Annotated in this window: 96 protein-coding genes and 1 other RNA gene (1 of these 97 cut by a window edge); 52 read left to right on the plus strand and 45 right to left on the minus strand. The window is 40.1% G+C overall.

Annotated features, from left to right (window positions below; translation table 11 throughout):
• The 3 genes from cphA to iadA form a co-directional block, all read right to left on the minus strand.
• A protein-coding gene (gene cphA / locus H4J65_RS13580) for a cyanophycin synthetase (RefSeq protein ID WP_182138203.1) crosses the window boundary here: on the minus strand, positions 1-2,084 show its 5' portion. 736 nt of this gene lie to the left of the window's left edge; 2,084 of the gene's 2,820 nt are visible here — the first part of the coding sequence; the start codon lies at positions 2,082-2,084; its stop codon lies off the left edge, out of view.
• A 224-nt stretch (positions 2,085-2,308) separates the two neighbouring features.
• Positions 2,309-3,133: a cyanophycinase gene (locus H4J65_RS13585; protein ID WP_182184568.1), complete on the minus strand. Its 825-nt coding sequence runs from the start codon at positions 3,131-3,133 to the stop codon at positions 2,309-2,311.
• A gap of 8 nt (positions 3,134-3,141) precedes the next feature.
• Positions 3,142-4,329: a beta-aspartyl-peptidase gene (gene iadA, locus H4J65_RS13590; RefSeq protein WP_182138201.1), complete on the minus strand. Its 1,188-nt coding sequence runs from the start codon at positions 4,327-4,329 to the stop codon at positions 3,142-3,144.
• A 539-nt stretch (positions 4,330-4,868) separates the two neighbouring features.
• On the opposite strand from iadA, the gene putA reads away from it, so the two are divergent.
• Positions 4,869-8,705: a bifunctional proline dehydrogenase/L-glutamate gamma-semialdehyde dehydrogenase PutA gene (gene putA, locus H4J65_RS13595; protein WP_182138200.1), complete on the plus strand. Its 3,837-nt coding sequence runs from the start codon at positions 4,869-4,871 to the stop codon at positions 8,703-8,705.
• 283 nt (positions 8,706-8,988) lie between these two features.
• Here the strand turns inward: putA and H4J65_RS13600 are convergent, their stop codons facing one another.
• Both H4J65_RS13600 and H4J65_RS13605 read right to left on the minus strand, forming a co-directional pair.
• Entirely contained in the window at positions 8,989-9,882 is an 894-nt protein-coding gene (locus H4J65_RS13600) for an HNH endonuclease (protein WP_182198546.1), read from the minus strand.
• Positions 9,883-10,248: 366 nt separating this feature from the next.
• Positions 10,249-10,890, minus strand: coding sequence for a DUF5610 domain-containing protein (locus H4J65_RS13605; protein ID WP_182198547.1), 642 nt, complete (start codon positions 10,888-10,890; stop codon positions 10,249-10,251).
• A 524-nt stretch (positions 10,891-11,414) separates the two neighbouring features.
• Here H4J65_RS13605 and H4J65_RS13610 point away from each other — a divergent pair.
• Together H4J65_RS13610 and H4J65_RS13615 are read left to right on the plus strand one after the other, a co-directional pair.
• A complete protein-coding gene (locus H4J65_RS13610) occupies positions 11,415-12,551 on the plus strand; it encodes a TauD/TfdA family dioxygenase (protein ID WP_182184572.1) in 1,137 nt (378 codons plus the stop codon).
• A gap of 62 nt (positions 12,552-12,613) precedes the next feature.
• Positions 12,614-13,342, plus strand: coding sequence for a class II aldolase/adducin family protein (locus H4J65_RS13615; RefSeq protein ID WP_182184573.1), 729 nt, complete (start codon positions 12,614-12,616; stop codon positions 13,340-13,342).
• 226 nt (positions 13,343-13,568) lie between these two features.
• Here the strand turns inward: H4J65_RS13615 and H4J65_RS13620 are convergent, their stop codons facing one another.
• Positions 13,569-15,842, minus strand: a complete 2,274-nt coding sequence (locus H4J65_RS13620) for an EAL domain-containing protein (protein ID WP_259367618.1) — start codon at positions 15,840-15,842, stop codon at positions 13,569-13,571.
• Positions 15,839-16,039: a hypothetical protein gene (locus H4J65_RS13625; protein ID WP_182198548.1), complete on the minus strand. Its 201-nt coding sequence runs from the start codon at positions 16,037-16,039 to the stop codon at positions 15,839-15,841. Before H4J65_RS13625 ends, H4J65_RS13620 begins: the two co-directional genes overlap by 4 nt.
• Before the next feature lie 958 nt (positions 16,040-16,997).
• Here H4J65_RS13625 and H4J65_RS13630 point away from each other — a divergent pair.
• Positions 16,998-17,366, plus strand: a complete 369-nt coding sequence (locus tag H4J65_RS13630) for a hypothetical protein (RefSeq protein ID WP_259367619.1) — start codon at positions 16,998-17,000, stop codon at positions 17,364-17,366.
• Positions 17,367-17,973: 607 nt separating this feature from the next.
• Complete coding sequence (locus tag H4J65_RS13635; RefSeq protein ID WP_182184575.1) at positions 17,974-19,698, plus strand: OFA family MFS transporter; 1,725 nt, start codon at positions 17,974-17,976, stop codon at positions 19,696-19,698.
• Positions 19,699-19,796: 98 nt separating this feature from the next.
• On the opposite strand, the gene H4J65_RS13640 is transcribed toward H4J65_RS13635, so the two are convergent.
• Positions 19,797-20,885: a substrate-binding domain-containing protein gene (locus tag H4J65_RS13640; RefSeq protein WP_182138192.1), complete on the minus strand. Its 1,089-nt coding sequence runs from the start codon at positions 20,883-20,885 to the stop codon at positions 19,797-19,799.
• 274 nt (positions 20,886-21,159) lie between these two features.
• On the opposite strand from H4J65_RS13640, the gene H4J65_RS13645 reads away from it, so the two are divergent.
• The 5 genes from H4J65_RS13645 to H4J65_RS13665 are packed head-to-tail and all read left to right on the plus strand — an operon-like array spanning position 21,160 to position 27,163.
• The gene (locus H4J65_RS13645) at positions 21,160-21,642 is read left to right on the plus strand and encodes a formate dehydrogenase subunit gamma (RefSeq protein ID WP_182138191.1); all 483 of its coding nucleotides are present in this window, start codon (positions 21,160-21,162) and stop codon (positions 21,640-21,642) included.
• An 8-nt stretch (positions 21,643-21,650) separates the two neighbouring features.
• Positions 21,651-23,222: an NADH-quinone oxidoreductase subunit NuoF gene (locus tag H4J65_RS13650; protein ID WP_182184576.1), complete on the plus strand. Its 1,572-nt coding sequence runs from the start codon at positions 21,651-21,653 to the stop codon at positions 23,220-23,222.
• On the plus strand, positions 23,215-26,118 hold the full coding sequence (gene fdhF / locus H4J65_RS13655) for a formate dehydrogenase subunit alpha (RefSeq protein WP_182138189.1): 2,904 nt from the start codon (positions 23,215-23,217) through the stop codon (positions 26,116-26,118). Before H4J65_RS13650 ends, fdhF begins: the two co-directional genes overlap by 8 nt.
• Positions 26,119-26,120: 2 nt before the next feature.
• The gene (gene fdhD / locus H4J65_RS13660) at positions 26,121-26,933 is read left to right on the plus strand and encodes a formate dehydrogenase accessory sulfurtransferase FdhD (RefSeq protein WP_182198549.1); all 813 of its coding nucleotides are present in this window, start codon (positions 26,121-26,123) and stop codon (positions 26,931-26,933) included.
• A 14-nt stretch (positions 26,934-26,947) separates the two neighbouring features.
• Entirely contained in the window at positions 26,948-27,163 is a 216-nt protein-coding gene (locus H4J65_RS13665) for a formate dehydrogenase subunit delta (RefSeq protein WP_182184578.1), read from the plus strand.
• A 450-nt stretch (positions 27,164-27,613) separates the two neighbouring features.
• On the opposite strand, the gene H4J65_RS13670 is transcribed toward H4J65_RS13665, so the two are convergent.
• Positions 27,614-28,960: an AarF/ABC1/UbiB kinase family protein gene (locus H4J65_RS13670; protein WP_182198550.1), complete on the minus strand. Its 1,347-nt coding sequence runs from the start codon at positions 28,958-28,960 to the stop codon at positions 27,614-27,616.
• Positions 28,961-29,413: 453 nt separating this feature from the next.
• Here H4J65_RS13670 and sufB point away from each other — a divergent pair, with 453 nt between their 5' ends.
• From sufB to H4J65_RS13715, 9 genes are all read left to right on the plus strand, one after another.
• The gene (sufB, locus tag H4J65_RS13675; protein WP_182138185.1) at positions 29,414-30,850 is read left to right on the plus strand and encodes a Fe-S cluster assembly protein SufB; all 1,437 of its coding nucleotides are present in this window, start codon (positions 29,414-29,416) and stop codon (positions 30,848-30,850) included.
• Between the two features lie 6 nt (positions 30,851-30,856).
• Positions 30,857-31,621, plus strand: coding sequence for a Fe-S cluster assembly ATPase SufC (sufC, locus tag H4J65_RS13680; RefSeq protein ID WP_182198551.1), 765 nt, complete (start codon positions 30,857-30,859; stop codon positions 31,619-31,621).
• A complete protein-coding gene (gene sufD, locus H4J65_RS13685) occupies positions 31,618-32,877 on the plus strand; it encodes a Fe-S cluster assembly protein SufD (protein WP_182198552.1) in 1,260 nt (419 codons plus the stop codon). The genes sufC and sufD overlap by 4 nt, the downstream gene beginning before the upstream one ends.
• Complete coding sequence (locus H4J65_RS13690) at positions 32,874-34,106, plus strand: aminotransferase class V-fold PLP-dependent enzyme (protein ID WP_182198553.1); 1,233 nt, start codon at positions 32,874-32,876, stop codon at positions 34,104-34,106. The genes sufD and H4J65_RS13690 overlap by 4 nt, the downstream gene beginning before the upstream one ends.
• A 10-nt stretch (positions 34,107-34,116) precedes the next feature.
• A complete protein-coding gene (locus H4J65_RS13695) occupies positions 34,117-34,482 on the plus strand; it encodes an iron-sulfur cluster assembly accessory protein (protein WP_182191775.1) in 366 nt (121 codons plus the stop codon).
• 43 nt (positions 34,483-34,525) lie between these two features.
• Complete coding sequence (sufT, locus tag H4J65_RS13700; protein WP_182138180.1) at positions 34,526-35,059, plus strand: putative Fe-S cluster assembly protein SufT; 534 nt, start codon at positions 34,526-34,528, stop codon at positions 35,057-35,059.
• A gap of 22 nt (positions 35,060-35,081) precedes the next feature.
• Positions 35,082-35,492 carry a SufE family protein gene (locus H4J65_RS13705; protein ID WP_182198554.1) on the plus strand — a complete coding sequence of 137 codons (411 nt, stop codon included), beginning with the start codon at positions 35,082-35,084 and terminating at the stop codon, positions 35,490-35,492.
• A 116-nt stretch (positions 35,493-35,608) separates the two neighbouring features.
• Positions 35,609-36,391, plus strand: a complete 783-nt coding sequence (locus H4J65_RS13710; RefSeq protein WP_182198555.1) for a ferredoxin--NADP reductase — start codon at positions 35,609-35,611, stop codon at positions 36,389-36,391.
• Positions 36,392-36,708: 317 nt separating this feature from the next.
• Entirely contained in the window at positions 36,709-38,142 is a 1,434-nt protein-coding gene (locus H4J65_RS13715) for an IS1182 family transposase (RefSeq protein ID WP_182198556.1), read from the plus strand.
• 414 nt (positions 38,143-38,556) lie between these two features.
• Here the strand turns inward: H4J65_RS13715 and H4J65_RS17910 are convergent, their stop codons facing one another.
• A complete protein-coding gene (locus tag H4J65_RS17910; RefSeq protein WP_182136054.1) occupies positions 38,557-38,808 on the minus strand; it encodes a superinfection immunity protein in 252 nt (83 codons plus the stop codon).
• Positions 38,809-39,594 carry a MerR family transcriptional regulator gene (locus H4J65_RS13725; RefSeq protein WP_182198557.1) on the minus strand — a complete coding sequence of 262 codons (786 nt, stop codon included), beginning with the start codon at positions 39,592-39,594 and terminating at the stop codon, positions 38,809-38,811. It abuts the gene before it with no gap.
• A gap of 673 nt (positions 39,595-40,267) precedes the next feature.
• Between H4J65_RS13725 and H4J65_RS13730 the strand changes: the two genes are divergently transcribed.
• Positions 40,268-40,600 carry a PBPRA1643 family SWIM/SEC-C metal-binding motif protein gene (locus tag H4J65_RS13730; protein WP_182138169.1) on the plus strand — a complete coding sequence of 111 codons (333 nt, stop codon included), beginning with the start codon at positions 40,268-40,270 and terminating at the stop codon, positions 40,598-40,600.
• A 181-nt stretch (positions 40,601-40,781) separates the two neighbouring features.
• Here H4J65_RS13730 and miaA read toward each other — a convergent pair whose 3' ends face one another.
• Positions 40,782-41,717, minus strand: coding sequence for a tRNA (adenosine(37)-N6)-dimethylallyltransferase MiaA (gene miaA / locus H4J65_RS13735; protein ID WP_182198558.1), 936 nt, complete (start codon positions 41,715-41,717; stop codon positions 40,782-40,784).
• Between the two features lie 175 nt (positions 41,718-41,892).
• On the opposite strand from miaA, the gene mrcB reads away from it, so the two are divergent.
• Together mrcB and H4J65_RS13745 are read left to right on the plus strand one after the other, a co-directional pair.
• Entirely contained in the window at positions 41,893-44,256 is a 2,364-nt protein-coding gene (gene mrcB, locus H4J65_RS13740; RefSeq protein ID WP_259367620.1) for a penicillin-binding protein 1B, read from the plus strand.
• Positions 44,257-44,462: 206 nt separating this feature from the next.
• On the plus strand, positions 44,463-44,873 hold the full coding sequence (locus H4J65_RS13745; RefSeq protein ID WP_182198559.1) for a hypothetical protein: 411 nt from the start codon (positions 44,463-44,465) through the stop codon (positions 44,871-44,873).
• A gap of 317 nt (positions 44,874-45,190) precedes the next feature.
• On the opposite strand, the gene H4J65_RS13750 is transcribed toward H4J65_RS13745, so the two are convergent.
• The 4 genes from H4J65_RS13750 to H4J65_RS13765 are packed head-to-tail and all read right to left on the minus strand — an operon-like array spanning position 45,191 to position 48,621.
• Positions 45,191-45,763, minus strand: coding sequence for a BON domain-containing protein (locus H4J65_RS13750; RefSeq protein ID WP_182184592.1), 573 nt, complete (start codon positions 45,761-45,763; stop codon positions 45,191-45,193).
• 1 nt (position 45,764) lies between these two features.
• Complete coding sequence (locus tag H4J65_RS13755) at positions 45,765-46,355, minus strand: phosphoheptose isomerase (protein ID WP_182138174.1); 591 nt, start codon at positions 46,353-46,355, stop codon at positions 45,765-45,767.
• Positions 46,356-46,397: 42 nt separating this feature from the next.
• Positions 46,398-46,772 (minus strand): YraN family protein, encoded by a 375-nt coding sequence (locus H4J65_RS13760; RefSeq protein ID WP_182138175.1) that lies wholly within the window; start codon positions 46,770-46,772, stop codon positions 46,398-46,400.
• Positions 46,756-48,621: a penicillin-binding protein activator gene (locus H4J65_RS13765; protein WP_182198560.1), complete on the minus strand. Its 1,866-nt coding sequence runs from the start codon at positions 48,619-48,621 to the stop codon at positions 46,756-46,758. The genes H4J65_RS13760 and H4J65_RS13765 overlap by 17 nt, the downstream gene beginning before the upstream one ends.
• A 77-nt stretch (positions 48,622-48,698) precedes the next feature.
• Here H4J65_RS13765 and rsmI point away from each other — a divergent pair, with 77 nt between their 5' ends.
• Positions 48,699-49,550, plus strand: a complete 852-nt coding sequence (gene rsmI / locus H4J65_RS13770) for a 16S rRNA (cytidine(1402)-2'-O)-methyltransferase (RefSeq protein ID WP_182198561.1) — start codon at positions 48,699-48,701, stop codon at positions 49,548-49,550.
• A gap of 4 nt (positions 49,551-49,554) precedes the next feature.
• On the opposite strand, the gene H4J65_RS13775 is transcribed toward rsmI, so the two are convergent.
• The gene (locus tag H4J65_RS13775) at positions 49,555-50,208 is read right to left on the minus strand and encodes a glutathione S-transferase family protein (protein ID WP_220465153.1); all 654 of its coding nucleotides are present in this window, start codon (positions 50,206-50,208) and stop codon (positions 49,555-49,557) included.
• Between the two features lie 98 nt (positions 50,209-50,306).
• On the opposite strand from H4J65_RS13775, the gene rnpB reads away from it, so the two are divergent.
• From rnpB to H4J65_RS13790, 3 genes are all read left to right on the plus strand, one after another.
• Positions 50,307-50,742, plus strand: an RNA gene (gene rnpB, locus H4J65_RS13780) — RNase P RNA component class A.
• A gap of 394 nt (positions 50,743-51,136) precedes the next feature.
• Positions 51,137-51,397: a hypothetical protein gene (locus H4J65_RS13785; protein ID WP_182198562.1), complete on the plus strand. Its 261-nt coding sequence runs from the start codon at positions 51,137-51,139 to the stop codon at positions 51,395-51,397.
• 98 nt (positions 51,398-51,495) lie between these two features.
• Positions 51,496-51,849: a hypothetical protein gene (locus H4J65_RS13790; protein ID WP_182198563.1), complete on the plus strand. Its 354-nt coding sequence runs from the start codon at positions 51,496-51,498 to the stop codon at positions 51,847-51,849.
• A gap of 498 nt (positions 51,850-52,347) precedes the next feature.
• Here H4J65_RS13790 and H4J65_RS13795 read toward each other — a convergent pair whose 3' ends face one another.
• Positions 52,348-53,337 carry a sensor domain-containing diguanylate cyclase gene (locus H4J65_RS13795; RefSeq protein ID WP_182198564.1) on the minus strand — a complete coding sequence of 330 codons (990 nt, stop codon included), beginning with the start codon at positions 53,335-53,337 and terminating at the stop codon, positions 52,348-52,350.
• 997 nt (positions 53,338-54,334) lie between these two features.
• Between H4J65_RS13795 and H4J65_RS13800 the strand changes: the two genes are divergently transcribed.
• Positions 54,335-55,120: a MerR family transcriptional regulator gene (locus H4J65_RS13800; RefSeq protein ID WP_182198557.1), complete on the plus strand. Its 786-nt coding sequence runs from the start codon at positions 54,335-54,337 to the stop codon at positions 55,118-55,120.
• Positions 55,121-55,372 (plus strand): superinfection immunity protein, encoded by a 252-nt coding sequence (locus H4J65_RS17915; protein ID WP_182136054.1) that lies wholly within the window; start codon positions 55,121-55,123, stop codon positions 55,370-55,372. It begins immediately after the preceding gene.
• A 436-nt stretch (positions 55,373-55,808) separates the two neighbouring features.
• Here H4J65_RS17915 and H4J65_RS13810 read toward each other — a convergent pair whose 3' ends face one another.
• Both H4J65_RS13810 and hrpB read right to left on the minus strand, forming a co-directional pair.
• Positions 55,809-57,596, minus strand: coding sequence for an ABC transporter transmembrane domain-containing protein (locus H4J65_RS13810; RefSeq protein ID WP_182198595.1), 1,788 nt, complete (start codon positions 57,594-57,596; stop codon positions 55,809-55,811).
• A gap of 218 nt (positions 57,597-57,814) precedes the next feature.
• On the minus strand, positions 57,815-60,391 hold the full coding sequence (gene hrpB / locus H4J65_RS13815) for an ATP-dependent helicase HrpB (protein WP_220465154.1): 2,577 nt from the start codon (positions 60,389-60,391) through the stop codon (positions 57,815-57,817).
• Between the two features lie 747 nt (positions 60,392-61,138).
• Here hrpB and thpR point away from each other — a divergent pair.
• Positions 61,139-61,714, plus strand: coding sequence for an RNA 2',3'-cyclic phosphodiesterase (gene thpR, locus H4J65_RS13820; RefSeq protein WP_182198565.1), 576 nt, complete (start codon positions 61,139-61,141; stop codon positions 61,712-61,714).
• Positions 61,715-61,827: 113 nt separating this feature from the next.
• Positions 61,828-62,229: a hypothetical protein gene (locus H4J65_RS13825; protein ID WP_182138166.1), complete on the plus strand. Its 402-nt coding sequence runs from the start codon at positions 61,828-61,830 to the stop codon at positions 62,227-62,229.
• A gap of 250 nt (positions 62,230-62,479) precedes the next feature.
• Here the strand turns inward: H4J65_RS13825 and pepB are convergent, their stop codons facing one another.
• On the minus strand, positions 62,480-63,787 hold the full coding sequence (gene pepB / locus H4J65_RS13830; RefSeq protein ID WP_182198566.1) for an aminopeptidase PepB: 1,308 nt from the start codon (positions 63,785-63,787) through the stop codon (positions 62,480-62,482).
• Between the two features lie 323 nt (positions 63,788-64,110).
• Between pepB and sfsA the strand changes: the two genes are divergently transcribed.
• From sfsA to panC, 7 genes are all read left to right on the plus strand, one after another.
• Positions 64,111-64,821, plus strand: a complete 711-nt coding sequence (gene sfsA / locus H4J65_RS13835; protein ID WP_182198567.1) for a DNA/RNA nuclease SfsA — start codon at positions 64,111-64,113, stop codon at positions 64,819-64,821.
• Between the two features lie 287 nt (positions 64,822-65,108).
• Entirely contained in the window at positions 65,109-65,549 is a 441-nt protein-coding gene (gene dksA / locus H4J65_RS13840; RefSeq protein WP_182138163.1) for an RNA polymerase-binding protein DksA, read from the plus strand.
• Positions 65,550-65,570: 21 nt separating this feature from the next.
• The gene (gluQRS, locus tag H4J65_RS13845; RefSeq protein ID WP_310649943.1) at positions 65,571-66,467 is read left to right on the plus strand and encodes a tRNA glutamyl-Q(34) synthetase GluQRS; all 897 of its coding nucleotides are present in this window, start codon (positions 65,571-65,573) and stop codon (positions 66,465-66,467) included.
• Between the two features lie 120 nt (positions 66,468-66,587).
• Positions 66,588-67,997: a polynucleotide adenylyltransferase PcnB gene (gene pcnB, locus H4J65_RS13850; RefSeq protein ID WP_220461212.1), complete on the plus strand. Its 1,410-nt coding sequence runs from the start codon at positions 66,588-66,590 to the stop codon at positions 67,995-67,997.
• A complete protein-coding gene (gene folK / locus H4J65_RS13855; RefSeq protein ID WP_182184599.1) occupies positions 67,997-68,488 on the plus strand; it encodes a 2-amino-4-hydroxy-6-hydroxymethyldihydropteridine diphosphokinase in 492 nt (163 codons plus the stop codon). Before pcnB ends, folK begins: the two co-directional genes overlap by 1 nt.
• Before the next feature lie 57 nt (positions 68,489-68,545).
• Entirely contained in the window at positions 68,546-69,340 is a 795-nt protein-coding gene (gene panB / locus H4J65_RS13860) for a 3-methyl-2-oxobutanoate hydroxymethyltransferase (RefSeq protein ID WP_182138161.1), read from the plus strand.
• 142 nt (positions 69,341-69,482) lie between these two features.
• A complete protein-coding gene (panC, locus tag H4J65_RS13865; RefSeq protein WP_182184600.1) occupies positions 69,483-70,331 on the plus strand; it encodes a pantoate--beta-alanine ligase in 849 nt (282 codons plus the stop codon).
• Positions 70,332-70,462: 131 nt separating this feature from the next.
• Here the strand turns inward: panC and panP are convergent, their stop codons facing one another.
• The 4 genes from panP to H4J65_RS13885 all read right to left on the minus strand — a co-directional run bounded on the left by panP (position 70,463) and on the right by H4J65_RS13885 (position 75,015).
• On the minus strand, positions 70,463-72,091 hold the full coding sequence (gene panP / locus H4J65_RS13870) for a pyridoxal-dependent aspartate 1-decarboxylase PanP (protein ID WP_182184601.1): 1,629 nt from the start codon (positions 72,089-72,091) through the stop codon (positions 70,463-70,465).
• A gap of 469 nt (positions 72,092-72,560) precedes the next feature.
• Positions 72,561-73,250 (minus strand): tRNA (guanosine(46)-N(7))-methyltransferase TrmB, encoded by a 690-nt coding sequence (locus tag H4J65_RS13875; protein ID WP_182138158.1) that lies wholly within the window; start codon positions 73,248-73,250, stop codon positions 72,561-72,563.
• A 44-nt stretch (positions 73,251-73,294) separates the two neighbouring features.
• A complete protein-coding gene (locus H4J65_RS13880; RefSeq protein WP_182138157.1) occupies positions 73,295-74,068 on the minus strand; it encodes an ABC transporter permease in 774 nt (257 codons plus the stop codon).
• Positions 74,069-74,073: 5 nt separating this feature from the next.
• On the minus strand, positions 74,074-75,015 hold the full coding sequence (locus H4J65_RS13885; RefSeq protein WP_182198568.1) for an ABC transporter ATP-binding protein: 942 nt from the start codon (positions 75,013-75,015) through the stop codon (positions 74,074-74,076).
• 17 nt (positions 75,016-75,032) lie between these two features.
• Here H4J65_RS13885 and H4J65_RS13890 point away from each other — a divergent pair, with 17 nt between their 5' ends.
• Entirely contained in the window at positions 75,033-75,191 is a 159-nt protein-coding gene (locus H4J65_RS13890) for a hypothetical protein (RefSeq protein WP_182198569.1), read from the plus strand.
• A gap of 80 nt (positions 75,192-75,271) precedes the next feature.
• Here H4J65_RS13890 and efp read toward each other — a convergent pair whose 3' ends face one another.
• On the minus strand, positions 75,272-75,844 hold the full coding sequence (gene efp / locus H4J65_RS13895) for an elongation factor P (protein ID WP_182138155.1): 573 nt from the start codon (positions 75,842-75,844) through the stop codon (positions 75,272-75,274).
• A gap of 46 nt (positions 75,845-75,890) precedes the next feature.
• On the opposite strand from efp, the gene epmB reads away from it, so the two are divergent.
• Positions 75,891-76,919 carry an EF-P beta-lysylation protein EpmB gene (epmB, locus tag H4J65_RS13900; protein ID WP_310649942.1) on the plus strand — a complete coding sequence of 343 codons (1,029 nt, stop codon included), beginning with the start codon at positions 75,891-75,893 and terminating at the stop codon, positions 76,917-76,919.
• Positions 76,920-77,237: 318 nt separating this feature from the next.
• Positions 77,238-77,534 (plus strand): hypothetical protein, encoded by a 297-nt coding sequence (locus tag H4J65_RS13905; RefSeq protein WP_182184603.1) that lies wholly within the window; start codon positions 77,238-77,240, stop codon positions 77,532-77,534.
• Positions 77,535-77,728: 194 nt separating this feature from the next.
• Here H4J65_RS13905 and H4J65_RS13910 read toward each other — a convergent pair whose 3' ends face one another.
• The 7 genes from H4J65_RS13910 to H4J65_RS13940 form a co-directional block, all read right to left on the minus strand.
• Positions 77,729-78,232, minus strand: a complete 504-nt coding sequence (locus H4J65_RS13910) for a DUF3016 domain-containing protein (protein WP_259367621.1) — start codon at positions 78,230-78,232, stop codon at positions 77,729-77,731.
• Between the two features lie 422 nt (positions 78,233-78,654).
• Positions 78,655-81,027 carry a TOTE conflict system archaeo-eukaryotic primase domain-containing protein gene (locus H4J65_RS13915; RefSeq protein WP_182198570.1) on the minus strand — a complete coding sequence of 791 codons (2,373 nt, stop codon included), beginning with the start codon at positions 81,025-81,027 and terminating at the stop codon, positions 78,655-78,657.
• Positions 81,028-81,051: 24 nt separating this feature from the next.
• Positions 81,052-81,342: a type II toxin-antitoxin system RelE/ParE family toxin gene (locus H4J65_RS13920; protein ID WP_182138153.1), complete on the minus strand. Its 291-nt coding sequence runs from the start codon at positions 81,340-81,342 to the stop codon at positions 81,052-81,054.
• Positions 81,329-81,604, minus strand: coding sequence for a type II toxin-antitoxin system ParD family antitoxin (locus H4J65_RS13925; protein ID WP_182138152.1), 276 nt, complete (start codon positions 81,602-81,604; stop codon positions 81,329-81,331). Before H4J65_RS13925 ends, H4J65_RS13920 begins: the two co-directional genes overlap by 14 nt.
• Positions 81,605-81,853: 249 nt before the next feature.
• Complete coding sequence (groL, locus tag H4J65_RS13930; protein ID WP_182198571.1) at positions 81,854-83,503, minus strand: chaperonin GroEL; 1,650 nt, start codon at positions 83,501-83,503, stop codon at positions 81,854-81,856.
• 71 nt (positions 83,504-83,574) lie between these two features.
• Entirely contained in the window at positions 83,575-83,865 is a 291-nt protein-coding gene (locus H4J65_RS13935; protein WP_182138150.1) for a co-chaperone GroES, read from the minus strand.
• A 118-nt stretch (positions 83,866-83,983) separates the two neighbouring features.
• The gene (locus H4J65_RS13940) at positions 83,984-84,499 is read right to left on the minus strand and encodes an FxsA family protein (protein ID WP_182198572.1); all 516 of its coding nucleotides are present in this window, start codon (positions 84,497-84,499) and stop codon (positions 83,984-83,986) included.
• Positions 84,500-84,945: 446 nt separating this feature from the next.
• On the opposite strand from H4J65_RS13940, the gene cutA reads away from it, so the two are divergent.
• The 6 genes from cutA to H4J65_RS13970 all read left to right on the plus strand — a co-directional run bounded on the left by cutA (position 84,946) and on the right by H4J65_RS13970 (position 90,208).
• Positions 84,946-85,047 (plus strand): divalent cation tolerance protein CutA, encoded by a 102-nt coding sequence (cutA, locus tag H4J65_RS13945; RefSeq protein WP_220465156.1) that lies wholly within the window; start codon positions 84,946-84,948, stop codon positions 85,045-85,047.
• Positions 85,044-86,933 (plus strand): protein-disulfide reductase DsbD, encoded by a 1,890-nt coding sequence (locus tag H4J65_RS13950; RefSeq protein WP_182198573.1) that lies wholly within the window; start codon positions 85,044-85,046, stop codon positions 86,931-86,933. Before cutA ends, H4J65_RS13950 begins: the two co-directional genes overlap by 4 nt.
• 596 nt (positions 86,934-87,529) lie before the next feature.
• Entirely contained in the window at positions 87,530-87,985 is a 456-nt protein-coding gene (gene aroQ, locus H4J65_RS13955; RefSeq protein ID WP_182138147.1) for a type II 3-dehydroquinate dehydratase, read from the plus strand.
• An 85-nt stretch (positions 87,986-88,070) separates the two neighbouring features.
• Positions 88,071-88,523, plus strand: a complete 453-nt coding sequence (gene accB / locus H4J65_RS13960; RefSeq protein WP_182138146.1) for an acetyl-CoA carboxylase biotin carboxyl carrier protein — start codon at positions 88,071-88,073, stop codon at positions 88,521-88,523.
• Between the two features lie 23 nt (positions 88,524-88,546).
• Entirely contained in the window at positions 88,547-89,893 is a 1,347-nt protein-coding gene (accC, locus tag H4J65_RS13965; protein WP_182138145.1) for an acetyl-CoA carboxylase biotin carboxylase subunit, read from the plus strand.
• 123 nt (positions 89,894-90,016) lie between these two features.
• Positions 90,017-90,208, plus strand: a complete 192-nt coding sequence (locus tag H4J65_RS13970) for an oxidoreductase-like domain-containing protein (protein ID WP_182191813.1) — start codon at positions 90,017-90,019, stop codon at positions 90,206-90,208.
• A 65-nt stretch (positions 90,209-90,273) separates the two neighbouring features.
• Here H4J65_RS13970 and elbB read toward each other — a convergent pair whose 3' ends face one another.
• Genes elbB through H4J65_RS13985 form a run of 3 tightly spaced genes read right to left on the minus strand, consistent with a single transcriptional unit; the run spans position 90,274 to position 93,587 of the window.
• A complete protein-coding gene (gene elbB / locus H4J65_RS13975) occupies positions 90,274-90,930 on the minus strand; it encodes an isoprenoid biosynthesis glyoxalase ElbB (RefSeq protein ID WP_182198574.1) in 657 nt (218 codons plus the stop codon).
• Positions 90,927-92,120 (minus strand): multidrug effflux MFS transporter, encoded by a 1,194-nt coding sequence (locus H4J65_RS13980; protein WP_182198575.1) that lies wholly within the window; start codon positions 92,118-92,120, stop codon positions 90,927-90,929. The genes elbB and H4J65_RS13980 overlap by 4 nt, the downstream gene beginning before the upstream one ends.
• 21 nt (positions 92,121-92,141) lie before the next feature.
• Positions 92,142-93,587 (minus strand): PLP-dependent aminotransferase family protein, encoded by a 1,446-nt coding sequence (locus H4J65_RS13985; RefSeq protein WP_182138142.1) that lies wholly within the window; start codon positions 93,585-93,587, stop codon positions 92,142-92,144.
• A gap of 386 nt (positions 93,588-93,973) precedes the next feature.
• Here H4J65_RS13985 and H4J65_RS13990 point away from each other — a divergent pair, with 386 nt between their 5' ends.
• Positions 93,974-94,936 (plus strand): DMT family transporter, encoded by a 963-nt coding sequence (locus tag H4J65_RS13990; protein WP_182198576.1) that lies wholly within the window; start codon positions 93,974-93,976, stop codon positions 94,934-94,936.
• A 327-nt stretch (positions 94,937-95,263) separates the two neighbouring features.
• Here the strand turns inward: H4J65_RS13990 and speB are convergent, their stop codons facing one another.
• Complete coding sequence (gene speB, locus H4J65_RS13995; RefSeq protein WP_182198577.1) at positions 95,264-96,079, minus strand: agmatinase; 816 nt, start codon at positions 96,077-96,079, stop codon at positions 95,264-95,266.
• Positions 96,080-96,228: 149 nt separating this feature from the next.
• A complete protein-coding gene (locus H4J65_RS14000; RefSeq protein ID WP_182198578.1) occupies positions 96,229-98,664 on the minus strand; it encodes a zinc-dependent metalloprotease in 2,436 nt (811 codons plus the stop codon).
• Between the two features lie 420 nt (positions 98,665-99,084).
• Between H4J65_RS14000 and H4J65_RS14005 the strand changes: the two genes are divergently transcribed.
• Together H4J65_RS14005 and H4J65_RS14010 are read left to right on the plus strand one after the other, a co-directional pair.
• Positions 99,085-100,053 (plus strand): class 1 fructose-bisphosphatase, encoded by a 969-nt coding sequence (locus H4J65_RS14005; protein WP_182198579.1) that lies wholly within the window; start codon positions 99,085-99,087, stop codon positions 100,051-100,053.
• Positions 100,054-100,429: 376 nt separating this feature from the next.
• Positions 100,430-101,356, plus strand: a complete 927-nt coding sequence (locus H4J65_RS14010) for a manganese-dependent inorganic pyrophosphatase (protein ID WP_182138137.1) — start codon at positions 100,430-100,432, stop codon at positions 101,354-101,356.
• A 173-nt stretch (positions 101,357-101,529) separates the two neighbouring features.
• Here H4J65_RS14010 and H4J65_RS14015 read toward each other — a convergent pair whose 3' ends face one another.
• The gene (locus H4J65_RS14015) at positions 101,530-103,716 is read right to left on the minus strand and encodes a prolyl oligopeptidase family serine peptidase (RefSeq protein WP_182198580.1); all 2,187 of its coding nucleotides are present in this window, start codon (positions 103,714-103,716) and stop codon (positions 101,530-101,532) included.
• Positions 103,717-103,876: 160 nt separating this feature from the next.
• On the opposite strand from H4J65_RS14015, the gene H4J65_RS14020 reads away from it, so the two are divergent.
• Positions 103,877-104,419: a GNAT family N-acetyltransferase gene (locus H4J65_RS14020; RefSeq protein ID WP_182198581.1), complete on the plus strand. Its 543-nt coding sequence runs from the start codon at positions 103,877-103,879 to the stop codon at positions 104,417-104,419.
• A gap of 123 nt (positions 104,420-104,542) precedes the next feature.
• Here H4J65_RS14020 and H4J65_RS14025 read toward each other — a convergent pair whose 3' ends face one another.
• Together H4J65_RS14025 and H4J65_RS14030 are read right to left on the minus strand one after the other, a co-directional pair.
• Entirely contained in the window at positions 104,543-105,175 is a 633-nt protein-coding gene (locus H4J65_RS14025; RefSeq protein WP_182198601.1) for an FMN-binding negative transcriptional regulator, read from the minus strand.
• 45 nt (positions 105,176-105,220) lie between these two features.
• Positions 105,221-105,805 (minus strand): GNAT family N-acetyltransferase, encoded by a 585-nt coding sequence (locus H4J65_RS14030; protein ID WP_182198582.1) that lies wholly within the window; start codon positions 105,803-105,805, stop codon positions 105,221-105,223.
• Between the two features lie 100 nt (positions 105,806-105,905).
• Here H4J65_RS14030 and H4J65_RS14035 point away from each other — a divergent pair, with 100 nt between their 5' ends.
• Entirely contained in the window at positions 105,906-107,363 is a 1,458-nt protein-coding gene (locus H4J65_RS14035; protein ID WP_182198583.1) for a PLP-dependent aminotransferase family protein, read from the plus strand.
• Positions 107,364-107,492: 129 nt separating this feature from the next.
• On the opposite strand, the gene fadA is transcribed toward H4J65_RS14035, so the two are convergent.
• The 4 genes from fadA to H4J65_RS14055 all read right to left on the minus strand — a co-directional run bounded on the left by fadA (position 107,493) and on the right by H4J65_RS14055 (position 113,959).
• Positions 107,493-108,656, minus strand: a complete 1,164-nt coding sequence (gene fadA, locus H4J65_RS14040; RefSeq protein WP_182138134.1) for an acetyl-CoA C-acyltransferase FadA — start codon at positions 108,654-108,656, stop codon at positions 107,493-107,495.
• Between the two features lie 15 nt (positions 108,657-108,671).
• Entirely contained in the window at positions 108,672-110,849 is a 2,178-nt protein-coding gene (gene fadB / locus H4J65_RS14045) for a fatty acid oxidation complex subunit alpha FadB (RefSeq protein WP_182138367.1), read from the minus strand.
• Between the two features lie 207 nt (positions 110,850-111,056).
• Entirely contained in the window at positions 111,057-111,341 is a 285-nt protein-coding gene (locus H4J65_RS14050) for a MazG nucleotide pyrophosphohydrolase domain-containing protein (protein ID WP_182184620.1), read from the minus strand.
• A 392-nt stretch (positions 111,342-111,733) separates the two neighbouring features.
• Positions 111,734-113,959: an EAL domain-containing protein gene (locus tag H4J65_RS14055; RefSeq protein ID WP_182184621.1), complete on the minus strand. Its 2,226-nt coding sequence runs from the start codon at positions 113,957-113,959 to the stop codon at positions 111,734-111,736.
• 365 nt (positions 113,960-114,324) lie between these two features.
• Here H4J65_RS14055 and H4J65_RS14060 point away from each other — a divergent pair, with 365 nt between their 5' ends.
• The gene (locus H4J65_RS14060) at positions 114,325-115,236 is read left to right on the plus strand and encodes a TIGR03899 family protein (protein WP_182184622.1); all 912 of its coding nucleotides are present in this window, start codon (positions 114,325-114,327) and stop codon (positions 115,234-115,236) included.
• Positions 115,237-115,343: the final 107 nt, after the last annotated feature.

Below are 115,343 nucleotides of genomic sequence, written 5' to 3' on the forward strand. Positions count from 1 at the left end.
GCCGGAATTAAATGCGTCCACAGCAGCGGGATATGGGTACCATTATCAAAAATGGTGATCATGTCACCGTTAATACCTTTCTCTAATACTACGGCTCGACCGCCAGCACGAATATGCTCGCGGACTAAACTATGGCCGGTATTCATGGTGACATAGCATAAATGTTTAGCTTTGGTATGATCAGCCATTTTTAAACACAGCGGATCATCCGCATTGAGTACCACACTGTCGGTAGCAACTTCAACCACAATACGTTTAATTTCAGCTAGTTGCTCAAGCGTTTCTATGCCTCTTAGCCCTAAATGATCGGCTTGCACATTCAGACAAGCAGCGACGTCACATTCTAAGTAACCCAGACCTGAGCGAACAATACCGCCTCGCGCCGTTTCTAATACCGCAATATCAACCGAGGGATCACGTAAAACAATTTGCGATGAGACCGGACCTGTCATATCACCTTTAACCGATAACTGGCCATCAACATAAACCCCATCGGTAGATGTCATGCCAACAACGTGGCCAGCACTTTTTAATATATGCGAGAGCATTCTAGAGGTGGTGGTTTTGCCGTTGGTGCCAGTAATACCGGCAATAGGAATACGTGTAGGTAGTGCTGGCGGAAACAACATATCAATAACTTTGCCCGCAACATCTCTAGGCTTACCTTCACTTGGCGCTACGTGCATTCTAAAACCAGGTGCGGCATTAACTTCGACAATACCGCCACCAATATCTTTATAAGATTGAGTGATATCTGCGGTTAAAAAATCAACGCCACCCACATCTAAGCCAACCGCTTGTACCGCACGTTCAGCCATGGTTTTATTATCGGGATGTACCACATCGGTCATGTCAATTGCTGTTCCACCGGTCGATAAATTTGCCGTTGAACGTAGGTAAAATATTTCACCTTGAGGTAGTACTGTTTGTTCAGTAAAGCCCGCCTCGCCTAGTAAACGTATGGCTTGTGTATCTATCTCTAACTGCGTTAATACTTTTTCATGGCCAACACCTCGACGTGGGTCTTCATTAATAATATCCACTAATTGGCTAATACTATTAACGCCATCACCCATGACATGGCCCGGTACACGTTTGGCCACCGCGACTAATTCACCATTAACCACCAACATCCGGTGATCTAAACCGGTTAAAAACGACTCAACTAAAACCGCACGGCTAGTACCATGTTCACGAGCAAAGGCAAAAGCGGTGATCACTTGTTCTTCCGTCGTTAAATCAATAGATACGCCACGGCCATGATTAGCATTTAACGGTTTTAGTACCACCGGATAGCCAATATGTTTTGCCATTTTTACCGCTTGGGTATCTGAATACGCCATACGCTGTTGAGGAACAGGTAAGCCAAGATCGTTTAATAAATTATGTGTGTCTTCTTTATCACAAGAAATTTCGACCGCAATGTGCCTAGTTTCACTGGTAATAGTCGCTTGAATACGTTGTTGATATTTACCATGACCAAATTGCACCAAACTATATTCGTTTAATCTTAACCAAGGAATATTACGTTTTTCTGCGGCATCAACCAGTGATTGCGTACTAGGACCAAATTCTTTGCGTTGTGCAAAGCGAATAAAGTCAGCCATTTCTTGTTGAAAATCAAAATCGTCTTCAATGGAGGTTTTCAATTCGGCTTTAATATTTTCGGGCATTAATGAAATTAATAATTTCCGCGCTAACAAAGCCGCTTCAAGGCCTACATTTCGTTGCTTATACTGGAAAACCATATTGTATTCGCCAGTTTTACCTGTACTTCGAGTTTTACCAAAGGTGACTTCAGTACCTGCTATACATTGGAGTTCGAGCGTAACATGCTCCCAAATATGAGCAATCCAAGTACCTTCATCTTCTTTTAAACGTCTAAGAAATCCGCCGGGCTCACCATAGGAGCAACCGTGTTGATCTAAACTGGGCAAGTTATTGATTAAGCCATCGATAAATTCATTACCTAACTTAACTGAAGGGTATTGTTCCAAAACCCCTATATCGACTATGTGGCGAATCACTGGAAAATGAGCATAAACATTAGGGCCAACATAAACGTTGGAAGATAGCATTTTCATCGTGATTTCCTTTTATTACTCTAACGAGAATTTTTTATTATTTTTTATTTATATCGACTACGCAAAATGCGATCTAGAAAAGATAACACGCTTTGAATAATGAGCATACTACTTGCGATAAAATATTATTCTGCTGAGAATAGGGATATCAAGGAAGACTTTAAGTGGTTGTAATAAAACAAAAAAGCCCGCCTAAAATCAGGAGGGCTTTTTAAAAAATTAGCTTAAACTGCGGGTGTCGCTATTCTTTCGTTGATGCAGTAAGTCGCACCTGGACCCAGCACATGCAACTTAAGACCGATTAAGGTAATAGCTTCGCCTCTATTAGCATCGGCCATTGAGCTGTGCGACAGGTCTGACGGGTCAACTACCGTGATGCTGCCATGACCTACCACTTCTAAAACCCCAGAAGGATCAATAAAGGCAGCCGTATTTTCACAAATACCCAGGCCTGAAGCAAAAGGGTTGTATGAAATAGCCGATAACAAACGTCCCAAGCGGTTTCTTTGGCTAAAATGCTGGTCAATAATCACTTTATTAATTAAGCCCATGCCTGGTGCAAAAGTCACCCCTTCTTCATTAGGTAAAGCGCCTGTGCGTCCGCCCGCTATCATATGCTCTGGCATAATCGCTGCGCCTGCAGAAGTGCCTGCAACATGCACACCCGCCGCATTAAGCTTACGAATACTTTGCGCTACTGGCGTACCACCTAAAATAGTAGACAAGCGTAATTGATTACCGCCGGTGATAAAAATCCCGGTGGCATTGTCCAATTCAGCGAGGTATTCATCGCTGTTTGCCTGTTCACGATCATTAATCGGTAACGAAACGGCTTTTTTCACGCCTAATTCATGAAAAACCTCTTCGTAATTTGACCCAGTATCTTCGAGTTGTGAAGCGGTTGGAATGATAACAATATAAGCATTCTCGCCACCACAAAGCTCAACAAAACGTTGTAAAATTATCGGATCTTTTACACGCTCTTCTGCCCCCCCGATAGGAATTACAAATCCCCGTTGTTGACCATCAGTTGTTTTAGCTGGACACATATCTACCTCTATTCAAATGTACCTTTAATAATTGTCTGATTATTTTGCTTGTGCCATACACCTTGCGCCATTACATCAGTAATTTCATATTTTTCATTCATCACCAATAAATCAGCGTCAAAACCAACGGCAATTTGCCCTTTGCTTTTAAAGCGTAAAATAGTAGCGACATTGCTCGTTAACATCGGGAGTACGGTTTCAAGTGCTAAACCTTTATTTAATGTTTCCACCAAAGTTTCTCCTAACGTACTCGCTCGACCAAAATCCATATGCTGTAATTCACCTTGTGTGTCAAAACAAGGCAAGCAACCCCCGCCATCCGAGCTAAGGGTAATTTGTGCTAAGGGTAATTGTCTTTCCACTGCCATTTCAATGGCGTCACAAGCTTCCCAACCAGGTTGCGCTGTGCCGGCAGGAAATGCGGTCAAATCAATATGACACCCTTGAGTGAGTAATTTACAACTATCTTCAAACAAGGCTTTGTTACGATTAACATGGGTGGGATTAAATACCCGCGCTGGCAACTCTGTGTCTCTAATCGCTTGTTCAATTAAGGCTAAACGTTTTTCGCCATCACCCAAATGAAAATGAATAACGCCGGCTTTACCTGTGATCAACCCCGCCACATGGGTTTCACTGGCAAGGCGGATCACTTCTTCAAATGTGGGTTGGCTAGAGCGGTGATCACTAATGGCAAACTCACCAATACCGATCACGGGCTCAAGAAAAACGATATCTGACTTAGCGCTGCCGGTAATGGTGGTTAAAGGATAATGATATCCTCCGGTCCAACAGTAAGCAGACAAGCCTTCTTCACGCAGGCCATAAACTCGACTTAATAAGTTTTCGGTGCTTCGAGTAGTATCATCAGTGCCAAGTAAGCCCACCACGGTAGTCACCCCCGCATGGGTAAATTCAGTCAGGCCAACAGGCGGTACTTGCGTTGCAAAACCTGCTTCGCCACCGCCACCGGTAATATGGGCATGGCTATCAATAAAACCTGGCGTTAAGGTCGCACCGTCAAAATTAATGACCTTAACGTGCCACTGCTTAGGAATATCGATTTGCCCTTTTCCAGGCTCGTAAATAGCGGCAATTTTATTACCTGCAATTAGAACGTTTTTAATGCCTAGGGGGGTTGGTGCGTAAATATTAACATTACACAATAATGTCAGCATGGTTTGATTATTTTTCATGGTATATAAAGTGGTGTTGTGCTTAGCCTAACTTATTAATTATTTTAGAGAATAAAATATAATAGCGAGCAAACTAAACTAACAGTTATAAAGAGTATGCGAAGATTGTACCACAGTTGATATTTTACCACCAAGGTTCACCTAACAAAGACCCAAATAATTACCCAAATAAATTATAACAACATGCATATTTATGCGATTTACTTATACCCACTGCAGTAATAAATTAGCTCACTTAGCGCTACATTAATGAATTTAGCGCTAAGCCGATATATTAAGCCATATTGATGGAATTATTAAGGTAATATTCAGTAAAAACAGTGACTTTATCACTAGCCGTGTAACACTTTTTCATTCTAAGCCTTTAACCTGAAATATATTATATGGTCAGAGGCTATTTTAGCGCTACTTTAAATGGCTTTAAACCAAAATTTAACTAGCACATACGGTTAAGTTTTAATTAGAATGCACGATTAAAATTAATGTAACTATCGCTAACTAGTACCACGCTACTACTTAGTTATTTTGAGGAAAAATATATGCTTTTTAATGATTCATTTATCACCGATTGCCCAATTCGTCAGAAAATTCGTGAATTTTATCGTATTGATGAAAATACAGCGGTAGATCATATTTTGCCACTAGCAGAAGTTAATGTTAGTGCTCGAAGTCGTGCTTGGGAAAGAGCGCGTAAAATGGTGTTAAAAATTCGCCAAGACCAAGCGGGTACTGGCGCGATAGATGCTTTGTTAAAGGAATACTCTCTATCAAGCGAAGAAGGTGTGGTATTAATGTGTTTGGCTGAAGCCTTACTACGTGTACCAGATAAGCATACTCAAGATGCCTTAATTCGTGACAAAATTTCTCAAGGACAATGGAGCAGTCATCTTGGCAGCAGTGAGTCACTGTTTGTAAATGCTTCATCATGGGGCTTGTTAATTACCGGCACTATGGTTAATTATGCTGATAAACGCAAAAAAGATAGCTTTGGTTTATTGAAAAAAGTTATTGGCCGTTTAGGTGAGCCTGTTATTCGTAAGTCAATGAACTACGCCATGAAAATTATGGGTAAGCAGTTTGTGATGGGCGAAACGATCAAAGCGGCCACTGAGCGTGCTGCGACAAAAGAACAGCAAGGTTATGTTTACTCTTACGATATGCTAGGTGAAGGCGCTCGTACAATGGACGACGCTAACCGCTATTATAAAGCTTATCAAGATGCGATAGAAACAATTGGTAAAGTGGCTCGTGCTACCGGTAAAAACGACCCACGCAGAGTACCAGGTATTTCAGTAAAACTTTCGGCTATTCATCCCCGATATGAGTTTAGCCACCAAGCACGTGTCATGGCTGAAATTGTACCAAAATTAAAAGCGCTTTGCCTGCAAGCAAAAAGTTATAACATTGGCTTGACCGTTGATGCAGAAGAGTCTGAACGCTTAGATATATCGCTTGATGTTATTGAAGCGGTATTTAGTGACAGTGAATTAGCCGGTTGGGATGGTTTTGGTATGGCATTACAAGCCTATCAAAAACGCGCTATCTTTGTTGTTGAATGGTTACGAGAATTAACCGTACGTGTTGACCGAAAAATGATGGTGCGCTTAGTCAAAGGTGCATATTGGGATACAGAAATTAAGAACACTCAAAAAGAGGGTCTTAGCCACTTTCCAGTCTTCACACGTAAGTCTTCTACCGATGTTTCTTACCATGCCTGTGCCAATAAATTATTAGAATATAGAGATTCTATTTACCCACAGTTTGCCACACATAACGCTTACACCGCAGCAACGATTGTTGAACTTGCCGGTGATGATAAAGAAGGTTTTGAATTTCAATGCTTACATGGCATGGGAGATTCTTTGTACGACCAAATTGTGTCACTTGAGAACATTCAATGTCGCATCTACGCACCGGTTGGCCATCATGAAGAATTATTAGCTTATTTGGTCCGCCGCTTATTAGAAAATGGCGCTAACTCTTCTTTTGTCAATGCCATTGTTGATGAGTCGCAACCGGTCGAGTCATTACTTGAAGACCCAGTTGAAAGAACTCAACGCTTAAAAGATAAGTATAACAACCAAATACTTAGACCTATTGCCTTATATCATGACGCCAAAGGTCTTGGCCGTGATAATTCTAAAGGCTTAGATTTAACCGACATTAGTGTCATCACGCCGTTAAAAGCCTCGTTAGATTACTGGTTTGTTGAGCACCTGCTTAATAAAAATGATATCCCCGAAGGTGCTATTGCGGTTAAGAACCCAGCTAACCATCGTGAAATCATTGGCTTTCATCATCTGCACGACAAAGCCGCCATGCTTGAGATGATCGATACGGCAGAAACAGCATTTACTACATGGTCAAAAACGCCAGTATCTGAACGCGCTGATTTATTATGCCGCGTGGCTGATATTCTTGAACGCCATACCGACGAGCTTATTGCCTTGTGCATTAAAGAAGCCGGTAAAATAGCCCAAGACGGTATTGATGAAGTACGTGAAGCCGTTGACTTTTGTCGTTATTATGCACAACAAGCAGTTGAAGTTGCCGCTGATGAACGCTTAGAAGCGCGTGGGGTTGTCTTATGTATCAGCCCTTGGAACTTCCCATTAGCGATATTTTTAGGTCAAGTAGCTGCCGCTATTGCCACAGGTAATACGGTATTAGCAAAACCTGCCGAACAAACCAGTTTAATTGCCTTACGCACCATTGAATTAATGAAGTCGGTTGGCTTACCTGAAGGCGTTGTACAAGCGGTTATTGCTCGTGGCAGTCAAGTGGGCAGCGTTATTGTTCCTGATGCTCGTATTCAAACCGTTATGTTTACCGGCTCTACTGAAACCGGCACTATTATTTCACAAACCTTGGCTGACCGAGGTGGCGATCAAGTCCCCTTTATCGCAGAAACCGGTGGCCAAAACTGCATGATAGTTGACTCTACCGCCCTACCTGAGCAAGTGGTTGATGATGTTATTTCTTCAGGATTTCAGTCTGCAGGTCAACGCTGTTCGGCGCTGCGCGTGTTATTTTTACAAGAAGATATTGCTGATGACGTTATTACTATGCTTAAAGGCGCATTAGCAGAATTACATGTGGGTAACCCAGAAAAATTAAGCACAGACATAGGTCCAGTGATAGATCAAAAAGCATTAGATGCCCTCAATGCTCACAGCGACTATATGAAAACCCATGGCAAACTGCTGTACCAATGCCCTATTGCCAGTGAGGTAACAGATGGAGTAGCGCAGAACGAACATTTCTTTTTTGCGCCACGACTTTATGAAATTAAAGACATTAGCGTGCTAGAGAAGGAAGTATTTGGTCCTTGTGTACATGTTGTGCGCTTTAAAGGCAATGACATAGAAGCGGTTGTAGATAAAATTAATGGTACAGGTTTTGGTTTAACTATGGGTATTCATACCCGTATTGAACACCGTGCCTTTGATTTAGCCAAGTTATCACGTGCTGGCAATGTCTATATCAATCGTAATATGATTGGCGCTATTGTTGGTGTACAACCTTTTGGTGGTCGTGGCCTGTCAGGTACTGGACCAAAAGCAGGTGGGCCAAATTACCTCACGCGTTTAGTGATAGAAAAAGCAACACCCGATGCTGAGCAATTTAAATTACTACCATGGCAGGTAGAAGCTTTAGACGGTGGTGAACAATCGGAAAAAGAAGCCCTATTGTTTATGGACAAGGCTAATGCAGCAGAAAAAGGCTGGCGCTTAACTGAGTTAAATACCCGCCTTTCTTCTGTACGTCAATTGTTAGCAAAAATTGCCCATGTTGAAATTGTTGAAGATTTAGCTGACGATTTAAACCGCACCTTAAAATCAGCTCGTTCACAATTAATTAGTATTGAAAAGCGTTTGAAAAAGCCAACATTTTTACCTGGGCCAACGGGTGAGTCTAATGTGCTTTATTTGGAAAACCGCGGCAATATCATTTGTTTTGCCGATAAAAATGTGAGCTTTCATTTTTGGTTACTTTCTATTGTAACGGCATTGGCAACGGGCAATACCGTTATTACTGTGGTCTCTGATTTGTATTATGATGAAGCGATTGCCTTTAGAGATAAGTTCATTGCTACCGGCCAAGATGCAGATGTTTTCCAAGTGGCTAAGTTATGTCACTTAACGACTATGCTGGCGCATCCTGCGTTATCAGGTATTGTGGTAGACAGTCATTGTGATCGTAAGCACTTTATCAGTGAAAAATTAGCTGAACGTTCAGGGGCAATATTACCTGTGATCAGTTCTGAATATTTTGATCACTTGATTCAGCGTTTATTAACAGAAAAAACCATTAGCATTGACACAACTGCCTCTGGTGGCAACACGTCACTAATGACTTTAGTTGAAGAAGATTAATCGCTAATGAGAGATAGTTAATACCAAACGAATAGGTATTAACTATTAGGTATTAAGTGTTAACTGAAAACGGGCATCTGATGATGCCCGTTTTTTTTAACTGCTAAATGAGATATTGGTGATGAGTTATTGATTATAGCTGTCAGCTATTAGTTATTAGCTGTCAGTTATCAGTTTAACTGACAGCTATAATCGCTCGATATTTAGAAAACCGCTTGCTCTGCTTAGCCAATCAAGCGCTATCGACAATCACCAGACAAGGATAAAAACACCATTGTGGGTGTTATTTAACATCGTTGATTGCAAAAACTTTATTATGCTCAAGAATATATTCATCAAATCTCAATTGTAACCTAGGGTGCATGCGAGCTATAGCCAGCTCTAACCCCTTTTCAATACTGATACTTTTTAATAAAGCGAGATCAAGACTATGGGCAATTTTGATCATATAGCGCATTCTTTGTTTCTCAAAAGTAATTAAATGCTTAGCGAATAACTTATCAACATGCGAGCATAATAAAATGCCATTTACGCCATCTAACCTTTGCTTATTGTCTTCACATTTTGCCCACGGAATAATATGAGAAGCGACTAACATTTCAGCAATATTTATACCTGTCAGTGCACATGTTTCGCCATTACCCCAAATATCGATAACGTTTTTTCTAAACTGCCCTTGCCCAATGCGGCACAAGATTAAGTTTTCTTTTTCTGTTTTTTCGATAGCTAAATTGAGTATCTCTAACAGATCTACAGCCTCTTTTGCGATAGGTTTTGCGCTATATTCAGGCTTGTGAGCACCTTCTGCATACCATTTATCATCAGTAAAGTTGAGGGTCATATCCGTTAAGGTTTTTATAAACTCTTTGCTACTAGTTTTGCCGCTATCAGTGGCATCTACATAATCCAAATCTTCAATTATTGGAAAGGTTTTTAGTTGATAACCCTCCTCCTCAACTAACCTTATATGCTCTAGCGCTTGAATATAACCCGGTTGCTTTCTACCTTTTTTATTTTGCACCCAAGCCTTATCAAGGATTAAGCTCCGACCTTCTTGAGTGTGAGTATCCCAAGCACCAAAAATAACAAACTTAGCTGCATGGTTTACAAATGAAAAATCAGTTCTCCAATTATTCGCTGTACCACCATGAGACTCGATAAATTTCTTCCTAGACAACTGACGTACTCCTTTTCAAAAATGATTTATAAAATTACATAGCTTATAAAGCCATTACAATTGATTCTGCACTAAAGTGAGTTAAATCAGTACAAATAAATTAAAAATTACTGATATAGGTAAAAATAACAGTCGCTGAATAAATTACTGCCTAGCGCTCATCACTATAAAATATGGCTATGAAATTAATTTCACACCTAACTAGAAAAAGCAAAAATCAACATTAACATCTTGTTTTAGTTGCTTATTTAAATAAAAACAATAGAAACCTCAGCCAAGTAAATTGTTTAAAGTGGCTCGATATAGCCGTACTTCATGGTAAATGTTCACCGTTACCGCTGGCTAAATAACCGACTATTATCCTTGTTACGGTTCAAGCTGATCGACTTCTTTAGCACTTAAAGCTTCAACAAAAGACTGTAGCCCTGCTTGCACCAACTGATAAGTTTTATCAATATTATGGCTAATATCGCCCGCCAATACTTTTAAATCACCTAAAATATCCTTGGCTTCAGCAAAACCTTGCTCTATACCGCCACTGATAATATCAACAAAAGCCGTTAACGATTCTTCTGCAGCCATTTCAGGATGCTGCTCTTGATAAGCACCTAGAAACTGAGTACTAAAAGCAACAATACGCTCTGCTGTTGCTTCAGGGCTGAAATCAACCCCCGACTGATAACTGTCTTCAACGCTACTTTCAACAGGATTATCAGCCCAGGTTTCCTTAAGCGCTTCGTTTATGCCCTGTAATGCAGTTTTTAACAACAATGACAGCGGCTGATCGCCCATGGTGGTATTGAACTTCAGTGAAGATTCTATAATAGCGGCATTAAGCTGCTTTTTATGGTTGGCATAAATAGAGTCTTGTGATTTAACAATATTTTTATCATTAGCCAACTCAGATATTTGCTGCCCCTTTGGCTTGTTCAAGGTTTTATCTGAGGCGTTTGCTAATGTTCGAACCTCTTGGCTATAGCTATCATTAGGTTTAATTGTTGAGCTCATAAAATTTACCTCGGTTTATCAAAGCATATAGGGTACCAATATCACTCATTACCTGATCATTTTTACTGGTTAAAATAACCCACTACTGCGTTATTTATTTAATAATTTGCACAACTCGTTATTAAAATAAATGTCTTATATTTGGCCATTTTTCCTGCGTATAAAATAGACCACCTAATTAATGAAATTGATATAACAAGTATCGGCACCATTAAGTGTAACTTAAGTTTACCCTGTAACTATCTCACTCAACGCAAGCTTACACTCATCATCATAATGCTGTTTTATCAAAAATTGTCAGTGACCATTACAGGTTAATTTTGGCCTATGCTGACTTTATTATTTCACACGCTAGTGGCATGGCTAACGATAATGAATAGCGCGCAGCTTTAATCATTTTTTTTAAAAAACAATGATACTTTATTAAGCACTTAGTACGGCAATTCCCCCCTGGTATTTTCGACATTAGATGGCCCAAATGCTACAATTTCAATTTTAAAATAAACAAAAATAAGCGCTGCTGAATGTCTGATATTGTATTACTGAAAACCGGTATAGAACTCCCGATGAACGCAGAAATGGTTTATTTCAATTACTTCTGGTTACGCGATAATTGCGCCACCTCATGGGATAGCAGCACTCAGGAACGCACCTTTGATATTCTTGATGAAGCTGATGATTTACACGCAACAAGCGCCTGGATAAATGCAGCCTCACTGGAAGTTATTTGGAGCGATGGCTATCAAAGTCGTTACAACCTAGACTGGCTTGAACGTTGGCACAAGGGAGAAAACCATGGTGATTTGGCCGTTCGTGCCCGTAAAACTTGGTACGGCGATCACTACCCAAACATGGCGCGTTTTAGCTATGACGATGTGATGGCTAACCCCGCCAGTGTAGCTGATTGGGCAGAGGCCATGTTAGATGAAGGTGTTGCCCTGATTCAAGATATGCCAAATTCAAACGAAGGGCTGAAAACCCTATGCGAACTGTTTGGCACTGTGCGGCCCTCTTTTTCTGGTTACACCTTTGATGTCCAGTCTAAAGCTAATCCTGAAAATCTTGCTTACACCAGCAAAGCACTTGAGTTACATACTGATTTACCTGCGGAAGAACTGGCTCCAGGTATCCAGTTCTTGCACTGTAGGGTTAATGATGCAGAAGGCGGCAACAGCTTGTTTGTCGATGCAACTACCGTGGCCAACGCCTTAAAACAAAGCTATCCACAATACTTCAAAATACTGACAGAATACCAAGTGCCTTATCGCTATACCACCCACTATCAAGATGTACGCACTAAGCAGCGAATAATCGAACTCGACCCTAATAATGGTGAGGTTAGCGGTATTAATTTTAGTCAGCACTTAGCTGATGTATTTGATTTTTCTCAGCGTGAAATGGATACTTTTTATCCCGCTTTTCGTAAGTTTGGACAGATGCTACAAGACGCTCAATATTTGATGACCTTTCGCCTAAATGCTGGCGAATGTATGGTGTTCGACAACCACCGCATCGCTCACGGCCGAGCTTCCTTTATCAAGGGCAGTGGCGCAAGGCACTTACGGGGTTGTTATGTTGACCGAGGCGATCTGCGCAGTGTTTACCGTGTTTTACGTGCTAGCTATCCAAAAGCAGAAGCAGAAGTAACGGCGCCACTTTAGCCATCACTAGAGACCTAATCAGTCGAAATCTATTGAGGATAAGAAAATTGAGGATAAGCAAAATGCAAACAGAACAAGAATTACGCGTCGATTTGGCCGCTGCTTTCAGGCTTATTTATGAAATGGATATGCATGAGTCAGTGGCCAATCATTTAAGCGCTGCGGTCTCTGCAGATGGTAAAAAATTCCTGATGAACCGTCGCTGGATGCATTTTTCAAATGTTACGGCAAGTAATCTACAGTTACTGGATAGTGAAGACGATAGTATTATGCAGACTGACCAAGCGCCTGATGCTTCGGCTTGGAGTATTCATGGCAATATGCATGCGTTATTGCCAACAGCCCGAGTTATTCTGCACCTACATTCTACCTATGCCACTGTACTCTCAACGTTAAAAGATCCACGTATATTGCCCATTGATAACAATACCGCGCGCTTCTTTGAGCGCATCGCCTATGATGAAAGTTTTGGCGGTATTGCCACCAGTGATACAGAAGGCAAACGCATCGTGGATAGCCTGGCCGGTAAAAATGCTTTAATGATGGGTAATCACGGCATTACGGTTACTGGCGCGACGATCGCCGAAGCTTTTGAGGATCTGTATTATCTGGAAAAAGCTTGTAAGACTATGGTGTTGGCTTATTCCACCGGCCAGCCTCTGAATATTCTCTCTCATGAGTTAGCGCGACAAACAGCAGAAAGTTGGGATGAGTTTCGAGGGCAGTCTTACGCTCATTTTGAGCAGCAAAAAGCTATGCTCGATAAAAAGGGTAGCTCGTATCGGGAATAATAATACCTTATTACCCCATACTCGCGCTTTAAAATGTCTCAGTTGTGTGACAAAAAACTATGTTTGATCAGGCGTTATACCAACATCAGGCGATAGTTAGATCTGAGTTAGATCTGAGTTAGATCTGAACTAGGCCTGAACTAGGCCTGAACTAGGTTAGAATGAGGCCAGAGTCAATCTGGCCTCATTCTAACCTAGATGGGTTTCAAGCCATACGGCGTTTTATTTAGCTTTGCCAACTAATATCAGGCTTCCAACAACTAATCCACGCGGGAATATCACTCGCAGGCATAGGTCTGGCAATGCCGTAACCTTGTGCTAATTCACAGCCCAGTTGCAATAGCGCTGTGCCGTGTTCAATCGTTTCAACGCCTTCTGCAATCACTTCACGCTTGAATGATTTAGCTAAAGCAATGACGCCTTCAACAATGGCCAAATCGTCAACATTCACTAGCATATCTCGCACAAAGCTTTGATCTATTTTAATCAGGTTGGCAGGTAAACGTCTAAGATAAGTCAGAGACGAATAGCCAGTACCAAAATCATCTAAAGAAAAATTTACGCCTAACGCCATACAGTCATTCATGGTGGTTGAGACCCGAATCACATCATCTAAGGCACTTGTTTCTAACACTTCTAGTTCTAAATGGCGTGCTTCAACATCTGCATGGGCGGCTAGTAGCCTAGTGAGTTTATTGGTAAAATCAGGCTGCTGTAATTGCATGGCAGCAATATTTACACTTATACCTGTGGGTAAGATAAGTCCTATGGTTTGCCATTGGCTAATTTGTCTCAATGCCGTATCAATAACCCATTCACCCATTTCGATACTCATAGGGTGATTTTCAATCAAGGGCAAGAACTCAAAGGGGTTTAATAAGCCTCGCTCGGGATGTTGCCAACGAATCAGCGCCTCAACACCCGTCACCAAGCCTGTCCTCATATTAACTTTAGGCTGATAATGGAGGACAAATTGTTCGTTGTCTAATGCGCTACGAATAGTCTTTAGGTTGTCTAGTTGTAATTTAATGGCGACATTTTCAGCAGTATCAAATAAATGATAGCAATTTTTACCCGACTCTTTAGCCACATGCATAGCTTGATCAGCATGACGCATAAGCAAGTCTGCCTCCGCATTGTCTTGCGGATAAAGGGTGGCGCCAATACTGGCTGATACATTTAACACCACATCACCTAAGGCAACAGGCTCTGACACTGCCCGTAATAAGCGCTCTAATGTCGCCTTACAGTCTTCAACTTTACTTAAATCGGTTAATACCGCGACAAATTCATCGCCGCCAAAGCGAGCTAAAGTATCACCTTCACGTAATGCACCTTTCATGCGAATTGAGAGAGCAATGAGCAGTTCATCACCTAAATCATGTCCATAGCTGTCATTGATCTGTTTAAAACCATCTAAATCTAGAAATACCACCGCAAGTGACTGCTGACGGCGCTTGCACTGCAACATAGCTTGAGTTAATCGGTCGGCAAGTAAAACACGATTGGGCAGGTTGGTCAGTAAGTCGTAGTGAGTGATATGCTCAAGTTTTTTTATCTTGCTTTTCATCACACTGATGTCACCAAACATAGCTAAATAATTTTGTAACTCGCCAGCATCGTTATGCACGGCACAAATGGTCATAATTTCTGGATATACTTCACCATTTTTGCGTTTATTCCAGATTTCTCCGTACCACTCTCCTGTGGTAAAAATTGTTTTCCACATGGCGATATAAAATTCTGCTGATTGGCGTCCTGATTGTAAAAGGCTTGGATTTTGACCAAGAGAGTCTTCGCGACTATAGCCGGTGATCTCAGTGAAGGCGTCGTTAACTTCAATAATAATACCTTTAGTATCAGTAATTAAAATGCCTTCGCGGGCGTGAGTGAAAACCTTGGCGGCAAGGGCTAATTCGTCGACTAGTTTTTCTTTCTCTTCATTAGCGAGCTTTTGCTCATGTTCAATTTTTTTTCTTTCACTAATGTCCGTTACCGCAACAAGACAGTCAGTACCTGTAATACCAAGATTTGCCTCAATATTCAGCCACAATATTTTGGTACCAACTTCCGCTAAAATCTCACAAGATTGGATACCACTGCCGGCAAATGCTTTGAATAGGCAAGATTTCAAGCTATCTCGATATTGAGCGTTTACGTAGTTTAAAAACTGTTTATTGACCAAGTTAGCTCGCTCAATACCCAGTAAACTAGCCCCTCGAAAATTGACCTGATTAATGATGGCATTTACATCAAAAGAAAAGTAGCCAATAGGGGCAAATTCAAATAGCTCAGTATAACGGTAATGTAATTTTTGTGTTCTCTGCGCTTGATGTAACTCTTCGTTCTGCATTTCCAGTTCAATTTGATGCACCTGCAATTCGTGTAGCATTTTTTGCGCTGCAGAGTCACTAGGAACCGTTTGTTTTGTTAGCTTCACTTCTGCACGATGGCGTAACTCTTTAGCCAGCAGCTTGACTGATTTTACAGGCGAATTCATTTGGCAAGTTCCATTTTATATAACACTGACTCAAACACCTTAGTTTGACTAATATAGGTAAAGTTAATAACTATGCTGTTAATTACCGCTTCTGTCTTTGAAAAGGCATAAAAACCAGAAAAATAAGAGCCGACACCCACAATGGCTGATGTCATCACAACAATTAATTTACTGAATTTTTTCAGAAATTTGATCACAGAGTTAGTCTACTTTGCTGTCTCATTATGAGAGAGTCGTTTTCCATTATTAGCCGAGAATATTTCATATTTTTTATGTAAACCGCTATTTTTCAATGGAGGATTTTCATTTTTAAATACAAAAGTGAATGTTAGACCACCTTGGTCTTTAACTCAGAAAATGGCGCTGAAACATAATCAAAATTAAATTAAATTTTTATTAGTAACGCTGAATCAAAAGTTAAGTACCATTAACAATCACTCACTTTTAGGTATAAATAAAAGCTGAGTCTAGATGCTAAAATATCCCTAAATGAGAAAAGCCACAGCCCTAGACGTAAATTATAAGTCATTGATTAAATAGATTTAGGAAGAGAAAAAAAAGAGCTTTAAAGTCATTGCAATGTAAATGATTTTAACTTCCTTTTAACTTCACTTTCACAGAAGTCAGCAGATTAGCACATAAGCAGTTCGATAAAGGTTATTTGTTTGTTAACTGATCGTTGCTATTGATGTTTTTATATATTATCACCTGAGCCGATATAACTTATAATTAAGGCAAGGCTACCTAGGTAAATTCCCTCGGCGTGCAACAAGAAAGTTAACTTTTGCTGATAATAGGCTGTAATGTGATCAATAAATGTGATGAGTAGAGGCGGACAATAATTTCAGTCCTAAGACCACAATAACCTGTAAAAGTAATCGGAGAAATAATGTAGCATAGCGTCTAATTAACCGAATGAACATTGACTATTTGTTGGTCAATAAAACAGTGATTCAGTGCTTAAAATCTATGCGTTTAGCTTGACGAATTTATGTTCAAGGTTAATCGTATTGATTAGTCTAACGGTTGTATTTATCCAACCCAACTGTCAGCCTAATAATATTAACTTAGCTGGATTAACTGAGCAGTATTAACTGAGAAATAATGTACCAAAAGCGTTAAGTACTATATCTTAGGCGCATTAGCAGACTTTGATTGAAAAAACCTATGGTATTAAAAACAGATTTAAGACATTTTCTGGACGACGAAGGTAAATTACTCGCACTGACTGAACAAGCAAAAACAGTGTTCAAATTTCTCAGTAAAATTGTATCATCGGTTTCTGAGCGTATTGCATCATCGGTTTCTACGCATACAGAGCCGCCAATAGTTGATATTGACTTAGTTGCTGTAAATTTGAAATGCAACACTCGCGCTGAGCAACTGCATTGCGAGGGAGACATTGAAGCAAGCTGTATTAACCTTAGCCTAATTGAGTGGCATTGCGATAGCTGCCAAGCGGCTGGAACCATCTCTCATTGGCAAGGAAGTCTGTGGGACAAGCAACAACACACCATTCATTAGTCGACAATCTAGTTCTAAAAACCTGATGCTAAAAATTGCTACCCTAAGAAGTGCAGCGCACAAAAAATAAAACAATGATTTAACGATAAACAACACTCTAATTAGCCTTTACAGATGAAGGTAACCGTTACAGCACTTGGGGTTAACTCATTATTGATAACACTAAGTGAACCACTAAAAGTGTCTACCTTAGGCAGTCACAAATAATCACTTAATATGAATATTCATTCATATTTTAATGCTAATACTCCAATGGTATAGTTTTTGGGTAATAAAAAACCAATATATGTAATTTAATTCATATACTTGTGTTAATAAAAACAAGGTAGTTAAATTGATTGTCAAAAAAAGATATAAAAACTGTGGTTAGTTTTAACTATCAGGCTTTTATAAAAACATACATTCACCTTAATTATTCTCTTTTTTTATACTTGATTCAGCTTAACTGTGAATAATTTAGAACAAAGAATAACGGTAAAACATTATATATTTTATGCTCAAATATTATTTTTTGAAAATAAATAGCTTCTGTAATTACCCTTCATCAGTGTGCTAGTTGTACGAGTATAAATATTTATATCAAGCTGTAGCTATAAGGTATTAAATAATGTCAAATAAAAGTGGGGGCTTTTTTTCTTTCTTAATGAAAGATAAAATAATTGCTAAATCGGGGTTTAATCGCTGGCTAGTCCCACCAGCATCTATTGCAATTCATTTATGTATTGGTTCTGTTTACGCATGGAGTATTTTTAACCCTGCGCTTATTAAAGAATTAGGCGTAGTGACTAGTTCATCTGGAGATTGGTCTTTAAGTAACGTGGTTTGGATATTTTCTGTTGCTATTGTTTTTCTTGGTTTATCTGCCGCAGTCGCTGGAAAATGGCTAGAAAAAGTCGGTCCTCGCTGTGTTGGTGTTACTGCTGCATTTCTTTGGGGTGGCGGTTTTATCATAGGTAGTGTTGGTATATCAACCCATCAATTGTGGCTTGTTTACCTGGGTTATGGTGCGCTTGGGGGCTGTGGTCTAGGTTTAGGCTATGTTTCACCTGTGTCTACTTTGCTGCGTTGGTTCCCTGATAAACGCGGTATGGCTACGGGTATGGCTATTATGGGATTTGGTGGCGGTGCAATGATCGGTGCTCCACTTATTGCTGCTTTGTTAAAATTCCATGCTGTTGCTCCTACTTATTTAGGCACAGAAGGTGCTGTAAAACTAATAACTGAAGCGGGCAAGCGTTTTGCAGAAACAGCTTCGGGTACAGTGGAAGTTATTGTTGCAACGGCTGGTGAAGCGGCAAATATGGCTTTTCCTGGTGATGCAGGTGTTTATATTGTAGGTACGGGTGATACTGGTGCTGCAGGAACATTCCTGACACTAGGTATTGTTTATTTTATTGTGATGATTATTGCCTCGTTCTCGTATCGTGTGCCGGCTGAAGGGTGGACACCTGAAGGTTGGACTCCTCCAGAGAAAGATGAATCTGCAAAAAGTATGATCTCACATAACGATGTACATATTGATCAAGCACTAAAAACACCACAATTCTGGAAATTATGGGTTGTACTTTGTTTTAACGTAACAGCCGGTATTGGTGTTATTGGTGTGGCTAAAACTATGATGGTTGATATTTTTGGTTCGACCTTACCTGATGTAGCTACCGCGGCCTTTGCCGGTACTTACGTATTAATGATTTCGGTCTTTAATATGTGTGGTCGATTTTTCTGGGCATCAATTTCTGATTTCATTGGCAGAAAAAACACTTACCACTTTTTCTTTGTGTTAGGAACGCTACTATACTTATCAATACCTTATGCTGCATCTCAAGTCAGTGCAGATCCATCTACGGTTTGGTTAGTTATGTTCTACGGTGCCACCATGGTTATCTTCACTATGTATGGTGGTGGTTTTGCAACTATTCCAGCTTATTTAGCCGATATATTTGGTACATTACATGTCGGTGGTATACATGGTCGCTTGTTAACCGCATGGGCAACCGCTGGTGTTTTAGGTCCATTTGCTATCACGTATCTTAGAAATATGTCGGTCAATGACGCCATAACTGACTTAGTAGCAAAAATAGATCCTGCGGTATTCCAGGCTAAATTTGGCTCTGCCGTTAGTCAGTTAAATGAACTTGTTGCAGCAAAAACAGTGACGGTAAGTAAGTTAATGGAATTAGTGCCAGCCGGTACTATTGACCCAACACCAAGCTTATATAACACTACTATGTATGCTATGGCTGCGTTGTTAGTTGTTGCTTTCTTTGCCAACTTAACTATTCGCCCTGTAGAGGCTAAACATCACGTTGAAAATACACACCCTAAGGGTTAATATTTTCAACTTGTAAAGCTACAATTCAAACCGCTTTAAATTCGTTTAAAGCGGTTTTATATTTATTATGGCAATCAAGATAACTGGTGCTTTTATCCTTAAACTTGCCAAGGTAACATATCTTCTAAATCCGCAATATCACCACAAGCAATAGACTCATAGCCCGCTAATTTTGATACTTCCTCATGAAATCTATCACTTTTTATCTCGGTAATTAAGCGCTGTACGGAGAGTTCTTTAAGGGTCTTGTGATGACAAACCAACACGTAGTGTTCAGTGGTTAATGGGATAAAATCCAGACCAAATTGACGAGCGGCGGTTTCAATACCAATGCCAACATCGGCCATGCCTGAAGCTACATAAGCAGCGATAGCAGAATGTGTAAATTCAAATTTATCAAAACCAATCACCTTTTTAGAGTCTACTGATGATCTTGCCAGTAATTCATCTATTAATAAGCGTGTACCTGAATGTTTTTGCCGATTAATAAATTTAACCTCATCCTGCATTAAGTCTGAAATTTTTGTAATATTTTTAGGGTTGTCTTTTTTAACAATTAAGCCTTGTTTACGGGTCACAAACCGAATGACTTTATAAGTATTAGCTTTAAAATATTTATTATAAATATCAATTAATCGCTGGCTAACAATGTCGGTGGGTAAGTGAAATGCGGCAATATTACACTCACCTTTGCTTAAAGCATCAAATGACTCTTCATAGCTTTTATATTGTAAGTCTAGCTTAAATTTATTAGTAAAATTAGGCAGTAAAGCCACTGCATAACCATAGCTTGCCGCAATTTTTAGCAAAGGCTCTTTAACCATTAAGTGTTTTTGTATTTCTAAATTTAATTCTGATGCAATGCTGACTAACTGAGGTTCAAATCTAGCCTGTGCCCTTTGTTCAGCCCACAGTAATTTTTCACCTAACGGCGTTAAAAGTGCGCCTTTACCTTTTTTAAGTTCGACTAAATCAGAGCCAAAAAAGTCAGTCCATTTTTTTAGTACATTCCAAACATGACGATACGACATACCTAGTTTTGTTGCCGCTACCGTCAACTTGCCATATGTGTGTACCGCATTAAGCAAAACAAAAAGTCGAGGGTCTACATACTCACCCTGCTCATCGTAAAATGACCATGCGGGCTTAATTTGAATTCTCTTTGACAATAGTGTTTTATTGGTCATTTTCTTCACCTGTATATTATTTTTGAGTTTTATTTTTATTTTTGGCTGTTCTAATTATCAATAATACTTTATGCCATTAGCTAATAAACTTTATAGTTAGCGGTCAAATCGCAGCGTTAATGCCACCTAAAACAACACTCATTTATGAATAAAAATTCATATTCTTATAATAAAACAATGGTGCTATAGTCAGGCTATAAAAAGAACTATAAGACAATAACAAATATGCAATTCACTTCATATGTATATTTTATAACAGGCCTTCGGAGTTAGTATGAAAATAGAATTTTCTTCCCCCTTATCAAATGTGGAAAACATCATTGATTCTTTGAAAAATAAAGAAGGCTCTCTGTTACCAATATTACATGCCATTCAAAGAGAAATGGGCTATATATCTTCTCAAGCGATTGAGCGAATAGCGACAAAACTAAAACAAACACCAGCAGAAATTCATGGTGTTATTAGTTTTTATCATCAATTTCGCACTTCTCCTCCTGGTAAATATCAAATTCAAATTTGCCGTGCAGAAGCATGTCAATCTCGAGGAAGTCGAGAACTTGAAGCACACGCTAAAGATTTTTTAGCTATTGATTATCATCAAATGACCAGTGATAAAAAATTCAGCTTGGATAGTGTTTATTGTCTCGGTAATTGTGCAACTGGCCCTAACATTAGAATTAATGATGATCTTTATGGCCGTATTTCTAATCAGAGGTTTGAAGAAATTCTTTCTAATGTAGACCGCGAATTAAAGTGAGAGTGACCATGACAACAAAAATTTTTATTCCACGAGAAAGTACCGCTATTTCTTTAGGGGCACATGAAGTTGCTCAAGCATTTACGCACTATTTATCCGATCATGATATTGATATAAAAATAATCAGAAATGGCTCACGTGGTTTATTTTGGTTAGAACCTATGGTTGAAATAGAAACAGCACAGGGCCGTATGGCATATGGCCCTGTAGCATCCGCTGATGTTGCAAGCATTATGGAAGATATCAGCCAGAATATTCTCCATGAAAAACCACAAGCTCATGCGCTAGCCTTAGGCCTAACTGAAAACATTCCCTATCTAAAAAAACAAACTCGCCTTACCTTTGCCCGTGCAGGTATTACTGACCCAGTTTCTCTTGATGAATACCTTGCCTTAGATGGCTTTAAAGGCCTACAAAAGTCACTCGCTTTATCGACTCAGGAAATTGTCACCGCTGTTGTAGACTCTGGTCTTCGTGGCCGAGGTGGCGCTGCTTTTCCTACCGGTATAAAGTGGCAAACGGTAAGAGATGCCACTGCGGATAAAAAATATATTGTCTGTAATGCTGACGAAGGCGATTCTGGCACCTTTGCCGATAAATTAGTCATGGAATGTGATCCCTTTATGCTGATTGAAGGCATGATTATTGCCGGATTAGCGGTTGGTGCCGACCAAGGCTATATTTATTTACGTTCAGAATATCCTATTGCCGATGAAATATTACAACAAGCTATTGAGATTGCTAGTGCCGCCGGTTATTTAGGTAATAACATTTGTGGTAGTGGTAAAACCTTTAATTTAGAAGTGAGATTAGGCGCAGAAGCTTATATTTGTGGTGAAGAAACTGCCCTTTTAGAATCACTAGAAGGTAAAAGAGGCATGGTGCGCTTTAAGCCACCACTTCCGGCTTTAGAAGGATTATTTGGCAAACCCACCATTGTTAACAATGTACTGTCTCTAGCGGCTATTCCGTTTATTATGAGTGAAGGCAGTCAGGCCTACCAACAATATGGCACAAATCGTTCACGAGGCACCTTACCTTTTCAACTCGCCGGTAATATTAAACAAGGTGGATTAATTGAACTACCTTTTGGCTCAAGTTTAAAAGATCTTATTGATAACTTTTCTGGTGGCACCGCCAGCAACCGCCCAATAAAAGCCATTCAAGTCGGTGGCCCATTAGGCGCTTATTTACCTAGCCATAAACTCGATATTCCACTTGATTATGAAGCATTTTCTAAAGCCTCTGCCGTGCTAGGTCATGGCGGCATTGTCGTGTTTGATGACAGTGTTGATATGCTAGAACAAGCACGTTTTTCAATGGAATTTTGTGTGGTTGAATCTTGCGGGAAATGTACGCCTTGTAGAATTGGTTCAACACGTGGTGTAGAAGTCATTGATCGTATAAAAAATGATGAGAGCCGTGCTGATAATATGATTTTACTTAATGACCTTTGCGACACCATGATTGACGGTTCTTTATGCGCAATGGGCAGTATGACACCTATACCCGTGCGCAGTGCTTTTACTGATTTTCCTCAAGACTTTTTTTTAACCACACAGGAGAGCAATCATGATTAATTATTATGATCCAGCCACTAATACCACGTCGAATAAACCAATCGATTTTAATAAAGATTATGGCACTCCTGCCAGCACCTCAACACAAACAGTGTGTCTTGAAATTGACGGGGTAAAAATAACGGTTGCTGCCGGTACTTCAGTAATGCGCGCTGCCGCAATAGCTGATATTAATATTCCTAAACTTTGTGCAACTGATAACATCGAAGCCTTTGGTTCATGTCGTTTATGTGCGGTACAAATTGAAGGTATGAGAGGCTATCCAACCTCATGTACGACATCGGTTAAAGAAGGCATGGTGGTGTCTACTGAGAATAATGACATTGCAAAATTACGCCGCAATATCATGGAACTCTATATATCTGATCACCCACTTGACTGTTTAACCTGTTCAAGTAATGGCGACTGTGAATTACAAGATATGGCCGGAGCCGTTGGCTTACGTGAAGTGCGTTATGGTTTTGATGGCGATAATCATCTTGACGCCAAGATTGATGACTCTAACCCTTATTTTACCTTCGAACCTAGTAAATGTATCACCTGCTCTCGTTGTGTTAGAGCCTGTGAAGAAGTTCAAGGTACTTTTGCCTTAACCATTGAAGGTCGAGGTTTTGCCTCAAAGGTCAGCGCTGGTACCAGTGAAAACGATTTTGCCTCCTCTGATTGTGTCTCTTGTGGCGCCTGCGTACAGGCTTGCCCAACGGCAACACTGATGGAAAAATCAGTGATTGACAAAGGACAACCAGAACACAGTATTATCACAACTTGTGCCTATTGTGGCGTTGGTTGTTCTTTTAAAGCTGAAATGAAAGGTGAAGAAGTTATACGCATGGTGCCCTACAAGGGCGGTAAAGCCAACCAAGGTCATTCTTGTGTAAAAGGCCGCTTTGCCTTTGGTTATGCAACTCATAAAGACCGCGTCACTGAACCTATGGTGCGCGACAGCATTGATGAAGAATGGCGAGTAGTCGGTTGGGATGAAGCCTTAGAATTTGCCGCCAATAAAATTAAAAACATTCAGGCTAAATATGGCCGTGAAAGTGTTGGCGGTATTACTTCATCTCGCTGTACCAATGAAGAAACCTATTTAGTACAAAAATTGATCCGCGCTGCTTTTGGTAATAATAATACCGACACCTGCGCTCGTGTTTGTCATTCACCGACAGGTTATGGACTCAAAGCAACCATTGGTGAGTCTGCGGGTACACAAACTTTCGACTCAGTGATGAAATCTGATGTTGTTATGGTTATTGGTGCAAACCCTACTGACGCTCACCCAGTGTTTGCCTCGCAGTTGCGTAAACGCTTGCGCCAAGGCGCAGAGTTAATTGTCGTTGATCCCCGAACCATTGATTTACTTAATACCGCTCACATAAGTGCTAATCATCATCTGCCGCTAAAACCTGGTACTAACGTTGCTATGATCAATGCCATAGCACACGTCGTTATGAGTGAAGGCTTAGAGGACAAAAATTTCATTGAGCAGCGTACTGATGAATATAACGCATGGCGTGAATTTATTCTTGATGAGATCAACTCACCGGAAGCGATGGAAAGTATTACCACGGTTAATGCCGAACAAGTTCGCATTGCCGCTCGTGCTTTTGCCAAGGCAAAAAATGGCGCTATTTATTATGGCTTAGGCGTTACCGAGCATAGCCAAGGTTCAACCATGGTCATGGGCATAGCAAACTTAGCATTAGCCACAGGTAACATAGGCCGTGAAGGCGTAGGTATTAATCCATTGCGTGGACAGAATAATGTTCAAGGCTCTTGTGACATGGGTTCATTCCCACAAGAACTGCCAGGTTATCAGCATGTCAGTGATGATGTGTTGCGCGCTAAATTTGAAAAAAGTTGGGGTGTAACCTTAGATAACGAACCGGGCTTTCGTATTCCAAACATGTTTGATGCCGCCATTGAAGGCACGTTCAAAGCCATGTATGTGCAAGGAGAAGACATTTTACAGTCAGATCCTAACACCCAACATGTACAGGCGGCATTGTCATCATTAGAGTGTTTGATTGTGCAAGACATTTTTCTCAATGAAACCGCGCTATATGCACACGTATTTTTACCTGGCTCTTCATTTTTAGAGAAAGATGGTACCTTTACCAATGCAGAAAGACGCATAAATCGGGTGCGTAAAGTAATGAAGCCATTAGCTGAATTCGCAGACTGGGAAGTCACCCAAAAGCTGTCTAATGCTTTAGGTTACCCGATGAATTATCAACATCCTTCTGAAATAATGGATGAGATAGCCTCATTAGTGCCTACTTTTAGTATGGTCAGTTATAAAAAATTGGACGAACAGGGTAGTATTCAGTGGCCTTGTAACGAAGAGTTTCCTGATGGTTCACCTATCATGCACGTGGAAAGCTTTCCCATTGGTAAAGGTCGTTTTGCAATTACGCCCTACCTTGCTAGTGAAGATCGCGCTAACAAACGCTTTCCGTTATTATTAACCACTGGGCGAATACTCAGTCAATATAATGTTGGGGCGCAAACACGACGCACCGCGAACAATACTTGGCACCAAGAAGATTTACTTGAAATACATCCTAACGATGCCGAAGAAAGAGGTATTAATGATGGTGACTGGTTAGGCATTAGCAGCCGTGCCGGTGATACTGTACTGAAAGCAAAAGTCAGTGAACGTATGCAAAGTGGCGTGGTATTCACTACCTTCCATCACCCCATCAGTGGCGCTAACGTTATTACCACCAACAGTTCGGATTGGGCAACTAATTGTCCTGAATATAAAGTCACTGCGGTACAGGTGGAAAAAGTCACCTCGCCATCCGCTTGGCAGACGCGTTATAAAAAATTCAGTGCACAACAAAAAGAGCACTTTAAACGTTCACCTAAAAAACAAAAAGCCACTATAGGAAGTTAAGTTTGACGCTGGAAGATGAAGCAAAATTGCAACCAAGCCATTTAACACTACCTGTTCACTATTGGCAGCAAGGTAGTGAGCAAGAAAAACTTGACTGTATCGCAGAGGAAGTGCCTATTGCCATGGTTTATAATGGCATTTCTCACGCGGTTATGATGGCCTCACCGGCCAATTTACACGAGTTTTCCTTAGGCTTTAGTTTGTCTGAAGGCATTATTAATCACGCGGCTGAAATGTATGATATTGAGCTGGTCGCCAGTAAAAAAGGCATAGAAGTACGTCTTGAGATTAGCTCTGAACGTATGATGTCTTTAAAATCACACCGACGTAACCTTACTGGCCGTACAGGCTGTGGTTTATGTGGTAGTGAATCACTGGAGACCGCCATTCGGCCCATTAAGAGTGTAACGCCAAAGGCGTTGCCCGCTTCGCCAGTAATACAACATGCACTGTCACAGTTAAGTGAGCATCAAAAATTACAAGCGTTAACCGGTGCGGTTCATGGCGCAGCCTGGTGTGACGATACTGGCAAGATACTCCTCTTGTGTGAAGATGTCGGTCGACACAATGCGTTAGACAAGTTAATTGGCAGCTTAGCGCTGCGTAAAATCAACCCCCAAAGTGGCTTTGTTGTCATTTCAAGCAGAGCAAGCTACGAGATGGTACAAAAAACAACCAGTGCTAATATCGCCACATTAGTCGCGGTTTCGGCGCCAACTGGCTTAGCAATAAGCTTGGCAAATCAAGCTAAGCTCAATTTAATTGGCTTTGCTCGTCCTGGTAGACATACTTGCTATACCAAATTCGATAAATAAATAGGAAAATAGTGATGAGTAGTTCTCAAATTGATAATCTAATTAGTATGCTCAACCAAATTGAAACTAATAATAATTACAAAAAAACTGACGAAGAAACGGCTATGATCGTTGCTAATCACGTGAAGAAATTTTGGGCACGTTCAATGAAAGCAAACATAACAAAGTACGCCGATAGTGATGGTGCACAATTATCCCCTGCCATAAAACTAGCATTAGCCCAGTTATAATAATTGGATTATCATGCTTATCTAAATCTGCTTATTCAAATCAGCTAGTTAAATCTGAATGCATAGATTTAGATTTAAATAGCTGATGATAGCATTATCGTCATGAGTAATATTGCGAAATATCGGGTATAGATTTCATGGCAAGTAAGTGCCCTGCACGAGCATATATTGACCGTTTTTAATGAAGGCCCGTGGCTTAAGTTTCTGGCCTTTTTTATACACTCGATTAAGTGTGTTTATTACCAAACTATGATTGTCAAACTAAGTATGGCGCCATGACACTTTTAAGCCCTAAATATGGCGACATATTTAGGGCGGAATAGTTAATGTGCTACAGACCTTAACAGGTCGATTTTTTATTGTTAAATAGCTCTTCTGACGTCATGGTGTTACTAATACCAATGGCTCACATCATCATTTAAAACCTGTAAAAGTCATTTATCAATGGTGTCATGTTTCATCGTTCAGTTGCTTTGCGCTTTTCATTAAGTAAGGAGCAAGTGCGCTTTTAAAATCCAGTGTTGCGCCTAACTTATTGGCTAGCAATATCATGCCAGTAATTTTACGATTGACTAATGCCACCTCAAATATAGGAGATGCTGCGGCTGTTTTATCAGTAATCAGTGGCATGCTAACTTCTTGAATTCGTTTAATTAGCTGTTGTTTTTTTAAGTTATAGCCAGTATCACTTTGCAAACAATCACTCGCTTCAAAACACGCTTTTAGCACAGTATCTATGGCCGCAGCACTCATGTTATGGTCAATTAAACCAAGCGAATACAGGGCTGAACGCATGTCGTTAGTATCTTGGCGCTGCATAGCATCAGCCATAGCGAGATAATGCGTTGAGGTATGCTGAGCAATCTGCCGGCAGGCTCCAAAATCGAGTAACACTATTTTTTGCGTATCACTCTGATACAAAAAATTGGCAAAGTTGGGATCACTTTGCATGAGTTTATGGCTGAACAGTTCTTGGTAGGTTAAGTGCATTAACTGGCTACATACTAGATCGACAATGTCAGCACTCATGGTACTAATATCTGTGATGGCAGAACCTTCAATGTATTCCATCGCAAGTATGTTTTGGTCAGTTAGCTCGTCAACGACAAAGGGTACAATAAAGCGAGGATCGTTGCGCAGATTTGCACGATAAGCGTTAAGAAATTTGGCTTCCTGCAAATAATTAGCTTCGTTTTTAAGTTGTGCTTTTGCTTCAGCGAGCAAGCTAGTCAAATCAATATGTTGAGGTAATACACCGCTCAGTTTTAGTAAGCTCATGACGTTATCAATGTCGCTGTCAATGCTTTCTCTGACCCCGGGGTATTGGACTTTAATCGCCAGCTGACGACCATCTTTTAGTGTAGCTCTATGAACCTGACCAATACTTGCCGACGCGATGGGGGCAAATGAAAAATAACTAAATTGTTGATACCAGTCTTTTGACCAAGATGCTTCTAGGGTTTTAATTAGTTGCGCCTTAGGCATTGGGTCAGCTTCTTGGCGCAGTCGCGAAAGAATAGGCTCCCATTCAGCAGGCAGTAATTCACCTGCATCCATGGAGAGTAGTTGACCCAATTTCATGGCCGCGCCACGCATATGTGCTAGACGCTTGGTGATCGATATCGCGTTGTCGATATTCATTAAAGACTGAGTTAATGATGGCCGCTGACCACTGAGCATTTGTTTTGTCGCGCCTTTAACAATATTGCCAGCAACCGCTGAGGCCAAACCACCCAGCTTAGCTAAGCGAGCAATTCTTCCGGAAGGTACTTTTCGCTCGTTACGTTTTTCTGTCATAGTAAAGTTGATTCGCTGGGCATGGTAACGCTTCTACCTTTGTTTTGTTTTGTTTAATGCAGCCTCGCTGGAATTTACAGCAAGGGTCGACGATAATATTAGCAAAAAAACTTTGCTGATGCCTGTGCTAGCTGTCCTCTCAAACATTTTATTTGGCAGCATAGCCGAGTTAACTTTTTCACCGATGAAATATTTTAGAGAAAAAATAGCAGTGAACAGGTCAGTATCGTGCTGTTCAGCATGACTTTAGACTTAATAAGTCAATTGAAAGCGATTATTTTTTTACTCATAATACTTGAGTGATTTAGTCAAGTACTATATGATTAATACTTGAGTAAATTAGTCAAGTATTATGCTGTTGCCGTCAACATTCGTGGTTTACAAAAACTTAGACAGCCACTCTGGTATCTAAGTTTTTAAATCAGGGCAACATAGCTATGGAGAAACTAAAGTATGAGTGAGCAACTCGATCAGGCGTTATCCCGCAAATACGATGCAGGTTTTGTTTCTGACATCGAATCTGAAACCTTTCCACCTGGCTTGGACGAAGATGTTATACGCCGCATCTCCGCCATGAAAGAAGAACCAGAATGGATGTTAGAGTGGCGTCTTCGCGCCTACAACAACTGGCTTGACATGGAAGAGCCGGATTGGGCTCATGTGCATTACCCGAAAATAGATTTTAATGCCATCTCATATTACTCAGCACCTAAGAGTATGGCGGACAAACCCCAGTCCTTGGATGAAGTAGACCCTGAACTGTTGCGCACCTATGAAAAGCTGGGCATTCCGCTTTATGAGCAAGAAATGCTAGCCGGGGTTGCTGTAGACGCCGTTTTTGATTCGGTATCTGTGGTGACTACCTACCGTGCAAAGCTGGAAGAAGCAGGCGTTATTTTCTGTCCTATTTCCGAAGCCGTGCATAAGTATCCTGAACTGGTAAAAAAATATCTTGGATCTGTGGTTCCCCGTTCAGATAATTACTTCGCCGCCCTTAACAGTGCAGTATTCACCGATGGTTCATTTGTCTACATACCCAAGGGTGTGCGTTGCCCTATGGAGCTGTCCACCTACTTTCGTATCAATGAGGAAAATACTGGCCAGTTCGAACGAACGCTGATTGTTGCTGAAGAGGGTAGCCATGTAAGCTACCTGGAAGGCTGCACTGCGCCTCAACGGGATGAAAACCAGCTGCATGCTGCCGTGGTTGAACTCGTTGTTATGGATGATGCTCAAATCAAGTACTCTACCGTACAAAACTGGTATCCCGGTGATGAGAACGGTAAAGGGGGGATCTATAACTTTGTCACCAAACGCGCTATATGTCACACCAATGCCAAGGTTTCTTGGACTCAGGTAGAAACCGGCTCTGCAATCACCTGGAAATACCCCAGTTGTATCCTCAAAGGTGATAACAGTGTAGGTGAATTCTATTCTGTTGCCCTAACAAGGGGCAGACAGCAGGCCGATACAGGCACCAAGATGATCCATTTGGGCAAGAATACCAAATCCACTATTATTTCCAAAGGTATCAGCGCCGGTAACAGCAACAATACCTACCGTGGCCTGGTCAGTATGGGTGCTAAGGCGGAAGGTGCCCGTAATTTTACCCAGTGTGATTCATTACTCATTGGTGATCGCTGTGGTGCTCACACTTTCCCTTATATCGAGAGTCGCAACCCCTCTGCCATAGTGGAGCATGAGGCTACCACCTCCAAGGTTAGCGATGATCAGATGTTTTTATGCCAGCAACGTGGTCTTGATCCTGAAAAGGCCGTATCGATGATCGTTAATGGCTTCTGTAAGGAAGTATTCAAAGAACTGCCAATGGAGTTCGCCGTAGAGGCGGGCAAATTACTCGAGATCAGTCTTGAAGGCTCAATAGGATAAAAATACATGCTTAAAATTAACAACCTACACGCCAGTGTAGAACAAAAAGAGATACTAAAAGGTCTCAACCTAGACATTCAACCCGGTGAAGTTCATGCTATTATGGGCCCTAACGGCGCGGGTAAAAGCACCTTAGGTTTCATTCTATCCGGCCGCGAAGGCTACGAGGTAAGTGAAGGCCAAGTAGAATTTAACGGTGAAGACCTGCTCGACATGGCGATAGAAGAACGAGCCCGCAAGGGACTATTTCTGGCTTTTCAGTATCCGGTAGAGATCCCCGGAGTCAGCAATATGGCCTTTATGAAAGAATCGGTGAACGCCATACGTGAACAACGTGGTGAAACGCCATTGACTGCCACAGAGTTTCTGAAAAAAGCCAAGGAAGCCTGCAAACAAGTGCAGCTATCGCTAGATTTTCTTAAACGCGGTGTTAACGAAGGATTTTCCGGCGGCGAAAAGAAACGCAACGAAATTATGCAGATGATCCTGCTTGAACCAACTCTATGCATTCTGGACGAATCTGACTCTGGTTTGGATATCGATGCCCTACAAGTAGTGGCTAACGGCGTGAACAGCCAACGCGACGGCAAACGCAGCTTTATTATCATCACCCATTATCAGCGCTTGCTCGATTATATTAAACCTGACTATGTGCATATTTTGGCCAATGGTAAAGTCGTCAAAAGTGGCGATGCTTCACTGGCCACAGACGTGGAAAAAGAAGGTTATGCTTTCCTAGGACAGGATAACGCCGAGGAGACAAATGCATGAGTCAGTGGTTAAAGCAGGTAATAGACCGTGGTCAGGCCATTGATGACTGGCTTAGCCCGCTTCGGGCTCAGGCCCTGGAAGCGCTGGGCAACACTAAATGGCCCAATCGCCGGATAGAAAGCTGGAAATATACCTCACTGGCACCACTGGAACAGCTTGAATTAAGCCCTGGTAGCACAGCGGGCAAAGCTGTCATTGAAGATATTGAGGGTCTGAACAGCCTGGATTTGGTATTTGTAAATGGCAAATTACAAAGCGATATAAACTTACTGTCTTTACCAAAAGGGCTTCATATCAGTAGCTTGCAGGATGCATCAGATAAGCAACAAAGCACGGCCAACGCCCTGTTTGCCAAGATCAAACCTCAGCGTCATCTTTTTGGGCTGGTCAACGATGCCTTGGCAGAAGATGGGCTGATTATCGATATTGATGCCGACAGCAAGATTGAACAGCCGATTCGGATTATTAATATCAGTAGCGATGGACAAGAGTCTCATCATCGTGTGCTGGTGCGCTTAGGCAGCCATGCCAGTGCCACAGTGATTGAGCACGGGCAAGGAGAACAAGCCAGCCTTAGCACAGGTTTTGCCGAATATGACATCGGTGAACAAGCTTATCTTGAGCATTACCGACTGGCCATGCATACCCATCAGGCCATACATATCGGCGGCGATCATTTCAGCCTGCAGCAAAAAGCACAGCTTAACAGCACGCTGATCGCTTATGGCAGTGAATTGTCACGTATGGATGTGGATATCATTCATAACGGTGAGCATGCCAAGGCCAAATTTAACGCCATTTACCTGCTCGGCGAAGCAGAGAACTTTGATCTGCACAGCACCATCGAACATGTGATGCCCAATGGCACGACAAAAGAAAATGCCCGAGGCATTGTCGGTGACAAGGCCAAGGCCGTTTTCAATGGCCGTATTCATATTCACCGCAATGCCCAGAAGACGCTAGCCGAGCTGCATAACCGCAATCTGTTATTGTCCCGTCGCGGTCAAATAAATACTAAGCCTGAGTTGGAAATCTATGCCGACGACGTGCTGTGTGCTCACGGTGCCACCGTTGCCGAGACCGAGGAAGAAACCTTGTATTACTTGCTTTCACGCGGCATATCACGATCTCAAGCGCTGGTTATGCTCAACTTCGGCTTTATTCAGGAATTGGTGGAACAGATGCCTAATCAGCACCTGGCGCAGTGGCTCAAGCCCCAATTGCATTCACGCTTCGTAGAAATGGAAGTAAAATGAATACCAGCAACAATGTACTGAATATGGATGAAATTCGAGGCCAGTTCCCTATTTTGCATCAGCAAATTGAGGGTCACCCCTTGGTATATTTGGATAATGCCGCCACCACCCAAAAACCTCAGGCGGTGATCCAGGCGATAACCGACTTTTACACTCAGTGTAATGCCAATGTGCATCGCGGTGCCCATCATCTTTCTGATGAGGCCACCCGGCGCTACGAAAAAGCCCGGGATACAGTCGCCAACTTTATTCATGCCCATGATCGCAAGGAAGTGATTTGGACCAGTGGCACCACCGAAGGTATCAATATTATTGCCAATGGCATGGCCCAACGCCTGCAAAGTGGCGATGAAGTGCTGGTAACTGAAATGGAGCATCACGCTAACCTTGTCACCTGGCAGCAGGCCTGTTTGCGCAGCGGTGCAACACTGAAAATTGCGCCCATCCATGATAATGGCACACTGGATACCGAAGCCTTTGCTGCCTTGTTGTCACAGAAAACGAAAATGGTTGCCCTGCCCCATGTCTCTAATGCCTTGGGTACAGTGAATCCGGTAAAAGAGCTCACCGCCCTAAGTAAAGAACAAGGCGCGTTAGTGCTCATTGACGGGGCACAGAGTATTGCCCATGGCAATGTGAATGTAAGCGATATCGGCTGTGATTTTTACGTATTCTCCGGCCACAAGCTGTTTGGCCCTACCGGCATAGGTGTGCTTTGGGGTAAAGAAAAGGTGCTTCAGGACTGGCCTGTATGGCAGACCGGCGGTGAAATGATTGCCGAAGTCACCTACGAAAGTTCCACCTGGGGCGAATTGCCTAACCGTCTTGAGGCTGGTACCCCAAATATTGCCGGTGCCATAGCTTTAGCCGCCGCCATAGACTGGTTTACCAGCTTGGACTTAAACGCGGTGCAAGCGCATGAGCAGGCACTGATGGCTAGCGCCCTGAAACAGGCCCAAGCCTTTGAGGGCTTAACCATTATCGGCAATGCTGCCAATAAGATGGGCGTGTTGAGTTTTATATTACAAGGCTGCCACCCCGCCGATATAGGCTTTCTTCTGGATCGTCAGGGCATTGCCATTCGTACCGGTGATCATTGTGCCCAACCACTGATGCGCCGCTTGAATTTACCGGGGACAGCCAGAGCTTCATTCTCGGTATATAACACTTTAGAAGAAGTGGACGCGTTGTTTATTGCCCTTAAAAAAGTCCAGAACATGCTGGCCTGAGGATTATTTGATGAATGTAGAAAAGTTTACCCCGGAAAAAAGCCAAGGCGAAGCCGTCACCCTGACAAAAGCTGCGATAAAGTATTTTGAAGGCAAGTTAGCAGAGCACCCCGGCCATCTATTGCGCCTGTCTAGTAAAGTCAGCGGCTGCACGGGTTACTCCTATGTGCTGGACGTTGCCAAGCAACCAGAAGACGGAGATACGCGGATCGAGGCGAGTGATAAGCTCACTCTGACCATCGCCGCCAAAACGATGGATTTAGTCAGAAATACTGAAATTGACTATGTAAAAGAAGGCGTCAACGGCGTAGTCAGGTTTAATAATCCCAATGCCGTCAATGAATGTGGTTGTGGTGAAAGCTTTAGTGTCAGCTAGATGTCATGACAAACCTGTGCTTTGTCATAAAGAGGTTCAATAAATGCAACAAAAAATAGTCGTTACTGAGCGCGAATGCAAAGCAAGGGGTGTGCCTAATGGCGATTTACAAGTTATCCCAAAAGGCGAATTTGTCAATATCACCCAGGATCTTGGCGGCAACTACACCGTCACCTGGCGCGGCAATATGCTGCGTATTGATGGCACTGATGCCGATGCCATAGGCCGCAAATCACAAAAACTGGATTTTCCTATTCTCAACGATGGTCTTATCCATAAGGATCATGTTTTACAAGCCCTGGCCACTGTTTATGATCCTGAAATTCCCATTGACCTGTTGTCTCTGGGGCTGATTTACAAAGTTGTTGTCAATCAGGATACACAAACCGTGCATATCGATATGACCCTGACGGCCCCCGCCTGTGGTATGGGACCTGTGTTGGTAGGGGATGTAGAATACCGAGTGAGCATGGTACCCAATGTTAAAAAGGTTGCGGTAGAGCTGATATTTGATCCCCCCTGGTCCCGTGAGATGATGAGCGAAGAAGCTCAGCTCGAAGCCGGTATTTTTTTCTAGCTATATAATCTGAGAGTCCCTGATGAACCTACCAAGCAGCCAAGAAATTATTGAGGATATGGCCTTTTTTGATGACTGGGAGCAACGCTATCAGTACATCATCGATTTGGGCAAAAGTATTCCACCTATTGATGAAAGTCTGAAAACTAACGAGAATCTGGTCAGAGGTTGCCAAAGCAATGTCTGGCTAGTGAGCACTGAACGAGACGGTAAATTACAGTTTCAAGCAGACAGTGACGCGGTAATTGTTAATGGTCTATTGGCCTTAGTGATAGCCGTTTTTAATGACAAAACCATGACACAAATCCTGGATTTTGACATTAATGGCTATTTCAAAGCACTGGACCTTGAGCGCCATATCACCCCCACTCGTGGCAACGGCCTGCAGGCTATCGTCGCTAAAATTCAGGCCATTGCTAAAACGAAGATGTGAACAGATAAGACTTAGCTGTATTTGCAAGCTACCTTGGTTCAAACCCTGTTCAAGAATTAATATTAACATCATATAGCTACGGATAACTTCCCCACCCTAGTTTACAAGAGTATTAAATGAGACAGACCATTACAGAAACAGTCACGAGTGTTCATCACTGGAATGATACGCTGTTTAGCTTTAAAACCACTCGTCAGCCCACATTCACCTTTGAAAACGGCCAGTTCGTTATGATAGGCCTTGAGGTCGATGGCAAACCATTACTACGGGCTTACAGTATTGCCAGTGCCAATTATGAAGATGAACTCGAATTTTTTAGTATAAAAGTTCCCAATGGGGCACTCACCTCTCGTCTGCAACACATTCAAGTTGGTGAACCACTTACTCTATCAACACGCCCTACCGGAACCTTGGTAGCCGGCAGGCTTAAGCCAGGAAAGCACCTATACTTACTGGCGACCGGAACCGGGTTAGCGCCTTTTATGAGCATTATTAAAGATCCACACCTATACGAACAGTATGAAAAAATTATAGTGGTTCATGGTGTGCGTAATATTTCTGAGCTCGCTTATCAACACACCATCTGTGATGAACTACCGAACAATGAATTTTTTGGTGATTGGGTTAAAGAAAAACTGATTTATTACCCGACAGTAACTCGAGAGGCGTTTCGTTCTCAAGCTCATCAACAAAGAATTACTCACTTGTTAGCGAATAATACCTTAACACAAGAAATTGGCTTGCCGGCTATTGATCCAAGTAGGGATAGATTTATGCTTTGTGGTAATCAGGCCATGCTCGATGACACCATGGCAATGTTAAATAAACAAGGTTTTAAAAAGGCCACCTCACGAGAGCAAGGTGATTATGTCATCGAACAAGCCTTCCTCGAAAAGTAGTCACAGACAGACAAATAATTAATACACCCTATATTAAGCACATGTAGTGGCATAGTTAATTTGGCCACCTAACTGGAGGGGTTATTATGCACCCCATCAAACTTAGGTGGCACCATAACCAAAAGAACAAGACCTAATTTAGACACCTATTTATCACTGTAAATAGTCCGCTTAGCCACCAGACTGTGTGAAAACTATTGATCACCTTTTGGTCTAACCCTCAGTTTTTTATGATCAATCAATCTTAATTTTCAGCTCTCGAAGATAGCATATTAGCTATAATTAATAGTAGGAAAACAAGAACGAGAAGTGCTGATATGTCCCACCATATTAAAGGCCAAGGTCGAAACCAAATAACCCTATTTCCTGAAGCATTGGACGATTTTGTCACCAAAGAAAACCCCGTTCGTGTCGTTGACGCCTTTGTTGATGAGCTTGATTTACACACTTTAGGGTTCAACCGTGTTATCGCCAAAAATACAGGTCGGCCAGGTTATCATCCTGCCGTGTTGCTTAAGTTATACATCTACGGATATTTGAACCGCATCCAGTCTTCTCGCCGCTTAGAGAAAGAGTCACATCGCAATGTTGAGTTAATGTGGTTACTTGAGCGCTTAAAACCAGACTTTAAAACGATTGCCGACTTTAGAAAGGACAACGGTAAGGCTATCACCAAAGTCTGCCGTCACTTCATCGAGTTATGCCGTCAAATGAATATGTTCACCGATGCCGTTGTGGCTATCGATGGCAGTAAATTCAAAGCGGTTAATAGCAAGCACAACAATTACACGCCAAACAAAGTTAAAGATCATATTCGCCGTATGGAAAAGCATATTGAGAATTACTTAAGTCGACTTGAAACCGCCGATGCCAATGATAAAGTCGATGCTGTTCAAGCCTCTGCTGCTGAGAAAATTGCATGGATGAAACAACGCGTAGTTGAACTCAAGGAATTTGCTGTACAAGTGGAGGCGCATCCAGACAAGCAACTTTCCACGGTTGACCCTGATGCCCGCTTACTTAAAACACAAGGCATGAACAGACAGGTTTGTTATAACGTTCAAAGCTCTGTTGATACGAAACATCATTTAATAGTGACGCACGAAGTCACCAATACCAATGACCGTGGCAAGTTGGCCGATTTGACACGGTTAACGCAGCAAGCATTGGCGCAGAAAAACATTACAGTGTTAGCTGACAAAGGTTACTACAGCGGACGTGATATCAAAGAAACTCAAGATATGGGGGCCTCTGCACTTGTGCCCAAAGGGGATACGTCAGGTGCTAAAAAGAAAGGGATCTTCAATCGCTCTTTATTCAAATATGACCAAGACCGAGACCTTTACGTTTGCCCTGCGGGGAATGAAATACCACATAAGCGAAATGTTGAAGAAGGCGGAATGAAACTCAAGGTCTATGTTGACCACATTGCTTGCAGGGACTGTGATATTCGCGCTAAATGTACCCAATCAAAACGCGAGCCACGAAAGATAAGGCGTTGGATACACGAAGGTGAAATGGAAGAAATGCTAACACGATTGAAAAATGCACCTGACACGGTGCTCATTCGCAAGCAAACGGTAGAGCACCCCTTTGGCACCATAAAAATGTGGATGGGGGCAACCCACTTCCTTACCAAACAATTGAAAAATGTCAGTACCGAGATGAGTCTTCATGTTCTCGCTTATAACCTCAAACGAATGATGTCGATTGTGGGCAGTGAAAGTCTACTCGAAGCAATAAGGGCGTAGTTAGCCTTTTATTGTTAGCTCATATGCGTGATAAACGTGCTAATAAAGCGGATATCAGCTCCCTCAACCCAAAATAAACAACATACCAACAATTTACTGCGAAAATAATAAGGTGTAGATAAAACATTGGGATTTGGGTAAATCAAAAATAGTTTTTACACAGTCTGCCACCACAGCGGTCGTTCATCATTTAGTGCTAACAAAATCAATACTTCTGCTCATATCCAATAAATAGATATTTTTGCTATCACCCCCCATAATCAGGCTGATCCACAATCAGGAAAATAAGCACACTGTATGTTGAATAAACCTAACTTCAAGAGCTAAAAAAGAGCAGTTTAACTTTATTAAAATTTTGTGGTGATAGTTGACGCTTTAATACTTGCAATCCACAGCGGGACATTTCGCTATTTTTTAATTTTCAGCTTCCACTTTGGAAGTATATTTAGCAATGGTTTTACCACTTATTGCCCATACCAAAACGCCTCCCCAAGCAATGAAAGATAAACCTGCTGGAATACAGGCCAACACTATCAGCTTAAATTGCTTCCGATTAAAAATTAATGCAAGCATCGCAGGGAGAAACCAAAGAATAAATACTCCGACTAACACAAGCGCTATAAAGGCATAGTTTTCACTTATTAATACTTTGTTTAATATATCCACCTACTTATTTCCCTTTAAATTACGTTCCGCATAATAAATCATTGCTGCACGGGCATGTTCAGCATAACCTTCCCCATAATGCTCACAAAGTTCGTTCATTTCTGACATATCCACACTGTTGGCCATTTGTATATAGCTGTCAAAACTAATGCCCGTAAAATCTTCAACCATAAGGCTCGACATATGATTGATACTTTTATAGTGTTTGTCAGTCAACTCTTGCACTTCTTTACTATCTATCGGTTGACCGATTGTCTTTGCAAAAGCTTTTGTGATTTCAAGACTCTCTTCTTGTAGTTCCTGTGCATCCTCCTCACTTAATTTAGCAAAATTTTGTACACTTTCTTGAACCTTTTCTTCCCCTACCCGAGAGCGAGTCATAGCATCCCATCGCTCTACTTTATCTTTAGGGATGTCTTGAAAAAAGATATCCAAATTTTTCTTCGCTTGTAAATTATTCATAGTCGCCTCAATACTGTTAATCATTAGAGAAATTGATTGTTGACGTTCTACTAACATCACTCTTTGTTCAGATAGGACTTGATGTAAGTCTTGACCTTTAGCGTTGAGTAAATTCTTAATGTCTTCAATACTAAAGTCCAAGGCACGGTAGATTAAAATTTGCTGTAAAATAACTAAGTGCTTTTGACCATATGTTCGATAGCCGTTATCAGGTTGACGCATTGGTACCAGCAACCCCTTATGATCATAATAATGTAAGGTTTTTACGCTAACATCAGCCAACTTGCTTAACTGACTTACACTATATATTTTGGCCTCAACCATATTATTTCTACCCATTAAAGTTGTGATGTTTTGTAACTTCGTCCTACATTGCCAATGTTCAACTATGACCTAGGGTGAGAGTCAACCAGTATTTATTGTATTAAATGTAACAATCCAAACGTAAGGCAATAACACGCCCTTAAAAGTCGGAGGTAGTAATAGATTAATTGAACCGCCCAGACTACATTAATATTGAATGTCTAAAATGCTAATATTTGTATCTTAGCAAGCATGTGGTAAGTTGGATATTCCAAAGAACAAAGATCTTTTTGTGGTAATAGCTCGCTTTCAAATATGAAATCTCACCGGCAGCTATGAGCTTGAAGCGGTCGTTAGGATTACCGAGTTGCTAACTTCCGGTTTGCGCACCAACAAGACCTAAATGACAAAAGAAAGGAACCACAACATGTGGTGGTTGGTCGGGCTAAGTGGATAGCCCTTTTTTATATCTATGACATTAGGCCAATAACTCGCTATTGGCTTAATTTTCTAATCAAGAAAATTTTACCCGGTGGCTGATGAGCAAAAAAATTAATCTCACCCCACCTTTCGCTAAAAGCTAGGCAAGGCTTAAGTTCCTGCATTCAACAGTCGACTATTTTACGTTTTACGTTATACTGCCGCGCTCAAACCTAGTATTTAATTTTTAGTTTTTCATTTAGCGGAGTTCATCATGCACGATCTGTATTACAAAGGGCGTATCCATACCAGAGTAAACCATGTAAAAACAGGTTATAACACTAAGCGTGCTGTTAAGCTTGGCACAGAAAAACACCCGTTAACGCTAGTAGTGACGAGTGAAGAAAAGAAATTAGAAGTCGCCATATTAGTTGCCGATAATGAACTTTTTGCTAATATCACGGTAGATAGCACCGCTGATGAAGATATTATTGAACTGAGCGCGATACTGAACAAACCAAGCACCACTAGGTTTGATAAAACGCCCAATCGTAATGATCCTTGTTTATGTGGTAGTGGCAAAAAATATAAAAAGTGTTGCGGTTAACCAAACACTGTTTTTCTACCTACTGTAAAGCTGACGCTGCTCTAGTTTTTACGAGCAGCGCAGGCTAAGCCCATCTGTATTATCATCTTTATTAGCACAGGTTACTCGGCTAACTTTTTCTCAGTTAATACCTAAGCTTACAAAGACCATTTTTAGTCGAAAACGGCTAAATTTTATTGTGCTATGTTTTGCACTCATTCGTAGTATTTGTGGTATTTAAGCCTGCTATCACTGCCATGGCTTGTGCAAGCGTATTTTTATCTCCGTCTAGCCAATGTATTTTAGTGCCATTTCGTTCTAACCGTCGCAGCCAAGTGTCTTGTTTTTTAGAAAATTGATGAATAGCTGAGTTCAATTTTTGAAAACAGTCATTCTCGCTTAATTGCCCCTGTAAATGTTGGGCAATAAAACGATATTCTAAGCCGTAAAAATATAAGGTTTGCCAACTAACCCCTTGGGCATGTAACTGTGCTACTTCTTCAATCAGGCCTTGTGCCATGCGTTGCTTTAAACGCAAGGTTATACGTTGTCGAATAACCTCTCTGGGCCATTTTATGGCAAATATAAGTGGCTTGAGTGCGGGAAAGTCATTAATTTTATCTTGTGCTGCTAGCTCACCTTCAGCTATTTCAATGGCTCGTACCAGTCGTTCACGTTCGATAAGATCTGTGGTGTTATGCAGATTAGGTTTAAGCTGTATTAACCTTTGAATTAATTGCTCATGACTCAGGGTAGATAATGTTGACCTAAGGGCTTTATTTTCAGGTACGGAAATTAAGCGATAGCCTTTTAAGATTGAATCAACATAAAGCGCTGAACCGCCAGCTAAAATAGTCAGCTTATTTTTTAAGTTTATTTGCTGATGGGCATTAATAACATCTTGTTGAAAATCAAAAATATTATATTCGTAACCAGGGTCAACAATATCAATTAAGTGATGGTTAATTTCTTGGTATTCATCAAGGTCTTTACCGCTGCCAATATCTAAACCGCGATAAACTTGTCGAGAGTCGGCGGAAATTATTTCACCATTTAGCATTCTTGCTAACTCTACTGCCAGTTTGGTTTTCCCCGACGCTGTTGAACCAAGCACAACGAGCATGTTAAATGCAGACATAGTTAACCTTTAGCCATTGGTAGTGAGATAAAAGCAGAATTATATCGTTAATTTCGCCGTTATGCTTGTGAGTTAAGCACTATTTTAAAACGATAAAAATTATCGTTTGGGATCTCGTCTTAGCTAGATTATTATAAGGGCTTAATCGCATATCCTTGAGGCTTTTTAATAACCTATGACAGTCAAAAAAACTGCACAAACAGCGAGCAATAAATCAAAAGATGACCAAGCTAACAGCGCAAAAAAACCAGAGGATATGCGCAATAACCGCTTAAGAAGTGTTATTCGTTGGTCATTTTGGCTGATAGTGAAAATAGCTGTTATCGCCGTATTTGTGCTATTTCTCTATAGCATTTATCTTGATGGTAAAGTGCGTGATAAGTTTGAAGGTCAGCGTTGGCAGGTGCCTGTTCAGGTTTATGGTGCGATAGAAAGTTATCAGCTAGGTAGTGAGTTAACCCTGACTCACTTAAAGCAGTCGTTAATGGCTAATCGTTATAAAAAAGTTTTTGATGTTAGACGCCCTGGCGAGTTTGCCTTATCAAAAACTCGCGCCATTATTTATCGTCGCGCTTTTGATTTTGGCGTTGGTATGGAAGTGGCAACAAAAATGACCATAGATCTGGCTAACGGTCATGTGCAAAATTTATACCTTAACGATAAAAGGGTTTCGCAACTGAGATTAGAGCCACTTTTATTGGATAGAATTTTGCCTGAAAGCAAAGAAGACCGAGTTTTAGTGTCCTTGCAAGCGGTGCCAACAAAGTTATTAGACACCTTATTATTAATCGAAGATCGTGATTTTTATTTTCATCATGGCGTTTCACCCTTAGGTATTTTACGGGCACTGTACCAAAACCTTAAGGCAGGGCGAACGGTGCAAGGCGGCAGTACCTTAACGCAGCAACTGGTTAAAAACATGTTTTTAACGCGCGATAAAACCTTATGGCGCAAAGCTAATGAAGCCATTATGGCGCTGATATTAGAGTATCGCTATAGCAAAGATCAATTATTAGAAGCCTATATTAACGAAGTCTATTTAGGCCAGCATTATGCTAATGGCATTTATGGTTTTGGCCTCGCCGCTGAGTTTTACTTTGGCAAGTCAATTCAATCACTTAACTTAGAACAAATGGCGATGATTATTGGCCAAGTCAAGGGGCCTAGTTACTATGATCCTTGGCGTTTTCCAGCGCGCACTATCAAGCGTCGAGATCTAGTCTTAAGGCTAATGTATCAACAAGAAATTATTGCCCAACACGAGTTTGAGCGTGCGGTCGAGTCGCCGTTATCGATCAGAAAAAAACGTCGGGTAAAACAGCAAAAATTCCCCGCCTATCTGCAATTAGTCAAAGCCGAATTAGCGCGGCATTTATCCCAATATGAGCAGCAATCTGGCGTTAGAGTGTTTACCGGTTTTGCCATTAATCAACAACTGGCATTACAAGCTAGTATTGATCAAACCTTACCGAGTTTAGAGCAAGAGTCGGGCGCTGAACTACAAGTAGCGATGGTAGTGTCTGATTTTAAAACCGGTGCGGTTCGTGCGCTAGTGGGTGGGAAAGAAGCGGGCTACGCAGGTTTTAATCGTGCGCTACATGCTAAGCGACCTATTGGTTCTTTAATCAAACCTGCGATATATATTGCGGCGTTAGAGCGTTATCAACGCTTTAATTTAGCCACTTTAATTACCGATAAAGCGATTACCTTGTCAACTGAAAACGGCCAGGCATGGCGGCCGAAAAATTACGATGGTCAGTATCGAGGCCAAGTGCATTTAATTGATGCCTTAGTATCAAGCCTTAATGTGCCCACGGTGAATTTAGGTATGGCGTTGGGTTTGGACAATGTTGCTCAAGCTATTCATCTGTTGGGTTATCAGGATGATATTGTTACTCGTCCGTCAATGCTGCTTGGGGCATTAAATATGTCACCAATGCAAATAAACCAACTCTATATACCTGTTGCTAATCATGGTGTTGGTGAAACGTCACATGCAATAGAGCGGATAGTCAGCGCCCGTGGTGAAACCTTATGGCAGTTTCAGGCTTTAGAGCAGGCGATTATCTCAACGCAAGCGGCTTATTTACTCAACTTTGCCTTAAATAAAGTGACAACGTCAGGCACCGCGAGTTCATTAACGTGGCGGCTTAAAGATAAAAAAATAGCGGGTAAAACAGGCACAACCAATGACCTAAGAGACAGTTGGTTTGTCGGCTATGACAATGAAATTTTAGTCACCACTTGGGTAGGTCGAGACGATAACAAGCCAACTAAATTAACCGGTAGCAGTGGTGCACTGGTATTATTTGCTGAGTTTATGCAGAAAACAGGCGCGGTTAGTCGTCAGTCTAAAGTACCAGCAAGTGTTGAATTAGTGCGCTTTGATAATAAAAGTGGTCGGGCGGTTAGCCAAACTTGTGAAAATTCGCAATTACTGCCTGCCGTTACCACTGGCCTGATTTATGACAAACAGTGCGAAGCAGATCCTAAAAATATTAAGCAGAAATCTTGGCTAGAAAAATTATTTGGCGCTTAGTTTTATAGTGAATTCAACTGCTAAGCTTTTAGCGGGTAATTTTCGCTATTTTGTTGTTTGAATAACCCCGTTTTCAGCACTATGGTTAATAGGTCGTGTATAAAAGTGGTTGTAAATTAACGCCACTTAAGCAACCAAGCTACAGTAGAAACAGAGCTAAAAAGTAGCAGGAAAGGAGTTAAAAGTAGCTAGGTAAAAGGAGCAGAATGAAACATAGATTAAGCTTTGGTTACTTCACATTGCTTACTGAAAATATTGTTGAAGTTATTATCGATGAAGGTATTGAATTGTCACTTGAAATGATTGAAGAGTGTGATGTTTTTTTAAAAGCGCATATCTTTGGTAACTTTGGCATGCTGATCAACAGAGTTAATGAATATAGTTATAGTGATGAAACGCGATTATGCCTAGGGTTTTATGAGGGCTTAAAAGCCATTGCCTTTGTTTACTATTCAGCTAACAGCCAAGTTATTGTTGAAGAAATAAATTTATTACAGGTATATGAACAGTGGAATAGTTGTATTTTTTCTGGCTTAGATCTTGAAAGGCAACAGGCATTTCAATGGCTACAAGGTGAGTTGTTAATGGCTAATGACCAAGCTGCAAACATTGGCTAACCTTAATTTAGAATTTAGAATTAAGGGTGAATATTTTTCGTAAGCGATAAACAAAGAAAAACTTAACGTAAAAAGCAAACCATTCGGTTTGCTTTTTTATGTTCAGGAAGAACGGTATGTCACGATCACATGGATGTGAAAGAGTGACGATGTTCAGGGAAGAACGGTATGTCACGATCACATGAATGTGAAAGAGTGACGATGTGCAGGGAAGAACGATATGTCACGATCACATGAATGTAAAAGAGTGACGATGTTCAGGCTTCCCAGACATCCTTTTTTGCAATATATTAGTGTTTTAGACGTTCTTTTAAGCGCTAATCTAGGTATTCAAATATTTTAAATACTCGGTTAACACCACCTGCATTGCGCGCAATATCTACCGCCATAGTCGCTTGTGCTTTAGTCACCAAGCCCATTAAAAACACTTCGCCATTTTCTGTTATCACTTTAATATTGGTGGCGTCTAGTTTCTCAGCACCAAATAAAGAAGCTTTTACTTTTGACGTTAGCCAAACATCACTAGTTTTTGTGATAAAAGATATGGTGTTGCTAATACGAATTTGGTTATGTAGTTGCTTAACACCATTCACCCCATTAATGGTTTTGATAGCTTGATCGCGCAAATAGCTATTTGGCGCTTGTCCAATAACTAACACACTGCCATTAACACTCACCACTTGTAGGTTGGTGTTGTCACTTAACGCGTCTATTTGCGTGAGTTTGGCATACGCATCGAGTTCAATTTTTTGGTCGTCTATTTGATTACCCAAAGAACGATTATCAGTTGCCATACTCGCACCACCAACAACGCCAACAACCGCGACAGCAACACAGCCTTGCAGTAACACAGCAAGGGTGATTATGCTTACAATTGATTTTATCGACATACTAAGCCTCAGTTTGCGGAAATAATGTAGTATCTATGATGTCACATAAGCAATGAATAACCACTAAGTGGACTTCTTGAATTCGTGCTGTACGACTTGACGGCACTCGAATTTCAACATCATTTTCGCCTAGTAGGCCAGCAATATCACCACCGTCACCACCGGTTAAAGCAATGATTGGCATATCACGAGAAACGGCAATTTCGATCGCTTTGATCACGTTGCGAGAATTGCCACTGGTAGAAATAGCGAGCAATACATCACCATTGTTACCTAATGCACGCACTTGCTTAGAATAAATCTCATCAAAGTGATAGTCATTACCAATAGAGGTAATAGTTGAACTGTCGGTTGTCAGAGCAATGGCTGGCAAAGGTGGACGTTCAGTTTCATAACGATTTAATAGCTCAGCGGAGAAATGCTGGGCATCAGCAGCTGAGCCACCATTACCACAAGCTAATATTTTATTGCCGGCTAATAGACTTTGTACCATTGCCATGCCAGCTTGCTCAATTGGCCCTGCCAATAATTCGCTGGCGGCAATTTTTGTTTGTATGCTTTCAGTAAAATTACTTTTTATCCGTTCTAACATGGTGGACTTAGCTCCGTGGTTTCATTGCTTAAAAAGCATTAATTAAAAGGCATTTTTAAGCCAAGTAATTGCTGGGTTATTAATATCGCCTTGCATCGCAATAACATCGAATCGGCAAGGGGTATTATATTCATTTAATCCGGCCTGTTGCAGGTAAAATGCCGCACATTGTTTAATTTTTTGCTGTTTTTTAACAGAAACAGCGGCAATAGCGCCACCAAAGTGATTATTTTTGCGATATTTCACCTCTACAAACACCCAAACGTCATTTTCGGTCATGATTAAATCAATTTCACCACGACGATTTTGAAAATTACAGGTCTGTAATACTAGCCCCTGTTGGCTTAAATAGTGGGCGGCTAGTTGCTCACTATTCTTACCTGTGGTTACTGTGTTGGTTTTATTGGTCCATAGCAATTTCTTGTACCTTGCTGCGACTGTATTTGCCCCAAATTAGGCTGCGCGTCAAAATATTATCAACGCCCAACTGTAATATACCGGTTTGACCATAATGGCGGACATAAGTTTTATTTTGCATAGTAGAAACTTTGTCTACTAACGCTAAACTGTCAAAGCCCATGGCAAAAATGCTTTGCAAGCTGTCACTGCGATTAGGCCAAAGTTTTTTTGCTTGTGCGGCTAAGACTTGGTTTTGTTGTTTGCTTTTTAACTGCCAAGGCATTTCAGTAAATATTAGCCCAGATAAATCACGATTATCACTTTTGTCTATTTTTGAGCTGTGACTGCGCGAGCTAGCATAGACCGGAATTATATCAGCAAAAGGGCTGATATTAACGTCAATATAAGGCTTTAAAAGCTTGGTTTCTAGCGGCAAACCCACGACGTAAATCATATCAATATCTCGACGGTTACGTAATTCACTCTGAATGGAATATTTTATATGGCGATTTAGGTCTTTTGTGCGTTGCTGGCTTAGATCAACGCCAAGGCTGGCCTTAAGTTGATTTTGCATTTTAGCATCACTATTAAAAAATACAATTTCTGGTGCCTTACCCGTGATATGTTGCCATTGTTGGCTGAAGGTCTGCGCGATGCGACGACTGGCACTGTCTTGATGGCTTAATATTATAGGGTATTGATAATGTTGACGACTGAGCGTAGTTGCCGCTTGTATCGCTTCATCTTCTGGTCGCATTGATAGCGCAACCTGATGAGGTAATAAGCTAGTTGCTGATGGTAAATTAAGTAATAACGTCGGTGTTGTTATCTCGGTTTGGGCTAAATAGAGGTTAACATTTTCCTTTAGTAGCGGGCCTATAACATAGTCGATTTTTAGTTCGGTCAGCTTGGCATTTAAGGTGGTCATATCTAAGGTTGTTGAATCAATAAAGTGTAAGGTTTTAGCGCTATTAATATTGTAAGCGGCCAGTATACCTTGTTGTGCTACTTTGCCGGCGCGTTCTTGTTTACCTGAAAGCGGGATAATAATGGCAATGTTTTGATATTCGTTAGTTAATGTGGGTGGTTGTTGTCGTAACCTTGCGACAATATATTGCGCAGGGTGGCTGCTAAACTCTCGTTGCCATTGGCGTAAATAGCGTTTGAATCTTGCGTCGTCATCACCAAATTGATTGGCAAAAGAAAGCAGTTTGCTCCAACCTTCAAAGTTTGGCGGCGACATTTTAATTAGCTGTTGGTGCTGCCAAGGTGATAGCTGACAAAGTTGTTGCCAAATCATGTCAATATCGTACTCAGTTGCCGGTGAGCTTTCAGCAAAAGCTCTTAAGTTTGCATCTAGTGCGGCAATGGGCAGTTTTCTTTGTGTTTGCACTTTGGTTAATGTTTGAAAATAATCAAGGCGATGAGTCAGTTGCGCTTTTTCTTTAATATTATTTGCGTTTTCCAGTGCGAGATAAGCATCAGGTACTCTTGCCAAGGCTAATAAACTTTTAGCCTCAATGATAGCTAGGCGATATTGCTGTGTTGATGATGACACTAAGCCGTTGAGTTGCTTAGCTAACCAAAGCGCTTTATGGGGTTTAGCCTCTGCTAAATATAACTCACTGGCGTTTAATAACGAGCTAAGGGCTTCATCCTGCTGGTTGGCTGATATTTGTGCTGTCGCTTGTGCAAGCTGTTGCTCAGTGGTTAAATCTGTTGCAAGCGCTGGCATAACTTCAGCTTGTTTTTCAGCTGACTCTGTTGGTTGACTTAGCTTAGTTGTTGAACAACTGGCCAAAATAGCCACTGTTGCCAACGCACAAAGAGCACTTTTATAAGATGAAAACCATTTAGTGAGTGTCAAAGTTAATAAATCCATACTTTTTAATAGTGCTTTATAATAAACTTCATCCTCTTCAGTCTCAACACAAGTATTTTATTATGTCGGATTCTCAAATTCAGCCCAGCACCTTATATATAGTTGCCACACCTATCGGCAATCTAGGTGATCTTAGTCAACGGGCGCGGGATATACTCGAACAGGTAGATATTATTGCCTGTGAAGATACTCGGCATACCCAACGTTTATTATCCGCTTATGCGATTAAAAATAAAACTATGTCGATGCATGATCATAACGAGCGTCAACGCCAAGAACAAATTGCCACTTTGTTAAAAGAAGGCAAAAGCGTTGCCTTAGTGTCAGACGCGGGCACGCCGTTGATCAGTGACCCGGGATTTCATTTAGTACGCCATTGCCGCCAGCAAGGGCTTCAGGTATCGCCGATTCCAGGCGCTTGTGCGGCCATAGCGGCGCTGTCTGTTGCGGGCTTACCCACCGACAGATTTACCTTTGAAGGTTTTTTACCCTCAAAAACAGGTGCGCGACAATCGACATTAAATGAATTGGCCAACGAAACACGCACCATGGTGTTTTATGATGCGCCGCGCCGCGCCATTGATACCGTTGAAGATATCGTTAAAACTCTTGGCGGTGAACGCTATGTGGTGATGGCGCGAGAATTAACCAAAACCTTTGAAACCATTCATTCAGACACGGCCGAAAATCTATTAAGCTTTTTACAAGCAGATCCTAATCAGCTTAAAGGTGAAATGGTGCTCATTATCGAAGGGAAAAAAATTGATCCCAATGATATTCCTGCCCATGTGGTGGCAACACTGAAGTTACTGCTGTCAGAAATGAAGCCAAAAAGAGCTTGTGCTATTGCGGCAGAAATTCATGGGGTGAAGAAAAACGCACTTTATGAATATGCTTTAGCCATGAAAGAGTAGCGGCTTAGGTGATGTCTATTGGCTTGATGGTGTAATGACTGTTTTTTTCACCGATATCTTTTACCGCTATAAAGGCCTCTCTGCTTTTAAGCCTTTGTAAGTAAGCTTGAGTTTGTGGCTGATAGTGTTTGGCTAGCCCGAGTAGTTCACCTAAATAAAGCGCATAACCAACACTAATGTCGGCAATGGTAAAGCGATTGTCGACCAAATAGTGATGGTTTTCTAAATGGCTATTTAAGCGTTTTAAGCGCGCTAAATACCAAATGGCGTAATCTTTAACTACTTGTGGCTGTTGACGTTCAGGCTTTTCAAACTGGCTGTATCGCAAGACTAAGGTTTGTGGAAATGTCAGCGTAGCATCACTGCTAAAGAGCCAATTCAGGTAGGCACCGTATTCTGGGTGTGTTGCGGGTAAACTCAACTGAGTTTGCGAGTAACGCTCTACTAAGTATAACAACATAGCACTTGATTCGGTCAGCGTGGTAGCGCCATCTTTAAGAAAAGGTACTGTGCCTAAAGGATTAGTCTGTAAATAAGCTTTGTCTAAAAAACGCGGTGGGAATGGCAAAGTGTGCAAGATGTATTCAAACTGCATTTCTTTTAAAGCCCACAAAACACGAAGTGAGCGAGTATTGTGGCAATGCCAAAGTTCGATCATAAATAAAGCCTAAGTCATTTTTAGCTTACTATAACAGCAGATCTATACCCGTGATATTTAATTTAGACCTAAGTGAATATATCGGGTAGAATGCGCCCTGAGTTGACGAGACAATCGCTGCTTTATCGTTGTACCGCTTATTTTTAATAAGTGGTAAACAGATAGAGGGGAGGAAAGTCCGGGCTCCAATGAACAGGGTGCCAGGTAACGCCTGGGGGGCGCGAGCCCACGACAAGTGCAGCAGAGAGAAGACCGCCGATGGTTACTTTTTCGAAAGTTTCACAGGTAAGGCTGAAAGGGTGCGGTAAGAGCGCACCGGATTGCTGGTAACAGTAATTGCAGGGTAAACTCCACCCGGAGCAAGACCAAATAGGGTTTCATGACTATGTTAACGTAAGTTTTCATAGTATAAGCGTGGTTCGCGTGGAAACCGGGTAGGTTGCTTGAGCTATAGAGCGATTTATAGCCTAGACGAATGATTGTCACTCTTCCTCGGAAGAGATACAAAACCCGGCTTATGCGTCATCTCAACAATTTTAGACACCGCTTGATTATCTAATAAATAATCAAGCGGTTTTCTAAAATCCTTTCATATCAATCCTACATTCAAAAAATGATACAAGGTTAGTCACACAGCACTGATTTCTGTACTCCTTCTTCTACGCGAAAAACTCCTCTCAAATTTATGCTTCATATTTATGTTCGAAAGTCATTTAGGCTCAAGTTTTTCCAGATAAACTTTTCAGCTCAATATCAATTCGTTAAAATATCAAATTATTGGCACATGGACAGTTATAGGGTTTTAAAAAATTGGCCAACTTGAGGTAAAGTGTAGGCAGTGACAGGTGTTAAGTATTTATAGCTTAGAAAAAATATTTTTATGTGAGAGTTAAAGTGCCAAAGCGCCTTGGTGCAAGGAAGTACGGCTTTGCTTACGGACTCAGAAACTAAGTGTTGCTGTGGTTATTTTAGAGCGAATTTTACTTATTGTATTGAGGTTAAAGCACTTGTTATTAGCTCAAGAACACTAGACACTGACTCAACTTATTTGCAGTTTTCACAAATCAAGGATGACATGTTAAAGCAGTTAGAAATATCCGATATTGACCCCATAATAGCTAAACTTGAGCAAGGTTATAGTGATAAAAGTGACATACACTCAATGCATTATCACACAACACCTTGTTAGGTTTGGATGATACATTTAGAGAGTAAGACATTTATATTGGGCAAGTATCGGATATTAAGAATTTAATACCGATTATAAAATGCGTTTGAGGTGTGAAAATGAATGAATTTGTTGGCAAGTGGCGTATAACTGAAATGGAAGTTTGGGCACAAGATAGTGTTGATTTAATTGAAGAAGGTTATTTTTACTTTGATGAAAATGACCAAGGGAAATTTATTTTTTGTGCTGTAAAAGGTAATTTAGATGTTGCTGTTAATACCCGAATGCCAGAACTAGAGTTTTCGTGGGAAGGCACTGATGATGCAAGACCTGTTAGTGGCAGAGGTAAGATAGAATTTCCGACACCGTTTGAAGGCGAAGGTATTATTTATATTCATAATGGCGAGAGTTCAATATTCAGTATTAAACGGATAAAAAAAACTGTGACTGATAACGTGGTGAAATTTAGGTAATGTCTATGACAAGTTATTACCTTGAGTTCAATCGGTGAATGCAGCACACAGGTTAAATTTTTCAAGTCTCAGAATTTTTACAATCAGCTAAAGGCCATGCTGCTGACCTTATAGTTATCCGAATTAATAAAAAGAGTTTTCGTATTATTTTTTGTTAAGAAAGTGCGCAAAGCGGAATAAGTCCAGTCGGAATATTGAACGTCAATTTTCTGATCATATAGCGGACATAAATTAAATATTCCTATCTCACAATGTCACAATGGGGCACAAAGTGAGCTAGAAAATATTATACCAAATAGACTATATCTTTAGCTGTCTTATCACTTCAAAGCCTACTATCTCAAAATTAAAAACCTGACCCCATTATTCCAGATCTCACTGATATGCCAAAAGCGATTGAATGGGTAACCCAAAATAACTAATTTATTGGGTGATTAGCTAACGGCTCATGCATGTATTTAATGACTGTCGCCAAAACAGGCTGCCCAGAAAACTTAATCACTTTTGTGCCTCTTTCGTGCTTTTCTTGTTTGCATACATTAAACAATCTGTTTCTGATAGCATTTTATCAAGATCAAACCCATTAACAGGATCAAATGACTTACAACCGACACTAAAAGAGACGCCTTTAATTCGCTCATCAGATTTTGTTAACTCTGCAAATAATTGAGTTACTCTTAATTTTACCGTCTCCCCTTTATCATCAAACTGATGAACCCCTAAAAAGCAAAATTCATCTCCTCCTAATCGCGCAATGATATCCTCTTTGCGAATAGATTTTGAAAGTGCCTCAGCAAAAGTTTTGATGATAAAATCCCCCATTTTATGTCCATAAGAGTCATTCATTATTTTCAACCCATTAATATCAAAATACATTAATGACAGTGACATCCGTGAACGCTTAGCTAAGCTGATTAACTGCCGTGCATTTTCGATAAAACCAAATCTATTGTTAATCTCAGAGAGCTCATCGGTCACACTTTGTTTCTTAAGCTTTTTAATTAATAATAAATTTCTAAGATCTCCATCAATCAACTCTTTCAATTGCCATAAAAGCCTAATAAAGCTTGCAGGGTAATTGGTTTCATTTGTGTCTAAGACGCAAAGCGTGCCAAACATATCACCATTGGGCCATTGCAAGGGGACACCTAAATAGGATTTAAAACCAGCATCTGTATATTCGGGGTTATTATTCCAAATACCTTCCTTTTCAGCATTCTTAACATAAAGTGTTTTTTTGTTTTGGATAACGGTTTTGCAATAAACATTCACATTGAAATCGAATGCGATACCGGCTGGAAAATCATCCTGTATAGACTCATTAGCAACAAGAACTTCGACCCCTTTAATATTAGCTTGCATAATCCAAGCTCCGGGCACATCAAAAATTTCAGAGACAACGTTAACCGTGCTTTGCCACCTTTTTAACGAAATTTCTTGTGGCATATTGTCGAAATATGAGTCTTGCAGGTATGGTTGATTTGACATTATTATTTCCCTAATGTGAGGCTACGTTTACCTAAAAAGAAAACTAATTAAACTCGCTAACACGATTCTAGCATGCTAAAACGAAGGTCACTAGCATGCTAAGACGAAGGTCGATAGCCCAAAGCGACTTATAAGCCTACAAATTTCAGCCTGTGGGTGGGATAAACTAATACGCACAAAATATCTATTAGGGCAAGTAGCAACTTTTTCTTCCGTAAATTACGGTTTCATTATCAGATTTAAATAAAGCACTTAAAAGCAAGAGCCAATTAATCTGTATAACCTTAACAATAGCAGAATCAAATTTTGTTTTAATGACTGTTTTTTGAGCATGAAAACACTTTTTAATTTGGTTTTTTTTCAAGCTAAAATAGCTAAATGAAGCAATTTATTTTTTGTAAGGAGTAACAGGGACGGGTCAAATTTTTATAAGTTTCTAAGGTGCTTTGGGGGCGACAGCGCCATAGAAAAACACTGCTAATGTCAGCTATCTGTAATGATAGTAGACATAATATTGGTGATGATTGACATGAAAATAAGGATCGTTTTGTGGCAATAGTGACGGTTAAACTAAATCCCCAATCAGTTTAGTTTTTAGCACTAATATTTGTTGGTGCTAATGTCCCCTTGGTGTAGAGCGGAAGTTAGCTACTCGTTAATCCTAACGTACGCTTGAAGCTCATTGCTGCCGGTGAGATTTCATATTTGAAAGCGAGCTATTACCACAAAAAGATCTTTGTTCTTTGGAATATCCAACTTACCACATGCTTGCTAAGATACAAATATTAGCATTTTAGACATTCAATATTAATGTAGTCTGGGCGGTTCAATTAATCTATTACTACCTCCGACTTTTAAGGGCGTGTTATTGCCTTACGTTTGGATTGTTACATTTAATACAATAAATACTGGTTGACTCTCACCCTAGGTCATAGTTGAACATTGGCAATGTAGGACGAAGTTACAAAACATCACAACTTTAATGGGTAGAAATAATATGGTTGAGGCCAAAATATATAGTGTAAGTCAGTTAAGCAAGTTGGCTGATGTTAGCGTAAAAACCTTACATTATTATGATCATAAGGGGTTGCTGGTACCAATGCGTCAACCTGATAACGGCTATCGAACATATGGTCAAAAGCACTTAGTTATTTTACAGCAAATTTTAATCTACCGTGCCTTGGACTTTAGTATTGAAGACATTAAGAATTTACTCAACGCTAAAGGTCAAGACTTACATCAAGTCCTATCTGAACAAAGAGTGATGTTAGTAGAACGTCAACAATCAATTTCTCTAATGATTAACAGTATTGAGGCGACTATGAATAATTTACAAGCGAAGAAAAATTTGGATATCTTTTTTCAAGACATCCCTAAAGATAAAGTAGAGCGATGGGATGCTATGACTCGCTCTCGGGTAGGGGAAGAAAAGGTTCAAGAAAGTGTACAAAATTTTGCTAAATTAAGTGAGGAGGATGCACAGGAACTACAAGAAGAGAGTCTTGAAATCACAAAAGCTTTTGCAAAGACAATCGGTCAACCGATAGATAGTAAAGAAGTGCAAGAGTTGACTGACAAACACTATAAAAGTATCAATCATATGTCGAGCCTTATGGTTGAAGATTTTACGGGCATTAGTTTTGACAGCTATATACAAATGGCCAACAGTGTGGATATGTCAGAAATGAACGAACTTTGTGAGCATTATGGGGAAGGTTATGCTGAACATGCCCGTGCAGCAATGATTTATTATGCGGAACGTAATTTAAAGGGAAATAAGTAGGTGGATATATTAAACAAAGTATTAATAAGTGAAAACTATGCCTTTATAGCGCTTGTGTTAGTCGGAGTATTTATTCTTTGGTTTCTCCCTGCGATGCTTGCATTAATTTTTAATCGGAAGCAATTTAAGCTGATAGTGTTGGCCTGTATTCCAGCAGGTTTATCTTTCATTGCTTGGGGAGGCGTTTTGGTATGGGCAATAAGTGGTAAAACCATTGCTAAATATACTTCCAAAGTGGAAGCTGAAAATTAAAAAATAGCGAAATGTCCCGCTGTGGATTGCAAGTATTAAAGCGTCAACTATCACCACAAAATTTTAATAAAGTTAAACTGCTCTTTTTTAGCTCTTGAAGTTAGGTTTATTCAACATACAGTGTGCTTATTTTCCTGATTGTGGATCAGCCTGATTATGGGGGGTGATAGCAAAAATATCTATTTATTGGATATGAGCAGAAGTATTGATTTTGTTAGCACTAAATGATGAACGACCGCTGTGGTGGCTAAGCGGTCTATTTATTAAGACAAATTTGTGTCTAAATTAGGTTGGCTTTTTGGCATAAGTGATCGACGAGGTTAAATCTAGTAAACACAACATGTAGTGGTCGGTTGGGCTAAGTGGATAGCCCTTATATAAAAATATGTCTATTGGCTGCACAGCAACTTATATTACAAAGAGTCGCACAGCGTTATTAATTAGCCTCACCGTTGGCTTTATCAAACTGTAATTCACAAAGCCTTTGATATAGTGTCGAGCTTTTTAACAACGACTTATGATCGCCTTGATCAACAATTCTCCCTTGGTCCATCACCACGATTAAATCTGCATGAATCACAGTAGCTAATCGGTGCGCGATAATTAATGTTGTTCTATTGATCATTAGTTCATCTAATGCGGCTTGCACATGGTATTCACTTTCTGCATCTAAAGCGCTGGTTGCTTCGTCCAGCAGTAATACCTCAGGGTCTTTTAAAATCGCTCGGGCTAAAGCAATACGCTGTTTTTGCCCACCCGATAATCGCACCCCTTGTTCACCTAAAAAGCTCGCATAACCTTGGGGTAGTTGTTCAATAAACTCATGGGCATGGGCTTTTTTCGCCGCGCTAATAACCTCTTCATCACTCGCTTGTGGCTTACCATAACGTATGTTGTGCCAGACATCAGAGCTAAACAGTATCGGATGCTGCGGCACCATACCCATGGCTTGACGTAAATCAGTTAATTTTAGCTCAGTGATGTCGATATCATTAAAACTAATACTGCCTTTTTGAGGGTCATAAAATCGTTGTAACAATTCAAATAACGTTGTTTTACCTGCACCCGATGGCCCGACTAATGCCACAATTTTCCCCGTCGGTATGGCTAAATTGATCTGATGAAGTGCCGCACTGTCTGGCCGTGATGGATAACAAAAGTCAACCTCTTTAAAGCTGATCACCGACTGGGCATGATTATTCATTACTTGTGGAGAAACTAACTCTTTGATATCACTTTCAATCTCAAGTAATGCTAACAGCCGAGTCGCTGAGCCTGCTGCTCGTTGTAATTCACCGTATACCTCAGCAATAGTGGCGACAGACATAGCAACAATGATGGCGTAAAAAATAAAGGCGCCTAATTCGCCAGCACTCATCTGCCCTTCTAGCACGTCCATACCGCCCACCCACAACATCGCGCTAATCGCCCCAAAGGTAAGAAAAATAACAATAGCGATCAAATATGAACGTTGCTTTACGCGCTGTTTGGCGACAGAAAATGCCTTCTCTACTTCATGGGCAAAAGCATCTTGTTCTTTTGCTTCATGGGTATAACTTTGCACAACTTTTATATTTTGAATAATTTCGCCAGCATAAGTACCAACATCAGCAATAGCATCTTGTGAACTTTCTGCTAATTTTCTGACTTTACGACCATAAATCATCATAGGTATTAAAATAATGGGCACTGAAAAAACCACAAAAAGGGTTAATTTAAAATTAGTGACCATTAACATCACCAAGCCACCAATCAGTAGTAATATACTGCGCAGTGCCATTGAAAAAGACGAACCAATAATAGACTGTAATAAGGCGGTGTCAGTGGTTAAACGCGACATTAGCTCGCCACTGCGGTTTTCTTCAAAGTAGCTAGGATGCAAAGTAACAATGCGATTAAACACCGCTTTGCGCATATCAGCGCTGACCCGTTCACCTAACCAAGACATTAAATAAAAACGACTAAAAGTGCCAACGGCCAGCAAACTAATTAAGCCGATTAAAGCTAAAATAGCCGATTGCAATTGTTCAACTGAACCGGCAATAAAACCCTTATCAATAACAAACTTTACCCCTTGTCCTAAAGACAAGTTAACCGCTGCAGTGACTAATAAAGCCAATAAGGCCAAGGCTAACATTAGCTTATATGGTTTTATAAAAGCGAAAATAGGTAACAGACTGCTGAATGCCTTAGGATTTTTTTTTGCGGAGCTATGATCCGAAATAGGCTGATTAATGGTTTGGCTGTTGTCGCTCACAGTGGCTTTCCAGTAGGGTAATCTTATACTTAAGATGGTTATAAAAATGCCTATTTCAAGTAGACACGCGATAATAAAGCGGCTTAAAAACGCTTAGTGAAAATACAGTCATGACTTATTTAGTTAACCTAGCGCTAACGCATTAGCACCTTGAAATCTCAACAATTATTATTTGATATAGATGCTTATGTCATTCGTTTTTTTCTAGAGCTACCTGCTTGTTCAGAAAAGGGATCAATCGGCCATCTATGGCGGGGATACTTAGCTCGCATGTCTTTTGCAACTTCGATATATGATCCACCCCAAAAATTGGCTAAATCACTGGTTATTTGTATTGGTCTTCGCGCTGGTGATAACAATTCAAAGCGTAGTGCAATACTATTACCTGCCAACATTGGAGATTTAAGCTCACCAAACAATTCTTGTAATACGACAGCCACTGTTGGCTCTGAATTTTTGTCGTAAATGATTGAAACCTTTTTGTTACTGGGTGTTGTATAAATTACGGGAGCTTCTTTCTCAAGTACTTTTGATTCTTCATATGTTAATAATGATGATAATAGGGGTAATATTTTCACTCGTTTTAAATCCGATATTTTTTTAATATTGGAAACATACGGTAATAACCAGTTTTCAGACGTGTTCATGATTAAAGTCTCTGATAGCACGGGAAAGCCTTCCACTTTACCCCCAAGCCATATCACCCTTTTCATCCAATCATCACACTCTTGAGTCCAGCTTAATATGTTTCTAGCATCTGTCTTTATCAACGATTTAATACTGTCTAATATGAATTCAGTCGGCACATCATTACTTCTTGTTTCTTCGATGATTAAACTGCCATATTTTTTCAATACCCTAGCGTATACACGGCTATTGTTTGCGGCTAACTCATATGCTATTTGTTCTGACATTTCCTGAGAAAACTTTTCAGATAAAATATCTTTATTAAAAGTAATCGCACTAAAAACTCGACCTTCTTTTTTTTGCGCATCGCAATCATTAACCACTAAATACTCATGATTAATAAGAGGATCATCTTCTGCGAGAAAAACCCCCTTACCATTGGCTAGTTGATATTTATTGCTATTAGCTGAACGTCTTTTAGCCAACCTTTCCGGAAATGCTAGAAGCAACAAATATGCTGCAATGTCTGAAATATCTGAAATATCTACTTTGCTTTTTTTATGTCTTATAGATGACTGTAATGTCTGAACATCTTTAACTACCGTTTTTAACGTATTTCTATTTACATAAGCTTTATTAACATGACCCGTCGCGTTCTCAATAAGAACCTGTAATCTCATCAAGAAATCAGCACTATCACTCCCTTGCAATATATCTCGTTCTGACAAGAGAGCAGCAATATTACAAGCAATTTCACGCTCTTGGTTGCCATTCGCTGTCAACATCATCTTAGCTAGCCTTGGGTGGATAGGCAGAGTACTTGCTTGTTTTCCAAGCCTTGTGATTTTTCCTGATTTCTCAAGCATACCTAATGTTACCAGCAAATCTTGAGTTGAGTCATAATGCGCTTTTGGCGGAGGTGTTAACCAATTAATTTCCTCATAATTTGAATGTCCAGCGCTTGCTAGCTCTATCACGGCATCAGCTAAATCTGCATTCAAAATTTCTTCTTCTTGGTAGTCTTTTAGCGATATATGTTCGGATTCACTCCATAACCTTAAACATTTCCCTGCAGATAACCTACCTGCTCGCCCCTTGCGTTGCTCGGCTGACGCTTTTGATATATGAGTTGTCGTCAGCTTTGACATACCACTTGACGGGTTGAAAATAAGTTTTTTTTCCAGACCTGAGTCAATGACACAGGTAATACCTTCGATAGTTAAACTGGTTTCTGCGATATTGGTTGTGAAAATAATTTTCCTATCGCCTGGTGGTGCTAATGCAATCGCCTTTTCCTGCTCTTCCAATGGTAATGAACCGTGTAATGACACCAGTTTAAGTTTATTGTTTTCTGAAAATACTGTGCCAGCATGTGCAATACACCTTTTTATGTCAGCAACGCCAGGGAGGAATACAAGAATATCTCCCTCATCTTCAATGACATTAAATATTGCTTTACAGACATTCGATGCCAACTGTTTTTTATCAGTTTTTTGATGAAAAACGCTAACAGGATATGCTCTTCCTTTACATAGCATCACAGGTGCGTCACCGAGGTATTTTGATACTAAATTTGTATCTAACGTCGCAGACATCACCAAAAGGCGAAGATCTTCACGAATGACTTGTTGAATTTCCAGAGATAACATAAGTGATAAATCAGTATTAATCGACCGCTCATGAAACTCGTCAAATATTATAAGGCCAACACCTGCTAATTCAGGGTTTGATTGAAGTCGCCTTGTTAATACTCCTTCGGTTAGGATTTCAAGCCTTGTGGCAGCTGATATTTTTTTGTCATTTTTTACTTGATAACCAACAGTCTCACCAACCTTTTCACCCAAGCACTTCGCTAAGTAATGAGCAATTGACCTTGCTGCCATTCGTCTAGGCTCAAGCATAATAATTCGCTGACCATTCAAAAAGTCAGCTTTTAATAACTCCAGCGGCACGACAGTAGATTTACCTGCCCCGGGTTCTGCCTGCAACACCACACTCTGGTTACTTTTTAACTCTTGTAAAAGGTCGGCTAATATTTTATTAATTGGAAGGTTAATTTTATGAACTCTACTTTTTATATTTTGGTTGTTTGGATTTTTTATAGGTATAAAAATATAAATGATAAAACACGTCAATTAGCGGCGCAGTAATTGACTGACAAGTGGTTATCACTTAGATGAAGTCAACAAGTTAACGCATCGGCTATGCGTTAACTTATTACTTTTGATTATGCTATTTATCTTTGATTAAACTTGGACTTCCCATATTTCACTAGACAGTTTCTAACTCAGAAAAATATGCTTTCTCAAATTTAGTAGCTGAAAGACTATCGGTATAAGAGTGACGCTTTTTAGGATTGTAGAACATTTCTATAAAATTAAATATCTCTCCTTTCGCATCATTCCGTGTTGAATATAATTTTAGCTGAATCCGACTCCTTGCTTAAGGTATATTAATTAACGTTATGGAAGAAAAAATTAAAATTATCAGTTGCTTGGCCTGTGTTTTTTTCTTATCGTCATGTGTTCATCATGGTGTTCAGCGTAACTTTAAAATAGGTAAGGATACGCAAAAATCTGTCTGCAATACTGGCTCAATGAAAGACAAAGAAGAATGTAGGGCTGTTCTGAGAAGACTTAACCAATCAATCAAATCACAGAAAAGCAAATAGGCTTTATTAATATGAAGATCAGCGGCGACTTCCTACTATTATTTCAGCAACCTGAATATAGTAGCCATACAAAATATATAGCGAATAAACTCTACACTACTTATGCTTAATGTCCGTTGAATCGCGGGAATATCCAAGCATGGTCACCAGGTTAATGAGATGGGTAGAAGTTTTACTATCATTTTTTTAAGTCGCTAAAATGGACATATTGATGAAAAAACGCATGTTTATTGCCTTAGATATTGTCGACACAGATAAAGTCAAAATTGCCCATTGGCGCGAGCAACATTTATCTTTGCCATTTAAACCCATCGACAGGCAAAACTTTCATATTACTTTGGTCTTTTTAGGTTGTATCGCCCCGCAACAACAAGCGAGTGTAGCGCAATTAATTAGCCAACAGCATGGTTTGATGCAACAGCGCCTAAAAGCTCTTATACAACAAAACAAGGCCTCATCTATCCTGTTGTCTCAGCTAGGTTATTTTAAAAAGGCGCAGGTATTACACCTGATGCCCGCAAGCTGTCCTGACTGGTTAATATATTTACAGCGCACTGTGGTTGAGTTAAGCCTGAGCAGTAATATTGCGCTTGAAAACATGAGCTACCAACCGCACCTAAGCCTTTATCGCAAAGCAAAAACGCCATTACCCGCACTATGTAAACACCTTCAACAAAGCGTATTTAAACAACAACTGAGCATTACTAGCTTTAGCTTATATCATTCATACTCGACCGCCCTAGGTGTTAGGTACGAACCAGTTCAAACATGGACAATAAATTTTTAGCCTTGATTTTTAAAGAGATTTAAATTGGCAATTTTTCGAAAACATGCTTACTTGGCAAGCACGTAAAATACTGCTACTACTGTTCCCCCTCTGGTTGAAATGGAGTTTGCACAATGGAAACAATAGTTGAAGATAAATATTCAATAGCATCGCGCTCGAACATTTTACAAGTAGAAGCTTTTGGCCCATTTAATGCGCACGTGACCGAAAAATATATTAAGGATATGTATGGTGCTTGTGAACAGTTTTCCGGCCAACCGTGGGGCTTATTAATTGCTTTTTATGGCAATAGTGTTTTTTCACCTGAAGCGGAAGATGCCTTAATCAAGGTCAACAAATACCGCGTAAAACATGGCTTAATCGCCAATGCGAGTGTATTAATTGACAGTAGCACTGCTGATATTCAGCAGTTACAGCTAGGACGTATTTACCAAGCCTGTAACATTACCTTTTATGTCTTTAGTGATCTAGACAGTGCAAAGTCTTGGTTAGAACAGTATTTACAACAACACTAAAGCGCATTAAAAAGTTAACAGTCCTCATCAATACCAGGCCCTTCAAGCCATCGTAATCTATATAAAAAAGTGCTAGAAAATATCTTTTCTAGCACTGCTTTCACCTCTTAAATTGGGGCTTTAAATTGAGGTTTTAAAAGACCATAAAAAGCTGAGTAAATGTCAGTTTGCTTAGTGACAAGCGCTTTGCTCGCTACTCGTAAAAGCAAGTAACTGCCACTTAGCCTGGCCAAAGCCTGCCTTTAAAAAATTAATGCTTAGTGATCAAGTCTGCAATCGTAGCAATACCAAGACCTGTTGCACCTGCGGCCCATAAGCTAGATTCAGCACCATTATAAGCGCCGGCTAAATCAAAATGTAACCAACCAGCACCGTCGTTATCGACAAAGCGTGATAAAAATCCTGCGGCATTACTCGCACCACCAGCCCCACCACCTTTTGCTGTGCGGCTATTGGCTGTATCAGCAAATGCTGATGGGCATTTATCTTGGTGCCAAGACTCTAAAGGAAACTGCCATAATGCTTCACCGGTGGTTTTTGCTGATGCTTGCGCTTTTGCCGCCACGTTATCATCAAGCGCGAATAAAGCAGAGTAATCACCGCCAGTGGCCATCACAGCAGCACCGGTTAAGGTGGCCGCATCAATAATCATTGGCGCACCCGTTTCACTAGCGGCCATTAAACCATCAGCTAGCACAAGACGGCCTTCGGCATCGGTGTTAGCCACTTCACAAGTAACGCCATTTTTATAGGTAATAATGTCGCCAAGTTTATAGGCATTACTGCTGATCATATTTTCTGCACAGCAGAGGTATAACTTAACCCTTTGGTTCAAACCTTGTTTGATTGCCAATGCCAACGCACCAGCAACAACAGCTGCACCGCCCATGTCACACTTCATATCAAACATACCAACATTGCTTTTCAGACTATAACCACCACTGTCAAAAGTAATACCTTTACCCACTAAACAAGCAGTAACTGCCGCATTGTCATCAGCACTTGGGTTAAAATCAAGCTCGAGCAAGCATGGCTTATTAACACTACCTTTACCTACATTGTAGATACCCATCCATTGTTGCTCTTTGAGTTCTTCACCTTGAATCAGACGAGTAGAAACATGATTAGGGGCAAGGTTTTTAATATAGTCTGAGGTTAATTGTGCCAACTTTAAGGGGTAAAGTTCAGCCGGTGTTTGGTTAGTTAAGTCGCGACTCCAAGCATAAACAGCGAGCTTATTATGCAAACGTTCAATTAACGCTGGCTCACCACAAAAACTGATATTCTCTAGTTTGTTAACACAACTAAATCCAAGCGCAAAAGCCCACTGACTCGCTTCATCCCAGGCATCACCCTGAAGCGAGGCATGCTCAATATCTAATTTTTCTATTTTACGCGCAGCCATTTGAATTTGGCGTAAGCGATGGGCTGCGTCTTGAGGTAAGTAAATGGCAATATTATCATGGGTAATTTGTAGGGTTTTATCTTGCTGCCAACCTTGTGCGTTATTACTAGTAGTTAAGGTTATTGATACTGAAGCAGAATTAGCTGTGGTCATGTTATCGCCTTTGCATTTAATGTTAAGCTAATAGTCTATACCCGTTGCACCATACCGGCAACATACCGCTAAACAATTAACCTTTGCAGCTGATTCGCTAAAGACCAATACAGATTTTCTATTCTATGGCTTACTGAATTGCTTACTGAAAATTAAGTACGGGAAACAATTTTATGGTCTTAAACTGTGTTTTATCCCTAAGTCATTTTTTATGACTAAGTTATAAAGACAGTAAAGCCTGTTGAGAGAAATTAGCAGTTCAACAGCTCATCACGTAACATGTAATAAGCCTGATGACTTATAATATCTAATGAAAATATGTAATGAAAATTAATTTAACAAAAGCGACTATAATTAAGCGCTACAAACGTTTCTTGGCAGATATCACCTTAGCAGATGGTAGCGATTGCACCATTCATGTTGCCAATACCGGTGCGATGAGTGGCTGTGCGGTGCCTAATGATACTGTTTGGTTTAGCACCTCAGACAACGCCAAACGCAAATACCCCTTTAGTTGGGAGTTAACACAGACCCAAGAAGAACATTTTATTTGTGTTAATACATTGCGGGCGAATCAATTGGCAGAACAAGCCATTTTAAATGGCACCATTTCTGAACTACAGGGTTTTAAAACATTAAAGCGCGAAGTTAAATATGGCGACGAAAATAGTAAGATTGATTTTCACCTGACCGATAAAAGTGGCCAAGAGACTTTCATCGAAGTCAAAAGCGTGACTTTATTAGCAGAAGATCAGGGCTATTTTCCAGATGCGGTGACTTTGCGAGGGCAAAAACATTTACGCGAGTTAATGGTCATGGCAGAAAACGGCCACAGAGCCGTTCTTTTATTTGCGGTACTACATTCAGGCATAAAAGATGTTAAGCCTGCAGCACATATTGATGCTAAATACGCAGAGCTGCTGCGTGAAGCAAGCCAACGAGGCGTTGAAATCATAGCTTACAAAGCGACTTTTCAAAAAGAAAAACATAATTTTACTATTACGTTAGCGAACAAAGTACCGGTCACATTTTAGTGATAACAAAAAAATAGCAAGAATAATGATTGACGAGAGGGTTAAAAACTTGCTAAAAGAGCTTGCTCAAATTTTATTGTCATCTTGGTTAAAATTTAAACAGCCGTAATATTTAAAAAAAACTTTATATTTTATCCTAATTATTTATCAATTAAGCCTTGAATTTTATATAAGTTAGCACAATATATGTGGGATATTTTGGGCCTGTATGAATTGGCCGTTGCAACCAAGCGATGAAGTTACATGACGTAACCAGTATTCATCGATTTAGGGCTAGGAGAATTAGCATGCCAGCACAGAAAACATTAGGTATTTTAGCATTAGCAGGTGTCAACCCTTACGTTGAAAAGCCTAAAGAAGAATACATGAATGCCGCGCAACTAGAACATTTCAAAAAAATTCTAGATGCGTGGCGTGTACAACTTCGCCAAGAAGTTGATCGTACCGTATCGCATATGCAGGATGAAGCAGCAAATTTCCCTGATCCTGTTGACCGTGCGGCTCAAGAAGAAGAGTTCAGTCTTGAATTACGTACACGCGACCGTGAACGTAAACTAATCAAGAAAATTGAGAAAACCTTACAACTTATTGAAGATGATGATTTTGGTTTTTGTGACTCTTGTGGCATTGAAATTGGCATTCGCCGTTTAGAAGCCCGCCCAACCGCTGATCTTTGCATTGAATGTAAAACATTACAAGAAATCAAAGAACGTCAACTCGCGGGTTAAAAGCCCTCAACCTTGTTTGATATCAGCCAGTCTTTGCGACCCGATACTGCCAGTCACTATCGGGGCCGCTTTGCCCCTTCGCCTTCCGGCTTATTACATTTCGGTTCATTAATTGCTGCGCTAGCAAGTTATCTAGATGCCAAGCATAATCACGGCCAATGGCTAGTAAGAATTGAAGATATTGATCCACCTAGGGAAAAGGCCGGCGCCAGTGCTGAAATATTAACCACACTGGAAAACTATGGTTTACACTGGGATGAAGACGTACTTTACCAAAGCCAACAAAGTGAAGTTTATCGTGAAGTATTATCCGCATTAGCCCAAGAAAAACTCAGTTATTATTGCCGCTGTACGCGAGCCCAAATTAAAGCCACAGGTGGCATCTACCAAGGCCATTGTCGACACTTATCACAGCCAGAAAATGCTAGTGCTATTCGTGTGATTAACACTATAGGTATCTCACACTATCACGACCTTATTCAACACTCAGTAACCTGCAATGCTAAACTCGCTCAAGAAGACTTTATTGTCTTAAGAAAAGATGGCCTATTTGCCTATCAATTAGCGGTTGTTGTTGACGATATCTATCAAGGTATTACCCATGTTATCCGTGGTTGTGATTTACTTGAACCCACAGCAAGGCAATTAAGTTTTTATCAAATTTTACAGCATAATGCCCCTAAGTTTGGTCACTTTCCACTGGCAGTAACTCCGCAAGGCTTTAAACTCAGTAAGCAAAATAACGCCCCTGAAATTGATCAAAAAAATCCAGTACCTTCACTATTTGCCGCCTTAAAATTTTTGGGTCAACAGCCGCCTGAACAATTACAACAAGCCAATGTGACTGAGCTTTTAACTTGGGCAATCGCCCACTGGTCGATCACTCAAGTACCAAAATCACAAGAAATAGTTTTATAAGTACAATTAACGTCGACTTTTCACACTGTTTCCATTCTCTTTTCGTTTACACTGTTATATCATTGCGCGGGAAATTTATCGATAAAACTGGGGTCCACCATTATCAAAAGCGTGATCAATTTGTGTAAAAAAGTACTCGGAAAAGCACGAAAAAAAAATTCTAAGCAGCCATCATTTGAACAGCCTATTATACTTTCACGTGATCAGCACCCTGTATCTAGAAAACACATTAGTCATAATGCCTTAAAGGTATTATATCGCTTAAATAAAGGCGGCTATGACGCTTACTTAGTGGGCGGTGGTGTTCGCGATATTATCTTAGGTTTTGAACCTAAAGATTTTGATATTGCCACCAACGCAACCCCTGAGCAAATTAAAGAATTATTTCGTAATTGTCGACTTATTGGTCGTCGCTTTCGTCTTGCCCATATTGTATTTGGTCGTGAAATTATTGAAGTGGCCACCTTTAGGGGCCATCACGATAGCGATGAAGAAAAAAATTGCCAAAAAACCTCAAAGCAAAGTGAAGACGGCATGTTATTGCGTGACAATATTTATGGCAGTATTGAAGAAGACGCCGAACGTCGTGACTTTACCATTAATGCACTTTATTACTCAGCCAAAGACTTTAAGGTTTATGACTTTGCCAATGGTGTCGCTGATGTTTACGCCAAACAAATTCGCTTAATTGGTGACCCTGAAACACGCTATCGTGAAGACCCCGTTAGAATGTTACGCGCTATTCGTTTTGCGACAAAATTAGATATGGAAATTCATTCTGACACCGAAGCGCCGATAAAAACGCTTGCGCCACTGATGGCTAATATTCCGCCTGCGCGTTTGTTTGAAGAGTTTTTAAAGCTGTTTATGTCTGGCAAAGCGTTAGCAAACTTTGAACTGCTGCGTGATTACAGTTTATTTCAATACTTCTTCCCTGCCGTTGATCAACAACTGAATCAAAAATCTCAAGTTTATTTAGCTGATTTTATCAGTTTGGCGATGAAAAACACGGATCATAGAGTTAATAATGACCAGCGTGTTACCCCAGCATTTTTATTTGCGGCTATGCTTTGGTATCCGATGCAAGAGCAGATACAAAGATTAAATCGTGAAGCCAAACTAACACCACAAGATGCATTTTTTGGCGCATTAAGTGAAGTAATGTCAGAGCAACAGCGCAGTATTGCTATACCCAAACGTTTTCAAGCTGTAATGAAAGACATTTGGATTTTACAAGAGAAGTTAGTTCGCCGAGATGGTAAACGCGCATTTAAAGCACTTGAACACCCTAAGTTTAGAGCCGGTTATGACTTTTTATTACTGCGCGCTGAAATTGAACAGCCAAACATTAGTCAAAGCGAGCCAGGCTCTCTGCAAGAACTAGCTAAGTGGTGGGGAGACTTTCAAGAAGCTAATACCGACACACAACAAGTGATGATAAAAAGCATTGTACCTAGTAAGAATGGCCCTCGACGCACCACGCGTAAGCGCAAAAAACCTCGGGTAGAAAGCGCTAGTAGCGAAACCTAATGACTTTAGCCTATATTGGTTTAGGCAGTAATTTAGCTGATCCGCAAGCTCAAATATCTTCTGCGTTAGATAAACTAACGCAGTTAGAAAACTGTCAGGTTAGCCAAGTGTCTTCATTATATTTTAGTCGCCCAATGGGACCACAAGATCAACCTGATTACATGAATGCTGTGGTCGCCATTGAAACCAGCCTAAGTGCCATTGCCTTACTTGATCAACTACAACATATTGAGCAAACTGCCGGTCGTGTTCGCAAAGATAATCGTTGGGGCGCTAGGGTACTGGATTTAGACATACTGTTATTTGCCCAGCAAGTTATCAGTACTGAACGCTTAACCATTCCGCACTATGGCTTAAAACAACGAGAATTTGTGCTACTACCGCTGGCAGAAATAGCGCCTAACTTAATGTTACCTGATGGTGATAATATTCAAGAACTGGCTGACCAGATTAATATAAATGGACTAAAAATTCACAGTAAGTTAAGTTAGAATAACAGCTCTAAAAGTAGCAAAAATTAATGCTGCATCATAACCAACGGAAATACTATGGCCAGAATAACCACCGCCACCTTGCAGAAAATGAAACAACAAGGTGAAAAAATTACCACTATTACCGCCTATGATGCCAGTTTCGCGAAAATATTCGATCAAGCAGGTATTCACGCAATATTGATCGGTGACTCACTAGGCATGGTTTTACAAGGCCATGACGATACCCTACCCGTTGATATCGACCATATGGCTTATCATACACTTTGTGTAAAACGTGGTGTGGAAAACAGCCTTATTATCGCTGACATGCCTTTTATGAGTTACGCAACTACCGAACAAGCCTATATAAACGCCGCTAAGCTAATGCAAGCCGGTGCCAGCATGGTAAAAATAGAAGGTGGCCAGTGGTTAGAAGCCAGCATTAAAGGCTTAGTTGAGCGCGGTATCCCCGTTTGTGCCCATTTAGGCTTAACACCACAGTCGGTTAACGTCTTTGGTGGCTTTAAAGTACAAGGTAGAGAAAGCGACAAAGCCCTAGAGATGATTGAAAACGCCAAAGCATTAGAGGCTGCCGGTGCACAATTATTAGTGCTAGAGTGCATTCCAAGTAGCCTAGGTAAAGCCATTACCCAAGCCGTATCTATACCAACCATAGGTATAGGGGCAGGTAAAGATACCGATGGACAAATTTTAGTGATGCATGACGCCTTAGGCATCTCATGTAGTTATATGCCTAAGTTTTCACGTAACTTTTTAATCGATACTGGCGATATAAAAAAGGCAGTAGAGCTGTATATTGATGAAGTCAGTAAAGGCAACTTTCCAGGCCCTGAGCACATATTCACCTAGCCAACATATCTGTTACACAAATACGCAGTATATTATGTCGACCATTAGAAGCTGAGCAATTAATGAATCTGTTGGCTATAAAAGCCATCGTCATTAGAGCTTAAGCCTTCAACATTCACACCGAGTAGAAAGTAGAATAACCATGCAAACAATTGAACAAATTTCGAATTTACGTGGCGAAATTAATCTTTGGCGCCAACAAGGACTTAAAATTGCTTTTGTTCCCACTATGGGCAACTTACATCAAGGGCATATTGCCTTAGTAGAAAAAGCGAAATTGGTTGCCGATAAAGTAGTTGCCAGCATTTTTGTTAACCCAATGCAATTTGGCGCTACTGAAGATATCGGTAATTACCCGCGCACTATGGCGGCGGATCAAGAGAAATTACTTACCGCGGGTTGCGACTTATTATTTACGCCAACGCCTGCGATTATTTACCCCAAGGGATTAGACCAACAAAGTTACGTTGAAGTACCGAATGTTTCTCAACACTATTGTGGTGAAAGTCGCCCTGGACATTTTCGTGGTGTAACAACAGTTGTCTGTAAGTTGTTTAATTTAGTGCAACCCGATATTGCCTGCTTTGGCTTAAAAGACTATCAACAAGTGCAAGTTATTCAAACCATGGTGGAAGACTTATCTATGCCGATTGAGATAATAGCCGTTGAAACCGTGCGAGAAGCCTCAGGCTTAGCGTTAAGCTCACGTAATAATTATCTCAACGAAGCAGAAAAAAACATAGCGCCCGCTTTAAGTCAAAACCTTAAGTGGCTTGCTCAAGCAATACGAAGCAACGATGACTTTGTTGGCTTAGCGCAAAAAGCGGCCAGTAATATTAATATGGCTGGCATGAAAACTGATTATATTCATATTTGTCACGCGCGCACTTTACAACCCGCAAGCAAAGACGATAAAGAACTGGTGATTCTCGCGGCCGCGCATTGTGGTAAAGCACGGTTAATCGATAACCTACGAGTAACCTTAGCTTAAGTTATTTTATGACTGGATAGCTATATGAATGTATAGCTTTATGAATGTATAACTTTGTATAGCTTTATAACGCAGTAAACATTAAAGCGACTACTTAGGGTAGTCGCTTTTTTATTTGCCGATAAAAATGTTTAGGTCATCGCCAGTAACAAAGGCAAAAAGCTTTCACTTTCTTGTGCCAAGGTTGTTTGCTCGGCTAAAACATCTTGAAGAATAGCTTTTGAGGTCAATGGATTGGCTAATACAACACGAAAAACTAAGGTTTTACGCCCTTGATATTTCTTCACTTCAATACGGGTACGAGAAACAAAAGATTTACCATTTTCACGTTGGCGTTTTTGAATAAACTTGGTCAGTTTATCGAGTAATTCATTGATATTTTCCTGCTCAACATCATCAGCATGCGCCAACAATTTTTGTACAATGGCAGGATTATAGCGATAAGTTAATAAGCATAACTCAGGTTTAGTGATCAGTTCAAAATCAGGGTGCTGCGCTATTAGCTCAGCAAAATGATGTGCTTTTTCAATACTGTGATTAATCAGCATTTCATAGCCAGGGCGACTGATCACGTGCAGGGCAGAATATACCAGCATTGCCATACCTGGGCGTGAGCCTTCCAAAGTATGACTACCTAAATCTTTCGAACCTTTACGTAAAATGTACTCCGCATGATGTTCAATAGCGGCCACTGAGGCTGGGTTTTTAAACACCACTAGCCCAGCGCCCATCGGCACATACATTTGCTTGTGTGCGTCGATAGTCACCGAGTCAGCTAACTCAATGCCTTTTAATAAGGGGCGATACTTATTCGATAATAAAGTGGCTCCACCCCAGGCGGCGTCAACATGAAAATGTGCGCCATAACGTTGGGCAATAGCGGCCATTTTATCAAGCGGGTCGACATTACCAGTTTCCGTTGTCCCTGCGACACCAACAATACTGAGTACATGAATATTTTCACTGGCTAATTGCTGACATTTAGCCGCTAGTAATTGGCAGTCAATTTTATTATTTTCATCGGTTGGAATAGCAATAACGCTGTCTTGACCTATGCCAAGTACATCGGCTGATTTTTTCAGTGAGTAATGACCACGAGCCGAGACTAAAATAGCTAAGCCATCATACTGATAGTGTTTAAGCGCCTTAAATAAGCCCTCACGTGCTACTCCTTTGAAGTCGCCGTCAGGTTTTAGTAAGTTGTTACGCGCAACCCAAAGTGCCGTTAAATTAGCGACAGTGCCACCTGAGCAAAATGCGCCTAAGGAGTGATTAGCGCTGTGCATCCACTGTTGATAAAATGGTGCTTCATCTTGATAAACTAAACGATGCATCATACCCAGAACTTGCCGTTCCATCGGGGTAAAGGCTTTAGAGGTCTCAATTTTGACTAAGTTTTGATTTAAGCCCACCATCAACTTTGACAACGGCAAAATAAAGTAAGGCAGTGCTGAGGTCATATGGCCAATAAAACTTGGACTTGAGGTATGCACAGACTGAGACACCAACTTGTCAAGCAAGTGCTGCATGTGATCAGAAACAAAAGCCGGCTCTTCAGGGATCTGCGAATCAGCAAAATCTTTTTCAATTTCGCTCAACGCTTGCTCTGTTGCCGCTATATGTGCGCCAAGAAAGCCTGCCAAGTTTTGCGACATCTCATTCTCTATTCGACCTAATGTAGAATCAGGTGCGACAGGAATGGTAAAGATGCGCAGTAAAGACTCTTCAGACGCTTTTGCCGCGCGTTTATTCACCGTCATATTTATTCACTATTAACGACTTACCTTGAGTAAGTTGATATTTATATATGAGCGGCACTGTAATAAAAAATCAAGCAAAAGTCTCGTTTTTTCAATCAAAATTGAGTTTTAAACCTAAGATCAAACCAAATAAAGCTCAATTTAACTCGCCTGATTTTAGCGGTAATACTTAGCTAAAATAGTACTTAACCCACTAAAGTTGCTATATAAACCAAAGCCAGTTCAACAATTGCCAAGCTGCTTAATGCCAGCATAAAAACGGTTTTTTTAATATTGTTTGTCATGTTATTCATCCTAAATTACCAGTTGATATACTAAAGTAATATCAACATTCAGGCCAAAAACATAACTAAATGAAATATATAATAAAAACAATAAAAAGCAGCTTAACACTGAATATTCAAACGCTATAAATTGGCTAAATATTTGTTAATTTAACCAATTTTTTGTTTTTAGTTTAGCGCTGTCGTTACTTAAAAATACGCAATTGCCAGCATTGCTGTCCACTCGCTTGATACTTGGCCTCAAATGGCGTTAACGGCTCAGCATCATTAATCGCTGATATATCGCCTTGCAAAGAAAATATACTCGCGGCCAGTTGAAACTCTTCTAAATAAAGTCGCCAGTTACTGCGTAAAATAATTTCTTCCCCAACAGCAATAATTTGTGGAAAAACAGCACTACCGTGCCAGCGTCTCTGCACGTGCTTAGCTTTTGGCCAAGGGTTTGGATATAAAATATAATGCTGACTTATTTGCCAGTTGGCCGTCACAACAAGGCGATAAAAGTCATTTAAATCAGCGCGGATCAAATGATAATTCTCTACTCTGCCTTGACCGTCATCATGCTGAACTTCATCAACATTACGGTTAATTCTATGGGCAGATTTATCTACCCCTATGACTAAGGCATCTGGATTTTGCTTGGCTAATAAGCGCGTACTTTGGCCAACACCACAACAAGAATCCAGAATAACTTCGCCCGAAAATGCGAGCACAATAGCGTTAATTTCATCAAATGCTTGCTGAGTGTGTGCCTGTATTGGCTTTCGTGATGGATGCTCAATATGCTTATGAATGATATCAACCAACTTTTCATGTATGTCGGGTTGGTTAGTTTCAATCATTCTTGAGTCACCGGTTATTTCTGTATTGCTCATTAATTTTTACCTATAAATTTCAATTTATTAGCTAGTGGTTAAGCTTAACTTCTTAAACCAATACCTTTAGTAATTAACACCATAGCAATAGTGTACAAACTCACAATAAGCACGCCTAATACCGAAAATGACAAGGTCAAACTCACATCAGAAATACCTAAAAAACCATATCTAAAAGCACTGACCATATACACAATCGGATTGATTTGCGATACACCTTGCCAAAAATCAGGTAACAAACTGATCGAATAAAACACCCCGCCCAAATAGGTCAGTGGCGTTAATATAAAAGTCGGGATAATAGATATATCGTCAAAACTACCAGCAAAAATGGCGTTAATTAAGCCCCCTAAAGCAAAGGTAGCTGAGGTAAGTGCCACTGTGGTAATAATCACCCAAATGTTATGTATTTGTATATCAACAAAAAACATAGATACTAGCGTCACTATACTGCCTACTAACATGCCTCGTGCCATTCCGCCGCCCACATAGCCAGCCACAATCACCCAATTAGGTACAGGTGCCACCAGCATTTCTTCGACATTTCGTTGCCACTTGGCACTGAAAAATGACGAGGCGACATTAGAATATGAGTTGGTAATAACACTCATCATAATCAAACCGGGCACAATAAATGACATATAATCAAAGCCACCCATTTCACCAATGCGCGAGCCAATTAACGAGCCAAAGATAACAAAATATAAACTAATGGTAATCGCTGGTGGAACCAAGGTTTGCACCCAAATACGCATAAAGCGGTGTATTTCTTTGTGCAGAATACTCTTAAGCGCAATGATATTTCTAGATGATGCCATAATACTTATTCCTTAACCGCGCTTTTGCTCGCTGCTTGACCGCTACCGACTAGACCAACAAATAACTCTTCTAGGCGATTACTTTTATTTCGCATACTTAATACTTCAATACCTTGTTTATTGAGATCAATAAACACAGCATTAATGGTTTGACTTTTTTTAACGTCCACTTCTAAGGTGTGATCATCAATCACTCTAGAGCTAAAATCCGCCAAGCCTGTTGGCACACTATTTGGCTTTAAATCAAAAACAAAGGTTTCTACATCTAATTTAGCTAATAAAGATTTCATATCGGTATTTTCAACGATAATACCTGAGTCGATAATGGCAATATTTCGGCAAAGCATCTCAGCTTCTTCCAAATAATGTGTGGTTAAAATAATGGTAATGCCTTGCTGATTAAGCTCACGTAAAAACTCCCACATTGAGCGGCGTAGTTCAATATCTACACCGGCAGTAGGTTCGTCAAGTATCAGCATTTGTGGTTCATGCATTAATGCTCGAGCAATCATTAACCGACGCTTCATGCCACCTGAAAGCATACGGGCCGAGTCATTACGTTTATCCCATAAGTCTAATTTTTTTAAATATTTCTCAGCTCGCTGAACCGCTAATTTACGCTCTACACCGTAGTAACCTGCTTGGTTAACCAAGATTTTCATTAACGACTCAAATTGATTGAAGTTAAACTCTTGCGGTACTACACCAATAAAGCTTTTCGCTGTTTCAAGTTCTTGATCAATATCATGCCCAAAAACAACAACTTTACCTGCCGTTTTATTCACTAATGACATAATAATGCCGATAGTGGTCGATTTACCGGCGCCATTGGGGCCAAGCAAAGCAAAAAAATCGCCTTGTTTAACCGTCAGGTCAATACCTTTAAGTGCTTGAAAACCACCTTTATAGGTTTTCTTTAATCCTGATATTTTTAATGCTGATTGCATAGCGAACCTTAAAAAAATTGCGTGCCTTTAACGTGGGGGCAAATTGGTCATTTTCAACTTATAATGCATGGTTCTTTCGCCAAAACGCACTGAGTAAGTTACCAAGTAATAATGGCGAACGAGTAAAAAGTTGTGGTCAAGGCGTTTGTCTTGCCACGGTAGAAAAATGGCATTAATTTAATCAAGGGTATCATTGCTCGGCAACAAAAAAGCCCGCAAAATGCAGGCTTTTGTCATTCGGCATAGTAGCTAAAACTTAAGATTTACCCGCACGTGACACATAGTCACCATTGCGCGTATCAACTTTTACCACATCACCTATTTGAACAAATAATGGTACACGTACCACGGCGCCAGTTGCCAGTGTTGCCGGTTTACCGCCAGTGCCTGCGGTGTCACCTTTTAGGCCAGGGTCAGTTTCAGTAATTTGTAATTCAACGAAGTTCGGTGGCTCGACTGAAATAGGGTTACCATTCCAAAATGTAATGGTACAAATATCACCTTCTGCTAACCACTTAGCGACATCGCCCACGGCTTTCTCATCGGCCGCCACTTGTTCAAAGGTTACATTATCCATAAAATGCCAAAACTCACCATCAGCATATAAATAACCTAACTCTGAATCCATCACATCGGCGCCTTCAACACTTTCACCTGATTTATAAGTTTTTTCTAATATTTTGCCAGATATTAGCTTACGAATTTTAATACGGTTGAATGCTTGCCCTTTACCTGGCTTTACAATTTCATTATCGATAATGTTACAAGGTTCACCATCAATCATTAATTTAAGTCCAGCTTTGAACTGGTTAGTGCTAAAATTAGCCATAATTATTATGCTCGTTCGTTCACGCAGTACACGCAAAGGTTAAAAATTGAATATAGAAATGCCGCAAATAATAACCCAAATCAGCGATAAATTGCACACTTCTTGGCAAAAAGAATTGGCAAATGTTATTACCGACCCAAAAACCTTGTTAGAGTTGGTCGAAATTTCACCAGAAAGCTATCAACAGCACTTTGCTGCACGTAAACTATTTCCGGTGCGTGTGCCGCGCCCCTTATTATCTCGCATTAAAAAAGGCGATATCAACGACCCTATTCTAAAACAAGTTATGCCATTAGATTTAGAGTTCTCAATAACTGACGGTTATAGCGAAGATCCACTAGAAGAACATGACACCGTTGCCCCCGGATTGCTGCATAAATATAAACATCGGGTATTAATGATGGTAAAAACAGGCTGTGCAATTAACTGTCGCTACTGTTTTCGCCGCCACTTTCCTTATGCCGATAACAGCCCAAATAAAGCAAGATGGCAACAAGCCCTTAGCTATATTGAACAGCATTTAGAAATCAACGAAGTGATTTTTAGCGGTGGCGATCCATTAATGGCCAGTGACGATCACTTGCAATGGTTAATTACCGAAATTGAAAAAATCCCCCACGTGACACGGTTACGTATTCACACCCGTTTACCCATCGTTATTCCACAGCGTATAACGCCTGCTTTGGTTAAAACCTTAAGCTTAACAAGACTTAAACCCGTGATTGTTTTTCACGTCAATCATGCCAACGAAATCGACGCTAACGTTTCACAGGCTATTGAACCTTTGCTTGCGGCCAGAATTCCACTATTTAATCAAAGCGTATTGTTAAAAGGCATTAATGACAACGCCAACACGCTAGCAGCACTAAGTGAAGGCTTATTTGATGTTGGTATTCAGCCTTACTACTTACATTTATTTGATAAAGTGCAAGGCGTCGCTCATTTTGATGTCACAGAAGCAGAAGCAAAAAAAATCACTTTGCAGCTATTGGCGATTTTACCTGGCTATTTAATGCCAAAACTTGTCAGAGAAATTGCGGGAGAAGCGAACAAAACACCCATCAATTTAACCTAACCTTGATGATATAAATATCACCATAATTTAATGCCAAAATTGGATAGAGAAATTGCGGGAGCAGCGAACAAAACCTAAAACAATTTAACCTAACCTTGGTGATATAAATATCACCATAATTTAATACCAAAACTGGTTAGAGAAATTGCGGGAGCAGCGAACAAAACCTAAGAACAATTTGACCTAGCATTGGTCATGTAAATATTCACTTTAATTTAATGCCAAAACTTGTTAGAGAAATTATCTTAGAAGCTAACAAAATGCCAATCAATTAGGCATAATAGCGCCATTGAAGACAAGAAACGAAGATGAGTTATTATGAGCGAAGCGGTACACAAACAATTAATCGATAATATTTCGATCATTTTAAAGAAGTCACTGGCGGCAGACGCCACATTAACTACATTACGTGAAGCCAAACAAGCAGGCTTTGCGGCAATATTTACCCCAGACGCTGGCTTTAAATGTTCAGCCAATACTTTTCAGCCATATGTTGAAGAAGTAGCCAATGATTTGGTTTATTGGCAAAAAACCTCAGATCAGCAAGCACTGATCGATATTGTAAAAAAAATAGAGCAGTTATTTATGGTACTAGCTAAGCTTGAACAAAGCTAAATAGCCAAAAGTTAAAACCAAAAAACGCAGCTTAACTGCGTTTTTTTATGCCTTAAATTTTATATTTTACTGATGATTTTTCACTTAAAGCTGACAACTAATAGATTTTAGCTGGCACAATCATTACTGAAAATGCTAATGAAAAACTCTGATCAGACTGCTCTGATTACACTGCTCTGATTAGAAAAATCAGGCTATTTAATCATGTCATTTTCAAAGGTCTTTCTAAACCAATCATCAAGCATATCTTTTTCATAACTTAACGATTCATTACGATATCTAAAACTGCTATGCATTAAAAACCCCATATCTTTTAATGAAACCTCTGCGCTTTTAACAACAGTATTATCGGCATTCAATAACTGGTAACTGAACTCTATACGTGGAAAAAAGATATCTTTTATAATGCGAATACGTTTCGTACCACCAAAATTAACATCGCCGGCTAAATCTAGGTTCGTTATATCAAAAACTAATTTTTGTTGTTCTGGTAGCGCTTCAGCCATTTTAGCAAAATGCTCTTCAAAGGCTTTAAAGGTTCTGTCTTTAAAATGTTGACGATGTTCTTGGCCCGCATCAATATCAGAATACTTATCAGGATTTGTCCACTTAACTTCAACTTGCGCCGCTTGTGCTGTTGCCGCTGATATTAAAACGACAACAAGGCTTAATAAACCTGTAATAAATTTATTCATCATTTCATCCTCTTTATTGTTTTCAGTATAATAGTAGACCGTAGAAGCTAAGAAAAGTATCGATCTAATTGCTAATTATTGTGTTATACCATTTTAAGCGGATTTATAACCCTGTATCACACCCCATTAATATCATAGGCACGTAGCTAATATTATCTACAGTATAAATAATTTTTAGTCAGCCCCCCCCTATTGAAGGAGCAATCTATTTATTTTTATCAGTCAGTTTTTTCTTATAAAACAACTGACTTGAGTGCTTAATTCAAGCCTATTTATTAACACGTTTATAACGAGCTTACAAAAGGTGCAAAACTTACATCATGACACCCATACGAGCTAGGACCACACAGATAAGGACTCAAAAAATACAGCAAACTAAATACCTCTGATTATATCCCTACCCTCACCTTTTATCCTTTTCCCCTCTAAATCAATAAGTTTTTTTGTTCATCGAATTGATATCCTAGCGCTTTATAACCTTTTTCTCGTTTCTTCCACATCCGCTGTAATGTAGGGAAATCATCAATAAAATCGTAAACTTGAATAACAGTTTTATTACTCCATTCTCGCTGAATTCGTCCCGCATACTGCGCCAAGATCCCCTCCCAAGCGATCGGTAATGTTATGAATAAAGTATCTAAATACGGTAGATCAAAACCTTCACCAACATATTTTCCTGTAGCCAATATGACTAAAGCTTCATCTCCCTCTGCCTTGTTAGATAATAAAGCTATTCGTTCCTGCCTTTGCTTTGTTGAAATACCGCCATGCAGTTCAACAACCTTTATACCCTTATCAGTCATCATTTTAGCAAGTAATTCAATATGCTCTTTTCTTTCGGTAAGCACCATGACTGATCTGTCATTATTCACGGACTGCTTGATGTTGTTAACAATCATTTCATTTCTAGCTTGGTCACAAACTAAGTGTTTATAAACTTGAGATATATGTGGTTTAGTTTCAAGAATTAACCATTCTGGAGGGAAACAAGTATTAGTTTTAACTACCTTTACATATTGTTCAAAGCTACTGGTAGTTGTTGCGGCCTTATAAAGCACAGAGCCGATTTGAAAGTGCATTAATTTTTCTAAACCATCTTGGCGTTTAGGTGTTGCGGTAAACCCGTGAATATATTTAGCATGCACTGACTTTATCAAACACTCATAGTTTGATGCAGGCAAGTGGTGGCATTCATCTATTAATATTTGCCCATATTTTTCAATTGAAGGTTTAATGTCTATTCCAGTACGGCTAACTAGGCTTTGATAAGTAGCTACATCAACTTCATAGGTCAGCTTATCTTTACCACCTAATAATGAACCTACTTCCACGTTCGCTAGGAATACTTTTATCCGTTCAAGCCATTGTTCCGCTAATTGGCGGTTATGGACCAAAATCAAGGTATTCACCTTCCTTTTTGCGATAAGAGCTAATCCTGTAACGGTTTTACCAAAACCCGTCGATGCAACAAAAACACCATTTGTTTGTGCAAATAAAGCATCAACAGATTTTTTCTGCTGGCTTTTAAGTTTTCCCGTGAACTTTATTTTTTCTAGTTGGCTACCTTCAAATCGTTTATCAATATATTCAATCTCTATTTTTTGGCCTGATATGGTGCGAGTAACTTCGGCTAAACAACCTCTAGGTAAGATTAAATAACCATTTTCTATATGTGCGGAACAAATATATCGACTTGTACCAATCGTTGATAAGCGTAAGGCTTGTCGTTTGTAGAACTCTGGATTAGAAAATACTGCACAATGCTTTAGTTTAGAGGTCAGTTTTCCGGGTAAATTAGCGATTGGAACATATAATTGATCAGCTAGCGTTAATGTGACCATCGAAGGACAATCATTGATCTTAATGCTGTCATCATCGTTAAGTTTATTCCATGGTTCATTCTTTGCGATGTCATCTAGCACTCTTTCAATATAAGAGTTTAACTGATTCAACGTTGATTGAAGCTGAGATTTAGTTAGCTTTCGAGTAGCTGCCAATATTGACCACTGATCATTATAAGGAATTCCTTCTTTGTTAATGAAAACACTATTGTTATTTTTTCTTGGCTCTAGCTGAAGTGGTAATGCAATGAGATTACCAAAACCACCCTCTGGCATAATATCTTGATTGGGAAATAACCTATCGAAGCAATCAAATGATAGTAACGGATAGAGTTCCATTGTTTTACGAAGTAAACCATTGCCTAATCGCCGAGCATCACTCGCAGCTACAGCTTCCGAGAAGAAGATCCATATATGACCACCATTCCCACTTCTTGAACGTTCTAATAGGTAGGGAATATTTAATGATTCGCAAGTCGTTGCAAATGCAGATGTAGCATCAAACCAGTCCTCTTTATCAAAATCAGCTGCAAGTAAATATGTTGAATTATCACTTAATAGAGGATAGATGCCGATGGTTTTAAACCCTTTCAAATGTTGATAAACGGCTTGGTGGTCAGGTACTTTAAAGTGCTGACTTTTACATTCAGTACAACTAATTTTTGGTTTGTTGCAAATCTTTGGCTTCCATTCATTCCAACAAGCAGGTGAATAGCCACTTCTACCATTTTTTGATTCCCATCTAAATGGGTAAACATCGTTACGGCCTTTAAAATATGAAAGAAAAAGGTTAACTTTAGATTCAGGAGAGGCGTGTAGATTAAAATTTTGGGCTAATTCAGCTTCATGTTGCGTTATTAACGCTTGGCGATCATTAAGCAAAGCAAGCCGCTCTTCATTTAATAATTGAAGACGAGCATCTATTTTGGCAAGTTTATTAATATGGCTTTTTGGCATGATTATAATGTTACCAAAATACGGTTAGAAATGTTTTGAGAGATCCATACGTTGATGAAGAATACGAGCAACATCAATACCGATATAACTGACTTGATAAAATACAATATGTTTTTCTACAGGAAAGCTTCTAGCACCATTATAAATTTCATTTCTTTCTCTACCAAAATCAGGATATTGAGCAAGCTTTAATAATGCAGCATCTATGGTCTGAGCATATACTTTTGCTTGCTCATTACCCCATGACTCAATTGTCGTAGAAATTATTTTAAATAAATCTTCTTCAGCTAAAGGAGATAACCTATAGTTCGACATTGGTAGACTTACTATCTACTGCAAGGGAGGCTTGTTCAAATATATCCATGACATTGTGATTTGACGATTCACCTGCAGCTAGCTGTTCAAAACCTTTTGCTACTTCTTCTCGTAAGATCTCAAGTTGCTTGTTTTTAGCAACGTCTTTCTCAAATAACATCCTTAATCCATCACGGATCACTTCACTTGCTGAGGTATATAAACCATCAGACACTTTTTCATTAATTCTTCGTTCGAACTCTTTACCTAAAGTAATATTCATAATTAACACTCCAACTATTGCCTTTTCACATTATGTGTATGATATGAGCATAGTTCAAGTTTGATGAAACAAAGTTAATAAAAAAAGCCCGAATATTTCTATTCGGGCTTTTCAATTTTGAGCTATAAATAATTTTGACTATCTATGCGCAGGATAAACTGTTTAATTCAAGGCGCTTTATTGTGACGTTTAGTGTTTCTTAAACGAGCGATAACGCAACGAAGAAGTTAACAGTTTAGACAAGCATAATTACATCATGCCGCCCATTCCACCCATACCACCGCCCATGCCGCCCATATCAGGGGCGCCAGCATCTTTAGTAGGTGCGTCGGTGATCATCGCTTCTGTTGTTAGCATTAAGCCAGCAACTGAGGCTGCAAACTGTAAAGCACTGCGCGTTACTTTAGTTGGGTCAAGAATACCCATTTCTAACATATCGCCGTAAGTACTATTGCTCGCATTGTAACCGTAGTTACCTGTGCCGCCAGTACGTACTTGGTTTAATACTACTGAGGCTTCGTCACCTGAGTTAGTGGCGATTTGACGTAAAGGAGCTGACATTGCACGGATAGCAACGTTGATACCGTGAGTTTGGTCTTCATTGCTACCTTCTAAGTCTTTAATAGCATCGGCTGCACGAACTAAGGCAACACCACCACCAGCAACTACGCCTTCTTCTACCGCGGCACGTGTTGCATGTAATGCATCTTCAACACGGGCTTTTTTCTCTTTCATTTCCATTTCTGTTGCTGCACCAATTTTGATAACCGCAACACCGCCAGCTAGTTTAGCTAAACGTTCTTGTAATTTTTCTTTATCGTAGTCAGAAGAAGAATCTTCAATTTGACCGCGAATTTGTGCTACACGTGCTTTAATTTCAGCATCTTCGCCAATACCATCAATAATAGTCGTATTGTCTTTAGAGATAACCACACGTTTAGCTTGACCTAAATCTTCTAATGTTGCTTTTTCAAGCTCCATGCCGATTTCTTCAGAAATCACTGTAGCTTTCGTTAATGTCGCGATGTCTTGTAACATAGCTTTGCGACGGTCGCCAAAACCTGGTGCTTTAACAGCAGCCACTTTTACGATACCACGCATGTTGTTAACCACTAATGTAGCCAGTGCTTCGCCTTCAACATCTTCAGCAATAATAAGTAATGGCTTACCCGATTTAGCAACACCTTCAAGTGTGCCTAATAATTCACGGATATTAGATATTTTTTTATCAACTAATAAAATGAAAGGGTTTTCTAATTCAACACTGCCACTTTCTTGGTTATTGATAAAGTAAGGAGAAAGGTAACCACGGTCAAACTGCATACCTTCAACAACGTCTAGTTCGTCAGTTAATGCCTGACCTTCTTCAACGGTAATAACACCTTCAGTACCAACTTTGTCCATTGCTGTTGCAATGATTTTACCAACAGTTTCGTCAGAGTTAGCAGAAATAGTACCTACTTGCTCAATCGCTTTGTTGTCGCTACATTCTTGCGATAAACCTTTCAATGCTTCAACTGCAGCAATAACTGCTTTGTCGATACCACGTTTAAGATCCATTGGGTTCATGCCCGCTGCAATTGATTTTAAACCTTCGTTTACAATCGCTTGTGCTAAAACAGTAGCTGTAGTTGTACCGTCACCTGCTTCGTCATTGGCTTTAGAAGCAACTTCTTTGACCATTTGTGCGCCCATGTTTTCGAATTTATCTTCTAATTCGATTTCTTTCGCTACCGATACACCATCTTTAGTGATCGTTGGGCCGCCAAATGATTTGTCTAAAACTACGTTACGACCTTTAGGGCCTAAAGTAACTTTTACTGCATCTGCAAGTACGTTAACGCCTTTAAGCATTTTTGCGCGTGCGTCGTTACCAAATAATATGTCTTTTGCTGCCATTTTCATGATTCCTTGTAAACTGTATTTGTACCAAACTTAATCAGTACAATATAATAGGTAAAAATTAATAATTATTCGACGATGGCTAAAATGTCAGTCTCTGACAATATAAGCACTTCTTCACCATCAATTTTTTCAGTTTTTGTACCGTAGCCTTCACTGAAGATAACTTGGTCGCCAATTTTTACATCTAAGGCACGCACGTCACCATTTTCTAGCATTCTGCCTTTGCCTACCGCAATGACTTCACCACGTGTTGACTTTTCAGCAGCACTACCCGTTAATACAATACCGCCAGCAGACTTTGATTCTACTTCTTTACGTTTGATAATCACACGATCGTGTAATGGACGAATACTCATTTTGTTCTCCAGAAAAGTTTTATTTTATAAAAATAATGGACTAAAATTTTGGTGCTATTTGCTTGTAGAAGTAAGATGGGGATAAAATAAAACTTCACAAGTCCCTCTTGATCTTTTTTTAATCTTTGCGCTCAAATTCACCATCCAAAGTTTGACCTTCATGTGGTGGCTGAAGGTTTTCTTGAAACGGGCTTTCGGGTTGTTTGGAAAAATCATCTTGATTTTGGCTCTGGCCATGGCTGTGACTGTGAAACTGAAAACCTTGCTGGTTTGCGTTATTACTGGAGATATGTGACATAACGCTACCGGCAATGGTATGACGAACCGCAGGGATCAATAAACTCAAGCCCAGAAAATCAGTCACAAACCCGGGGGTTACCAACAATACGCCCGCTACTAATAGCATTAAAGCCGTAACAATTTCATCTGACGGCATTTGCCCTTGAGCCATTTTTGTTTGTACCGAATTTAAGGTTGAAATCCCTTGTTGTCGGACATATTTTGCCCCCAACCACGCGGTGAATATTACCATACCAATGGTTGGCCAAACGCCTAAAACAGCGCCAACCTGAATCAAAACAAAAATTTCAATAATCGGAATAATAATAAAAAGTACAAATAAAAGCCGAAACATAGCAGTGCCTAATAATCTTTAATGAAACTAATATGGGGGTTAACAGGTCTTTTTCAAGCGAGCTATCTTTTTAGCTATGCCCAATATCATTAAGTCTGATACAAACCTAGGCTTGATACTTACTGATTGAAAAAGATTAGCGTAAACTGCCCCTACGGTTGTTATTCACTAATTTAACAAACATGAGCTTTCTTTCAGCTTTATTTCAAATAATTTAGCTTTACTTTTAGCTTCAATATAACAAATACCATAATGTTAATGCATGGCTATAGCGTAAGGCATTACTGAGCACTTGATAGGTAAAAATCTCGCCAATTGGCCAAGTGTTTACCGAATGTTATATCGTTTTTTCGCCGGCAATAAAGTGTACATAGTAAAGCAGAGGTGGCACTATTTACCAAAATAAGTGAGCAGGTTTTGATTGATTTAATGAGATAATCAAGCCATTGCACCCATACGATACTCCTGAAGTTATCGCCTTGAACATCCAGCAAGGTGATCATCAATATTTAAACTGGATCAACGAGTTTTTAAAATATCGGTTATGAAAAAAATTGTTACTGTTTTTTGGTTAATACTTACCAGCTTATGTTTTGCTACAACACCCTTAGCAAATGCCCAAGAGTCAATTTTTAACACGCCTGCATCACTCTTTAGTAATGACAATGAGTTTTTAAAAGTTGATGACGCTTTCATTTTTGACTTCCACCAACAAAAAAACCAATTAAAAGTCAGTTTTAATATTGCTGATGGTTATTATTTGTATCGTCACCAGTTTAAATTTACCAGTGAAAACGCCACTATTGTGCCCGTCAACTTACCTCAAGGTGAGCGCTATGAAGATGAGTTTTTTGGTGTTCAACAAATTTTTACTGGCCAACTCGCTTTTACCATCGACATTACACAAGCCCAAAGTAATGCCAATGTCACTATTCGCTATCAAGGCTGCGCCAAAAAAGGCTTATGTTATCCCCCAACCAAGCAAACGGTTGAGGTAAATGAGGTTAAACAAATAGCCGCGCCTGCCAACAACGCTAAAAACATTTTGTCTGCACTGGGGTCTAATAGCGAAGATGAAATTAATACCCAATCAGCTAGCTCTACAAGCAATACCAATAGTCAAAGTAATCAAATTCAACGTAATAATGCCAATAGCAGCGAGCAGCATCAATTAGCTGACATGCTAAAAAGTGACAGTGTGTGGTTAACACTAGCGGCATTTTTTGTTGGTGGCTTGCTCTTGTCTTTTACACCTTGTGTTTTCCCTATGTACCCAATTTTAACGGGTATTATTGTCGGTCAAGGTGAGAAATTATCCACTAAAAGAGCCTTTGCCTTATCTTTTGCTTATGTACAAGGGATGGCGGTTACTTATACTTTACTCGGGATTGTGGTAGCGATTGCCGGTGCACAATTTCAAGCCATGTTTCAACACCCTGTCGTACTTATTGCCTTAAGTTTATTATTTATTTTCTTAGCACTTTCTATGTTTGGTACCTTTAATTTAGCCCTACCTAGTAGTTGGCAAAACAAGCTAAATCAGCTAAGTAGTAATCAAAAAGGCGGCTCTTATTTTGGTGTGCTAGTAATGGGCGCCATTTCCGGTTTAGTTGCCTCTCCTTGCACTACGGCCCCCTTAACTGGTGCACTGTTATATATCTCCCAATCAGGTGACATATTACTCGGCGCGTCAGCACTTTATGCGCTCAGTTTAGGTATGGGTTTGCCCTTACTAGTATTGGGCAGCTCGGGTGGTAAGTTACTACCTAAAGCGGGCAACTGGATGAACGTAATTAAGAATATTTTTGGCTTATTGCTGCTAGCCGTGCCAATATTTTTGCTTGAGCGCTTCTTACCACTGATAGTGATAGATATACTTTGGGTGCTGCTTATTTTAGCCACTGCTGGTTACTTTTATACTGTCAATCAAGCCTCGGCTAAAACCTTTGGTTTTGGTTTACGTAGTATCTTAATCTTTTTAGTTTTCTTTATCGGCGCCAATAAAGCCTACCAACTGGTTTATCCCGTCACCAACAATGTTTTGGTCTCAACACAAACCGAACTCCGTGGTTTTGAGCATGTAAAGAATTTAACAGAAATGAATCAAGCGATTAAAACCGCTAATGCACAAGGAAAAACCGTAATGGTGGATCTTTATGCTGACTGGTGTGTCGCATGTAAAGAATTTGAAGAGTACACTTTCTTTGAAGCCAAGGTGCAAAAAGCGCTTGCAGACACGGTATTACTACAAATAGATTTGACCGACACAGGTTCCAAAGACAGTGTTGAGTTAATGTCTAAGTTTGAAATTTTTGGTTTGCCGTCAATTTTATTCTTTGATTTAACCGGTAATGAATTATCACAACGCAGAGTTACCGGCTTTATGGAAGCTGATGAATTTTCAGCACATGTCGATAAAACATTCACCCCTTAACGGGTCAACATGACAATAAAAAAGCGCTCTAAGGCGCTTTTTTATTGTCGTAATATTTTTTATTGTCGTAATACGAATTTCTGCTCACCTAAACGTAAGTCACTCTAGCCATACCATTTTGCCCATAAACCTGCCACGTAGGAGAATAGCCCGCAGCGGGTTAACAAATAACGACCTTGTATCTGCCGTTATATTTAAAATCATATTAATGGCTGCTGCTTATGAACTAAAAAACAAAATTACGGCAGCCATTTTAAAAAATAAGACGTTAATAATTTCATCCGGGTATTGAACAACAGAGCACAAAATAACAGCTAACTGCTGGATTAGTTTTAAAAAAAACCCAATAAATCAATAGATTAATTAAAACCAGCACCCTATTTAGTGTGCTGGTTTTATGATAACTGACCTAAAATCAATCATTTAATAGCCACCCCAAGTGATAAGACCAGTATTTTGCTGCTATATTCTGCGAAAACACTATAATAATCGGCTAATGAGATTAATTTGCCATTTAAGCCAAATTTAATTTAATCACATAGTTAAATATGACATGATGTTACTATTACTTAATAATCAGGGTGTTTTTACCGAAGATGACTACAAAGTTTAACATTTTAGTCCTAAATGGTCCTAACTTAAATATGTTGGGCAAACGTGAGCCTACTATTTATGGTTCGTTATCGTTAACTGATATTATGGCCAATTTAGCTGACATCGCCATTAAGGCTAATGTGCAGCTAAGTCATAAACAGTCAAATGCTGAACATATTTTGCTTGACGAAATTCATGCCAGTTTCGAAAAAATAGACTTTATTATTATAAATCCAGCGGCCTTTACGCATACCAGCGTTGCACTTAGAGATGCCTTATTATCGGTTAGTATACCCTTTATTGAAGTCCATTTATCAAACGTACATGCGCGTGAGCCGTTCAGACAACATTCCTATTTATCAGATATTGCTATCGGCGTTATTAGCGGTTTAGGCGCTAATGGCTATGAATATGCTTTGGCTGCGGCAACAGATTGGTTAGAAAAAAACAAAAAATAAGCACTTAATAAATAAGCACTTAAATGATGATATTCATTTAAGTTTTACACACATAAATTTAAAAATGATATAAAAAGGTATTCAAATGGATATTCGTAAAATTAAAAAATTAATTGAATTGGTTGAAGAGTCAGGTATCAACGAATTAGAAATTTCTGAAGGCGAAGAATCAGTGCGCATTAGCCGTGGTGCCACCATTATGCAAGCAGCTCCTATGATGCATGCAGCGCCAGCTCAAGCACCACTTGCAGCACCTGCTCCTGCTCCGGCTGTTGCAGCGGAAGCGGCGGCTCCAGTAATAACCGGACATATTGTGCGCTCTCCAATGGTCGGTACTTTCTATTCAGCAGGTTCGCCTGATGCACCTGCATTTGCTGTTGTTGGCCAGCATGTTAATTCTGGCGATACACTATGTATCCTTGAAGCGATGAAAATGATGAACCAAATTGAAGCTGATAAATCAGGTGTCATCAAACAAATTTTAGCGGTAAACGAAGACGCTATTGAATTTGATCAACCGCTATTCATCATTGAATAAGCCCAACCTTTAAGGGGATTTTCATGTTAGATAAAGTTGTTATCGCCAATCGCGGCGAAATTGCCTTAAGAATATTACGCGCTTGTAAAGAGCTGGGTATTAAAACGGTTGCTGTGCACTCAACGGCCGATAAAAGTCTTAAACACGTATTGTTAGCCGACGAAACCATTTGTATTGGCAAACCGGCGGCAATGGATAGTTATTTAAATATTCCAGCCATTATTACGGCTGCAGAGGTTACTGACGCTGTAGCGATTCACCCTGGCTATGGTTTCCTTGCTGAAAATGCTGATTTTGCTGAACAAGTAGAAAAATCAGGTTTTGCCTTTATTGGACCTAAGGCGGAAAGTATCCGTTTAATGGGCGATAAAGTTTCAGCCATTAAAGCCATGAAAGCGGCTGGTGTACCTTGTGTACCTGGCTCTGATGGTCCATTGACTGCAGATGTTGAAGCAAATTTAGCGCACGGTAGACGTATTGGCTATCCGGTTATCATCAAAGCCTCTGGTGGTGGTGGTGGTCGCGGTATGCGTGTTGTTCGCCGTGAAGAAGATTTAATTGAGTTTATTCAACTGACTAAATCAGAAGCACGAGCGACCTTCAATAATGACGTAGTTTACATGGAGAAATTCCTCGAAAACCCACGTCATGTTGAAATTCAAATCATGGCTGATGGCCAAGGTGCTGCCATTCATTTAGGTGAGCGTGACTGTTCAATGCAACGTCGTCATCAAAAAGTGGTTGAAGAGGCACCTGCGCCAGGTATTTCAGCTGAACTGCGAGCAAAAATTGGCCAACGCTGCTGTAATGCCTGTATCGAAATAAACTATCGTGGTGCGGGTACCTTTGAATTCTTATACGAGGACGGCGAATTCTATTTCATTGAGATGAATACCCGTATTCAAGTTGAGCATCCAGTAACTGAAATGGTCACGGGTGTTGATTTGATCAAAGAGCAGCTTCGTGTTGCTGCAGGTCAACCACTCTCTTATACGCAAGACGATATTAAAATATCAGGCCATTCAATTGAATGTCGAATTAACGCGGAAGATCCACGTACCTTCGTGCCATCACCAGGAAAAATCACTCGTTTTCATCCTCCAGGTGGCTTAGGTGTACGTTGGGATTCTCATATTTATTCGGATTACTCTGTGCCTCCGAACTATGACTCAATGATCGGTAAGTTGATCACTTGGGGTGATAGTCGTGAGGTTGCTATGGCGCGTATGCGTAACGCATTAGGTGAATTAATTATTGATGGCATTAAAACCAATATTGCCTTGCACCAAGACATTCTAAGTGACCAAGGTTTTATTGATGGTGGTGCTAATATTCACTATCTTGAAAAGAAACTGGCTGCATTAGAATAATAGCAAATGACATAATGGATAATACTTAGCGCTACATTTATCGCCTGGTCTAAAAAAGCTCTGCATGCAGAGCTTTTTTTATTTATAATGATTTTTTATTGATAGCAAAAAACTGTAACCGTTATGACTGAATTACTCGCAAAGCCTTTACCCCCTGCTGACGATGACTGCTGTGGCGGTGGTGCATGTAACCCTTGTGTATGGGACTATTACTACGCTGAACGAAAAAAATGGCGTTTACAACAAGTCGTATTAAAAGAACAAGTCGCATTAAAAGCGGCTGAAGCGCATAAAATCCCATCAAATGAAGATTAGCCACTAAAGATAAAACCCTCATTCTGCTTAGGCTTTCAATGCAAATACTCGCTTTTCAATAGGATTTAATCCATCATTTTGATCACTTGTGCCACCAGTTTATTAATGCCACTAGCCGCTTCAGTTAACGTTGTTGCCAACATATAGGCCGGTGTAGAAACCAGCTTACGATTAGTATCAACAACGATATCATCAACCGCACAATCTCGGTGCGCTAAGCCCACATCGATTAAGGCTTTTGCAATGCCAACATCATGACCTATGGTTGCTTGAGCATTTTCACCATAAATGAGTGGGATCATCACCGGCGCTATACACATATAACCTGCTGGCTTATTGGCCTTTACAAATGCTTGGCATACGGCCATCACTTGTTCATTCACTTTAAAGGCTTCAGCGTTAATAGCAAAGTCAGATAAATTTTTTGCCGCGCCAAAACCACCGGGTACGATCAAGGCATCAAACTCATCGATATAAAATTCGGTTAAGTCTTCAACGTCACCGCGAGCAATACGCGCAGACTCTACCAGTACATTACGTTGCTCTTTCGCCATCACTTCACCGGTTAAATGATTAATCACATGATGTTGATTAATATTTGGTGCAAAGCAGCGATATTTAGCGCCCGCTTGTTCAATCGCCAGCAGAGTCAACACTGCCTCATGAATTTCAGAGCCGTCGTAGACCCCACAACCTGATAACATTACCGCTATATTTTTCACATTTCCTCCGTAGCTACATTGAGCTTACTTTGTATTAATTGACAGATCACCACGAGATAAACTGCCCCCGCCATTAAAAGGGCAAAGGGTAAGGTACTGCCATTATAAAATATCGCTAAAATAGGACCCGCTAGGGCGCCAATACCAAAACGCAAAGTACCATTTACCGCTGTTGCTGTACCAGCGTGTTCAGCAAACTCTTGTAAAATTAAGGCGTCAGCATTCACCGAAATCATCGATAAACTCCCCATTAACGGCAAAATAGCCACAACATAATAATATAGCGATAAAGAAAATATACTGGCCAGCAATAAACTTGTTACCGCCACAAAGGCGAGGACAACACCAAAACGTAACATTTTTCTAGATCCAAACTTACCCACCAGTCGTGTGTTGATAAAGTGTGCGGTCATTAAAGCCAAAATATTCAACGCAAATAACAAACTAAACTCAAATTCAGAGACTTTAAATACGGTCAAATAAACAAATGAAATGGCGGTGATATAACTGAAGAAGGCCAGTGATGCCATCATAACGGTCAATAAATCAAAACGAGCGGCACGGTTACTAAAAACAATTTTATAACGCTCCACGGCACTATAGGTGATTGTCGATTTAATCGTTTTAACATCGGGTAAATAATAAAAACTGCACACAAAAACAACAAAAGCATAACCCGCCAAAACATAAAAAATCATTTGCCAACTGTGCAGCAGTAATACGCTGCCAATACTGGGGGCTATCATGGGCGCCAACATCATGATCATACTGACATAAGACAGTCCTTTCGCGGTGTCTTTGCCATAAAGCTGTCGAATAATACCGGGCACAACTACGGTAGCTGCTGTACTCATAAACGCTTGAAAGAAGCGTAAGGCTATAAATTGTTCAATATTTTGTGCAAAGGTTAATGCCACTGTGGTTAATAAAAAACCCAATAAACCTATCATGACTAATGTGCGACGAGCATGCTTATCCGCCATGGGACCAAACACTAACAAGCCAACTGCATAACCCAATAAATAAATACTTAAGCTATTTTGCACTAAGGGCATTTTTGTTGAAAAATATTGAGTAAGCTCAGGCATGCCAGGAAGATACATATCAATGGCCAAAGGAGATACCGCGATAATAGCGGCTAATAAGGGTAATATTAATTTTAATGATATTTTTGTGCGGTACGCTGTCACTGCGCTTATTTCCTTGTGTTTTTAAGATTCAGGGTAGTCATACACTAATTGACCTAGCACTTGAATGGCTTGGTCAATTTTTTCGCTCCATTGTACGCCATAGCTAATACGCATATAGTTTTTATACTTTCCAGAGGGTGAAAAAACCTCTCCGGGTGCAAAATTTACGCCTTGTGCAATCGCTTGCTTAAAAAACTGGCTGGTATCAACATGTGAACGACAACGTACCCATAAAACGCTGCCACCCTTGGGTTTTGAAATACACACTTGCTCAGGAAAATGCTCGGCAATTAGCGCCCGCATGCGCTCACAGTTATAACGCAGGGTTTTTCTCAGTACCTGCAGATGCCGGTCATACTCGCCACTCATTAAGTAATCACTTAATGTCCATTGTTGCAACATTGACGTAGAGCATGATTGAGCCCTTTTGATACGCTTAGCTTTTTCTTCAAACTTACCGGGTAACAACCAACCGACTCGATAACCCGGAGCCGCTGTTTTTGAAAAAGATGAACAGGTTAATACTAAGCCTTTTTCTGAGTATAACTGTGCTGACACCGGCCGGTGCTCAGTAAAATACAAGTCGCTGTAGACTTCGTCCTCAATTAAGACAATGTCATTTTTTTCTAGTAACTTGACCATAGCTTGTCGTTGCTTGTCGGTCATCATTGACCCTAGCGGGTTACTAATGGCGCTTGAAAACAAGCAGACTTTAACTGAATGTTGTTTAATAACCTTGGCTAATTCGACAACACAAACACCGTCTTCAGTGCAAGTGTAAACCTCTAAAGCCTTCATACCCAAACTTTCAATAAGTTCGATAAGCCCAAAGTAGCAAGGTGATTCAACCGCGATAATATCACCGCGTTCAGCCACACATTGCAGGGCAATAGACAAAGCTTCTTGTGCGCCATTGGTAATAATTAAGTCTTCGTGATTAACCGAAACACCCTGTTCTTGATAACGAAAAGCTAAGTTCAAACGTAGTTTAGGATCACCATTAATCGGCCCATAACTCACCGCTTTTTCAGACACTCGACTCAGCACTGAGCGCATCAATCTTGCTAGGGTTTTATCTGGCGGATGCGCATTAACAGGATTAGAAATACCTAATGCCACTGAGTCAGGCATATGCACAGCGTCATAAACTTGCTCAATTAAACTCCGGCATGATATTTCTGCCGGCTCACAACTCGCCCATATTGCCCGCATAGGTAATAAAGTACGTGCTTGTTTAGCTTTTAAATAGTAGCCCGACTGTGGCCGAGCAGAAATACTACCTTGGCGTTCAAGTTCAAGGTATGCCTGCTTGACAGTGGGTACGCTGATCTCAAACTGTCGACTGAGTTTACGTAAACTGGGTAATTTATCACCTGGGCGTATTGCGCCACTTTGTTGCTGAAATTCAACAAAGTCGATCACTTGTTGATATAAAAAGTAGGGGGATGATTTGTCAACTAATCGCATAACTGTATAGGTTGCATTTTCATTTTTTTGTATATGTTATTAAAACAAAAAATCGGTAAAATGTCTATCCATCACTAACAGACCCTTTGCTTAGCATAAGCTCGGTTCATGTTAGCGATGAGGTTTAAAGTTGGAATGCATAAGAGTGGTAACTAAGGCGTTCAACATGGCATATCAGGTAAGACCGTATTGGATAAAACCGTATGAATAAGAAAGTATTGAATAATGCCTTAGCGCTTTTAGTACTTAGCTACAAAACAATAAACACAAAAAACAAAATGATGTCGATAACTACACACTGCCTCAGTCATCACTAACCGTATGGCGCTGAGTAATTTAAATTTTGATCGCGAGTGCTTTACTTGCAAACATACTAAAGGATTGTAATGAACAACACATTTTTATACTTAATTACCGTGTTGATATGGGGCTCTACTTGGATAGCGATTAATTACCAATTAGGTCATGTTGCTCCAGAAGCGTCTATCGTCTATCGCTTTGGTTTGGCTGCTATTATTTTATTTACCTACTGTAAACTTAAAAATTTGCCGTTAAAGTTTTCCTTGCGCCACCATCTTCAATTTTTTCTTTTTGGCGTCACTTTATTTAGCTTTAACTATTATTTACTCTATAGCGCACAGCAACACATCAACTCAGCATTAACCTGCATTGCCTTTTCAATGATCATGTTTTTTAATGTCTTCAATGCTCGCATTTGGTACGGCACTCATATCACTAAACAAGTTTACTTAGGGGGGAGCTTAGGATTACTCGGCATAGTGACACTGTTTTGGCCACAAGTAAGTGACACACAATTAGGCGCTGAAACGCTATTAGGCTTAGGATTTTGCATTCTGGGTACTTTAGTCGCGTCTACTGGCAATATGCTGTCAATGAGAAATCAAAAACTAAAGCTGCCACTAATACCGGCAATGACATGGGGCATGACCTACGGTGCCATTTTCATGGCGATAATCGCTATGGCTCAGGGGAAAAATTTCAGCTTTGACTATACATTTTCTTATATCAGTTCATTACTTTATTTAAGCATTTTTGGCTCTGTTATTGCTTTTGCTAGCTACCTAACATTACTTAACCGCATTGGTGCACATAAGGCTTCTTATGCTTCAGTGATGTTTCCAGCGGTGGCGGTGATCATTTCAACTGTAGTTGAAGGATTTGCATGGACCACCTATACCTTCGTGGGCTTATTATTTATTTTGGCCGGTAATCTTGTGGTACTCATTCGCTCTAAAAAGCAGCTAACAACTGCTGGTTGTACAGAAAAACAGACAAATAGCGCAGAAAAAGCAGAAATCAATCAAACAAAACTGAAGACACAGAGCTGATAATCAGGTTTAATACTTTCCAAACGGTCAACTTTTTTGTGCGCAGTTCACTTTACCCTAAGTGCGATTGCACCGCGGCGCTAATCACCTTCCGGTTTAGCGCCGTTTTTTCTTACCCTGCTACTGTGCTTGTTTTTCCTTGCTAGTGTAAATTAATACCAATTTCATTAATTAGGGGTCTACTTTATACGCAGGAAAAATGGCCAAATATAAGGCATTTATTTTAATAACTAGTTGTGCTAATTATTAAATAAATAACGCAGTAGTTGGTTATTTTAACCAGTAAAAATGATCAGATAATTAGTGAGATTGGTATAACAGGTCAAATTAAAGACCCATTAGCATTTTACCCGCAACCTCTTTCACTAGCTTTGCCGCCAACTGAGCGGTCATATTATCGATATCTTTATTGGGATTAAACTCGACAATATCAGCGCCCACCAAGGGTGTATTAATTTGATGGATAAGGTTGATCACTTCACGACTTGTTAAGCCACCCGGCTCTCGGTGTGAAACGCCCGGTGCAAAGGCGGGGTCAATGCCATCAATATCAAGTGATAGGTAAACTGGGTGCTGAAATACTAACGGCTGGGCCAAAGGCCAATGGCGCATTTCTAATGACTCAACCTTAAACTTTTCTATTTGTTCATTTTGATGCAAATTTAATGTCCGTATACCTACCTGCACTAAGCGCTCACATAAACCGTCTTCCATCACGCGGGCAAAAGGACAAGCGTTTGAGTAGCGATTACCTTTAAAAGAATCATATAAGTCAGAATGGGCATCAATGTGTAATATGGTGATTTTATCAAAAAATTTCCGGTAACTTTTTAGAATCGGATAACTAATACTGTGATCGCCCCCTAAGGTTAATAAACGGGTGTTTTGTGCGAGTAACTGGTCACAACGTTGTTCAATTTTATCGATAAAGTTATCTGACGAGCTTATGTCGACATCACCAGCATCAAGCCATTGCTTTGACTCGCGCAAGTTCACGCCTAATTCTGTAGCACCATTTAATGAACCATGATTTAACACGTCGCGAATTTTATTTGGCGCTAAGGCAGCACCGCGCTCGAAGGAAGAGTTACCATCAAATGGTACACCTAATAATGCGACTTTACCTACTGGATTTTCTACCATTTTATTGCCTTTTATGAACTTTTTATAAGCTTTTTATAAGCTTTTGTGTACAGCCTTTTATGATAAAACATGTTCAGTTATCTACTGAACATGTTTTATCTATACTCTTGCTAATTACCAATGCAGTTTGGCCGTTAAGCTAAGGGTATTTAATAGCTACCAATCGGTGAACCTGGTGGTAGTGTTATTTTAGATGCCGGTGTCGATGACTTATCATGCGCTAAGCTGTAATTAATTTGCTGAGCTAATAACTGAAAGTGCGCTCGAAAGCCTGGGTATTTTCGTGTGCTGCGCCTATCGGTTAACCATAGGGCTAAATCCGTTAATGTTACATACACTTCAGCTCTGACTTCTGGCACAATATTTTGGCTATGCCAAAGCACAATTAAATGCTCAATTAATTGCTGATTTACTCTTTGTTGCACTAACATGGCTGTTGAGGTTTTTGGCGCTGATTTTACTGTGCCTTCGACCAGTTTATTGAGTAAAAATGCCACTGACGGAATATCGTTATCAAGCATGGCTTGTTGCTGTAGTCTTGCTAGTCGCTCGGCATTGAGTAATAGCGACAGTGTGTGTTTTGCACTTGCCTCTGCGGCACTGATGGGGTCAAAAGTTACCCCTGTTTGGCTATTAAAACTTTCTCTATCGCGACTATAACCATAGGCTTTAGGGGGTATTAAGGCGGTGATTTTAGCGGGCAGTGTTAAGGTTTCTACTGTTAGCGTTGCTAATAAGGCATCGAGTGCTGCTTGTTGAGATTTTCCTGCAACCCTGGTTTGCTGATTACTAAATTGTTCACTGCGCAGTTGATAGCCGTAATCAACACCGGCAATTAATTTTGCCGCGGCTTGTACCTGAAAGCGATGAAAGTTGTAAATGGGCACTAATATTTTTTCGAGTTCAGACATCGGCGTACCAACCGGTATGCTGTTCAAACCAAAGTTTTCTAATGCTAGCGCTCTAACCGCTAAAACACGGTTTAACTCTGTAGCCGCATCTTGACCATTATCCCACAAATGCCCTGTAGCATGAGCGCTTGATTGCGATCTTGCATCGGGGTCAGAAACATACTTCAGCCCCTTTTGCTGGGTTGCTGCTACTAATTCAGTCAAAAACTGGGCTTCTTGCGCTTTTTCTACCTCAGCATAACCATAAGCAATCACGTATTTATCCCATTCGCCGATATCTTTGGCATAAGCATTAGCTAAGCTTATCTGACCATTTTCAATGGTAATTAACGGATGGGGATAATCCATCACTGACGCTCGATTATTGACACTGGCGGCAAAATTATGCGCTATGCCTAAGGTGTGGCCAACCTCATGTGCCGCTAATTGACGAATGCGCGCTAAAGCCATGGCTTTCATAGCGCTAGTGTCAGTATTGGCATTTTTAAACGGTGACGTTAAGCCTAAGGCAATTAAATAGTCTTGGCGAACACGTAAAGAGCCTAAGGTGACATGGCCTTTAATAATTTCACCGGTACGCGGGTCGATCACTGATGAGCCATAAGACCAACCGCGTGTAGCGCGATGTACCCATTGAATAACGTTGTAACGAACATCCATGGGGTCAGCGTCACTTGGCAGCAGCTTAACTTGAAAGGCATTTTTATAACCAATAGCAGAAAAGGCTTGATCCCACCAACGCGCGCCATCTAGCAAGGCACTTTTAATCGGCTCAGGGACTCCGGCATCTAAGTAATAAATAATCGGCTCTACCGCTGCACTTATTTTAGCGGCTGGGTTTTTCTTAACTAAACGATGGCGAGGAATATTGCGTTTAATCAATGGCTCATCAATGGCGCTGGCATAATCTGCATAGGCGTGCTGCCAAAAGCCACTAAAGGGATGAAACTTTCGTGTTTGATAACTATTATCTGGCAACTTAATGAGCGAGTGGTGCAAGTTAACCGTAACCGCTGAGGCATCAGGCGTTACTGAGCGCAAGTGCACTCCAGCGTCTGTGCCTTTATAAGTCACAGTAGCCTCTAATTCGGTATTGTTTGGAAAAGCTTTTGTACGCTTTTTATAAACCCCACTGCGCGTGGCATCAATCTTAAAACTGCCTTGTTGAGTACGCTTTAATTGTGCCGACAAGTTATGAATATCTGAGAGTAAAAATGGCGTGTAATCAATTAAGGTTTTACGGTTATCTGCTGAGCTATGACTCACCTTAAAGCCCCAGATAATCGAGCTAGCAAAGGCTTCATCTATCGCTTGCTGTTCAAGGAGGTTATCGCTATTAGCACGATAATCAGTGTTGAGTTGGCGCAGAAACACTTTATCACCCACTCTTTCAAAACGCACTAACCGAGTATCGCCCAATTGGCCACGGTCTAAACCAATATCATTTGAACCCACCCCCTGTGGCAAGCCACTTTGAAATAAAAATTCTTGCTCAAAGTTATCTACTTCTAAAAACACTTTGCCTGTTTTATCATCAAGATAAAAAGAAAAGTAACCTTGATGGCTCTGCTTGTCTTTAATAAATTCAGTATAACTTTTTTCTGTTTTTGCCTGCACTTGTACTGACAAGCCACAGTAAAAAAATAACACCATTAGCCTAATAAAAAACCTCATTGCATCTCCTTGTAGTCTGTAAAGCTAAATAAATTACCTGCTTAGTTAAAATTAAAATGATTAGAAGTACTGAAAATACGCTTATTTTTGTTATAATCAGTTCAAAATTAACTTTTGATTTTTTGATAATACCCATTAAATTAAGTCAGTGAGCAATAATAAGTAATAAATAAGTAATCATAAATATTCAAGAATACATTTTATTGTTGCAGATTGAACATCAGTACCTACATCGATATAGCCTAGGCTTGATTGAACCATAGCTAGCGTATGTGATTAAAAGTAACGTAGATATTAGATATTTAGGACACTTTAATGTTCGATTATTTATTGTAATGGGTATACTACATCATAACATCGAAAATAAAATACGATATGCTCTGTCATAAGAGTATGACTCTAAAGTAATTAGGTAACCCTATGCAACGACTAGCTCCCGCTTTACGTGAAGACAATGTACCGTTAGATTTAATTTCATTAATAGAAACTATTTTAGCTGCCACCAAAGAAATTTCATTTCGAGTTAGCCAAGGGCACTTAAGTGACTCAATGGGCTCGACCTTAGATGAAAATATTCAAGGTGAAGTGCAAAAGAAACTCGATATTGTTGCCAACGAGTTATTTAAAGATATTTTGTTAGAATCAGGCTTTGTCAAAGCCGTGTCTTCTGAAGAAGAAGACACGTCAGTGGCGGGTGTCGAAGATGGCAAATATATCGTTTCATTTGACCCCTTAGATGGCAGCTCAAATATCGATATTAACTCGTTAATTGGTACTATTTTCTCCATTCACCAAGCGCCAACAGATATGGCCGCTAGCAATCCTGATATGTTTAAACAATCAGGTAATCACCAAGTTTGCGCGGGCTATGTACTTTATGGTCCATCAACAACCTTAGTGATGACCACAGGCAGCGGTACGCACTTTTATGTTTTAGACCGCACGCATGGCGGTTATTTATTAGTTGAGCGCAATTTACAAGTGCCAGAAGATACGCAAGAGTTTGCTATTAATATGTCAAACCAACGTTTCTGGCAACCACCTATGCAAAACTACATTAGTGATTTACTTGCCGGTGATACTGGCCCACGTGGTAAAAACTTCAATATGCGTTGGATTGCCGCTATGGTAGGTGATATTCATCGTGTTCTCACCCGTGGTGGTATATTTACCTATCCAGCTGATAATAGAAATCCAGAAAAACCCTACAAGTTACGTTTAATGTATGAAGCTAACCCAATGAGCTTTTTAATTGAACAAGCCGGTGGTTTAGCCATGACTAGCCAAGGGCGTATCATGGATATTGAGCCAACAGATATTCATCAACGTGTTGAAGTGATCATGGGTTCTAAAAATGAAGTTGAAGCCTGTTTAGCTTATTACAAATAAGCTTCAAAGTTACTCGATATAACAATGTATATATAAGCATAAAAACACCTGAATATTTCAGGTGTTTTTATTTGTGCTAACCGGGGTGATTTATGGTTATTAAACACTGTTATAGACCTCGACAGAACAGGTGAACAAGGCAGGAGTTTTGTGTTGTTAGTAAAGTAATAACCTTGGCAAGAGCACTTAAAGCGCCGCCATAAAAATTCAACTGCTGGCGACGAATGACCAAGTTCAATGACTAAAGTCGTATGAAAGAGTATAAATAGTGACTAGGCTAATGCTTAGAATTTTTGCTAGAATATACGACATATTATAGAAAATACTTATACAGTAGCGCCATTATTAGCTTAACGGCGCTTGGAGAGCACAATATATGCCAGCTTATGCCGTAGGACACAAAGTTCCTGATTCAGATTCAATTTGTTCAGCCATTGCCCTTTCATATTTAAAAACCCATATTGGTGAAGATGTACAGCCTGCACGCTTGGGTGAACTTTCGCCAGAAACACTATTCATTTTAGATAAATTTGGCTTAGAACAGCCTGAGCTTAAATTGAGTTTTGCTGATACTGACGGCATTTATGTTGTTGATCACTCAGACCGAATTCAAGGCCCTGATGATATTGATGACTGCACAGTTTTAGGTATTATCGACCATCACAAGCTGGGTGATATTACCACCTCTACCCCTTTAGAGATTTGGGTTCGCCCTGTAGGTTGTACCAATACTATTATTAAAATGATGTACGATTTTCATGGTATTGAAATTCCTAAAAATATTGCTGGCGCCATGATGTGTGCAATTTTGTCAGACACAGTGATATTTAAATCGCCAACCTGTACAACCGCTGATATAAAATGCGTTGAAGCCTTGGCTGAAATTGCCGGTATTGAAGATTACAAAGGCCTGGGCATGGAAATGTTCACCGTAAAGTCATCAGTCGCCGGTACGCCCGTTCGTGAACTTGTGTTACGTGATTTTAAAGACTTCAACATGAAGAATAATATTGTGGGTATTGGCCAATTAGAAGTGATCGACTTAGCTTTATTTGACGAGATGAAAGCTGATTTATATGCTGATTTACAAGCCGTTAAAGAAGAAGGTAATCGTCATACTGTGATGTTGTTATTAACTGACATCATGCAAGAAGGCTCTGAGTTGTTAGTGGTAAGTGATGATATCAGCCTTATTGAAAAAGCTTATGATATTACTTTGGTTGACGGCAAGACTTGGTTACCGGGTGTGATGAGCCGTAAAAAGCAAGTTGTGCCACCACTGCAAGATACTTTTGCTAAGTAGTTAGCCGCACTATAAATGTAAAGTTATAAGCGTAAAGTTATACCTGTAAAACTATAACTTAAAACGATATTGAAACTATATTAAAACGATATTTAAAAGCCCAGCAATTGCTGGGCTTTTTGTTAGCGATTGACTTTACAATCGCTCATTACCAACGAATTATAGCCAAGCGCTTAAATATCCGTCACACCCATATTAAATAATGTGAAACCATAAATATCGGCATATTGCTCAATGGTTTTGCTAATTGGCGTACCCGCACCATGGCCCGCATCCGTTTCAATACGAATTAAGGTTGGGTTAGCGCCCGCTTGTTTTGCTTGTAACTCGGCAGCAAACTTAAATGAATGCGCCGGCACGACGCGATCATCATGATCACCGGTTGTTATTAATGTCGCAGGGTAATGTGTGCCGGCTTTAACATTGTGTAATGGCGAGTAAGCTAACAGGTAATTAAACATTTGTGCATTGTCGTTTGATTTACCATAGTCGTAAGCCCAACCAGCACCTGAAGTAAAGGTATGGTAGCGCAACATATCAAGTACCCCTACCGCAGGTAATGCTACTTTAAATAACTCTGGACGTTGTGTCATCACAGCACCCACTAACAAACCACCGTTTGAGCCACCCATAACCGCAAGTTTATCTGAAGAAGTCACTTGCGTTTTAATCAGGTATTCTGCCGCCGCAATAAAGTCATCAAATACATTCTGTTTTTTCAACTGCGTACCCGCATCATGCCATTTTTTACCGTATTCGCCACCACCACGTAAATTAGCCACGGCATATACACCGCCGAGCTCTAACCAAGCAGCGCGAGTTGAGCTAAATTCTGGTTGTAGACTAATATTGAAACCACCGTAACCATATAAAATCGTCGGGTTACTGCCATCAAGCACTAAGCCTTTTTTATGGGTAATGATCATTGGCACTTTAGTACCGTCTTTAGAGCTATAAAAAACCTGCTTTGATTCAAAGTTATCACTATTGAATTTTACTTTCGACTTCATATGTACAACAGACTCACCCGTTGCAAGGTCTAAGCTAAAAATGGTTGATGGGGTTTTCTGGTTACTAAATGAATAGTAAAGCTGACTTTGCGACGATTTACCACTAAAGCCACCAGCCGTGCCCACTTCAGGTAAGGCGATATCGCGAATTTTCTTACCGGTTAAATCATACTGCTCAATAAAAGACGCCGCATGTTTCATATAGTTAGCAAACAAGTAATGTCCGCCAGTAGACACTGATAAAACATGCTCAGTTTCAGGAATAATATCAAGCCAATTCTCAGCACTGGGTTGCAGTGCATTAACTTTAACCACTCGGTTATTAGGTGCTGCCATATTGGTGACAAATAACAAGTTGTCACCCTCACTACTGACCATATAGGTGTCTGACTCAGTATTATCAACCACGCTAACCAGTGGCGAATCTGTACTGGTTAAATCTTTAATAAAGAGCTTATTGCCCGAGGTAGATACCGCTGCTGATACCACTAAATAGTGACCGTCTTTAGTGACTTCACCACTAACATAACGGTGTTTTTGTGCTTCGCTGCCACCAAAAACTAAGCTATCTTGCGACTGTGCAGTACCTAACTTATGGTAATACAATTTATGTTGATCCGTTTTGGCTGAAAGCTCACTGCCTTTAGGTTTGTCGTAGCTTGAGTAATAAAAGCCTTCATTAGCCACCCAAGATAAGCCACTAAACTTTATATCAACTAGTTCGGCTTCAAGTACAGCATTAGTTTCAGTTGCTATAATACGCGCTTTACGCCAATCACTACCGCCTTCAGAAATTAAGTAAACCGCTAATGAACCGTCTTCACTAAATTCAATATTGGCTAACGAAACGGTACCATCTTCACTAAACGTATTAGGGTCAAGAAATACTTCAGCCGATGCATCGCCTTTTTGACGATATAAAACAGCTTGGTTTTGTAAGCCATCATTTTTATAAAAATAACTATAGTCACCTTCAAGAAACGGCATGCCAACTTTTTCATAATCTAACAAAGCCGCAAGACGAGATTTAATTTTCTCGCGATAAGGGATTTTCGCTAAATAATCGTAGGTGGTTTTATTTTGTGCCTTTACCCAATCCGCGGTTTCATCGCTCATGTCGTCTTCTAACCATCGATAAGCATCGGTAACTTTAGTACCAAAATAATCATCAACAACGGCTACTTTTTTTGTTATTGGATAAGTTAACATTTTACTTTCATCGCCAATACTCACTACTTTTTCAATTTCAGGGGCTGTGTCAGCCGCTATCGGTGCGTCTTTACTGCAGGCTGTTAGACCGCAAAAGGCGATTAGCACAGCAGAACTTAAGATTACTTTTCTAGCATTCATAATTTACTAAATAAACCATATTGTTATTATGTTGATAGCAATCATAAGGCAGTCAATAATTGATGTCTAGCGTATCGCCTTAGTTAACAGTAAGAATAATAAAAATTTAATCAGTTATTATGATGATTAACCTATTGAAAATTATAAAAATGGTATAAACATGAACATTGATAATTCAGCTCGACTTAGCTATCAGCTCATTGATAAAACAGACAGCGAGTTCTTATTCCAACTCGATCAAAATCCAGAAGTTATGCGTTATATCAATGGCGGTCATATATCAACTCGCAAAGATATTAGCGAGGTATTTATCCCCCGCCATAACGCCTATAAAAATGTAGAAAAAGGTTGGGGCTTATGGAAAGTTACCGTGATAGCAACTCAAGCCGAGATTGGCTGGATTTTAGTCCGCCCAATGGATTTTTTCTCCGACCAGCCCATTTGGCATGACATTGAATTAGGCTGGCGTTTTTTACAGTCAACTTGGGGTAAAGGTTATGCTAGTGAAGCGGCGATTCATCTTCAACAGCTACTAGCTAAGCAACCAGAAAATAAAAGCTTTAGTGCCATTGCTGTAAAAGATAATTTTGGCTCAATTGCGGTAATGAAAAAGCTGGGTATGGAATATATCAAGTCTTATATTCATTATGATGCACAATTAGGTGATTTGGATGTGGTGCTATATCGTATGGAAAGCACTTAAATGCACAAGTAGCTAAGCCTACTTATTCACATAAGTAGGCTTAATAATTAGCCATTTTCTCTCAGTCGATATCTCTGTTTTCAAACATCAAACACTCATCATTTTGCACTACGCTTAAGTAGTTTATTCCATATGATTTTTAACCAATTTAGCTATTTTTAACGCATTACTTTTAACATCGCCTGACAATGCATTATAAATTCCCTGCTTGTTTATATCGGCTTGATTTTGACTTACCTTCCACTTCCCTATTATCGATGTAATGTCAATTTCAATGCCAACAATAGCTGGGAGCATTTTTTCGATATATTCTTTTGGTGCATCTTCAATAGACCAAGGCTCTGGCTGTTGAGCCTCATGGTGAGTGGTTAAGCTGTCGAGTAAATTGAGATTCCATGTCTTGTCATGAACAAATGATATAAGCCCCTTTACATGCACTGCAACATAATTCCATGTCGGTACTGCTTTGCCAGTTGCCATTTTAGTGGGGTAATAATTTGGAGAGATATAACAATTTGGTCCATTAAATACGATTAATACTTCGGTTTTTTCAGCCATATTTTTCCATAATGGGTTCGCTTTAGCGATGTGTCCTTGTAGTACATCTTTACCCTCTACTTGCTGCAACATCAGTGGTATATGATTCGCTTCTACGCCTAACTCAGAGCAGTTGATAAGCGTTGCAAAAGGATATTCAACTATCATTGCTTTTAATGCCGTTGTGTCACTTTGTTGGAATTTTTTTGGTATGTACATCATATCGCCCTTGCTGTTTGTCTATTTTTTAGAAGACCTGAGTTTTTACATACTTGCCTCAAGCTTTAATCTTACGGTAGGCCATTCGTTATCAATGATTGAAAAAATAGCGGTGTTACGAAAAGTGCCATCAGACAAAATACGTTGATGGCGAAGTATGCCTTCAAATTTTGCACCTAGTCTTGCTATCGCATTACGTGACTTGTCATTTTTCTCATGGGTTTTAAACTCAACCCTGATCGCGCCAACCTCTTCAAAAGCATGTTTTAATAAGCAATATTTAGCGTGGGTATTAATATAACTACGCTGGTATTTAGGGGTGATAAAAGTAAAACCAATTTCTAAATTTCTATCCTCTCGCTTGATGGAACAATAACGTGTACTCCCTACCAACTCACCGCTTTCATTATCAAAAATGGCAAAAGGTACATGTTCACCTTTATCAGCCATTGCTTGTGAATAGTTCAGCCAGTCTTTGGTTGTTGCTTTTGAGCTGCATTTGTCAGGTAACGACCAACGCCAAACTTCCGGAAAAGCGCCCGCATGATAAAAGTCATCTAAATATTCCAGTGTTAATGGTCGTAACGTGACTTTATTGGTACTCAAAATAGTGATTTGGGGATTAAACATAACTGGCTCTATTGGAAAGTGATGATGGGTATTCTCTCTCTTTATGGTATAAACAAAACAACCAGTTTAAATAAATTACCTATACCAACATTCTATGCCAATGAAGATACTAAACCTAACCTTAGAAGACGGTGCAGATAAGCTGTACTTAAAAATTGCTAATGCCATCCGAGAGGCGATTAAAAATGGTAATGCTTCTACTGGTGAAAGTTTACCTTCAGCACGCACTTTAGCTACACAGTTAGCTGTTAACCGCCATACGATTATGTCGGCTTATCATGAATTAGAAGCACAGGGTTGGGTTGAAAGCAAAGAAAGACAAGGTTATTCCGTCGCGCAAACATTGCCCATTTATCATTCACAAAAGGATAATGACAAGCTCAATGAGGCCAATAGTAAACATCAATGGCGTTTGGTAAAAACGAGCAACAACAGCTTGCAGCGCCAAGCAAGTGATTACCTATTTAACTTTGCCGGTGGGAATCCTGATATTGCACTCTTCCCTTTCAATGAATTTAGAAGTTACGTAAATGAGGCCATGAGTCGCCCACTAATTAATGAATTAAACTACGGCAATAACAATGGTTTTCCTGCGTTCATTACTGAAGTAAGTACTTATTTACGTCGAGTAAGAGCAATTGCAGATAAAGATATAATTGTCGTTAATGGCAGCCAAGAAGCGCTGTATATTATTTCTCAAATTTTGTTAAAAACAGGAGATAAGGTTGCTGTAGAAAGTTTAGGTTATCGCCCTGCTTGGAATGCATTAGAAAATGCCGGTGCCGAGCTTATCGGCGTCAAACAAACAAAAGACGGCATTGATGTTGAGCACCTTGAGCAACTATTTAAACAGCATAAACTCCGCTTGCTTTATTTAACGCCATTACACCAGTATCCAACCACCACCACACTACCCGCAGCGCAGCGAATAAAAATTTATCACCTAGCACGGCAATATAATGTGCCTATTATTGAAGACGACTACGACCATGAATTTCATTATGACAGTCAACCTCTTGCGCCTATGGCGGCTAATGATCCAGCGGGGCTGGTTATATATCTATCAAGTTTTTCTAAAATTATGTTTCCAGGAATTCGCTTAGGGATTATTGCGGTAGACAAAACCCTTGTGCCTGACATTATCAGCTATCGAACGATGATTAATCATAAAGCCAATGTGGTATTACAAGATGCTGTTGCTCGATGGATGAAAGATGGCGCATTCGAACGTCACTTAAGAAAAGCGACACGCATTTATCAAAAAAGACGACAATGTATGGTAGAAACACTGAACAGCTTTATAGCTGAAGGCATAAAGCTCGATTTTACCGTACCCCCCGGCGGAATGACCTTATGGGTGAATGTTGGAGGCAATGCGAAAGAAATAGCAACAGCAGCCCGAGATAACAACATATTCTTATTAGCTGAAAATGCTTTCCATTTGGCGCAGGAGAGTGATGAAAATAAGTTTATTAGACTAGGTTTTGCGGGTCAAAGCGAAGATAAAATTAAGCAAGGCTTGTTACTACTAAAGCCTTTACTTAATCGTAAGGGATAAGCTTTTAAATAATAGTACCTTCAAGTTGAACTAAGTATATTAAAACAAAAAAGCCCAACAAAGGTTGGGCTTTAAATAATTCAACTAGTAAAAGTTAGCTAAATTTTTCTCAAAAGTGATAAGTGAAAACTACACTCTTTCAAATACCGTTGCGATACCTTGGCCTAAACCAATACACATAGTCGCTAAACCAATGTTAGCATCTTGTGCTTCCATCAAGTTAATTAAGGTCCCTGAAATACGCGTACCTGAACAACCTAGTGGGTGACCTAAAGCGATTGCGCCACCGTTAAGGTTAATCATGTCATCCATTTTGTCTTCTAAACCTAATGAACGTACACATGACAATGCTTGTGCAGCAAAGGCTTCGTTAAACTCAGCTAGTTCAATATCAGCTAATGTTAAGCCCGCACGTTGCAATGCTTTCTTAGTGGCTGGCACTGGACCAAAGCCCATTGTAGATGGATCACAACCTGCGATAGCCATACCACGGATTTTAACACGAGGTGTTAAGCCCATAGCTTTGGCTCTTTCTGCTGACATCACTAACATCGCAGAAGCGCCGTCAGAAAGTGCAGAAGAAGTACCCGCGGTTACTGTGCCATTAACGGGATCAAATACCGGACGCAATGCTGATAAGCTTTCAATGGTCGTTTCAGGACGAATAACTTCATCATGTTCGATAAGCGTTAACGCGCCCATAGCGTCATGACCTAAAGTGGGTACAATTTCATTAGCCCAACGACCTTCAAGCATGGCTTTATGAGCAAGCTGGTGAGAGCGAGCGCCAAAGGCATCTTGCTCAGCACGCGTAATGCCGTGTTGCATACCTAGCAATTCAGCCGTTAAGCCCATGTTGCCAGCCGCACGAGAAATATGCTTGCTCAATGCGGGATCAAAATCAACATCGTACATCATAGGTACGTGACCCATGTGCTCAACACCGCCCACTAAAAACACATCACCTTGACCGGCCATAATGTTAGTGGTTGCATCATGTAGCGCTTGCATTGATGAACCACATAAGCGGTTCACGGTAACAGCACCGGTAGACTTTGGAATGTCCGTTAACAATTGAGCATTACGAGCAATATTGAAACCTTGCTCTTTAGTTTGCTTAACGTTACCCCAAATAATATCTTCAATTAATGCAGGATCTAGATTTGGATTTCTAATTAACAATTGTTGCATTAAGTGTGCTGATAATGTTTCAGCACGAACATTACGAAAAACACCCGCTCTTGAGCGCCCCATTGGGGTACGGATGCAATCGACAATAACGACTTCTTTCATGATTTTCTCCTTCGCCTAAGCTGTTTTAACGCTGTTAGTTTTAACATCGGTTGTAAAATATGATTGACCAGATCTTGCCATTTCACGCATACCATCAGTAACTTGGTAAATTTCGCCTAAATGGGCATATTTATCTGCCATTGCAATAAAGTTATCTAAGCCTAACGTTTCTAAATAACGAATTGGACCGCCTCTAAATGGTGGAAAACCTAAACCGTAAATTAAGCCCATATCAGCTTCAGCTGCAGTATCAACCACACCTTCTTCTAAACAGCGCACCACTTCATTCACCATAGGGATCATCAAGCGAGCAATGGTTTCTTCCTGGGTAAAGTCTTTTTTCTCTACGCCTGAAAACAAGTCATAAGCCACTTGTGCTGCCACTTTGGTTGGACGACCGCGCTTGTCTTTACCGTAATCGTAGAAGCCTTTGCCATTTTTCTGGCCAAGACGGTCTTTATTATATAAAGCACTTACTGGGTCATTATCAATTTTTGACATACGAGTTGGGAAACCCGATGACATAACACCCGTACAATGATCAGCGGTATCAATACCAACCACATCAAGAAGGTATGCCGGGCCCATTGGCCAGCCAAATTGTTTTTCCATGACTTTATCAACGGCAACGAAATCAGCACCTTCAAGCACTAATTGGCTAAAGCCAGCAAAGTATGGGAATAAAACACGGTTAATGTAAAAACCAGGACAGTCGTTTACCACGATAGGTGATTTACCCATTTTAGCTGCGTAAGCAACAACAGCAGCAACGGTTTCATCAGAGGTAGCTTTGCCACGAATAACTTCAACTAATGGCATTTTATTTACCGGGTTGAAGAAATGCATGCCACAAAACTTATCTTTGCGTTTAAGGCCTTCGGCTAGTAAATCAATTGAAATAGTTGAGGTATTTGAAGTCACAATAGTGTCTTCATCAACATGGTTTTCAACTTCAGCCAACACCATAGCTTTTACTTTCGGGTTTTCAACTACAGCTTCAACAACAATATCAACACCTTTAAGGCTGTCATAACTTAATGACGGTGTGATGCTATTGAGTACGCCAGCCATTTTCTTAACGTTCATGCGGCCACGTTCAACTTGCTTAGTTAAAATACCCGCAGCCGTTGTTAGACCTAAATCAAGTGCTTGGTCATTAATATCTTTCATGATAATTGGCGTGCCTTTATAAGCAGACTGGTATGCAATACCACCGCCCATAATACCTGCACCCAAAACAGCCGCTTTATTGACTGCCTTCGTCGCTTGTTTACCGGCTTTTTTCGCTTTACCTTTAACCACTTGATCAGCCATAAATAGGCCAATTTGTGCAGTAGCAGCATCAGTTTTCGCTAATTTTGCAAACCCTGCGTTTTCTAATGCCATTGCGCCTGCACGGTCTAAACCTGCTGCGGCTTCGATCGTTTTAACCATCACCATAGGTGCAGGATAATGTTTACCGGCTTTAGCCGCGATCATACCTTTACAGGTATTGAAGGTCATAATAGTTTCTACTGGAGAAAGCTTTAATGCTTCTAGTTTAGGTTGACGTTTAGCGCGCCAATCTAATTTACCCGCAATCGCTTGATTTAGCATTTTCAGTGCCGCTTCGCGCAAATGTTCTGGTGCAACTACAGCGTCAAGCAAACCTACCGCCATCGCTTGCTCAGCTTTAAAAGCTCGGCCTGTCGACATCCATTCAATGGCATTATCAGCGCCAATAACGCGTGGTAAACGCACGGTACCACCAAAGCCAGGTATTAAACCTAAGCTTACTTCTGGTAAACCGATTGAACATGAGGTATCTGCAATACGATAATCACAAGCCAAGGTCATTTCACAACCGCCACCTAAAGCAAAGCCGTTAATAGCAGCAATAGTAGGCAGATTAATATCTTCAAATGAATCAAAAATATCAGAGGCATTTTTTACCCAAGGTAGTAACTCATCTTCCGGTTTTTTAAATACTTCTAAAAACTCGGTGATATCAGCACCAACAATAAAAGAAGACTTACCTGAGGTAATCAATACCCCTTTTGCTTCACTGCAATTATTAATCGCATCAACAACTGCGATATATTCTTTAAACGTTGCCTGATCAAACTTGTTAACTGAGCCTTGTGCATCGAATTTAAATTCAACAATGCCGTCGTCTAACAACTGGGCAGAAAGGCTTTTGCCTTGGAATAACATGCCTACTCTCCTGACTTTTTGTGGGTCGATTGACTGGTAATATGTAATTATAGACTACTACCGAGCGTATAAATATTTAGCTTACTAATTATTTATGATGAACTAGTAAAAGAAATAAAGTGATACTGAGTTTGCCTTGAAAGGAAAGGGAAAGCAAACATTTTTAAACAAGCGTTTTAATTAAGTGTATTAATTTTATTTAGCGCTTTATTTAATGCGACCTCGGGTGCCTCTTTGCTCATTTTTTTTCATTTTAGCTAACAACTCTTGCTCTATATTTATACCTTGCCAATGCGCAATGTCTAAAACTCTCAGCACAATATCGGCTAACTCTTCTTTAAAATTGTCAGTCGGCTTTTCACCACGACATTCATTTATCGCTTCACCGACCTCTGAGGCCACTAAAGCTAATGCTTCCAACGTGGTCTTATTATGCCAACCCATACGTTCAACCCAATCGTAATTTTGCTCTGCTATTTTATTAATATCCATACATACCTCAGCTGTAATTTTTATCTATCGTTATTGCGCTTGATTACTCGCTTGGAGTGAAAAAGCTTAAGCTAACACTGATAACTTCACTGCATTTATCCTATATTTTACAAGCAACTAACTTACAGCGCTTAAAAAGAATACATTTCAGCAAGTGCTAAGACCTGCTTTTCCCTTAATCATATTACCGTAGTGGTTATTGCAGTGCTACTTGGAATTATTTGAATAGTGAGTACTTTTTAGGGGGGATTATATCGGTGTAGGCTTGGCTTGTTGGGCTTTATGATTAACTTTGTTTGTGCTTTAAACACCAAGGCTAAATGTAAAGATTTACACAAAAAAAAGCACTTGTAGAACAAGTGCTGTAAATCCAGTATTGCCAATAATATACGCTATCGATTTATTCGCTCTAAACACGTGAAGAACTCGTCAGCTGGCATTGGCTTAGCATAATAAAAACCTTGCACTTCATCACAGCCCAAAGTTCTTAATTCTGATTCTTGTTCGCTGTTTTCAATGCCCTCAGCAATGACTTTTAAGTTCATTTGCTTGCCTAAATTGATAATGGTGGCGGCTATAATCGCACCACCCGGCTCGGCAATGGCACTGACAAAAGAGCGATCAACTTTTAGTCGGTCCAAAGGTAGTTTTTGTAAATAGCTTAATGATGAAAAACCAGTGCCAAAATCATCAAGTGCAATACTAATGCCCTGCGCTTTTAATCTCACTAGCGCATCAATAATCACCTGAGGTTCATCCATTAAAACATTTTCGGTGATTTCTAGTTCCAATTTACTGGGATCAACTTTATGCGACTTCGCTATATCAATAACCGTATCGACAAAGTTATCGCGTTTAAACTGAGGAATCGAGACATTAACCGAAATACTGACCTCGGTAAATTTGCTCGCTGCCAGTCTATTTAACAGCTGACATGCTTGATCGACAACCCAGTTGCCAATCTCAATAATCAAACCAGAATACTCTGCCAATGGAATAAATATAGCGGGTGAAATAAACTTACCTTCGGCTGTTTTCCAACGCAGCAAGGCTTCAGCACCCATAATTTCGCCTGTGATTAAACTTAGCTGTGGTTGATACCAAAGCTCTAAACGGTGTTCGGAAAAATCAGTGCGTAATTGCCTAATCATACTTAAACGCCAAAGTGTTTTATCTTCCATTTCTTGATGATAATAAACATAAGGTTCATGCATAGATTTTTTGGCCAAATTAAGGGCAATATTAATTTGATTCAGTACTTTGACACCACGCGATCCTGCTGAGCCTTTAGAACAAAAACCAAAACAGGCGCTAATCAGTAGATTTTGTTCACCAACAGTAAAGGGCTCACTAAACAGCGCGGTTAATATTTCAGGATTAACCCATTTTTTTGCACCAATAATACCAAAGACATCAGCACCAATTCTTGCCACATGATTATGTGCACTTAATGCTTGAATACGTCTAGATACTGCCATTAAAAGCTGGTTACCAATATCTTGACCTAAGCCATCATTGATATCACTAAAATGATTAAGATCAACCAGTGCAGTGACTAACTTGTCATCATCACTTTGACAGAAGTCATCCAATAAATTGACAAAGTCTAATCTATTGGGCAGTTCAGTTAACCAGTCTTTGTAAGCCGCATTACGCAGTTTTTGAAATAGATGAACATTTTCATAACCGGTGGCGATATTGGTGAGAAAAACTTCGATATGCTGTATTTCAATACTCGTTAAGGCTTGAGTAAGCTCTAAATGAATTACGGCTCTAAAGCCACCACTGGCGAAATAGAATGAGGTAGCGTCGACAGCAAAAAAGTGCTGTTTGTGTTGAAAACAACTATTAATTTGACTAGCGGTATCTTGATTTTCCAAGGCCGTTAATTTTTGATTTACTTTCGCTTCAACTAAACCGGTTTGGCCAATAACATACAAACTTAAATCATCAGCCCCCTCTACAATCCCTTGTCCGCGAGCGCAAAAAATAGCACTACTAGTATCCACTAGCGTTATAAGCTCAGCTAACACGCCACTAGCATAATCATGAATAGTGCGCAGTTCTAGCAAGTTGGCAGCAGCGCCAATAATTTTTTCTAAACCCTTTCTATACTGAGTTACAGAGTCAATTTGCTGATATGAGCGAACAGCGGCATAAACGGTTGTCACTAATTTACGACGAGTTAATTCAGTTTTTGTTTTGTAGTCATTAATATCGTAATCTTTAATAACACTTTCTTCTGGTGCATAGCCCGGCTGGCCGGTACGTAACACAATACGAATGTCATCACGTTTTAATACTTCGCGTATGTGCTTAACGACAACAAGACCCGCGTCGTCACTTTCCATTACCACATCAAGCAAAACTAAAACGATATCTTCATGCTCTGCAATAAGTTTGCAAGCATCGTGACCTGAATAGGCATGCAGGTATTCTAAATGTCGACCTAAAACAACCAAGTCGGATAAGGCCAACTTGGTTACTGAATGAATTTCAGGGTCATCATCAACAATTAAGACTTTCCAAGTATCTCTTATAGCTGAATCAAATATTTCATCTTCATCACTATCGTCGATAAACAAAAAATCATCGTTAGTATTGTCAAAAACTTGCATATCATCCTCAAAGCACTAGCAAAAAAATGCTAGTAGAGTTTTTTGAATATTAATTTCGTTAAAAATTGTCTTCATGTAATAGGTACATAATAAAAGTCGGAATGAAATTATTCAACATTTTGTTTTTATCATAATATCATTTTCAAGTACGGTTAGTCATAAATCATTTACCTGTACAAAAAACATACTCACGTAAACTTAAAGGCGAATAAATTTAAGGTAATATTTTACACTTTGTTAAAAAAAGGTTAATAATATAAGGACATGAGTAAAATTTATATTTACGCTATAATAATTTTTTGGCAATATTATGTTGGAATTTCCAGCATTTTTCCAACATTTGATAGTTTTAAGGGATACAACTGATGTCAAATTCGATTGATCAAAATAAAATAATTGAGCATCCTGTAGAACAAAGTAAATCCGCTATCGTCGAAAATGATGAACAAACCGTCACACCTAAAAATAATGCTCATGCAAACGTCAACGCTTCCTCACAAAAGCAATTATTAGTACTGGCAAAAAAGTTTTCACTTAGCGCTGCATTTTCACCGGAAACCAAACAAGTCCCTTTGGAAGAAAGAGCCAACCGACGAAAGAAACTTGACCAGTTAAGAAAACAACAAAATATGGAAGCTATCATTGTACGCGCTGTTCAGTATTGCTCGGATGAGACAATTACTGACAGAGCAGATCAAGACTGGTTTAGCTCTTTTTTAACACTTGCTGAAAGTATTAGTAATAAAAATATGCAGGACTTATGGGCGAAAATTTTAGCCGGTGAAGTATCTCAACCTGGCTCTTTTTCACTAAAAACCTTACAAGCATTTAGAACCATGAGTATTACTGAAGCAAAGCTGTTGGCAAAAGCTTGCAGTGTCGCGATGACTGATGCACGTAAAAAAAATATTCGTATCATCAGCGGCGCTTATCAAATCCCCAAATTATTCAATTTGTTTAATAAGCAGCGACAACAACGGCTCGACCTTAACCAAGTGGGATTAAGCTACGCTGACATCTTAACTTTGGCCGATAACCACTTACTGTTTGAACAAGAAACAGAAAGCCACTCCTTTGCCAAGGGAGAAAAAATTCAATTTAATTATCATGGTAAACAACTTAGCTTTGTCGCAAAAAAAGCTGATTGCATACTCACTTTTTATAAGTTCACTCCCATTGGCACTGAACTCGCCCACTTAGTTACTGATGATGAAAACGAGCATTATTTAACGCTAATTAAAACGCAACTGGCGGAAAATTTTGCTATCGATAGCTAGGAAGTTTACGGCTGAATAACAGGGATAAGATTTTTACTATTGATAGATGAGTTAGATGAGTAAGTTAGACAGTAAAAAGAATGCGTCTCGCACATTCTTTTTATAGT

Origin of the sequence: Colwellia sp. MB02u-9, from assembly GCF_014077085.1 — a bacterium.
GTDB lineage: Bacteria > Pseudomonadota > Gammaproteobacteria > Enterobacterales > Alteromonadaceae > Cognaticolwellia.

Bases quoted from the DNA above. Each gene is read 5' to 3' on its own strand.
- H4J65_RS13910 (WP_259367621.1), bottom strand. From the start codon at position 78,232: ATGATGAATAAATTTATTACAGGTTTATTAAGCCTTGTTGTCGTTTTA.
- fadB (WP_182138367.1), bottom strand. From the start codon at position 110,849: ATGTTATTCCAAGGCAAAAGCCTTTCTGCCCAGTTGTTAGACGACGGC.
- H4J65_RS14015 (WP_182198580.1), bottom strand. From the start codon at position 103,716: ATGAATGCTAGAAAAGTAATCTTAAGTTCTGCTGTGCTAATCGCCTTT.
- efp (WP_182138155.1), bottom strand. From the start codon at position 75,844: ATGGCTAATTTTAGCACTAACCAGTTCAAAGCTGGACTTAAATTAATG.
- H4J65_RS13610 (WP_182184572.1), top strand. From the start codon at position 11,415: ATGTCTGATATTGTATTACTGAAAACCGGTATAGAACTCCCGATGAAC.
- H4J65_RS13925 (WP_182138152.1), bottom strand. From the start codon at position 81,604: ATGAATATTACTTTAGGTAAAGAGTTCGAACGAAGAATTAATGAAAAA.
- iadA (WP_182138201.1), bottom strand. From the start codon at position 4,329: ATGAAAAATAATCAAACCATGCTGACATTATTGTGTAATGTTAATATT.
- dksA (WP_182138163.1), top strand. From the start codon at position 65,109: ATGCCAGCACAGAAAACATTAGGTATTTTAGCATTAGCAGGTGTCAAC.
- H4J65_RS13875 (WP_182138158.1), bottom strand. From the start codon at position 73,250: ATGAGCAATACAGAAATAACCGGTGACTCAAGAATGATTGAAACTAAC.
- mrcB (WP_259367620.1), top strand. From the start codon at position 41,893: ATGACAGTCAAAAAAACTGCACAAACAGCGAGCAATAAATCAAAAGAT.
- folK (WP_182184599.1), top strand. From the start codon at position 67,997: ATGACTTTAGCCTATATTGGTTTAGGCAGTAATTTAGCTGATCCGCAA.
- putA (WP_182138200.1), top strand. From the start codon at position 4,869: ATGCTTTTTAATGATTCATTTATCACCGATTGCCCAATTCGTCAGAAA.
- H4J65_RS13935 (WP_182138150.1), bottom strand. From the start codon at position 83,865: ATGAGTATTCGTCCATTACACGATCGTGTGATTATCAAACGTAAAGAA.
- panB (WP_182138161.1), top strand. From the start codon at position 68,546: ATGGCCAGAATAACCACCGCCACCTTGCAGAAAATGAAACAACAAGGT.
- H4J65_RS13725 (WP_182198557.1), bottom strand. From the start codon at position 39,594: ATGGTTGAGGCCAAAATATATAGTGTAAGTCAGTTAAGCAAGTTGGCT.
- H4J65_RS13745 (WP_182198559.1), top strand. From the start codon at position 44,463: ATGAAACATAGATTAAGCTTTGGTTACTTCACATTGCTTACTGAAAAT.
- rsmI (WP_182198561.1), top strand. From the start codon at position 48,699: ATGTCGGATTCTCAAATTCAGCCCAGCACCTTATATATAGTTGCCACA.
- H4J65_RS13885 (WP_182198568.1), bottom strand. From the start codon at position 75,015: ATGCAATCAGCATTAAAAATATCAGGATTAAAGAAAACCTATAAAGGT.
- H4J65_RS14005 (WP_182198579.1), top strand. From the start codon at position 99,085: ATGCAACGACTAGCTCCCGCTTTACGTGAAGACAATGTACCGTTAGAT.
- groL (WP_182198571.1), bottom strand. From the start codon at position 83,503: ATGGCAGCAAAAGACATATTATTTGGTAACGACGCACGCGCAAAAATG.
- H4J65_RS14000 (WP_182198578.1), bottom strand. From the start codon at position 98,664: ATGAGGTTTTTTATTAGGCTAATGGTGTTATTTTTTTACTGTGGCTTG.
- H4J65_RS13915 (WP_182198570.1), bottom strand. From the start codon at position 81,027: ATGCCAAAAAGCCATATTAATAAACTTGCCAAAATAGATGCTCGTCTT.
- H4J65_RS13985 (WP_182138142.1), bottom strand. From the start codon at position 93,587: ATGCGATTAGTTGACAAATCATCCCCCTACTTTTTATATCAACAAGTG.
- aroQ (WP_182138147.1), top strand. From the start codon at position 87,530: ATGACTACAAAGTTTAACATTTTAGTCCTAAATGGTCCTAACTTAAAT.
- H4J65_RS13795 (WP_182198564.1), bottom strand. From the start codon at position 53,337: ATGTCAAATCAACCATACCTGCAAGACTCATATTTCGACAATATGCCA.
- H4J65_RS13790 (WP_182198563.1), top strand. From the start codon at position 51,496: ATGAATGAATTTGTTGGCAAGTGGCGTATAACTGAAATGGAAGTTTGG.
- sufB (WP_182138185.1), top strand. From the start codon at position 29,414: ATGAGTGAGCAACTCGATCAGGCGTTATCCCGCAAATACGATGCAGGT.
- H4J65_RS13645 (WP_182138191.1), top strand. From the start codon at position 21,160: ATGAAAATAGAATTTTCTTCCCCCTTATCAAATGTGGAAAACATCATT.
- thpR (WP_182198565.1), top strand. From the start codon at position 61,139: ATGAAAAAACGCATGTTTATTGCCTTAGATATTGTCGACACAGATAAA.
- fdhF (WP_182138189.1), top strand. From the start codon at position 23,215: ATGATTAATTATTATGATCCAGCCACTAATACCACGTCGAATAAACCA.
- H4J65_RS13670 (WP_182198550.1), bottom strand. From the start codon at position 28,960: ATGACAGAAAAACGTAACGAGCGAAAAGTACCTTCCGGAAGAATTGCT.
- H4J65_RS13755 (WP_182138174.1), bottom strand. From the start codon at position 46,355: ATGTTAGAACGGATAAAAAGTAATTTTACTGAAAGCATACAAACAAAA.
- H4J65_RS13920 (WP_182138153.1), bottom strand. From the start codon at position 81,342: ATGTCGAACTATAGGTTATCTCCTTTAGCTGAAGAAGATTTATTTAAA.
- sfsA (WP_182198567.1), top strand. From the start codon at position 64,111: ATGAAAATTAATTTAACAAAAGCGACTATAATTAAGCGCTACAAACGT.
- H4J65_RS14020 (WP_182198581.1), top strand. From the start codon at position 103,877: ATGAACATTGATAATTCAGCTCGACTTAGCTATCAGCTCATTGATAAA.
- H4J65_RS13905 (WP_182184603.1), top strand. From the start codon at position 77,238: ATGAGCGAAGCGGTACACAAACAATTAATCGATAATATTTCGATCATT.
- fadA (WP_182138134.1), bottom strand. From the start codon at position 108,656: ATGAAAGAAGTCGTTATTGTCGATTGCATCCGTACCCCAATGGGGCGC.
- H4J65_RS13585 (WP_182184568.1), bottom strand. From the start codon at position 3,133: ATGTGTCCAGCTAAAACAACTGATGGTCAACAACGGGGATTTGTAATT.
- H4J65_RS13650 (WP_182184576.1), top strand. From the start codon at position 21,651: ATGACAACAAAAATTTTTATTCCACGAGAAAGTACCGCTATTTCTTTA.
- H4J65_RS14035 (WP_182198583.1), top strand. From the start codon at position 105,906: ATGAAGATACTAAACCTAACCTTAGAAGACGGTGCAGATAAGCTGTAC.
- H4J65_RS13615 (WP_182184573.1), top strand. From the start codon at position 12,614: ATGCAAACAGAACAAGAATTACGCGTCGATTTGGCCGCTGCTTTCAGG.
- H4J65_RS13665 (WP_182184578.1), top strand. From the start codon at position 26,948: ATGAGTAGTTCTCAAATTGATAATCTAATTAGTATGCTCAACCAAATT.
- H4J65_RS13750 (WP_182184592.1), bottom strand. From the start codon at position 45,763: ATGTCGATAAAATCAATTGTAAGCATAATCACCCTTGCTGTGTTACTG.
- H4J65_RS13950 (WP_182198573.1), top strand. From the start codon at position 85,044: ATGAAAAAAATTGTTACTGTTTTTTGGTTAATACTTACCAGCTTATGT.
- H4J65_RS13880 (WP_182138157.1), bottom strand. From the start codon at position 74,068: ATGGCATCATCTAGAAATATCATTGCGCTTAAGAGTATTCTGCACAAA.
- miaA (WP_182198558.1), bottom strand. From the start codon at position 41,717: ATGTCTGCATTTAACATGCTCGTTGTGCTTGGTTCAACAGCGTCGGGG.
- pepB (WP_182198566.1), bottom strand. From the start codon at position 63,787: ATGACCACAGCTAATTCTGCTTCAGTATCAATAACCTTAACTACTAGT.
- H4J65_RS13695 (WP_182191775.1), top strand. From the start codon at position 34,117: ATGAATGTAGAAAAGTTTACCCCGGAAAAAAGCCAAGGCGAAGCCGTC.
- H4J65_RS13640 (WP_182138192.1), bottom strand. From the start codon at position 20,885: ATGACCAATAAAACACTATTGTCAAAGAGAATTCAAATTAAGCCCGCA.
- H4J65_RS13825 (WP_182138166.1), top strand. From the start codon at position 61,828: ATGGAAACAATAGTTGAAGATAAATATTCAATAGCATCGCGCTCGAAC.
- H4J65_RS14055 (WP_182184621.1), bottom strand. From the start codon at position 113,959: ATGCAAGTTTTTGACAATACTAACGATGATTTTTTGTTTATCGACGAT.
- H4J65_RS14025 (WP_182198601.1), bottom strand. From the start codon at position 105,175: ATGTACATACCAAAAAAATTCCAACAAAGTGACACAACGGCATTAAAA.
- accC (WP_182138145.1), top strand. From the start codon at position 88,547: ATGTTAGATAAAGTTGTTATCGCCAATCGCGGCGAAATTGCCTTAAGA.
- H4J65_RS13800 (WP_182198557.1), top strand. From the start codon at position 54,335: ATGGTTGAGGCCAAAATATATAGTGTAAGTCAGTTAAGCAAGTTGGCT.
- H4J65_RS13620 (WP_259367618.1), bottom strand. From the start codon at position 15,842: ATGAATTCGCCTGTAAAATCAGTCAAGCTGCTGGCTAAAGAGTTACGC.
- speB (WP_182198577.1), bottom strand. From the start codon at position 96,079: ATGGTAGAAAATCCAGTAGGTAAAGTCGCATTATTAGGTGTACCATTT.
- H4J65_RS13705 (WP_182198554.1), top strand. From the start codon at position 35,082: ATGAACCTACCAAGCAGCCAAGAAATTATTGAGGATATGGCCTTTTTT.
- H4J65_RS13730 (WP_182138169.1), top strand. From the start codon at position 40,268: ATGCACGATCTGTATTACAAAGGGCGTATCCATACCAGAGTAAACCAT.
- H4J65_RS14060 (WP_182184622.1), top strand. From the start codon at position 114,325: ATGTCAAATTCGATTGATCAAAATAAAATAATTGAGCATCCTGTAGAA.
- H4J65_RS13690 (WP_182198553.1), top strand. From the start codon at position 32,874: ATGAATACCAGCAACAATGTACTGAATATGGATGAAATTCGAGGCCAG.
- sufC (WP_182198551.1), top strand. From the start codon at position 30,857: ATGCTTAAAATTAACAACCTACACGCCAGTGTAGAACAAAAAGAGATA.
- accB (WP_182138146.1), top strand. From the start codon at position 88,071: ATGGATATTCGTAAAATTAAAAAATTAATTGAATTGGTTGAAGAGTCA.
- H4J65_RS13605 (WP_182198547.1), bottom strand. From the start codon at position 10,890: ATGAGCTCAACAATTAAACCTAATGATAGCTATAGCCAAGAGGTTCGA.
- H4J65_RS13940 (WP_182198572.1), bottom strand. From the start codon at position 84,499: ATGTTTCGGCTTTTATTTGTACTTTTTATTATTATTCCGATTATTGAA.
- H4J65_RS13715 (WP_182198556.1), top strand. From the start codon at position 36,709: ATGTCCCACCATATTAAAGGCCAAGGTCGAAACCAAATAACCCTATTT.
- H4J65_RS13990 (WP_182198576.1), top strand. From the start codon at position 93,974: ATGAACAACACATTTTTATACTTAATTACCGTGTTGATATGGGGCTCT.
- sufD (WP_182198552.1), top strand. From the start codon at position 31,618: ATGAGTCAGTGGTTAAAGCAGGTAATAGACCGTGGTCAGGCCATTGAT.
- H4J65_RS14010 (WP_182138137.1), top strand. From the start codon at position 100,430: ATGCCAGCTTATGCCGTAGGACACAAAGTTCCTGATTCAGATTCAATT.
- H4J65_RS14050 (WP_182184620.1), bottom strand. From the start codon at position 111,341: ATGGATATTAATAAAATAGCAGAGCAAAATTACGATTGGGTTGAACGT.
- H4J65_RS14030 (WP_182198582.1), bottom strand. From the start codon at position 105,805: ATGTTTAATCCCCAAATCACTATTTTGAGTACCAATAAAGTCACGTTA.
- H4J65_RS13775 (WP_220465153.1), bottom strand. From the start codon at position 50,208: ATGATCGAACTTTGGCATTGCCACAATACTCGCTCACTTCGTGTTTTG.
- panP (WP_182184601.1), bottom strand. From the start codon at position 72,091: ATGACGGTGAATAAACGCGCGGCAAAAGCGTCTGAAGAGTCTTTACTG.
- H4J65_RS13970 (WP_182191813.1), top strand. From the start codon at position 90,017: ATGACTGAATTACTCGCAAAGCCTTTACCCCCTGCTGACGATGACTGC.
- panC (WP_182184600.1), top strand. From the start codon at position 69,483: ATGCAAACAATTGAACAAATTTCGAATTTACGTGGCGAAATTAATCTT.
- H4J65_RS13635 (WP_182184575.1), top strand. From the start codon at position 17,974: ATGTCAAATAAAAGTGGGGGCTTTTTTTCTTTCTTAATGAAAGATAAA.
- H4J65_RS13710 (WP_182198555.1), top strand. From the start codon at position 35,609: ATGAGACAGACCATTACAGAAACAGTCACGAGTGTTCATCACTGGAAT.
- sufT (WP_182138180.1), top strand. From the start codon at position 34,526: ATGCAACAAAAAATAGTCGTTACTGAGCGCGAATGCAAAGCAAGGGGT.